Source organism: Sphingobacterium sp. UBA6320 (genome assembly GCF_002440335.1).
Classification (GTDB): Bacteria; Bacteroidota; Bacteroidia; order Sphingobacteriales; family Sphingobacteriaceae; genus Sphingobacterium.
Map to the genome: position 1 here is coordinate 115,344 of NZ_DJTA01000017.1, position 115,343 is coordinate 230,686.

The window sequence follows — 115,343 nt, forward strand, 5'->3', positions numbered from 1 at the left end:
GTTCGATAATCCAGTTCTCCGCTTTTGTATTGGAAAAAGCCGATGAGCCCAATGGATTCGTGAGGGTATTATTTAAGGATGAAATCGGTGTCTGGTTATTTTGGTTGAGCTGTGTTATGGTGTACCCAAAATTTGTTTTAACGGTCAGCCCGGGGATAATCTTATAGCTCAGGTTTGCATTTGAAATGAGGTTGTTAGTCGTTCCTATATATTTTCTGTTGAGCATAGCAATAGGATTGTTGATCCCTGCTGATGAGGGTAGCCAATAAAATCTTCCATTGTCGTCATAGATAGGGTAGTTAGGAGGCAGGTTATACATCGAAGTAATATCCGCAGAGGGCATATCCGAATTGTCATTGGCGTAACTGACAGATAGTGCCGCATTAAACTTCTTGTCTGCAGACGTATGATCCAGGTTAAGACGAGAGGTAAACCTGCTATTTTTGCTATCTCCATAGAATACTGTGCTTTCGCGTCTGTATCCGGAGTTAAAGAAAAAGCGTGTAGACTCATTTCCGCCCGACATATTCGCTTGCATATCCGTAATATGGCCTTTATTGCCGATCAGCATTTTTTGCCAGTCTGTCGATTTATTCTGGTCCCATAACAATAGGTCTGGAGCATTTGTTGCCGTTGGTACCGTACCATCATTAGCAAAAGCTTCCTTTCTCAAGGATAGATATTCTTCCAGATTCATCATCGGGATAAATCGATTCACTTCCGTAAATCCGCTGTTAAAATTAACACCGATGCGCGTACGTCCTGATGATCCTTTCTTTGTCGTGATCAATACCACACCATTGGCGCCGCGGCTACCATAAATTGCTGTAGCATCGGCATCCTTGAGTACATCTATACGTTCTATGTCAGAAGGATTAATCATACTAAACGGACTCAGACCACCAGAAGATCCAGAAATGCCAAAAGAGTTTAGATTGTCGGTCGCAGGTTGACCACCGTTAAAATTAGTGAAAGGCACCCCATCAATAACGTACAAGGGAATAGATCCTGAGGTCGTTCCGCTTAATGAAGCCTGGTTTCTGATCTGTATCTGTACCGCACTTCCTGGCACACCGTTATTTTGGGCAATCAAGACACCTGACATTCTACCGGCTAATGCTGCTAGTGGATTGCTTACAGGTTGAGATGCAATATCTTTAGCTGTGATCGAAGCTACGGACCCTGTATTTAATCGACGTGTTGTCGTTCCATATCCGATCACGACAACTTCTTCTAAACTGCCTTCTGCAGGCTTCAATCGGATAGGAGTAGCGTTTGCAAGAAGCTGCTTGGCCGAAACCTCCACCTTCTGATATCCCATGAAAGAAAATATGATGGTTATATCTTCATTGGGTATCCTCAATCCCCACTGTCCATTCACATCAGTAGCTGTACTTGTCTGTATATTTCGGTATGCCTCTTTTTGCCAGTCTTTTATGATCACGGACACACCTGCTAACGGAGAGCCATTTTCATTAAGTACTTGTCCGGCCAAATGTGGTTGACTTTGTTTCTTTTCTTTTATAGCTATGATATTATTATCCAGCAATTCCCAGGTCAGATTACTTCCTGAAAGAGATTTTGATAGTACATCTTTAATACTAATTTTGTCAGCTATAATATTTATTGTTGAATTGGGAAGTATAGCCTTACTGAAGAACATTTTGTATTTACTGTTTTCATTGATGGTCTGAAATACGTCTTCCAGCTTGCCGGCCTTTATGGATACATCAATTTTTTCAGTTTGTGAATAGGCAAAACTCTGCACATGCACAGTGCTGAGACAAACCAGAAGCAGTGCCAATCTGGATTCTTTTTTAAATTTGGGTACTGTTTTGTTCATATGAGTTATGTAGGTTAGTTTGTTTTAAAATAGCTGTATTTGATTTTTACCCGTCTTTTTGATCTGGAAGTAATTAACAGTCTGCAGTGCTTTTAATATATTGTCTAGATCTTCATTTTCAAATGTCGCAGAGAAGCGTTGTATAGCAATTTTGCTACTTAAGATCTGTATTTCCACACCATACATACGTTCCAGTTTGAGTACAATATCTGCCAATCTTTCATCACGGATGGTCATCCGTTTTAGCATCCATTCTGTTTCGAGTGCAGTACCGTCTTGATTTGAGAGAACTAAAGGCTGGACTGCAACTGTGGCATATTGCAGAGAGACAACTTTTGGCTTGGTGGATTGTACATGGTTATGGATATCCGCGTTATGGATATCCGCATTAGATAGAACAAACTTTTCATTCGGGTTCAAGATAAATTTTTTATCCGTATGGCCAGTTTTCCATATCGAAACTTTCCCCCGTATTAAAGCAGTCTCTGCATTTCTTTCATTTTCATAGTCACGAACATTAAAAGCAGTTCCCAAGACACTGATTTCCATTCTTGGGGTGTGGATGATAAAAGGTTTTTTAGGATTTTTAGCGACATCGAAAAATGCTTCACCGATTAAAATCACTTCACGTTTAGAAGAGTCTTTAAAAGAATTAGGATAAATAATTCTACTGGATGCATTGAGTGTAATTTTTGTTCCATCTTCTAGCGTAATATGGCGCTGTTGTCCGTTTGCTAAGTTGATTTCTATATTTTTTAAGCTACTGTTTTTATACAGATATTGATATGCAATTGAAATACAGAAAAGTGCTACAGTCGCGGCAACAGTAAGTTTAATCATACTGATTTTTCGGACAGGTGTTGGTGAAATTCTGTTTAAGACATTTTCCTGGATCCTTCTTTTTATTTCATGTTGTTTTTCAGGATCAAGTTGATCCAAGATATCTGGGCGTGATGAAAAACTTTCAAAAAAATTTTCAACAATTTCTGATTCCTCTTCATTGCATTTACCTTTTAGGTATTTATCTATAAGATTTTGAAGCCTTGGGTTATGATGTTCCATTTTTGATTAGTACAGTATATATATACAGTGTACTTAAACAGGAAGATCGTACTAGTCTCAAAGTAATTTATTTGCAACTTATTTGAAATCAGTGAAATAAAGTAAGTATAAAGAGCAAAAAATGTTGAATAATCAATTTTCTTAGTTTAGCAATGGAGATACCTAAATGGTTTTGTATGGTATTTTGTGAACTTTGAGTCATTTCGCTTATTTCTTTGGTAGAAAGTTCATCGAGATATCTCATTTTAAAGATTTCTTTTCTTTTCTGTGGCAGATGGGCAATCCAATCTTCTATTAGAGATTTTAAATCTTTTTGTGCATATTGATCATATTCGGAAATCTCGTGTTGCTGCATTAACGATAGATTTTCTTCGAGCATTGATTTTGTTCTCCTATTTTTCCTGTAAATTTCAAAGACTTTAAATTTCATACAGGTCCGCAGATAGGCCTCAAGGTTCTGGATTTCTCTCACCGCTCTCTGTTGCCAAAGGTCTATAAATACATCTTGTACCACTTCTTCACAAAGAGCCATATTATGAAGTCGTTTATAGGACTCATTGATTAGAAGAGACCAGTATTGCTCATAGATCATGTTGAAAGCCTCCAGATCGCCAAGTTTTAGACGCTCCAGCAAACTCTCCTTACTATGCCCTATATGTTCGTTTTTCATTATAATATTTGTATGCACCAATTGGTTTTGGTTTCCAAATTTTTAAGTAATATTGTATTCTGTTACAATTATAGTAATATTTATAGCTTTTAGCAACTTTATTGCCAATTTCATAACTATCACTATTGTTAGAATACGTATGAAGTCGGTAGTGGTATCAATATTTGAATGGATAGAGCTACTCGTGGTTTCTTAAATAAGAATTATATTCATAGTGTTAATAATCAATTGGTTTATTATCGAAGTTAACGTTTATTTTTGAAGAAAATGTCTTTACTTCTTACTTTCGAATATATTATTGTATTTAAATTTTGCAGTATGGATATACTGAATTTTTTATTGCACACTTCCGTTTTTTCAATATTTATTATCGTTTTATAATTTAAGATCGCAACTTCTTATTTGATTTGTGGAATCGAGTCCAATAGGTATTTGAAAAGTACAACATATAATGTCTTTAAATTACAGATCATGAGGATTATGTGGATAACCAAAAATGTAGTGAAATGTGTTCACGTCAGTAAAGAGAGTATTTATATTCGATTTAATTTAGGAGGCGTTGGTTGCTTAAAATCATTTCAAAAAAATGAAAAAAACGATAAATTATAACCGGTATAAGCGCTGATTTCATGCAGAAAATCTTATCTTTGTTTAGAATCAATCTACATAAATATCAAAACAAAAATGAAGAAAATTATCGTTCTATTGTTGTTAGCGCTTGGTAGCGGAAGTCTTAGCATGGCACAACAAAAAGCAAAAAGAGAAGTACTGCCTGCAGAAGTTCAAATTAAGATAGCAGTACAGGCTGCACCTACCGAGTTTAGAGAAGGGGCTCAAGTATATGGTTATGATAGTGAAGGAAAGTTTGTTGTTTTAAGACCGGGTACCAATGATTATATCTGCTTAGCGCCAGATTATAAACTTCCGATGCTATACGCGTATGCGTATCCAAAAAGTTTGGAACCATTTATGGCTAGAGGTAGAGCATTGATCGCGGAAGGAAAACGTAGAGAGCGCGATGATATTCGCGAACAGGAATTTAAAGCTGGTAAATTGATCATACCACAACAGCCGACGATGCTATACGCTTATTGGGGTTCTTTGGAACAGCTTAATAAAGAAACGGGAGAGATGGCCGATGCAAAACGCCGTTATGTGCTGTATGTTCCTTTTGCGAAAGCTGCAGATCTAGGTATGGCAAGTAAACCAACTGTTCCGGGTATTCCATGGTTGATGGATGAGGGTAGTTACAAAGCACACATTATGATTAATCCCGCAGATATGGGCCATTCGCACGGACCTGCAAAATAAATTTTTGATCATAAAAAAGAGCAGCCTGACAAAAGGCTGCTCTTTTTTTTATGTTACATCTTTTCTTTTTTCATGACATGTTTAGTCTTGAGTGCTTGATCTTTTACTGCTTGAGGAACTTTATCGTCCTTCAGGAGCTGATCGCAAGTAGTGAAGATGGCTTCTCTTTGATATGAAAGGGGAAACCAGCTCATTGCTTCTAATGCTGTGATGCGGATCGTTTCGGATTCAGTTGGATCTGCAATCAGCGTGAGCACCGTGGGTACTAAACGATGGAAACGGTAAAGTCGTAATGTGGTGATCTCGCCAATACGTTCTTTCTCGGACTGTTTTTTGTCGAGTATGTTGGCTTTCATTTTCTCTACCTTGGTGCTGTTATAATCAATATCTTTCAAAAGCTGATCACTTAAGTTGGCTGCATTATAGATGCTCTTATTTTGACGCACTTGATTTTCAATTTCTTTTTTCAGCAATTCGGGATTGAAAAATGTCATGTTTGTTCTCAATCGATAGTTTATACGTTCGGAATGCGGGTCACTAACGTAGAATGCAATCAGATCTTTTGCAAAATCATCGCCACCAAATTCTCCTAAATCATAGACAGCTCTACGTCTGATAAATTCGTAAGAATCATTTTTTGCAGCATGTAATACTTCAAAATATGGCTCGTTTTCAAAGTTTCTAAGCAATGCAAAAGCTTGCATTCGTGTCGTTTCGAAAGGTGAGTTAAAGTAGGTGTTTTTTAAGATCTGCGCCACCTCAGATTCGGGCAACTGTTTTTGTAGATAAACAAGAGCTAATGACTGGAGGTCGGCATCATTTTCTTTCAATAAATTTTTCCAGTATGCCGTTTTTCCTCCGCTAACGATCGCATGATTGAGCTCTTGGCTTCTTTTACTTGTAAAATGAAAAGTAGGGTCGCCGAGGATATGGGTCTCGAGATAAGCAATGTGTTTGAACCAGTTGCCTACACGGACTCCATGTTGCAAAGTACCCATCAGCTCTGCTGGCCACAAATCTTGCAGTACGCCAATACTATTGGCAATGGCAGCAACATTTTTATTGTCCGAGAAGGGGTAATAGCCCGCTAAGTAATTGTCCAGGTGGAAAGAACCGGTCAAACACGAATTGAGGTATACCAATCGTGCTTGTATATCGGCATCTTTGACATCCCATATTTGAACGTCCAGGTTGTCATTGAAAACCGAGTCTGAATCCATTACCGCTTTTTCAAAGGCATTGGTCATCCATTTATCTGAAACTCCCAATGAGGTCTTAAAACTTTCTTTTACTTGTTCGACATCTCTTCCATCTTCTTTTGCAGCTCTAATTTTAGAACGTAAATAGCGTCCAACGTTTTCCATAGAAGGCTGTGGATTGGATGCCAATGGATAGCCATTGATCAATTGCAGTGTTGCTGTTCCATGTCCGGTCATAAATGCGAAATCAAGTCCTTCACGTTTTAATTCGCGGAGTAAATTGTATTTCATAAAGTCAGCGTTTCTGAAATTCAAAAACTTGATGGAATTTCCGGGTTTGTACAGATCTGGAAATTGTGATTTCAGCGCCAGTACATCACCTGCAAATGAGTTCATCGAATTGGAGTTATAGCCATGACCGGTAGAGGCTACCATATCATTAAGCGGGTTGTTCTCTTCACGCAATGTTACCAATTTATGGAGGTAAGACTTGATCTTTTGCGTGGCATCTTCACCTTTTTCAACAGGTGGTTTGATACGGGCAGAGTAGATGTCCATCTCGATGTATTGTGGCGATGTACCATTGAGACTGTAGTAATAATAGTGGGTACGTCCTTTTGCTGTATCTTGTTTTACGAAATCCAGCTGGAGATCAAAATCATCGTAGTATCGGTCGGACGGCACGGATGATTTATCCCATCTTATTTTTTGATTCATCTTGAAAGCAGATGTCAGGTACTGCGCATCACGGATCATGACGATGGGAATATCGCCAATTAGGACTGTTCCTTCAAGCGGTTGCTTACCTTTATAGAGCTGCTGAAGCTGCTCGCGGATCTGCTCGGGTTTGTCCCAGTTATGTGCTATGATGTAGGTACCTAATCCATCTTTTTCGATGGATTGGCGATAAGCCATAACTTCAGCACGTGCACTTTCAAAAGTTTTGCTGTCAATAACAATTGCAAAGCTTGTTTTTGATTGTACAGATGGACGGATCAATTCCTGGCCGTAGCTATAGGCGACGGCAGCGAAAGAACTGAGCAGTAAGACTGCTTTTTTTATTTTAATGGTATTCATCATGTCTATTTTTACAGATCTATTTTGAGTGTAAGTTAAAATGTATTAATGCCAATTGATAATTGTGTCAGGTATCGGTTGTCTCCTTTTTGAATCATACCGCTGTTATTCATTGCGCTGCTGATCAGTCCGGTAGCTTTTATATAAAGCTGATTTTCTCTTTTTCCAAAGGGTTTCAACTGGTACTTGATTTGGGCTTCATTTGTCCAGGTATTGACCTTGTTGTAATCGTGCATGGGAAGAAATACTTCATGGGCAACAAAATTACTGGAGTAGGATTTGTCGGTGTACAAAATGTCATCATGAACAAGAAAGTCATAGGCAGATTTAAGCTGCAGGGACAGGGCTCTTTTGTTTGACAATGGATAGCGTTTATCAAAGCTCAGATCCAGATTGATTTTATCGATCAGCTGTTTGTTCTTTGGGTTGGCATACCGATTATCGAGACTATGATAAGTGGCAGTACCTGTTAACCACCAATCTACCTGTCCATCTTTTCTTTCTTTACTCAATAAATAGGAGAGACGGGTATTGTTTCTTAGCATGGTGCTCATGATACTGGAGTATACGGTCTCATACTGTTTCGTGTCGGGGTTTTGTATTTGATGATATTCCGTATTGTCCATGTCTTTTAATGTCCAGGTTACCCCGATCTGATGGGAAGTTCTATTTATTTTCCAATCTAAAAAAGAAGATGCCTGATATTGTTTAAAAGCGTGTTTTCCTGCTTGCTGTAAGTAGATGCTCCCATCTGTGACGTCCTCGTATCCATTGCGGTAGTCAAAGTTGATCGTCCATTGTTTTCCGGCACTGCCATGAACGTAATCCACTGCTCCGCCCCATGTGCGGCCTTCATAGGTGCGATTATAACCTACCGTTAAGATATAGGGCGCACTATTTTGGTACTCACCGGCTCCTAATAAGCGGTATAAATTAAACTGACGGTTTTTTCCAACCGTTTCTATACTGAGATCCTCTTTATAGAAAAGGTAATGTCCTGTAAGCCCAACGATATTTTGATCATCAAGTTTATAGGTGATGCTGGGCGACAGGCTGAGGTTGCTGGTATTGTCAAGTGGCCGTGGATCTTTCTGCCGAGCTCCGGTCTGCATATCGTATTGAATACGGATACCCGCATTCATCCGATCATGTGCAAAAGTCGGCGTGGCGACCTGAAGCTGTAAGCCATATTTTTGTTTCTTCCAATCGGCAGATAGCGAATCGATCAGTTGATAAGGGTTGTCACGGTAGGGATCAGTATGTGCCGTGAGTCCTACTTCTTTATCTTTGCTGGATTGAAAATTGAAATGACCATAGAAGGTCCAGTCGTTAAGACGCTGATAGCGGGCTGACGAAAAATTGACTCCCTGGGTTGACTTTGAGCTGTAGGGCGAACGCAAGTCTCCACCTTTATAGTACGCGCCAATTTCATTTTCTCCCTCTAATGGAAGGGTCATATAGCGTAATAGTGCCGCATTGGAACTTTTGAGTAGGGGTTCTTTGATTTTAAAATAATCGTATGTTGGTACTGTTTGTGCCGTAGCAACATGACCAAGACCGAGTATCAGATATATGCTGGCAAATAGGTTCTTTTTCATGACTACTATTTAATTTTTCTTGGTGTTGGATTGTTGTTTACTTCAAAATCTTCGGATGAATTGTTGGTATCCATCAGTACAGCCCGCTGTCCGATCGTACTTTTGACTTTCCGGATCACCGATCTGCCGGAATTAGCCACTCCGACGTAAGTCAGTCCTGCATCTACCGTTTCGGGCAATCTTTTCTTGTCCATCGTAATGGTTGAATTGCCGACACAATCTACGGCATCGAGCACGGCGCTGACGGGTACTTGCAGAAAACGTGTTGTGCCACTGACATTAGGCTCTGTCATCGAGGGAAAATCAGCTACTGCAGCATCTCTGAATAGAACTAATCCTGCTCCGTTTATACCAATATTCCAGTCAAATCCAGCAGTGGTGTTATAATATTGATGGATCATGTTTGGGACATCGGGGTTGTCGGTATCCCGAATATTAGTACCGGTAGGATTGAAGTAGGTCTCAAAGTCAGCCATACCTTTTCCAAGGTCGGTAGGGGAATTGGGGTTGCCGTTTGGATCTGTTTTGTGATTGAGTGCTGTTACCGCAATGACAATAGATGCTCCAGGCTCTACTGGATAATCTTGACCTGAGCCAGGAACCATCCAAGCTTGTGCGAGGTAAACATAGTTTTTGTCGGGATAGAATCCATAGACTGAATTGGCAGATGTTTTCGTATTTCCTACCACCAGACTATCGGCATATAGCAACGCTGTGCTATTGTTGTATATTTCGATGAAGCCATCATAGAGATAGTTGGTCCCTGCGGGAGTTTTTGATCCGGTATAGTAGAATTCCTTGATCACAAATCCACCCGCTATACTTCCCGTTAATTGGATCGTACTGGTTGCCGCTTCGGTGATCCGAAGGGTCGGGATGTTGCCATTGCAGAAGATTTCTTCGGCAATACCTACCAGTTGTTCTGCTTCTGCAGGGTTGATGGTTTTGGAAGCAGTGACCGTATAGATACCGGGGGTGATATCCGTAATACGGATACGTCCTTCACTATCGGATATGTATTCTTCACTGGCGCCAGTAATGGTATTCTTAAGTGTGACTTTGACCTCGCTTGCCAGCTTTGTACTGTAATTGTCGGGATAATGTACGGTAAAATTATAGTCCAATGTCTCGTAGCTGTAATAGTCTTTACGACAGGAAGTCAGCAAGAATAGGAGCCCGCTTAGGATCAGTATATGAGTGTTTTTCATGTCAGTTTAGAATTTAATCGTTATTTCTGTTCCATAGAACATGCTGATATTACGTTTCGAATATTCTTGTGGATATCGCGTGCTCGCTTGTAATGGACGATGGTTGAATACATTGTTGGCGTAGAATGAAAAGCCCATATTATTAGCAAATTCTTTTGTCATCTTGAGATTGAAGAGCCATAGTGGTTTCCAGCTTTCGGCTTTGAAATAACCATCATTTAAACTGAGGTAAATATCGCGATCTGCTTCTGAGATGGATTGGCGTTCGGCTTCTGTAAAATAAGTGATCTGAGGAGAACTGCCGGCAGCACCTACGGGAATGTAACCAACAGGTATGCTGGAATAATGGAGATATTGATGTTTATCTTTCCAGATGGTCTGTGCGGTGGCGGTAATGATAAATCTAAATTCTGGGATGTTATGTATCGCCCTTAAAGTGGTGACAAATCGCTCTTGCTGCACACCTCTTGCTTCAAATACACCAATTCTCTTGAGGGGCATATTAGGCGCATTTTGCAGTAGGATGTACGGATTAGCGGTCGTTAATTTCGTGGACAGGTATGCCCCATTTAAAACAAATGAAGTACGGATATTGTCGAATCGGCCAAAATCAAAATCAAACTCGATTCCTTTATTGAGGATATTACGATCATTGCTCGGGGCGTTGAATGTTGAAACAATGACGCTTTCACCAACATCGGTGCTAAGCACAGGAGGCTGACCTACGGGCGACTCGACGACAGTATACGTTGGAATGGAGAAAAATTTAACACTATTGAGGTTGGTATTCATCTCATAACCGTTCTTGGTCTCTTCGTAGTAGCCCGTCACTGAAAATCGTTTTTTACCGCGCGTATAATCCAGTCCTAATTCTTTTTTTGTGGCTTTTGCAATCTTCAAGTCTGGATTTGCGGTATCAAAAACCCGTGTGCTGATGATGGCCATTGCCTCTGCAGGATTTTCCTTATAATGATTTAAGCTGAAGGCGTCATAGTAAGCGCGATCTGGATAAAGGTAGAGGAGGGTTGGCGATTTTGCAGTCATACCATATCCACCGCGAATGGTAAAGTCTTTGATGAATTCATACGAAGCATTGATTCTTGGAGCCAATACGGATTGTGAGAAACTTCCGAAAGGCTGTATCTGGTCCCAACGTACTCCTGCCTGTATATGTAGGTCACGATCAAAAATCTGCATGGAATAGCGATCTTCCAGATATACTCCGAATTGATTTAAGGAAGGGATATCTTTGTAAGAACGGGGTCTAAATCCTAATGGATCGGCTGTTCGGTAAGGATTGTTTGGGTCCACTGTTCGACCAGAGCCAAAATTGGCATCTAGGCGATAGTCTGCTCCAAGAAGAAAACGGTGTGTACCTTCACCTGTTTTCAGGTAAAAATCATCGGACAGCTTGGCAAAGATGTTGAGAGGCTTGCCTTCGATCCATAACTGATTGAGGAATGTTGCCGGTAGATAAGGGACTTGCTGCGTTACATTTTCGGTTGCCGTACTATTAGCGGACACACTGAGGGTGTTCAAGCGCTGCTGATATCCTTTTTGTAAACTGTAGTTACCCGATAGGGTATAATTCAGATTGCGGGCAAACTGCTTATTTAATTTCCATTTACCATTGGTTGAAAATTGGTAAGCATAGTTCTGTGCCTTATTGATGATCTGTTCTGCCTGGTAATCTGGATCTACTTTGTTGTCATCCAAATTCATACCGAAGGAGAATGTTGTATTGGAATATAGCGGACGTTCTTTTCCAAAGGTATTGGTATACTGCATGGACCCGGTCATGCGTTCGTAAGCAGAATAAGCAGTTATCTGGTTGTCGTAGGCCTTTGTAAAATCCAGATCGACAAATAAATTGCCTTTATCTTTTCCTAAGCTAAAACCTTGACCGGCCCAGAACTGCGTGAGTTTGGGATTGAGTCTGGCTTTTACCTGTAAGGGTTCTACACCGGCTTTGGTACTGACAAGTATAGCTCCAGAGGTCAGATCGCCGTATTCAACAGACGGAATACCACGTATGACTTCTACCGATTCAATGTTGTCTGCCGAAAGCTGGCGCATGTCCGTACCCATACCACTGGATGTAGAAAAACCAGCAAGTACACCCGAAGTGACCGTGTTCATGGACTGCAGGTTGGCATTGTTAGACTGCGGAGCACCGTTGACAATGACCGATGTACCCATGGAACTCATATTGTCGCCGGGAGAAGCGGCATCGCCTGAATATTGGCGAATACTCGTCTTATTGGGATTTGTGAAGCTCGGATTGGAAACTATAGCTCCCGGTAACAGCTGTAAGATCTCGCCCAAATGTGTTGCCTGCATATGCTCGATAGCCTTTCGGGAGATCACGGTTGAAGTAGCGCCATCTCTGCGCTGCTCTTTTCCAACGACAACAACATCTTTTAGGGTAATGCTGTTTTCTGTCAACAGAAACTGAAGCTCACCGGTTGGAAAACTAATTTTTTGCTGTTCTTCCAGCATACCGAGATATTGTACGACTACGGTATAAGTACCTTTTGGGATTTTAGAGAAAGTGAATGTGCCCGATGCATCGGTTTTACTGTATAAACCCAGTTCTAAAATTTGAACGGTGGCTCCGTCTAGAGGATCTTTATTGCTGTTTCGTCTCACAGTTCCTGTGAGATTTTTGTTGTTGCGGCGATAGCTTTGTTGCTATTGATGCGGACTGTTGGGCCATTGAATCATCAATAAGCGTGGTTTGCAAAGATAAAAGCGCAAAGAAAAGGATAGGTTTTCTCATTGTACTCGTAGTTCAGGATAAGTTAATATTGTGCATGTTAGTGCAGATTATAGGTGATGTGCCAGCAAAGATAGGTAAAATCTTTTTATTTATAATCTGTCTAAATAAAAAGATTTGTCATTTATATGTCGGCTTTACATTTCTCTGACGATTGACAAGAATACCTCAAAAGCTCTTTTTTAAAACCCCTCCGATTTGTCAGGCTGAAGTAAAAACCAATTGTATTGCTATAAACTATATTGTGCACAATATAAAATAGTGTACATTTGTTTTAAGCAATCAGATGTGAACTAGATCGTCCAGGTGATCGAGCATAAAGCAGAGGCTATCGTTGAAAATCTGGTTTGCTGTGTATTGGCATAAAAAAGTAAAAACTAAAAAATAAATAAAGATGAAAACATTGTATACAATTGGAGTCCAAGCTACTGGCGGTAGAAATGGTCAAGTAAAAAGCGAAAACAATATCTTGGATCTGGAAGTGCGTATGCCAAAGGCACTGGGAGGAGCTAACGATGATTATGCTAATCCTGAAATGCTTTTTGCGGCGGGCTATGCAGCCTGTTTTGACAGTGCACTAAATCTGGTCATCAAACAGGCCAAAGTACAAACCGGTGAAACTTCGGTAACGGCAAAAGTAAGCATCGGCCAGGCAGAAAATGGTGGTTTTGGTTTGGCTGCAGCATTGCACGCCAATATCCCGGGGGTGAGTTTGGAAGAGGCACAAGCTTTGACAGAAAAGGCACACCAGATCTGTCCGTATTCAAATGCGACGCGTGGAAATATGGACGTTGAAATCCACGTCTCCAACCAATAGTCGGCATCAACCCTAGGATCCTTCATGACATAGAAATGCCCGCTCTAGAGCGGGCATTTCTATGTTATATCATCAACGAGCGACTAGTCCCAGTTGACATTGAGGTTGTTTTCTGTTGCAAATTCTTTACCTAATGCTAATAAAGAAGTGATTCTTTTCTCAAACTCGGCACTGTATTTTTGCTCGATAGCTGTCGAAATCTCTTCTTTCTGTTCCTGTGGCGCATGGGCATCACACAGTTTTGCATAAGCGGTATATTCGTTTTTATATACTGGCAAGACAAATTCATATAGTGCTATGGCTTGCTCTTTAATCTCTTTTCTGCCATCATCATTGGCCGATAATGCCTCAAGATCTTTCAACACTTTCTCTAGGTACAGCACTTTGTTTTTGACCACCTCTGCTGCTTCATTGCCATTTTTTTTACTGGAAGGAATATCGGGATATTCTACGCTATGGTCATGGAGCTGTTTGGTAAATGCAGGTGTGCCAAAATCTGTAATCATATTGGTATTTAAAATCGCGACACCAAAAAATTTATCTGCAGGTTCGGAACAGGATTGTAAGAACATGACTGATGTCAAGAGGAGGATGCATAATGGAGCAAATAACGATTTAAAGGTGCTTTTCATGTAATTTTTTTTAGTTTCTTAATAAAATGATCTGTTTGATGTAAAAACAGGATTGTCTGCCAATGAAATCAAAAATTGAGCCATAGGCACGCTATAGGTTGACATCACTAGGGTATTTCCTTCATTTTCTATGTTTTTCAGTTCGAAAAATATTTTTTACTGTATAGCATCTTCTGTACAGACGTCAAAAAAATATACCCATATAAGCATGTTGACTATTGTCCGTTTAACATGATGGGTGAAGCAGTATAAAAGATCTTTGGAATTAAAATTTACGATCCTTTTTTACAGCGATCGATATAAGAGTAATGAAAAGGAAATTTTGCTGCCAGATGCAGTCGTTGCAGATCGGCAGAAATCGGTGGTGGTTTTGGTCATTGGCGAATCGGCAAGACGGGCTAATTTTTCGTTATATGGTTACAGTAAAAATACCAATCCATTGCTTTCCAAAGTACCCAATTTATATCATTTTGATGCAAATTCCTTTGCAACTTACACCACTGCAGGTGTAAAATCGATTTTGGAACATACCGATCCGGATAAGTTGTATGAGATCTTGCCCAATTATTTATATCGCAACGATGTGGATGTCGTGTGGAGAACTTCCAATTGGGGCGAACCTCCTGTCCATATCAAAACCTATCAAAAGACCGAAGCTTTAATGCCACATTGTAAGGGTGAAGGATGTAACTATGACGAGGTACTGCTGTCGGGTCTGAAGGAGCAGATTTTGGCAAGCAAAAAGAACAAGGTATTGGTTATATTGCATACCAGTACCAGCCATGGCCCAACCTACAATACCAAATATCCAGCTCGTTTTGAAGTTTTTAAGCCCGTATGTAAAAGTGTTGATTTAGGTAAATGTTCGCAAGCGGAGCTGATCAATGCTTATGACAATACCATTGTCTATACCGATTATATGCTTGCAAAAATCATTGACGATCTAAAGCAGTTGAAAGACTATCAGAGCGCAATGATGTTTGTGTCGGATCATGGTGAGTCTTTAGGAGAAAAAAACTTATACATGCGCGGGGTGCCGATGAGCATCGCTCCAAAAGAACAGTATGAGATCCCATTTATCGTATGGGTATCCGATGGTTCAAAAATGGTGAAGCCCAATAAAATATTATTTCAAAACCATGTGTTTCACAGTGTGTTAAAATTCTTAAATGTACAAAGTCCGGTTTATGATGAAGGGATGAGTATTTTTAAATAGTTTTTTTTATAAATGGATAATATCTTAGTAAAACATTGCTATAAATTATTATTTAATAATAACACTTTTTTTCCTATCTTGTCTGTATAAAAGGTTAAATGTTTTTATTATTTTCACCAATTAAAACTATAACATCTATTTATTTTATAAGGTATGGACAACTACCCACTCCCGGAGAACGAATTGGAGCGAATCCGTCAGCTAAGATCACATGAACTTTTAGGATTGGGGAAGGATCCCGATCTTGACGTTTTTGCTCAGGCGGCTTGTCTTATTGCAGACTGTCCTGCTTCGCTGATCGCCATGATGGAGGAGGATACCCAGCGGATACAAAGCTGTGTCGGGATCGAATTGGATATCGTTGAGCGACGTAATACGGTGTGCCAGTACACCATTATGAGTAAAGAACTTCTGGTCATAACAGACACGCTCGATGATCCGCGATCATCAGCCAATCCGCTGATCCGGGAAGGGAATATTCGTTTTTATGCTGGTGTTCCTTTATTGGATGATGAAGGATATGCTTTAGGAACGATCTGTGTCATTGATTTTGAACCCAAATCACTGAGCGAGAAACAGGTCGACTCTTTATCACAATTAGGAAAAGCCGTCACAAAAATTTTGTTAGGAAAAAGACGTAAGGTGCAGGCAGGCTACTTTGAGGAAATCTTCCATATCACCAATAATCTGATCTGTGTATTAGATATGCACTACCTGATCAAAGAGATTAACCCCGCCTTTGCCGAGATACTGAACGTAGAGAAATTTCAGATTTTGGGAACTCCGTTTTTTAAATTACTTGATCATGATGGGGTCGATTTTCAGAAAGCTTTGCAAAAAATTTCGAAAACCCCTCAGGGTATTCAGCATACGACGATGATGCCACAAAATGGTAGCACCATTATCATCGAATGGCATTTTAAATATGATCCCAGTACCTCAGAAATTTTTGCTTTCGGCCGGGATGTGAGCCATGAAAGAGAAGAACAATTGAAATTGGAAACCTCTGAACGCCGTTTTCGTAATTTTTTTGAAAATGGCATCGGTCTGATGAGTATGCATGACCTGGAAGGAAATATACTCGAGGTCAATGAAAAAGGTCGAAATCTGCTCAGATACTCCAAGGAGGAGGTCAATAGTCTCAATCTCAGACAGCTCGTCCCGCAGCACCATCTGTCAGGTCTGCAGGGTTACCTAGAACGGATCAAATCTAATGGTGAGGATTCGGGCATGATGATTCTAAAATCAAAAACAGGTGAAAAAATCTACTGGCTTTACCATAATATGCTGGAAAAAGATGTGGACGGCAAGACGTATGTGGTGAGCACGGCGCTCAATATGACGGAGCGTATACAGCTGGAGAATGATTTATTGCATACCAAGCAGATCCTGGAGCAGACCAATGCCGTGGCACAGGTCGGTGGATGGGAAATGAATCTGGAAGAAAATAAAGTGTTTTGGTCAAATTCTACCAAATTGATCCATGGTGTGGGGCATGATTTTATGCCTGATTTTGAACATGCTATCGGTTTTTATGAAGAAGAAAGCCAAGCAAAACTCACCGAGATATTTAATAAATCGGTCATCGAAGGTACTTCTTATGATGTCGAATTGCGACTCAAAAAAGCAAGTGGTGAAGTCATATGGGTTCGTGTAAAGGGTATTCCCGAATTTGAAAAGGGAATCTGTAAGCGTGTGTTTGGTATCATCCAAGATATAGACCAGAGCAAAAATGTATATCTCCAGTTGGCACGCAAGGAAGCGATGCTACAGGCATTTGTCGATTATGTTCCTGCCTCTGTCGCGATGTTTGACCGCGACCTGCGCTATGTTTCAGTCAGTCACCAATGGGTAGACGATTTTCATAAAGATGAAGAAAGGATTTTAGATCAGCATCTTTTTGAACTCTTTCCTAATATCCCAGAGAGTAGAAAGAAAATTTATTATGATGCGCTAAATGGGGAACCGTATAAGAATGTCGATGAATTGATCAATGTAGAAGGACAGGAGCAACCGCAGCACTTCAATTGGGAGGTCAGACCATGGCACCTTGCTGACGGCAGTATCGGAGGAATCATCATTTTTACGCAAAATATTACTGAATCCGTTCAGGTCAATCTGGAGCTCAAGCAGGCTAAAAAATTAGCCGATCTGGCTAGTCAAGCAAAATCAGAATTTTTGGCCAACATGAGCCATGAAATCAGAACACCCTTGAATGGGGTCATTGGATTTTCGGATCTGCTGCTCAAAACTCCGCTCAACGATGTCCAAAAACAATACCTCAACTACATCAATGAATCGGGTAGCAGTCTATTGAATATCATCAATGATATCCTTGATTTTTCAAAAATTGAATCGGGTAAACTGGAACTGTACATTGACAAATCCAATGTGTATGATATGGCACACCAGGTGATCAATGTGGTTCTGTATCAGGCGCAACGAAAGGATATCGAGCTCTTATTGAATATTGAACAAGGTCTGCCGCAATCGATCTGGATCGATGAAGCCCGATTAAAGCAGGTACTGATCAACTTGCTGGGCAATGCCGTTAAATTTACCGAAAAAGGAGAAATTGAACTGAAAATCGAAAAATTGGAAAGTGGCAATGACAAACTCAAGTTGCGTTTTTCTGTTCGCGATACAGGTATCGGCATCCCCATCGAAAAACAGCAACGTATTTTTGATGCTTTTACACAAGAAGACAGTTCGGTAAGCAAGCGTTATGGGGGTACTGGATTGGGACTTACGATTTCCAATAATTTATTGAAATATATGGGCAGCAAATTGTGCTTGGAGAGCGAGCATAATAAAGGATCTGATTTTTATTTTGAAGTGGATATGCCCTATGAAGAAGGAGAATTAGAAGAGGAGGATGACCTTGCGCTGAGCCGGATCTTGGTGGTGGACGACAATGCCAACAACCGCACCATCATACAACATATGTTGACCTACAAAAAGATTGAATCTGTACTCGCTGAGAATGGTTTAGCTGCTTTACAGCTCTTGATGAGTGGCGAACGATTTGATGTTATTTTGATGGACTACCATATGCCGATTTTGTCAGGCTTGGAGACGATTGAAAAGATCAAAGAGCTCTTTTACAAACAAGGAGAAAGTATCCCATTGATTGTGTTGCACACGTCTTCAGAAGAACATGAGGTGATTTCTGCATTTCGTCAGGAAGAACGTTCATTTTGTCTCTTAAAACCCATTCGATCGGAAGAACTGTATGTTACCCTGCGAAGAGCGATCAAACAAAGTAAAATTGATCCTAAATTGGATAAATTAACCGAATCGTTGCCTAATTCAACGATTTATGAGCAACGTGCAAGGGTGCTTTTAGCAGATGACAATTCCGTCAATATGGCGCTCAACAAAAGGATCATGAACCTAATTATGCCCAATGCTGAGCTTATCGAAGTGTCGAATGGTAAGGACGCAGTTTATCAATGTATGGAATATCATTTTGACCTGATTTTGATGGATGTACAAATGCCTGAGATGGATGGTGTAGAAGCAACGCAAGAAATTCGTCTGCTTGAAGGTTACCAAGATATTCCTATTATCGGGATTACAGCGGGTAACATTCGTGGTGAAAGAGAAAGATGCCTAGAAGCGGGAATGTCAGATTTTCTTCCGAAACCTTTACGACAACAAGAGCTGTATGATGTCCTGCAGAATTTTATTGAAACTACGCCCATTGAGGATCAAAGCGATATGGGCATGGATGGACGAGTAGATATCCAGGCATTGGCTGAGCGGATCGATGACGATCCTAGCTTTAAATCTTTCTTTCTTAATCTGGTGATCAAAGAGCTGCAGCAGGCAACGACGCAACTCAAAAGCGCCAGAGCAGCTGATGACAGTCAACATATGCGGATTGTGCTGCATAAATTGAGGGGCACGACTTCTACCGCCGGTCTAATCAAACTGGCCAAGCTAACGGCCGATATGGAAAAAGAATTGACATCGATCGCACTATCCCTGCCTTTGTTGGTTCAGATCGAGCGAGAAATTGAAATTGGAATATATTTAATAACTAAACTTTTAAACGAGCAATAGTATGTTTATTTTAATTGCTGAAGATGACGAATTGATCTTGCGCACGATCGAACATAAACTGGTAAAAGAGGGCCATACTGTTATTTTGACACGAAATGGCAAGGAGGCAATCGAAAAAATCCAAGAGCTGGATATTGATCTTGTGGTGACCGATATCATGATGCCTTTTGCCTCTGGAATAGAAATTCTTTCGGCGATCCGATCATTTGGCAAAAAAACTCCTGTCATCGTGCTTTCGAGCATGGGGCAGGAAGAAGTCGTGATCGATGCGTTTGATCTGGGAGCTGCGGATTTTATGGTCAAGCCTTTCAGTCCAAATGAGCTGCTTTTGCGTATCAAACGTTTAAAAAGTTAATCTATACAGATAAGCCATGGTACACCAAATCACCTTAAATGAACTTGTTATCGCGATTATAATCGTCTTTATGATGGTTATGGTCATGATCATCGCGGTACTTTTATATAGTTTATATCAGTATCGGATATTGCACAATAGGCAGATTTGGACCCGTATCATTGAAAATAAGATTATCGAATCGATTGTTGGCGGTCATCAGGCCGAAGCAGATGATCAATCTTTCAATAGCAATCTCCGAAAATATGCTTTTCGTGACCTTTTCTTAGGCTTATTGGTCACTTCTGAACGAAAATTTTCTGGTGCTGCCCGCCAGGAGATCAGCTTTCTCTTTCACCAGTATCACTTAGAAAAGGAGGCCTGGAAAAATCTTAAAAAGAAAAAAAACTACCTTGTGGTAGCGGGTATTCAAGAGCTTTCGGCGATGGGTGTAACACGTGCGCTCTCTGTATTTACATCATTGCTCAAACATTCGGATCGGCTTATCTATCAAGAAGCACAATATGCGGTCCTCACGTTTAAGGGATTTGAGGGCTTATCTTTTTTAAATACGCTGCATTCACCACTTTCTGACTGGCAGCAACTGCGTTTGCTACATTCGATAACGGAAATACCGGATTCACATGACCTGAGTCCCGCCTTATGGTTGGAGAGTAGCAATATTACGGTGATTATTTTTACCTTTCGCTTGATACGAAAATTTCAGCTGCTCACTTTTTACAATGCAGTATTGAAACTGTTAGATCATGATCATGTGCATGTTAGGAAGGAAGCCGTCAGAACACTGGAGTCATTGGAAAATGATGATACCGTCCATCAGTTGACAACATCATTCCCGCAGCAGCCGCTACCGGTACAGCTGGAGATATTAAAGGCATTGAAAAGATCTAAAAGTATGGAGTGTCTGGCATTTCTGAAGCAGCAATTTTTGGAACATCCGGATAATGCCATCAAAATCGCTGCTGCTGAAGTGATGGTCTGCCTGGGTCAAGAGCAGTACCTCACGGATATGGCTCTGGACAGTAACACGGGCTTGCGTTTTAAACAGATTGTCAACCATGCTTTGCAGAAAAAGATATGTTAGAATTTGCTCATATTGTCTATGAAGTCGTCATCTGGATAGTTTTGGTGTATTCAGCGGCTATATTTTTGATTTATAGCTGGATAGGATTGTATGCTTATGGAGCAGTATCCCGATATAAAAACGATAATACGTTTACCGACTATAATTTGATTGCCACCAATGCCAATGCGCCTAATTTTAGCGTGATCGCACCCGCCTACAATGAAGGCATGACCGTGGTTGAAAATGTACGTTCGCTCCTGTCTCTATATTACCACAATCTGGAAATTATCATCGTCAATGATGGGAGCCGGGACGACTCCATGGACAAGCTCATCGCGGCATATGAGCTTGAATCAGTTCCTTTTTTTATACAGGGAAATATCGAAACCAAGGCCATAAAAGGCATCTACAAAAGTAAAAATTCGGCTTTTAAAAAGCTGATCGTGGTAGATAAGGAAAATGGCGGTAAGGCCGATGCGCTCAATGTTGGGGTCAATATATCATCTGGGGATTATATCGTCTGTATCGATGTCGATTGTATCTTAGAGCAAGATGCATTATTGAAGCTGGCAAAGCCATTTTTGGAACAAACCGATAAACGTGTCATCGCTTGTGGAGGTGTGATTCGTCTGGCCAATAATTGCAAGATCGAAAATGGCAAAGTGGTCGATATTAATTTACCAAAATCGCTGCTAGGACGTACACAAGCTCTAGAGTATATTCGGGCATTTGTGTTAGGAAGAATGGCCTGGTCCAGGGCTTCTGGTCTTATCTTGATCTCAGGAGCATTTGGAGCCTTTGATAAAGAGATAGTACTGGCATGTGGTGGCTATGATCGTAATACTGTTGGTGAAGATATGGAGCTCGTCGTGCGCATGCGCCGCTATATGGAGGAAGAAAAACTTCCTTATGAAGTTGTCAATATTCCCGATCCGCTCTGTTGGACAGAGGTGCCCGAATCTAAAGAGGTCTTGAAAAAACAGCGAAACCGCTGGATGAGAGGTACCATGGAGACCCTGTGGAAGCATCGCAAACTCATGTTTAATCCCAAATATGGAAAACTGGGGATGGTCAGTATTCCTTATTGGTTTTTCTTTGAGTTTCTAGGGCCTCTGATCGAATTTTTTGGCTATATCGTCTTTATTGTTTTCTTTTTTTTGGGCATCATTAATTGGACTTTTTTCTTTGCCCTATTTGCCCTGGTTATTTCCTCTGGTATCTTGTACTCGATATATGCGATATTAGTTGACTTGGTCAGTCACCAAGTTTACAGCAAGAAACAGGATCTTTCGAAATTAATTACAACGGCTATTTTAGAGCCATTTTACTTTCATCCCTTCATTGTCTGTGCCGCTGTGCGCGGTTCATTGGATTATTTTCGAAAGCAGCATAGTTGGGGAGATATGAAGCGCCAGGGTTTTCAACAGGCAGCACCTGATGCATCTTTTCTAAAGCGCGTAGGTATGCAGCTCGTGATAGGATTGAAAAATTATGGAATCATTGCACTTGTATTTTTAGGGCTGTTCCTGTTTTCAGTCGGTGTCGAATGGTGGTGGTATGGTAGACAGTTTGCACAATTAAATCATCATCCAGGTATCGTCCAACTTGTATTGGACAACCTGGCTTTGGCTTTTGAGGTATTGGCTGTGGGTGGTCTGATCTATCTGATCCTGCAGTTTGTCAGTATCCCCTTGGCTAGGTTGCAAGCGCATCTACTCCTGACATTGGTCGTCGTGATGCAATATGTCTTGTTTCTTTACTTTGCAGAATCTCGCAATTTGCTTGGAGCTGATCTATTTTATTATAATACCGCCGATCTGATGCAGATCTTACAAGCGAGCGGTATGTTGAGCATCACCAATGTCGCCTTACTGATTTTATTGGTAGTAGGCACTTATATTCCTTTTTGGCTAGCGTCAAGAAAACCGCTGAAGACGATTTATGTCAGCATCACTGTATTTATACTGGGGCTGGCGGCAAGTGGCTTACCGCTCGATTATTTTAAGCGTTTTTCAGCAGGTGGAGATGAGTTTGTCCAAAATTCGGTGCGAAGTAAATGGCGTTATTTTTTAAAGTCAAATGTGACCAACTATCTCGATGAGCATCCGGGCATGCTGGCTTTTGGTGCCCAAGATGATGCTGTAGGAAGCAATGAAAGTTTTCCTTTTCTCCATGATGAGGATACCAAAGATATGTTGGGTCCTTATTTTGAAAAAGCAGCGTCAGCACCCAATCTCGTCATCATCATCGTCGAGGGGTTGGGGCATTCTTACAGTTCTCCGGCTGGATATATTGGAAATTTTACGCCTTTTATTGATGATCTCAAAAAGAGTTCGTTGTATTGGGATAATAATCTAAGCTCTTCAGGACGGACTTTTTCGGTCCTTTCGACCTTAACGGGCTCATTGCCCTTTGCTTCTCATGGCTTCTTAGAACAAGATACCTTGCCCAAGCATTTCAGTCTATTTAATATCTTACAGGCCAATGATTTTAACACCGGTTTTTTCTATGGTGGCGATGCTCATTTTGATTTCATGCAAAAATACATGGACAGTAATCAGATCGATACCTTAATTGATCAAAAAGCATTTCGTGCCCCTTACAAAAAACTTCCGGAGAAAGGGGGTGAAAGCTGGGGATATGAAGATCAGGCCGTCTTTAATAAATTGTTGGAGGTACAGCAGGTGCAGTCAAAACCCTATTTTCATGTCCTGTTGACCTTATCGACGCACAATCCATTTTTGATCAATAATGCTGCTTACTATGAACAGCTTTTTGATCAGCGAATGGCGACACAAACACTCACGGCAGATCAACGAAAGTGGGCATTGGAAAATCGAACCCAATTGGTTTCTGTTTTAAATCTGGATGATGCCATGAGTCAATTTTTTAAAGCTTATCAGCGAAGAGCTGATTACGGCAATACCATCTTTGTGATTACGGGTGACCATGCCATGCCCGAGATTCCATTGGAGAGCAAGATCGATCGTTATCATGTTCCCCTGATCATTTATTCACCTTTGCTAAAAGCGGGCCATACCTTTCATAATAAGGTGACTCACTTTGATGTCACACCATCACTGCTAGCCTACTACAGAGAAAACTATGGAGTTCATACTCCTAAGCAGGTCACGTGGATAGGAAAGGGGTTAGAGATCGGCACCTCTGCTAAAAGTAACGGTGCTGCGATGATGCAGAGCAAAAATCAATTGATAGACTTTGTCTATGGTGACTACCATCTGTCTGATGGACAGTTGTATCAATTGGATGCGCATATGAATGAGGAACCTATTGTGGATGAGTCTTCAAGAGAACTGCTTTCTAAGCGCTTTAATACTTTTAAAAATAACAATAAAAGATTTTATACCAGCAAACAATTGTTTCCCGATAGTATATATACGAATTATTTCAAACAAGCGATATCAAAGCCTTAAAAGGTTTTGATATAGCCCAATGTGACGTCGATTTGATTGCCTTTCTCACCTAATCTAAATTCTTGATTGTAGTAGGTTGAGGAAATGGAAAAGAGATTGGTCCGATTGATGGAGAAGTTATACTCGGCACCGACTTTAAACGTTTTCAATTTGTAATTAGAAATTTCCAAAAGATTATTTCTGTTTTCTTCAGGGCTTAGACCCGTGCCGATAATAAATCCCAAATAGTCATTTGCCCCTTTGGTATAGTAACGAACTGTACCTGCATAGGATTGCGAGATATTCTGTTGACTAGGAGTCAAATAGGTCTTTAAATTGAACCAAAAGTTTTGATAGTATTTGCCTATAGATGCGGTATACATCCAGATATTGTCTGTAAAGTAAAGCTGTCTGTACCCAATCTCGCCTTCAAAACTATGGGGTAGGTTGGCGTATAAAGATACGCCAGTTCTATATTTTGGAAATATCCCTACGTTATTTGAATATCCACCTGCCACATAGAGGTAAAACATCTTGGACAATCTGGGATATGCTTCTACTTCAAACTGAACCCCATTTTCAGCAAATTTATTGGCATAGTTGGTTCTGAAAATAACAGAACCCAACGGCGTTGCTCTTTTATAACTCAGCGCTACGATGTGCCAGTCATGATCAAACTGTTTGTCAAAGTGGACAAAATTATAATTGAGGCCTATGGCATTCTTAGCGGTATACTCTTGTATATTTTTGGCCAGTGCTCTTGCCTCAGCATGCTTAGGATTTAATTGTAACAACTGGTTTACTGATTGTTCGGCACTTGCATAGGCATTGTTGCTGTAGGCTACTTTTGCCTTTAATAGCAGCAGGTCTTGTGAAGTCGGATGAAAGGAAAGACCTTGGTCGATCAGTTCAATAGCTTGTGCAGGTTGATCATTCCAATAGACAAACGATGCATACGCCAAGTAGAAATCTTCATCTTGAACATGGGATCTATGGAGCTGTTCAAATACAGACCGAGCTGAATCGGTTTGATCAGACCAGGTGTAAAGCCGTCCTAAAAATATCCGTATATCGGTATAATCTGGAGCCTGCTGTAATGCCTGCTTACTGATTTTTATGGCCTCGGCATAATTTTTTTGATCAAAGGCAACGGTACGAGCTTTTACAAAAAGTTCATCTGCGGTTAGTGTTTTTTCCTGACAAAAGCTTGATAATGGTCCCATCAGTAAGCCAAATAACATGTAAACAAGTTTATTCATCTTAAATCAAATTTTTTAGATATTAGGATAGATATATTTAATAACTAAAGTTAGTAAAATTTGTTTATCAATTTATCAATACTTGCTCCTTATGCACGAGGATTCTGTTATTTTAATACGTTGAGGTTAAGGCCTGCTCACTAATCTGATTTCGAGTATTTTATGGCTCTTAGCTGAGCCTGATCCAGCCACCTTAATCTTTAATTCGTTGGCTTTTAATAGCTTCTGTGCCAGTGTAAATCGCACCGTCTTAATACCTGGTGTGCCAGCTTCTGTTGACAATGTGCCTGCTTGCGTATCGTTGACCCATATCTCCGTTGCTCGTGCTGCTTGTTCATCCACATATTTGATATAGATATCAGCTGTCTGGTTAGGCTCTTTTTTCATCATGTAACTAAACCAGCCCTCCGCTTCACGCCAGCGGGTATCGTCAAATACGCCCGCAACACTGTTTTGCTGTTGAATAAAATGATCGGACTCAGGTTGTTGCTCTCCACAGACGACCTTATCTAGGGTCAAAGCATCTAATTTTAAACTTTCCAGCTCGTCACGTTCCATTTTTTCCTGTAATTCGGTCAGTTCTTTTTCGGTTGCCTGTGGCCAATAAATGATATAGCGGCTATCGTGTATTTTGTAAAAGGGTTCAAGTTCCATGCTGATGTGCTCTTTTCCTAATCGCAGTCCTGCTAATGAAAAGTGCAGAGGCTTTGCAGCAATAGGTTTAACCAGGTTCGGGATCTCGGATGGATCAGTTGTTAAGATCGGTAAATCGGAAGACGGAATCTGCCTGCCTTTGGCGACATGGCCCATTCGGCTGTCGTCAGCACGTAAATCGGGTAATGTTTCCGTAGCTACACGTGCGCCCAATACAATAGGACCATAGAGCAGGCTATAATAATTGCTCCGATCCGGCAGCTGTTCGGTACGGATAGCCATAGGAAGCTCAATATCTACGCGATCACCTTTTTTCCATTTGCGTTTGATCGATAGCATATCTTGATCCTGTTCTGTGATCTGATACACCTGACCATTGATCCGTACTGTTGGAGCCTCCTTTAACCAGATCGGTTTCCGTATGTGCAATGTAAAAGTCGATGTTTTTTGTTTAGGATGGATAATAAGGCGTGTACTGGCTTGTTCTGGATAATTATTTTCCTGTACCACTTCGACTCCTTGCTCACGCCAGTTTAAGCGGGAGGGGATAAAGAGATTGACATAGAGCTGATCATCTTGGTGTGCATAGATCATTTCACCATATTTAGCATGGTTTTCTATGCCCGATCCCACACAGCACCACATGCTGGTATGCGGCTGCGAATATACCCTGTAATGTCCTGGACGAATTTGTGTAAAGTAAACAAAACCTCCATGTTCTGGATGTTGGCTGGATAAGATATGATTATATAAGCTTCGCTCGTAATAATCGAGGTATTTGCCTTGTGGATCTGTTTGGTGAAGCATTTTTGTCAACCGGAGCATATTGTAGGTATTGCAGGTTTCGGGTCCTTCAATGCTGTGGACCATTTTGGAAAAATCATCCGTCGGGTTAAAATGTTCACTGACACTGTTACCACCGATGGAGATCGAACGTTTGGATACAACAAGTTCCCAAAAGTAGCGCGCAGCATCTTCCCAAGTTTCATCCTGTGCTATATCTGCGATCCTTTTAAACCCCAGTACTTTTGGAATTTGGGTGTTGGCATGCTTGCCGGTCAATTGATCTTGATGTTGGATCAACGGGGTCAAGATCTCCTGATGGCTGAACTTGCGGGCTAGTGTCAGATAAGCTGGATTTTGCGTGATGGCAGCCACATCGGCAAATGTTTCGTTCAGTCCGCCATGTTCACTCCGCAACATATCCTGAATCTGCTTATCCGACAACTGCTGGACAAGCCTAATCGCCCAGTCTGTCATTTTGATCAGCATATCTTTAGCCTCTTCATTGCCGGTTAACAAGTAAGCATCACGTAAGCCTGCATAAGTCTTATGAATATTGTATAAGGGCACCCATTTGCTGTTTAAGTTGAAACCGCCGGCTTGAATATTTCCCTGCCTAATTTCTTCCCAGATCACCTGACCACCAGGTACTCCACCAATGTATCCATTTCCATTTGCTTCTTGACATTGTTTGAGGGTAGACAACATGTAATCCAATCTTCTTTTGATCTGTAAATCACCTGTAGACGCATACATATGAGCCAAGGCAGAAATATAGTGTCCACCGATATGACCGTCCAGTCCTGTATTTTCCCAATTGGTATAGGATTCTTTCTTTTGTGGTAGACCAGCTTCTCTAAGGAAAGGAGCCAGTAGACGATCTGCATCAAGTGTCAATAGATAAGTTAAATCCAGATCTTCAGCATGCTTGAAAGGTCCAGGGAGCAAACGTACATCTTTGAGATCAAAATAGGACAATACCGGTTTTGTCTGTGCTGATAATTCAGCAGTACAGATGACCATACAGGTGACATAGGAAAGGATGCTCTTCAGCTTCATAACAGTTCGGGTTTAGGTGATACCATTGGAGACAACGGTTTACAGTAAATTAAATGTTATTTATACATTTATTTGATTAGAAAAAATAATTGGCTATGCTAACTTAGGTGTTACCATTAATCGTTAATAGACCAACTCGGCAAATAGCTTAAAAAAGACATGATTTTTTCTTTATAGATATCTTTGTTCAAGCGGAAGTAAAAAGCTCCTTTTTTAGAGTTTTCTTTATCTTTTTCCTTGAGCTTAATGATCAGTTCTGAGGAAAGCAATTTACGGCTAAAATTTCGGGTATCGAGCTCGGTATCATATACGCCTTCGTAAAGGGATACAATCTGCGGAATCGTAAATTTCTCGGGCAAGAGTTCAAATAGAATAGGGTAAAGAGCTGCCTTGGCACGAAGTTCCCGTTTAGCTTTTTCAATCATCTGCTCGTGGTCAAAAATCAGTTGCGGCAGTTCTTTGAGCGGAAACCAACGTGCTTCAAATTCCTCACTGATGATATGTTTATATTGGTGGGTATCGATCAGCGCAAAATGTGCGATACTCACTACGCGTCCATATTTTTCACGGTTAGGATCTCCAAAGATACCACAGTCTTCCATATAGACATCTTCTAACCCTGTGAGCTTTTTTAATATGCGTGAAGCAGCCTGCTGGGGATTTTCATCGGGTTGAACAAATCCGCCCATTAAGCTCCATTTATTTCGTTCGGGCTCAAATCCTCGTTTTATCAGCAGAATTTCTAAAGATTCTCCATTAAATCCAAAAATAATACAGTCCACAGCTAATAATAAGCTTGGTTCGTTTTTGTAAAAATCCATCATTGATTACTCTCGTTTTATAATTAATTAGTGATACAAAATGTCTCGTATCTGTTACAATATCTAAAATGTTTCATAAAAAAACACATTTTTCTACCTATTTAATTGATTAGCTTATCAAAGCAGGCAACTATTTATTCCTATTGCAATACAAATCAACGAAAAAAAAAATTAAAATTTCATTTTTTAAAAAAATAAATGTTAATTTGACATTAATTACTTTAAATACCGGATCGTATGATGGATTCAGAAAGGGGATTAAAGTATAACAGATTATAAATCAATATTATAAACCAAAACTACAAATAATGAGCAAAGCATATGTGATCGGCTTAGATTATGGAAGTGATTCCGTTCGATCGGTTTTAGTAGATGCAGCGAATGGCGAGGAGCTATCTAGTGCAGTGTTCTACTATCCGCGATGGAACAGTGGCAAATTTTGTGATCCGATGACTAACCAATTTAGACAGCACCCCTTAGACTATATCGAGGGTTTGGAATCTACCATTAAATCCTGCCTTGAAAAAGTGGGTAATCCTGATATTGCCAAAGCTGTTAAAGCGATTTCTGTTGATTCAACAGGATCTACACCAGTAGCTGTGGATGAACGCGGGGTACCGCTTGCTTTATCCGAACGCTTTGCTGACAATCCAAACGCGATGTTTGTACTTTGGAAAGACCATACGGCAGTGAAGGAAGCTCAGGAGATCAATGATCATGCAAAAAAATACGATCCCGATTATTTAAAATATGTGGGCGGAATCTATTCTTCAGAATGGTTTTGGGCAAAATTGCTTCATGTACTGCGTAAAGATCAGGAGGTGCGCGATGCCCTCTATACTTGGGTCGAGCACTGTGATTATATCCCATTTTTACTAACGGGCGGTACGCATGCGCAAGATATTAAGCGTAGTGTCTGTGCTGCAGGACATAAGTCTTTGTGGGCAGCTGATTTTGGAGGTCTTCCGCCGAATCAATTTTTTGCTGAATTGGATCCGGTATTAGACGGCCTTGTGGATCGTTTATTTAGCCATACTTATACTTCTGCACAATCTGCTGGCACGCTCTCTGAAGAATGGGCTAACCGATTGGGGCTGTCTACTGATGTCGTGGTGGGTGTAGGTGCTTTCGACTGCCATATGGGAGCCGTAGGTGGACAGATCGAACCTTATTACTTAAGTAAAGTGATGGGAACTTCGACTTGTGATATGCTGGTGGCACCTCCTGATGAAGTGGGCGATACCTTGGTAAGAGGAATCTGTGGTCAGGTCGATGGGTCGATTATCCCAGGTATGATCGGTATGGAAGCGGGTCAATCTGCTTTTGGAGATGCTTATGCTTGGTTCAAGCAGGTGTTATCATGGCCTGTCACGAATCTGATCGGACAGTGTGATGATATTTCTGCCGAAGATAAAGCGAAGATTGCAAACCTGATCGACACACAGTTGATCCCAGAATTAAGTAAGAAAGCAGCAGAACTGCCTGTCACCGAGTCTTCGGAATTGGCGATTGACTGGTTCAATGGACGTCGTACGCCTGATGCCGATCAAACATTAAAGGGTGCTTTGTCTGGTCTTCATCTCGGAACTGATGCTGTGCGAATCTTTCGTTCTATTGTCGAAGCAACTTGCTTTGGAGCCAAAAGTATAGCCGATCGGTTTGTCGAGCAGGGTATTCCGGTAAAAGGATTGATCGGTCTTGGTGGCGTCGCTAAAAAATCTGCTTACATTATGCAGACAATGGCCGATGTGATGAATATGCCGATCCGCATCCATAAATCCGAACAGACCTGTGCTCTTGGAGCTGCCATGTTTGCGGCTACGGCGGCGGGTCTATATCCTAAAGTGGAAGATGCGATGGAAGCGATGGGACAGGGCTTCGAGAAAACGTACGAACCTCGTGCCGAAATGGTTGCCATCTATGCCAAACGATACGAACAATATAAGCAACTGGGTGCATTTATCGAGCAAAACTAAGTGAGCCACTGTCTGAGGCATCGTCTCAGCGGTATTTGCTGTCATTATAATTTTTAATTTTTTTTGAAACTTTAGCATCATGAGTTATACATCCATAAAAGAAGAAGCCTATCAGTGCAACATGCAATTGCCGAAATTGGGATTGGTCCTTTTTACCTTTGGTAATGTAAGTGTCGCGGATCGTGATCAGGCTGTATTTGCCATTAAACCCAGCGGGGTTCCGTATGAGGAATTGACGCCGGATCATATGGTGATCGTTGATTTTGATGGTCAGGTCGTCGAAGGTAAACTGAGACCTTCGTCGGATACTAAGACCCACGCAGTGCTCTATAAACACTGGGAAGGGATCGGCGGTATCACACATACCCATTCGACATATGCCACCGCTTGGGCACAGAGCCAACGCGATATTCCTATTTTTGGAACGACGCATGCGGATCACCTGACCTCTGACATCCCTTGTGCCGCTCCGATGGATGATCATATGATCGCGGGCAACTATGAGTATGAAACCGGATTTCAAATTATGAATCATTTTAATAAACTTCAACTGGACTACAAGGAAGTCGAAATGATTCTAGTTGGTAACCATGCCCCATTTACCTGGGGAAAAACGGGAGCCAAATCGGTCTATAACAGTGCGGTATTGGAAACTGTTGCACAGATGGCACTCCTTACCGAGCAGATCAATCCCAAGGCGCCACGTCTAAAAGATGCTTTGATTAAAAAACATTACGAACGTAAGCACGGTGGTGCAGCGTACTATGGTCAAGAATAAATCATATCAATAATCAACTATAAACTAAATAAAATTGAAAGGAGATTGGATCTACAGCCAATCTTATAAACGCTAAAATATGAATATCGATTTAAATAAATTGGAAGTTTGGTTCGTCACAGGGAGCCAGGATTTATATGGTGAAGAAACCTTAAAACAGGTTGCGCTACATGCTGAAGAAGTGGCACAGTATTTTTCTGCGCACAGCCAAATTCCTGTGCAGGTTGTCTACAAACCTATCGTTAAAAATAGTGAAGAAATCTACCATACGTTGACCGCAGCAAATGCTGCTGTGAATTGTATCGGGGTGGTCACTTGGATGCATACTTTTTCACCTGCTAAAATGTGGATCAGAGGATTGCAGGCTTTGCAGAAACCATTATTGCATCTGCATACGCAATACAATCGGGATATTCCATGGAGTACCATGGATATGGATTTTATGAACCTAAACCAAAGTGCGCACGGTGATCGTGAATTTGGTCATATTGTCACCCGTTTAAATATCGGCAGAAAAGTAGTGACTGGACATTGGCAGGATGAAGAAGTGATCGCACGTATCCAAGTATGGGTACGCGCAGCAGCAGCTTGGCACGACTGGCAAGGCGCTAAATTTGTTCGTTTTGGAGATAATATGCGTTACGTCGCAGTTACCGATGGGGATAAAGTATCTGCAGAGACACAATTTGGTTTCTCTGTCAATACTTATGCTGTTGGTGATCTTGTTGCGATCATCAATGCGGTCTCAGCATCACAAATCAATACTTTACTCGAGGAGTATGAGGCGACCTATGATCTGGCGCCCAATGTCATGGAGGGCGGAGAGCAACGTCAAAGTTTGGTGGAAGCAGCCCGTATCGAAATTGGATTAAGAACGTTTTTAGAAGCGGGGAACTATAAAGGTTTTACCGATACATTTGAAGATCTGCATGGTCTGGTGCAACTACCAGGTTTGGCCGTACAGCGATTGATGGCTGAAGGCTATGGATTTGCCGGTGAGGGCGACTGGAAAACTCCGGCTTTGGTGAGAGCATGTAAAGTGATGGGTGCTGGTTTGCCGGGAACTACAGCTTTTATGGAAGATTATACGTATCATTTTGATCCGCAGAATGAGATGGTCTTGGGTTCGCACATGCTGGAAGTAGATCCGGCTTTAGCGGCTGATAAACCTAGAATTGAAGTACATCCGCTGGGGATTGGTGGTAAAGCCGATCCGGCACGTCTGGTATTTGATGGCTTGAGCGGTCCTGCTCTCAATGCTTCATTGATTGATTTGGGAACACGCTTTCGCTTGATCGTCAATAAAGTAGTCGGTGTAGATGTCAAAGAGGAACTGCCGAAATTGCCTGTTGCACGTGTGCTGTGGAAACCGCTTCCGGATATGAAAACCGCTTGTAGTGCGTGGATATACGCTGGTGGTGCTCACCATACTGCTTACAGTTTGAGTTTGACACCAGAATACTTGGAAGATTTTGCGCGAATTGCTGGGTTGGAGTATGTAGCGATTGATGAAAATACGACGCTGACACATCTGGAAAACCAGTTGAAGTGGAATGAACTCTATTTTTTAATGAAAAAATAACCTGAATAGTCCTGCTCTTTTCTAAAAAGAGCGGGACTTCATCATAAGCAACTCGCAAGACTATGGAAAAATTTGCAACAGTAGATTACGTCATCTTTGTCGTCTACTTCATAATTGTAGCTGGATATGGCTACTGGATATACAGCAGAAAAACAGCTGCCAACAATAGTAGTAAGGACTATTTCTTGGCAGAAGGTTCTTTGACATGGTGGGCTATCGGAGCATCGTTGATTGCATCCAATATCTCTGCCGAACAATTTATTGGAATGAGCGGTAATGGTTTTGAGGTCGGTATTGCCGTAGCGGCCTACGAGTTGATTGCTGCCGTGGCTTTAATCATTGTGGCCGTGTGGTTTATACCGGTCTACCTGAAGAACAAGATCTTCACGATGCCGCAGTTTTTAAACAATCGATACAATGAAACGACCAGTCTGATTATGGCTGTTTTCTGGCTTTTCTTATATGTGTTTGTCAACTTAACGTCGATCTTATACCTCGGAGCAATCGCCATATCGAGTATGGCTGGTGGCGGAGATAGCTTTCACCTGATCATGGTCGCATTGGCTGTATTTGCTGTCATTATCACATTGGGTGGTATGCGCGTGATCGGTTTTACCGATGTGATTCAAGTGGTGGTTTTGATCATCGGCGGTATTGCTACGACTTATGTGGCTTTAACTTTGGTGAGTGAGCACTTTGGTCTTGGAAAAGATGTTTTGGCCGGTTTCAATAAACTCATGGAAGATTCACCTAAGCATTTTGAAATGATCGTGGATAAACCAGGTGTTGGCGCGACACAAGAGGAGATAAACAAATACCTCATGTTGCCTGGTATCGGGATGTATCTGGCCGGTATCTGGATTGTAAATTTGAATTATTGGGGATGTAACCAGTACATCACACAACGTGCTTTGGGAGCAGATCTAAAAACTGCCCGTATGGGTATTTTATTTGCAGGTCTTTTGAAACTGTTGATGCCGCTTATCGTCATGTTGCCCGGAATCGCGGCTTATGTGCTCTATAAAAATGGTGCATTGCAAGAGGAAATGGCACCAGGAGGGGTTTTCCATGCCGATAATGCATACTCCGCTATTCTTGGACATTTGCCAAATGGAATGAAAGGCTTGGCTCTGGCAGCGTTGACTGCGGCTATCGTGGCTGGTCTTGCAGGTAAAGCCAATAGTATTGCGACCATCTATACCTTGGATATCTATAAAAAGTATATCAACACGGCAGCATCTGAAGCGAAAATGGTGTGGATCGGAAAAATTACGATCGTGGTATCGATCGTGGTCGCGGTATTATTTACGTGGAACGATACGTTGGGTATCGGTGGAGCTGGTGGATTTACCTTTATTCAAAAATATACAGGTTTTATCAGTCCAGGGGTATTTGCGATGTTTTTACTGGGGATGTTTTGGAAACGCACGACAGGACCTGCTGCCATTACAGGTTTGATTTCAGGTTTCGGTCTGTCCATCTTCTTCAACGAATTTGCGACAAAAGTATTTGGTCCTGAAACGTGGTTGTATACAGCATATATCAATAAAAGTGGCCACTATGAAATTCCATTCCAGATCTGTATGGGATTGGCTTTCGCGTTTACGTTAGCTTTGATGATCGGGGTGAGTTTGTTTGGTCCAAAAGAGAATCCAAAAGCATTTGCACTTGATAAAAAGATGTTCAAAGTAGAACCATCTATCTTAGTCCTAATCGTGGTCACACTACTATTAGTAACGGCTATCTATGTGCGTTTTTGGTAGAGATATAATCTATTAACCCATTTTAAATCATAACGATATGAATAATAAAATATTAAGTGGTTTATTGTTGACATCCGCATTTGCTTGCGGCTGTCAGCAAAATTCCAATAAGCAACATACGGCTACAAGTCAAGATAGTACAGTCCACTCGTTTGAGACGACGATCGACAATAAGGAGGTTAAACGCTATACCTTAACCAATGGGAAGCTCAAAGCTGCACTGACCAATTTTGGTGCAAGATTGGTTAGTTTAGAAGTGCCTGATCAGGCAGGTCATCTGACGGATGTGATCCTAGGTTATGACCGTGCTGATGAGTACAAAGCGAATGCTGATAATTTTTACGGAGCTATTGTAGGGCGTTATGGAAATCGGATCGGTGATGCGACTTTCACTTTACAAGGAGTCAAATATGAACTGGAAAAGAATGATGGGAAAAACTCCCTGCATGGCGGTACACATGGCGTATACAATCAAGTGTGGGATGTCGCTAATCGTTCGGATTCCTCCATCACCTTCACTTATCTTTCGCCTGATGGCGAAGCCGGATATCCCGGAAATGTGAAAATGCAAGTGACCTATACGTTAAATCATACCGGCGGACTGGTCATGGATTATCAAGCCAATACGGATAAAGAAACGGTGTTGAACCTCACTAATCATGCTTATTTTAATCTCAGTGGTGCGGGATCTGAAACGATACTGGACCACGAACTGCAAATTGATGCGGAAGCCATTACAGAAGTGGATGACACCTTGATTCCGACAGGAAAAAGTATTCCTGTAGCTGGAACACCATTTGATTTCCGCAAAGCATTTGTAATCGGCGATCGTATCGATGTAGACCATGCGCAACTGAAAATCGGAAAAGGGTACGATCATAACTTTGAATTGTCAAAATCTACCGGTTTTAGAAAAGTTGCTGCTGTCTATGCCGCAAAAACAGGGATAGAAATGCAGATATGGACGACAGAACCGGGACTGCAGTTCTATAGTGGCAATTTCATGTCAGACACTGATCCGAAGGGGAAAAATGGTTTGGTCTATCCTTTCCGTTCAGCCTTTTGCTTAGAAACACAGCACTATCCAGATGCACCTAATCATCCGACATTTGCTTCGACAGTAGTGAAACCTGGCCAGACATACACCTCAAAATCAGAATATAGATTTACGATAAGATAATATAGCATGAAAAAAATTGAGCTACTACTAACAGTTTTAATGGTTGGTTCTACACCTGTATTTGCACAAAGCCCTGTAAATTTTAAAGTAGATCTTGATCGGCCAACGGGCAAGATATCGCCAGATATGTGGGGCGTATTTTTTGAGGATATTAACATGGGTGCCGACGGGGGAATATATGCCGAATTGGTTAAAAATCGATCATTCGAATTTCATGAACCTTGGATGGGCTGGAAAAAATTGACCAAAGAACCTGAAGGTACTTTTTTGATTGTTAACAATAGCACACGAAAGGGTAATCCTCGTTCCTTGAAAATCCATAATCCTAAAGGGATACAATTGGGTCTTCAAAATGAAGGATTCCGGGGTATGGGAATCAAAAAAGGGGAGCAATATGAATTTTCATTGCTTTTTAAACAAGCTTCTGCGGGCATGCGCATCCGTGTTGAAGTATTAAATGAACAAGATAAAGTAATCGGAACAAGTACTTTAGCCTTATCTAGTGGAAGTAATTGGCAAAGTGGAAGCAGTAAATTTACCGTTTCTGAAACTACTGCAAAAGGAAAGCTGAATGTTTGGATCGAAGGTTCTGGTGATGCAGAGCTTGATATGATCTCCCTTTTTCCAACGGATACTTGGAAAAATAGACCAAAAGGGCTGCGTAAAGATATGGTCCAGATGCTGGCCGATATGAAACCCGGATTTATTCGTTTCCCAGGAGGCTGTATCGTAGAAGGTAGGGACTTAGCAAGTCGTTTTCAATGGAAAAAGACCGTTGGTCCTATTGAAGAGCGTGAGTTGATCATTAACCGCTGGAATACGGAATTTAAGCATAGGCCAGCGCCAGATTACTTTCAAACCTTTGGATTGGGATTTTATGAATACTTCTTAATGGCCGAAGATATTGGCGCTAAAGCTGTACCGATCTTAAACTGTGGGATGGCCTGCCAGTTTAATACCGGAGAACTTGTGCCAATGGAGGAACTGGACACGTATATACAAGATGCTTTGGATCTGATTGAATTTGCTAATGGATCGGTTAGCACAACTTGGGGTAAGCTACGATCGGATATGGGACACCCAGCACCCTTTAATCTGGAAATGTTGGGCGTGGGCAATGAAAACTGGGGTCCTCAGTATGTGGAGCGTCTAGCTGCATTTAAAAAAGTATTAAAGGAGAAACATCCCGAAATAGCGATTATCGCCAGTTCAGGTACTGATCCCGACGGGGAGCGTTTTGCCTATCTGGACGAGCAGCTCCGTGAGATGAAAATCGATATCATCGATGAGCATTACTACCGACCACCATCGTGGTTTTTGTCCAGCGTCTCTCGCTATGATGATTATGATCGAAATGGCCCGAAAGTGTTTGCTGGCGAATATGCTTCACATACCACAAGACCAAATGGTCCTGGTCGTAGTACTTGGGAAGCCGCACTTTCAGAAGCAGCTTTCTTGACCGGTTTGGAACGTAATGCCGATGTTGTCCAAATGGCTTCATATGCACCGCTGTTTGGCCATGTCGATGGTTGGCAGTGGAGTCCAGATTTGATCTGGGTCGATAATCTACAGGTATACGGTACACCAAGTTATCAGGTTCAAAAATTGTATTCGACGCATACGGGTACCGACATTATACCGATTAAATGGAATGGAGAGACAATTGCAGGTAAAGACAGTTTATTTGCTTCAGCGGTCTATGACAGTAAAGCGAAAGAACTGATTATCAAATTTGTCAATTACAACAGCAAACCTATTCAGGCTAACTTTGATATCAATTCGCAGAAGAAATTGAAGCAGGTCGCTGTGAAAACTACATTGGCCAATGCGGACTTGAATGTTTCCACTAGTTTTGAGGAACCATTGAAAATACAGCCTAAAGTGGAAGAGGTCAAGTACAAAGGGAAAAAAATATCGGATACTTTTGCTCCGTATTCATTGACAGTCATTAAACTGCCTGTACAATAAAAAATAATAACTCTTGCAATGATCTGATCATGAGGGGCACATTCGTGTGCCAATCACCATAAACTAAACAAAGCTTGTCTTGGACAGCTCAGCACTATATTTTTATGCTGATACCTCCACCTAGGTGTCAGCACCAAAATAGGCTCATGATCGGATCATTGTCTTTACCCTGTTGTGTTCGTTATGCTGCCATAGGCAGCGATCGTATAGCTCAATGTGGGTTTGGATAAGGTTGTGAGTTCTATTTGGTGCCATTTAGAAGAACAAGTGTATGAAAACAGCCTCTTAAACGGAGCTGTGATAGACATCGATGTTGTGTAGATGTTTATGTGGTAGCTGGGGTTGAATATGATTTATAGATGATGTAGGATAGCCGGTACGTCAGCACAGGATTTGAAACCTGACTAAAAGCAAGCATATGGTTGTGTTGGTGCTTTTAGGCTAATGTATGTGTTGTTTTACGTTTTAAACAAATTTGATCATCATAGACCAGTACAGCTCATGTGAAACAGTTTTTCGTGATAGGGTTTGAACTGCGAGGCTACATATGCTTATATTTTAATGGTGCCATCTAGGACTTTTTATAAACCGTCATAAAAATGGCGCATGATACACTCAATGACCATGCTTTCCTTTTCAAGATCCCGTGCAAGATCGTGATCGTTAACGTGAAATCGTTGAACATAATAACCAATACTAATTTTATTCTGATGAAAAAACAGCTTGTTTATATATGCTTATTAGTTTTCATTACCGTAACGCAGAAAAAGCTATACGCTAATGAACCCGATTCGGCTTATCTTTTTGCGTATAGCTCTGGAAAGAACAACCATCACAATGGTTTGCATTTTGCGTGGAGTATGGACAAAAAGAAATGGCATAGTATCGGTCCTGAGTCCAGTTTTCTGCGTTCTGATTATGGACAGTGGGGCACACAGAAGAAAATGATTGATCCCTTTCTATTCTTGTCACCCACAGGTACCTGGCATTGTGTCTGGAGTTTGAATCAAGAAGATGGTGCATTTGCACATAGTGAGTCAAGAGATCTCATTCATTGGGAAAGCCAGTCTTATCCTTTGGTCTTTCCTTCCGGTAACTGCCTCAGTCCAATCATCAATTACCAGAAAAATACCGGTGTTTACCAAGTAATCTGGAAAACAGATCGCCCTTCTATCGGAAATTATGCTGTAGAAACGAAAGATTTTAAACTATTTTCTGCGACAACAAAAGTTATGCAGGAGCAGCATGCCAAGGAGCAGGTACGCCTGGCAGACGGAACCTATCTGGGCACGGTCCATAAAGTCGCTTGGGAGACCATTGAAAAATTACTGAAAAAGCAGCAGTTAGATGCATACAAGGGAAAGTTGAACCAGGAACGGATGGCAGATGATGGTACTCGTTTTGCTTCACTAACCGCTATTAAAGGCAAATTGAAGCTGGATGAACATATGCCCGACCGAGCGATCAGTGATCTGCTAATAGGTGCATTTTTTGAAGATATTAATTATGCGGCCGACGGGGGCTTATATGCCGAGCTGATTCAGAACAGGGGATTTGAATATACGTCAAAGGACCGGAAAGAATGGAATAGTCTGACGGCTTGGAGTGCGACAGACGATGGAGCAGTTCTGGTTATCGATACGATCTTGCCGATCCATCAGCATAATCAGCACTATGTGACCATGAAGGTTAAAGATGGTGCAGGAATCGTGAATGAAGGTTTTGGTGGGATTGCGATCAAAAAAGGGGAGCAGTATAACTTTTCCGTTTATTCGCGTGCAAAATCAGCACAGTTAGGCCAATTATTGATCCGATTAATAGATCGAGACGGAAATACCATTGCAGAGACGCGAACCAAGAAGTTATCAAAAAAATGGCAGCAATATACCTTACCTATGTTGGCAAATGCAAGCGTTTCAGATGCCCGATTGGTCATAACCTATTCTCAGGATGGAACAGTTGATCTGGATATGGTCTCTTTATTTCCTAAAAATACATTTCATCATAGAGAAAATGGCCTGAGAGCAGATCTTGCTACTACTATTGCCGATATGAAACCACGTTTTGTCCGTTTTCCAGGAGGATGTGTGGCGCATGGAGATGGTCTTGAAAATATCTATCATTGGAAAAATACCATTGGTCCGGTGGAACAGCGAAAACCACAGCGCAATCTGTGGGGATACCATCAATCCTTTGGTTTGGGGTATTTTGAATATTTTCAATTTTGTGAAGATCTGGGTGCAGAACCTGTACCGGTCGTAGCAGCCGGAGTTCCTTGTCAAAATTCGGCACATCATGGCCATAAGCTTGGTGGTCAGCAGTGCGGCATACCGATGGAGGAGATGGGGCATTATGTGCAAGATATCCTTGATCTGATTGAGTATGCCAATGGAGATGTCCATACGGTCTGGGGCAAAAAACGCGCTGAAGCAGGACATCCAGCTCCCTTTAACTTGAAATATATCGGTATCGGTAATGAAGATTTAATTACCGATATATTCAAAGAACGCTTTACGATGATCTATGAAGCGATAAAGAAAAAATATCCGCATATCGAAGTGATTGGTACTGCAGGCCCATTTTATGAAGGATCTGATTATGTAGCAGGGTGGGATTTGGCAACAAAATTAGAAGTTCCGTTGATCGACGAGCATTATTACAATCCGCCGGGCTGGTTTATCCACAATCAGGATTTCTACGACCGTTATGACCGCAGTAAGTCTAAAGTATATCTTGGAGAGTATGCGGCACACCTCCCTGATCGTGCCAGTAACATTGAAACTGCGCTGGCGGAAGCTTTACATCTGTGCAATGTCGAACGGAATGCTGATGTCGTGACGATGACTTCTTATGCTCCTTTGCTAGCAAAAGAAGGGAATACGCAATGGTCTCCCGATTTGATCTACTTTAATAATACAACCGTAAAACCCACAGTAGGTTATTACATCCAGCAGGCATTTGGACAACATGCTGGCCAAACGTATCTATTTAGTGATCTGCAGCTATCTAATCAAGATGAAGCGGTCAACAAACGCATCGGTAAATCAATTGTACGCGACGCAAAAACTGGAGATATTATCGTAAAATTGGTGAATCTATTGCCTGTTGAGGTGGATCTTGAACTCGATCTTTCGGCGATCGGAATTCGCAAGCAAGAGGTAAAGGCAACTGTTATCGCAGGAAAACCAACAGATCGTACCGCGCGCCCTGTCGCAGCAACATTAGAGCTAGATCGTTGCAAATTGTCTCCTTATTCCTTTACCGTTTTCCGTATACCTGCACAAAAGTAGTTGATCAGATGAGAAAGATACCATTTACCATCCAGTTACAGCTGGTCATGTGCTTCATCATACAGGGCGTATCTGTCTATGGACAACATAAAAAAGATACCGCAAGTCAACCTGTCGGTTATTTATTCGCTTACTTTTCGGATAATAGCCCGGAAGGTGAGCAGCTTCGATATGCTTTTAGCCGTGATGGTCTAAATTTTAAGCCTCTAAATGCTGGAAAACCAGTACTTGCATCCGATAGTATTGCATTAAAAAAAGGAATCCGAGATCCACATATCATGCGTTCTCCCGATGGAAAATACTTTTATATGGTGATGACCGATATGCGCTCTAGCGAGGGCTGGCAGAGCAATGATGGTATCATCATGCTCAAAAGTACGGACCTGATCCATTGGAAACATCAGGCAATTGACTTTCCTACGCGTTTTCCTAATTTAAAAGGATTTGATCGGGACAATTTGCATGCGGTATGGGCTCCACAGATCATCTGGGATCATGATAAACAACAGTATATGATCTATTATTCAATAGGTCGGCATGATTGGGAGTATGCCGTTGGTGATAAAAAACAACCCTATTTTAAGATTTACTACTCTTATGCCAATGCTGATTTTACCGATATCAGTACACCTGAACTGTTGTTTGATTTTGGAACTGCCGCGATTGATGCTGATATCGTGTACGATGAAAAGAATAAGAATTATGTCTTATTTTTTAAGGATGAGGGTTTATCGACCATGAATCAGGGTTTTCGTACTAAAAGTGGTGTCATGCGAGCAACAAGTAAAAGCTTAACAGGACCTTATCAAACAGAATATCGGCATCTCCATGTAGATCAGAAGAAGCCTGTTGAAGGTTCTAGTGTGTTTAAGTTGATTGATTCTGATGAATACATCCTGATGTATGACTGTTATACGGAAGGTTACTACCAATTTTGCAAAAGTGCTGATTTGGCAGAGTTCACATTTATACAGAATACACCGGTAGGGGGTGAATTTACACCCAGACATGGATCGGTCATGCCCATAACTGCCGAAGAGCTAGTAACGCTGACCCATAAATTTGGTAGTGCTGCTGGACTTTAAGCGTAAAAGCGGTCTTATTTATTTGTCGTGCAGGTTTGATTAAATAGTGATCAGTCCTGTACGACTATCACATTTTTGCCTATACAGATCGATCTGCTTTTGTTTGTCAAGTGAAGCATTATTGATGTGTGAAAAATAAATGTTTGTTTTACATTTATTTTTTTATATTTGTTTAACTGTTATAACCAATAGATTTTTTAAACCTTCAATCAACGCGTATGAATGCATAGTGGAATGCTTGAGCTTTGATCAGCAAAAAAAAATTTGTCACTTTTTTAAGTGTACTCTTAACATTTAATAATAGCTTTTTATATATTCTAAACTGCATATTTACTTCATAACTTATATCTGACATGAACAAAAGAAAAGGGCAACTCGCCCATATTTTGATCACATTTATTGCCTTTAGCATCATAGCTCCAGTTCTTGGACAGGAGTATAGATCTGGTCCAGCGGAAAAAGACTTTGTCGGTTATTTATTTGCTTATTTTAAAGGCAATGCCGTAGCGGATGAATCGGTGTGCTTTGCAGTCAGTACCGATGGTTATACTTATCGTGCGCTGCATAACAATCAACCGGTACTGGACTCCAAGGTCATCAGCACAACAGGTGGTGTGCGGGATCCGCATATACTCCGAGGGGAGGATGGCAAGTCTTTTTATATGGTATTGACCGATATGACCTCCTCTAAGGGGTGGGACTCTAATCGTGCGATGATCTTATTGAAGTCGGAAGATCTGATTCACTGGAAGCATCACGTGATCAATATCCAAGAGCGATTTAAAGGTCATGAAAACCTTAAACGGGTATGGGCTCCACAAACGATCTATGATCCAGCTGCTGGTAAATATATGGTCTATTGGTCGATGAAACATGGTGATGGTGCTGATATCATATATTATGCATATGCGAATGCTGAGTTCTCCGATTTGGAATCTGAGCCTCGGGTATTATTTCTTCCTAAAAATGGCAAATCGTGCATCGATGGGGATATCATCAATAAAAATGGTCTCTTCTATCTATTTTATAAAACTGAAGGACATGGCAATGGAATAAAATTGGCATTGACAGATTCGCTGACATCAGGCAAATGGATTGAACAACCGGGCTATAAGCAGCAGACTAATGATGCCGTAGAGGGATCTAGTGTCTTTAAACTCAATCAGTCGGATCGCTATATTTTGATGTATGATGTATATGGAAAAGGGAAATATCAATTTTGTGAATCTGTTGATCTCGATCGGTTTAAAGTCATCGACCATGAAGTCAATATGGACTTTCACCCACGGCATGGTTCTATTATCCCTTTGTCCAGAAGTGAATTTAAAAAGCTGACAGATCGTTGGGGGACACCTTCGGACATCAAGTTGTCGACAAAGAAAAATCCCATATTGGATGGTTTCTATGCCGATCCAGATGTGCTTTATTCCAATAAAACCAAAAAGTATTATATCTATCCAACGAGTGACGGATTCAATGGTTGGGGCGGGTATTACTTTAAGACCTTTTCTTCCACTGATCTCCAAGACTGGAAAGATGAAGGGGTTATTTTGGATTTGAAGAAAGATGTACCCTGGGGACCGAGGAATGCCTGGGCACCTACGATAGCAGAGAAAAAAGTGAAAGGTGATTATAAATATTACTACTATTTTACTGCTGCTCAAAAGATAGGAGTTGCGGTTGCTGATCTGCCTACAGGTCCATTTAAGGATTCGGGAAAACCATTGATAGATTTTAAACCGAATGGTATTAAGGGCGGGCAGGAAATCGACCCTGCAGTTTTTAATGACCCTAAATCTGGTAAAAGCTATCTGTATTGGGGCAATGGATACCTCGCTGTTGCAGAACTGAATAAAGATATGATCTCGATCAAACAAAATACGATCCAGGTACTGAATGTTGACCGAACGTTTCGCGAGGGCGTGTATGTGATCTTCCGAAATGGTACCTATTATTTTTTATGGTCCGAGGATGATACGCGCAGTGAGAATTATCGGGTACGATATGGCACGTCTTCATCACCGACAGGGCCGATCCATATTCCTGAAAATAATATTGTAATTGAAAAGGATCCATCAAAGGGAATTTACGGTACTGGGCACAATTCCGTATTGCAAGTGCCTGGTACTGATGAATGGTATATCGTGTATCACCGATTTAGTTACCCCGACGGTATCCATATGGGTGACGCAGCAGGTTTTAACCGCGAAGTATGTATGGATAAAATGGAATTTGGTACGGATGGAAGTATTAAAAAAGTAATTCCGACTCATTAGAAAGTTTTACTTTCCTAATCATTTTTTAAACAAAAACTTACACAAAATGAAACGTTTTCTTATCGTCATTTTTCTAGGCTTTACATCGGTACTGGGGTTTGCACAAAAACTGACTGTGGCCGGACCTGATAAACGACTTGTCGTAAATCTGTCTCTAGAAAATGGCCAACTTTATTATGATGTCCAACTGGATGGAAAAGTCATGCTCGAAAGGTCGGCACTTGGCTTAAAAGGACGAGAGGTCGATCTATCTACTCATTTAAGATTAATTGATCAGGTATATAACCAAATTGATGAACAATATGAGGAACAGAAGATCAAGCGCAAACAGGTCCATTACCAAGCAAATGAATTGATTTGTAAATTAGAAAATGCGGATAAACAAGCCTTGCATGTTATATTTCGAGTCAGCAATCATGATATTGCTTTTCGCTACCATGTACCTCAATCGGGTGAAGCTGCTAATTTTTATATTGAAGAAGAACGGAGTGCCTTTAAATTTCCGAATTTGACGACAACTTTCCTAACTCCTCAAGCACCGGCGATGTCTGGCTGGATGAAATCAAAGCCAAGTTATGAAGAAGGATATACTGCCGATGAGCAATTGGGCGTGCGTTCTAAGTATGGGCTAGGTTATACCTTTCCTGGGTTATTTCACGTGGGGGACCGCGGTTGGGTACTGGTATCCGAAACAGGTGTTGGTGCACTGTACTGTGGATCGAAACTGAGTGAAGGGACCAAAGATGGTCTCTATCAGATTGCTTTCCCTGAGGTGGATGAAAATAATGGTATAGGTAGCGCTCAACCCGTTATTGCACTACCAGGAAATACACCATGGCGTACGTTGACTGTCGGAAGCACGCTAAAACCTATTGTTGAAACGACCGTTGCATTTGATGTGGTCGAACCGCTGTATAAAGCTTCTAAACCGTATACGTTTGGACGTTCAACATGGAGCTGGTTAGAATGGCAAGATGGGAGTATCAATATGGAAGATCAGAAAAAATTTGTAGATCTTTCTGCGGCTATGGGCTATGAGTTTGTTTTGGTAGACAACTGGTGGGATAGCAAAATCGGTCGGGATAAAATCGAAACCTTGATCGCCTATGGTCAAGATAAAGGTGTAGGGATCTGTTTGTGGTACAATTCCAATGGTTTTTGGAATGACGCTCCACAGACTCCTAAAAACATGATGAATACTGCTGCTGCCAGAAAAAAAGAGATGGCTTGGATGCAAAAGGTCGGCATAAAAGGTATAAAAGTGGATTTTTTTGGAGGGGACAAACAGGAGACGATGAAGCTTTATGAGGATATTCTATCGGATGCTAATGATCATGGTCTAACTGTTATTTTTCATGGATGCACCTTGCCTCGCGGCTGGGAGCGTATGTATCCAAATTTTGTTGGTAGTGAGGCGGTACTGGCATCGGAGAATCTGATCTTTAGTCAACATGCCAATGATACAGAGGCCTTTCATGCGAGCTTGCATCCCTTTATTCGGAATGCTGTAGGTTCGATGGATTTTGGCCCAGTTTTACTGAATAAAAGACATAACCGGGAGAACAATGGTGGGATGAGCAGAAAAACAACCGAAACTTTTCAATTGGCGACTGCTGTTTTATTTCAGACCCCAGTACAAAATTTTGGAATTACACCCAACAATCTAACGGAAATGCCCGCATATGTGATTGACTTTATGAAAGAGGTACCTACGGTCTGGGATGAGACTGTTTTTATCGATGGTTATCCGGGGCAATATGTGGTATTGGCTCGAAGACATGGCGATCGATGGTATATAGCTGGCATCAATGCGGAGAAAAAAGCAAAAGAACTAACGCTAAACCTCCCCATGCTTTCGGGGAATAAATGGGAGCTTTATCAGGACAATAGGGATCGATCACCACAGTATCAGGTATTGCCTGCACAAAAAGGAAAACAGTTGAAAGTAACGCTTCAAGCGGATGGCGGATTTATAATTGTTGGACAGTAATCTCTTTTTTATACTTTAAAACATTGTTTTGATGGGTGAAACTTCAAACAATTTGTGTGGCAAGCATCTTTGGATGCTTGCTTTTTTTTATGGTCAGTATGCTTACATATGGTAAACGAAAGCTCCAGGGCTTGCAAAATGGATATAGGTATAAATACTTACAATGGTAATAAACTCCTTTTTTTAGTTGTAAATACTTGTTTTATAAGTGCAAACAGAAAAATAGAACATTTATTGCTTGATGTATAGTAATATCATGAAACCGTAGTATTAATATAATTCAAGCAAATATGAGAGTCTATTCTTTTATCATCACCATTTTCCTGTTATTACAAAGCTCGGCACTAATTTCTCAAGATTTAAAAGATGAAAATACGTTGAGGGACATTGTTTTCATGCGTACAGAAGGGCTGGTCATGACGCAGCTCATGGAAAAACATACCACGGATAAACAGATGCTATTACTCTGTAAGCGGATAAAAGACTACTATAAAACGACTCAACCTATTTTACTTGAAATCGTAAAGGGCAAGACACTTCAATTGGATCAGCGTCAATTTGATCAGATATGGAAAGCGGGAGAAAAATCATTTGAAAATTATAATGAAAAAAATAAAAAACAGTGGAAATTATTATTTGAACAACATATCCATGCTTGTGTGCAAGCTTATACCAAACTATTACAGGAGCGGCAAGATGATGATATATCCTATTTTTCGTTTCAGGCGTTACCTGAATTGGTGAACTTAGCCGACGCATGTAAACAGATGCAGGGAGAATAATTAATTTGATGTGGATCAACCTGATGTTATATTATTTTTTATATTTTTTTTACTAATTCAAAATAAATCCTATATTTGTCCCGATAAATAATAAAAAACCCCTTTAACGGAGAAAACAAAAATGAATATATCTGATATCATAGCGTTTAACATTACTGCAATAGATGCGGTAGTGATTCTTCGTGCCCAGATATAAGAGATTCATCCAATCATTATATGAAAAGCCCGAAGATGATTCGGGCTTTTTTGTTTATTCCATTTTTTGCACTCAAAATTTCCCGAATTGAAATCTGTTGGATACCATATCCAACGCAATCATGGTGTTTTCTAAACACATTTTTCAATTTAATAATACAATAATGGGAAGTAAAATCTCAGGGAAAGACCTTATAAAACTAGGTTTTCCACAAAATAACAGCATTAATATCGGTTTATCTCAGATACAACGCTATAGAAAGCGGGAGAAAAAAGAAACGGTTTTACAAGAAGTAAACGAAGTTTTATTAGCTCCTGCAAGATTTAGTGGTCATGGAGTTTGGGGCAAATTGGCAGAAAGTTTAATCAAACCAGTTGACGTTCGTCTGCACGAACTGTTGACCCATCGTGTTCCATTTTCAATCTTTGGAGAAGATCTCATTGATGAGCGGGCAAAATTTCAATTGTATGATGCCCTAAAATTGCCAATAGCTGTGGCTGGAGCCTTGATGCCCGATGCACATTCTGGCTATGGCTTACCTATAGGTGGCGTATTGGCCACTCATCAATCCGTTATACCTTATGGGGTGGGTGTTGATATTGGATGTCGTATGAGCCTGTCCATATTTGATCTACCCGCATCTTTTATAAAAGGTAAAGATGCTATGTTGTTGAATATGTTGTCAGCGCATACCAAATTTGGCATGTATGAAACACATAAAAACAAAATTGACCATGAGGTCTTATACCGATCGGAATTTCAGGATATTCCGCTGCTAAAGGGATTGCAAGATAAAGCTTACAAACAATTGGGAACATCTGGTGGTGGAAATCATTTTGTGGAATTTGGTATCATCGAACTAGCTGCACCGCGGCCCGAGTGGAAACTTGGTCCGGGCTGTTATTTGGCCGTACTATCGCATAGTGGTTCGCGTGGCCTTGGAGCAGCTATTGCAAAGCACTATACCTATTTGGCTAAAAAACAATGCCCGCTGCCACAACATGTTCAGCATCTGGCTTGGCTTGATCTCGATACACATGATGGACAGGAATATTGGCTGGCTATGAATCTGGCAGGAGATTATGCAAAAGCTTGTCACGAAAATATCCATCAGCGCATTGCGAAAGCTTTGGGTAAGCGTATCGCATTGACCATCGAAAATCATCACAATTTTGCTTGGAAGGAGACTGTGAATGGTCAGGAATGTGTCGTGCATCGTAAGGGGGCAACACCAGCTGCTCAAGGTACATTGGGTATTATTCCGGGCTCTATGACTGCTCCGGGTTACCTTGTTGAAGGTTTAGGAAATCCAAATAGCCTCAACTCGGCTTCACATGGCGCCGGACGTCTATATTCAAGAGCTGATGCAAAATCAAGTTTTACAAAAGCAGAAATGAACAAGAATCTGGCAAAGGCTGGAGTTCAACTGCTGGGGGGAAGTATGGATGAATCACCGATGGCTTACAAGGACATCGATCAGGTGATGCATCTTCAAAAAGAATTAATACAGGTATTGGGTATTTTCAAACCCAAATTTGTTCGTATGGAAAGTTAACATATATGGAGGTATATATACAATTAAGTTCGGGAAAAGGTCCCAAGGAATGTGACTTTTTCCTAACGCGTGTGCTGGGCATCTTTCAAAGGGAGGCTTTAACAAAGCAGATACACGTGATGGTGATCAATGAAGACAAAAGTGGAAGCGGTTTAATCCAGTCTGTCGTATGTAAATTGACGGGAGCAGAGATCGATATCTTTCTGCAAGCATGGAAAGGTTCGCTACTATGGATTTGTGAAAGTCCGTTTCGCCGTTTTCATAAAAGGAAAAATTGGTTTATCGCACTTTTTGTCATTACAAAAGAAAAAGAGATCATCCTGTTGGAAAAAGATATTCTGTATCAGGTCATGCGAAGCTCGGGAGCAGGAGGACAACATGTAAACAAAGTTAGCTCTGCTGTTAGAGCGCTTCACATGCCTACAGGAATTACTGCGGTTGCCATGGATACAAGATCGCAATTGCAAAATAAAAAATTAGCGAAGGAACGGTTGGCACATAAGTTAATGCAATTGCAAAATGAATCTGCGCAACAGGATGTCGATAAGCAGTGGCAAAATCATGCTGAAATTGAGCGGGGTAATCCGACTCGTGTTTTTAAGGGTATCGATTTTAAATCTTAATTTAGAAAACCCTGCTTATGATCGTGCTCAGAAGATTCAACAGGCATTGTGCTAAACCCCTTGTATCGTCACATACAGGGGGTTTTATTTTAATAAGCTCAAGCTGAAAAATCTGGTCACTCAATGACCTTTTACTGACTTTACAGTTTGATTAATGTATAAAGTTTTACTATCTTGTTTAGGTATCAAAGCAGTGGAGTAATGCCTATTGCTTTATTTTTTTTAACTTAATGATAGGGTATTGGATACAAGTAAATTAGATAATCCTGTATGGTATTCACTTTCAGAAACTCATCGCGATAGCGCACTTGAATTTGATGGAGTAAAATTCTACAAGCCTCAGTATTGTCCTTTTGGTGGTTTTATAAAAATGGATCAGACTGCAAAGTCTATAGCTGAATATGCTCGAGATACGTCCAATTTCTATGTTGTGGGTGATCAACCCAAATTCAATAGTCCGATCATACTGCATCAAGAATTAGTTTGTCATCAAATGGTGCTTGATAAGGAGATATCGATAGCAATGGATGAACATATAGTCGATCTTCGTGTCGATCACCATGATGATCTCCTCAACTTAGTCAATTTAGTTCAACCTGGATATTTCAAAAATAAGACTTCTGAATTGGGGAATTATTATGGTATATATAAAGACAGTCAACTTGTTGCTGTCACAGGTGAACGGATGAAGATGAACGCTTATACAGAAGTAAGTGCTGTGGTCACACATCCTCGTTATACGGGTCTTGGATTTGCTAAAAAATTAGTTGCACATACTTGCCACCAGATATTTTTACAAAATAAAGTACCTTATCTACATGTGGCAGAAAATAATAGCGGTGCTATCAATCTCTACGAAAAGCTGGGGTTTAAGACGAGAAGAAAAATAAGTTTTTGGAACTTAATTAAACCAGCGTAAGGGAAGGGATTTCGCTAATTAGTTAATTAGGCAACTATTTTAGAATCTTGACCAGAACACAGTGTGCTGAGGCTCCTTATTGATTCAAAAGCCTTATTTGAGCCTTTGATGCGTATTTCTGTATAGTTCGACGTCTTTCTTGGACTGCTTCTTAGCTTTTTGTGACTACTTATTGACGACCTTTAATCCCTATTTAGGAACAAAGAATCGAAAGTTAGAAAGTAGGGGCAACAGCTCAATAACTTGCAGTCCCTTATTTGAAAATAGCTATCCAAGTTTCTCAACAAGTGATACTTGTTTTGGAAATGACTGTCCAAGTTTCTCAACAAGCGATACTTATTTTAGAAATTGCTGTCGAAGTTTCTAAACAAGTGACATCTATTTTGGAAATTGCTGTCGAAGTTTCTCAACAAGTGACATCTATTTTGGAAATTGCTGTCGAAGTTTCTCAACAAGTGACACCTATTTTATAAATTGCTGTCGAAGTTTCTCAACAAGTGACACCTATTTTGGAATTAGGGACCGCAATTTCTCAACTATGAACCGGAGAAAGCTAAAAAGTAGTCAAACTTTTGCTGTACATTGAGCTAACACAGCTATCAACTGGTATAATAAATTAGCATGCTAACTATTGTAGTTTAGTGGTATATTTCATTTATTCTCATCTAAACCCAATCATGGTATCAGCTATCAAATCAGCTGATGCGCTCGATCTTTTTAGATGAATGATGAAAAGATTAACATCCGATTCCAGATGGATTTATGGAGGTTATTTTTTCATTTCTACAATTGGGTGGTGTATTACTGGAAAATTACAAGAATTGGCTATAAAGCACAGTTGATTGGCTTTCTGATGTAAATCCATTGCTAATGCTATTTGCTGAGGATCTGTAATGGTAATACATGGATTTAGTCGAACTTCAACAAAACGTCCACTTCCATCTGGATTGACCTCCAAGACTGCTTCAGCATGATCCGAGTAGGTGAGGATTTCTATTTTGTTCTGGGCACAAACATATAGATAAGACATCATATGACATGAAACTAAACTGCTCAACAAGAGATCCTCAGGATTATGCAATTCAGGATCACCTTTGAAAGCTTTAGCTGCCGAAATCTCCATATCTTTTTTACCTTCGATCGAAATGCGGTGACTTTTACTATAAAATCCAGCTGTGGTTGGTTGTTTTTTCAAAACCCAATTTAATGTTGCCTTAAATAAATGTTTAAATGTTATTTTTCTTGTCATTTCGCTACTGCTTCTATTAAATAGTACTGCATTATTTTGTCGACTTGCTTGTGTCCATATGGTGTATTATATGCTGTCGATGTTATTACAACTACAATTGGTACATCCTTAAAAATAAAAATTCTATTTCCATTTGAATAATATACTACCTAATCTACTCCACTCACGTTGTAAGTTTTATAGGATCTATGCTACATTGATCCTACTAGCATCAATATCTAGTTCTTTTGCTGCTGCGGATACCGATACTTTTGTATATCATAGATCTAGCTCCATCTTCTTAAAAGAATCATCCAATACTCTTTTCATAATTAAACAAATTTAAATCTATTTTTTCAAATCTGTCTCCACTTTTAATATTGGAGGTCTAATTAAGAAATAGTATGTTTGGATAATCGAAATCTGAAAACAAGTTAATCTCACTGCATAAATGAAAATGAACCGAAGAAAATTTTTGGAATCTGCCGGAATGCTAGGAACTATAGCTGCATTACCCCTTTCTGGTTTTTCAATGTTTGATCAACCTAAGTATAAAATGGGATTACAGCTCTTTACCATTCATAAGGATATGACCCAAGCACCTCTTCTCACTTTGAAAGCTGTAAAGGAGATGGGGTATGCGGATTGTGAGACGTTTGGATTTGACAGTGAGAAATGCAGCTTTTATGGACTTAAGTCTTCAGAGTTCAAGAAGATATTAGAAGACCTTGATATTACAGCCTCTAGTGGACATTACGGTTTTTCTTCATATCTAACAAAGCCACAAGATGAATTGATGCGATTTGTGGATCGGTGTATAAAGGGAGCCCTTGACTTGGATATGAAATATATCACTTGGCCATGGATCGCACCAGAACAAAGGACGATTGATAATTTCAAGTTGATGGCACACGAACTCAATGTAATAGGAGAGCAGGTAAAACATGCAGGCCTTGGATTTGCTTATCACCATCATGACTTCGAATTTATTGACCATGATGGTGAAAATGGTTTTGATATCATTTTAAATGAAACAGACAGCTCTTTGGTCAAGCTGCAAATGGATATGTATTGGGTGATGCATTCTTCTACACTTACGCCCAAAGAATTGGTCGACAATCAGCCAGGGAGATATGTGATGTGGCACATCAAGGACATGGATAAAGTGACCAGAGATTATACCGAGTTGGGCAATGGTTCGATTGACTATGTAGAAATACTTCCAGATCCGATCAAGTCAGGACTGGAATTGTACTATTTGGAGCAGGGAGGTAATTTTGCACACAGCCCCATGAAAAGTGCAGCTGATGATGCTGCCTACTTCAAAAAACACTTACAACGATAACTGTAATATTGAGATAAAGAATCTTAAAAGAAGTTTATGGGTATGATTTTACAAGTTCACTTGTCCTATAATTTAATCTTCTAGATTAGTACGAGGTTTAGGGCCGCGCTTGTAGATAATCAACCCATTCAGGAAATTTCTTAACAACTGGTCACCACAAGGCTTAAAATTTGCGTGGTCTTCCTTACGGAATATTGCACCCAATTCTGTCTTTGTAATTCTGAAGTCCACCAGGGCCAATACTCCAACAATATCGTCGTCAGTAAATTTTAAAGCTACGCGTAGCTTTTTCATAATATCATTGTTGCTCATGGCGTAAATTTATGAAAACTATGCTAGAAAACCATAGCAAGTCGGTTGATATGAGTGAATTTGGTGGAATTTCTGAGAAACTGTTCTGTTAATACTGGATCTGGCACATTCCACCGGCCTATCTATTCGTCGTAAAAACGGGTACCATAATCTTACTGTCGTCGAACAAGTAAACAATCCGGAAATCTATACCCTAATCCATCGGTGTATTAATTTAAATAAGTTATGAAGTGATTTTTTGGGTAGAGTTGCTGAAAGAACACTAATTTAAATAAGGAATATGAGTATTTTCTACTCTTGCAATAACTGTTATAAGCATAAAAAAGAAGCAAAATCCTAGTTTTTTCTGCTCCTTTTTTAATTATAATGGTGCTCTGCATTCAACCTATAGTGCTTACTTACTCAGCAGATTGCTTCCAATACGATAAAAATAGATCCAGTAATTCGTCGATGTTCATATCAATTTCGGAAGCGGAATACATAATTTGCAATTCCTGAGATTGCTCTTCAAATGCCATATTCCAATACATTTTGGAGAGCCTCGTCTTATAGGATTCGGCATTTTTTAAATACACGACGACTAGCGTATCGCCGCCGACCTTATGTTTCTCTATTGCTGTAACATCTTTCCAGGCAATTGGCCCGATAGCTTTGGATAAAGGAGCTGATTTTCCACTTATCGTGTTTTCGTTGAATTCAAACATGGCAGATTTATCGTTCATGTTGATTAGGCTTTTAATGACTAGAATCAACATAATCAATAAAACTGCGCCACTACCAACTGCCACTTTTGCCTTAAAAATATGATCAAAAAGACCTAGTCCATAGATGAATACAGCGGCTAGCAGAATACAGATGGCAGCTGAACTTAATAGTAAATTTCTAGTTTTAATGGTATTTCTGTAGATTTTTATTTCTTTACTCATATATCAAATTGGAATTAATGAATAGCGAAAGTAATCAATTTTAAGGGGGGCAATGCTGATTAACTTATATTATTTCATTTTACCTTTATTTTTCCGCATCTTACCGAGTTTAATATAATGTTAATCTAAATGTAATAATTAGATTAGGTTGTTTGTCTTAATTTTGAATCATCAAGTTAAAGGAAATAACAACAACATCTATTTTTGATGGACTTATTGATAAAAGACTCATAACTAAAACAATAAAATAAAGACATTATGAAAACTTTAGTAAAAACATTTGCAGCAGCGGCATTGATCGCTATCAGTACTTTCGCTATGGCAGCTGGCAAACCCGACAAAAAAACAATCAATCTTTCTAGCGCGACTGATGCACTAGATCATTATGTTGATATCCTTACCGAAGGACAGTCTATAGGTTTAGAACAATTACTTGCGTCGGATTTCACTCAAAAGTCACAAGGTGCGAGCATAAAAACGAATAATCGCTCGGAAGTAATTGATTTTTTGAAAAAGCAAAAAGGGGAGAAATTAAACTGTAAAACGAGTACCGAGATTATTGAAGCATCTACAAATTATGCAATTGCTAAAGTTACGATGCAATTTGAAGGCTTTACTAAAAGTGATTTAGTAACCTTAATAAACGAATCTGGCGTTTGGAAAGTAACAGCATCAGTGACTTCTTATCAATAGAGAATTTCGTAAAAATCAAATCTTTAATATTAGGCTACATGATGGGATGTGGCCTTTTTTGGTTAATAAAACTTCGAGCACAGCTAATTTTATATCGAAAGCGAGCTTCCATTTTTATGATTGGAAGCTCGCTGTGGGCTTATAACTTCGTAGCTGTCATCTCGCCATTCTGGATCTTGGTCAAACCTATAACACTGCCCTTTGAATTGACCTGAAAAATAAGTGAAGCATCTAAATCTCGAGCGAAAAATTTGTGCTCTGCATATGGAACCAATTCTTTTTTATCATGTCCAACTTGTCCATACAGTTTATTGTTCTCTAGTATGACTTCAAATACCGGTCCTGGTTGAAATTGATAACCACCTACATATCGCTGCAACATCTGTAGGGACATCTCCATTTTTGACTGTAAACTGATCTTGACGTTTTTTCGATAACCATTGGATGCTATTCCTGTACCCTTTATTATAAAATCTGCGACCTTACCCTGTTTAGTTCTTTTAAAACTTAAGGTATTCAAACTATTTCCTAGTATAAATTGATCTTTTGCCGTTGGAACTAATCGCGTTTTTGTTCCTCCAGCGTTGAAATATACAAGATACCCGTCCTCTAATCGAATACGGTATTCCTCACCATTGTCTAATGTGTACACACCTTGATAAATTGTCAATTGAGCAGCTGTCATCATGAGCTCTTTTGTCATATAGGGTTTTTCTAATAAGACAGCGAGCATTTTGGATGCTAGTATGTCAAGATCAGTAGGACTATCACTATTTCTAAAAATGGATAGAGTGATCTGCTCTTCTGGTAAATAAGCTACATAGGTATAAAAACCGTTGATGACACCAACATGTTTGACACTCGGGGTTCCCTTTATATTACCGATTTCCCAACCATACCCGTACCCTATTGATCTTCCATTGATGAGTGTATAGGAGGTAAAGGCATGTTTTAATGTTTCAGGTTTTAGAACCTGTCCATGATACAGGGCATGATACCAGATTTGGATATCTCCTGGAGTAGAGGCCAGTGATCCTGCTGCATACGGCAATGTCATACTCAAGTAATGGGCATTTTGATACCTACCATTTCTTTGAGAATATCCTGATACTCTTCCTTTAATAAGGTTAACGGGATGATCAAAATAGGAGTGTCTCATTCCCAGTGGCTTAAAGAAAGTTTCTTCGATATATGTGGCATAAGTCTGACCTGTAATTTTTTCAATGATGTAGCCTAAAAGGATATAACCTGAGTTGGAATATTTATAATTCGTCCCTGGTTCATATTCAAGCGGTTCATTTTTAAAAAGATTGATCAATGCTGCGGGGCTGAGGTCTTTTCTCTTTAATTCTTCTGTGAAGCTGGCCAGGCCAGTATAATTTTTCACTCCAGCAGTATGCGTGAGTAAGGCCTCAATAGCGATCATTTGATCTTTTATTGGAAAATCGGGAATGTATTGACGAATATCATCTTGAAGAGACAGTTTACCTTCTTCTGCTAGTTTTAAAATAGCACATGCTGTAAATTGTTTGCTGACTGATCCCAATCGAAATACATGATCGACCTGTAGATCAACATCGAGCTCCAAATTGGCCTTGCCTAATGCTTTTTGATAAAGAACCTGATCTCCTTTTGTGAAGTACAGGACAGTGCCAGGAGCATTGTTGGGAAGTCCATCGTTGACTAAGGAGTCCAATTGGTTGGTGTGATCCTGCGCCGGACTTAATTGTGGAAAAAGAACTGAAAATCCAAGGCATAGCAATGCCATAAATGATGTTTTCATTTTATAAAATTTAGGTAAGTATGAAATTAAAATTGATTTTAGTGGTTATCCTAATCCTTTTTTTGCTTTTTTCGGATTATAAAGTATGATATGATCAGTGCTATCCCCAAACCAAGAAAAATACTGATGATCATGAGATGGACCTGATGTGTAGGGAATAGATCACTGAATAGCGTACCGCAAACAATACCCAGAGATATTCCAATACTGATGATGCCGAGCACTAATAAGAGCGGTGAAAAATCAGATTGACCGTTGAAGTAATCTGGTGGTAATGCTCTTTCGAGAATTTCCATCCGCTCCTTGTGCCTAGTGGTGAAATAATAATAACTGATTCCGAATATAACGAGTGATATGGATATAAATAGTGCTGCTGATGTAGTTTCCATTTTAAATTATTTAATGTTAATTTCTTAATAAGACTGAAAATCTTTATCATTGGTCACCAATGTGACCAATTTATTTTAAACGGAGTCTAAGCATGAGTAGAAGGAAATTAATCTATTGACAAGTATGCTGTTTGGAAAGCCCCGTAAGAAAGAAGATTATTATTTGCAGCAGGCAATTCTGGGCGAACGCGAAGGGTTTGAATATCTGGTGGCTACTTATAGAAACTTGGCCTATACACTCGCGCTTAAAATTTGTGGTAATAGTGAAAATGCAGAAGAGGTGGTACAGGATGCATTTATGAAAGCCTTTAGCGCGCTATCTCATTTTCGTCATGCTTCAAAATTTTCAACATGGCTCTATAAAATTGTGTACTATACAGCACTAACAAAAAAGAACAATGAACGTCATGATACCACAGAACTTTATGAGGAATCTGGGGCATCTGCATATATATTAGACGAAAAAAATGAATTTAATAACCTAGTTGTAGCTGATCGCAAGAAATACCTCACTTTAGCGCTCGATAAGCTAGCAGAAGAAGAGAGAATGGTCATTACGCTGCATTATCTGGGCGAAAAAAGTATTTCGGAGATAGCGGAAATACTTGATATCGGGAAATCTGCCATTAAAATGAAATTGATGCGGGGAAGGAAAAAACTAGAGAAAACTTTAAAAGATTTATTGAATGATGAACTGAGGGATTTATTATGAAAAATAGAATATCAAGAGAAAATGATCCATTAGCAAGTATACTAAACAATGAATTAATGGATGTGCCTTCGAAAGAATTTTCGGATAAACTGCTCCATGCTTCCATGACGAGTTATAAGGTTAGTTACGCTATAAAATATCGTAAACAAGAACGTCTGGGAAAGGGTATTATGCTCATACTTGTTTTTTTTAATTTAATGATGTTATATCTGTTGAACCCGCTTGATCTGTCTCCTGTTGCTTCATTCAGTTTTCTGGCTACTGGTGTTGCCATTGGATCTCTATTTTTATGGATGCATATGAAATCAAACCGAAAGCCCTTACAGCTATTCAACGGACTTTTAGGAGGTAAATAATCCTTTATTTTATAAGTATGAGCACATGTAACGCTGAATCAATAGGAATGGATAAGTCCATCGAGCTGATCTAATCTGCATGGTCTTTGTCTTGACTTTTTATCGATCCCATTGGTTTCATATATGGGTGCATATTAAACTTGTATAAGTCAGAGATTTATTCTTTAACTTTACCAAACAAGTATTTTGATAGCAATATATGATGGGTAAAGTATGGTAGATCATGTACATATTTTTGATCAGTGGGTCGAAGAGTACAGCGGGGCACTCTTGAAACGTGCGTTATATTTGCTGTCGGATAGACAGGATGCTGAAGATTTGGTGCAGGATGTGTTTATTGCTGCTTTTGATTCTTATCCTAACTTTAAAGGAAATAGCGCTCCATTAACGTGGTTGATGCATATATTGAAAAACAAAGCTGCTGATTTTTATAGAAAGAAATATCGAAATAGTAACCCGATTAGTTTGGATTATTTTTTTGATGAGACCGGTTCATGGAGAGATACGGCTATGATCCGAGATTGGTCTTCTGAAGATCTCAACTTGATGGATGATGCAGAATTTATGGCAATAATGGAACATTGTCTCGAAGATCTACCACCTAAATGGAAGATTCCTGTGAAGCTGTACTATTTGGAAGAAAAAAAAGCAACTGTGGTTTGTCAGGAAATGGGAATTTCTTCGACTAACCTTTGGAAAATTCTTCAGAGAAGCCGTTTGCAACTGCGTGTTTGTTTGGATAATAATTGGTTTAATACCCAAAATTGATCGATTGCTATGTTAAAAAGAATGATACATTTTTTACTACTTCCTTGTAGTCAGACTACATTGTTCATCGAAATGCAACAAAGTGGACAGCTTTCTTCTATTCAAAAATTAAGACTCAAATTACATCTTGCTATTTGCAAGTTGTGCAAAGCTTATCAAAAAAAATCTATCCGAATGGATAAAGTATTACGGCACCATGTACCTCAGGAGCATGCGATAGTATTTAATCCAATTGATCTTGAGCGACTTAAAAATAAAATTAGAGAAAAGATAAAAAATAACTAATGCTGCTGTCAGGATTTTGAAGTTAGTGCGACTATGGATATATCATATAATCAATACGTAGTACTTCAAAATCAATTCATATGTATGTAGCAAACAAAAATAGTAATTCGTCTGTAGTGTCTTCAGTGGGATATTACATTTCTCTTTTTGGTTCGGTTCTTATACTCCTGTGGGTCGGAATTTTTAAATTTACCCCAACGGAAGCGCAGGCGATTAAAGATATCTCGTAAACTTTAAAATAATAATACAATGAAAAATAGCTTAATCATCGTGGCATGTTGTATTTTGGTCGTTGCATTGACTGCAATGGGCTTTTCTATAAACAAAAAGGCAACAGCGCCTACAGGACAAACAAGTATGGAAATGAAGACAGATAACAAAACAAAAGAAATTTATTTTGCAGGAGGCTGCTTTTGGGGAACGGAACATTTTTTCAAACAAGTGAGGGGAGTGACGGGGACAGAAGTGGGTTATGCTAATGGCACGATTAAAAAACCTACTTATCAGGAAGTTTCCAAAGGAGTGACCGGTGCTGCTGAGACCGTAAAAGTTATTTATGATCCAGAAGTCATAGATCTCAACTTATTGATCGATCTTTATTTTAAAACAATTGACCCTACTTTATTGAATCAACAGGGAAATGATGTTGGTACGCAATATCGGACGGGTATTTTCTTCTCGGATAAAACGGATGAGGCTTTGGTCAAACAAAAGATTCAAGAATTGGGAACATTGTATCCGAAGAAGATTGTGGTAGAGTTTGGACCGATCAAAAGTTTCTATGATGCTGAAACCTATCATCAGGACTACTTGGACAAAAATCCAGGGGGGTATTGTCACATTGGACCCGATCTATTTGATCTAGCAAAAAAGGCAAACCCTCCTAAAGACGCTGATTATAAGAAAAAAGATCAAAAGACGCTTAAAAAAGAGCTTTCGGATCTGCAATATGAGGTAACACAAAATAATGCGACAGAAAGAGCATTTGAAAATGAATATTGGGATGAATTTAGAGAAGGAATTTATGTGGATGTTACGACAGGGGAACCGCTATTCGTTTCAACAGATAAGTTTGAATCGGGATGTGGATGGCCGAGTTTCTCAAAACCAATCAATGAAAAAATGGTTAAAGAACTTGCTGATAATTCCTATGGTATGAAACGTACAGAGGTACGTAGTAAAACTGGAGATGCACATCTTGGGCATATTTTTAACGATGGCCCTGCTGATAAAGGTGGTTTGAGATACTGTATAAATAGTGCCTCACTAAAATTTATTCCTAAAGAAGAAATGAAAGCAAAAGGATATGGAAAGTATATCGCGCTGTTGGATAAAAAGAATGAAAAAGCTGCGAAATAATTGATTTCATTATTTTTTTGAATCAGAATCTGAGCTAATTATCGGTTTAACAGTAAGCCATATCGTAAGATATGGCTTTTTTTTGCGCTATATCGCGTTCAACGATGATTACCGTGTTTCCCTATTAAAATAAATAATCTGCCTCAAAAATGAAGCATACTGGCATACAGTCAACATCTTTACAAAAATATGAATCAATTGCATGGTCAATAAAGTACTTTTACTTAAATATTTATTCGACAAAACATGAAAAAAATAACAATTAAAAATACAGATCTGGACATTGCACTGATCAATTTTGGAGGTAATGTTTTTGGATGGACTTTGGATGAAAAGGAATCGTTTGACATTTTAGATGCTTTTGTTGCGGAAGGTTTCAATTTTGTAGATACCGCAGATACGTATTCTTGGTGGGTAAATGGAGTAGGAGGCCAATCTGAAACGATCATCGGGAAATGGATGAAAAACCGGAATAACAGGGAGAAAATGGTCATTGCGACAAAAGTTGGGTCGGAGACGAAAGAGCATGGTTTTGACATCAGCAAAAGACATATTCTGAAATCTGTCGATGAGTCTTTACAGCGTTTAGGTACTGATTATATCGATTTATATTATACACATTTTGACGATAAAATAACCCCTATCGAGGAGACATTATCAGCTTACGATGAAATTATAAAAGCGGGTAAGCTACGTTATATCGCTGCCTCAAACCTTTCACCAGAACGATTAAGAGCATCCTTTGAAGTTGCTGAGAAAAACAATCTTCCGAAATACGTTGCGCTACAGCCGCACTATAATTTGATGGAACGGAGCTCCTTTGAAAATGATTATGCGCCATTAGTCGAGCAATATCAGTTGAGTACTTTTCCTTATTGGTCTTTGGCAGCTGGTTTTTTAACTGGAAAATATAGAACTGAATCCGACCTGAGCAAGAGTGCTCGTGGGGAAGGTGTGCGTAAATATTTAAATGCAACTGGTCTGAATGTGCTAACGGCTCTTGATACAATAGCATTGAAATATGATACCCAACCCGCTACAGTAGCCTTAGCATGGTTGCTAGCCAATCCATTAATTACAGCTCCTATTGTTAGTGCAACGAGTAAAAATCAATTAAAAACACTGTTTGATGCACCTAAGATTTGTTTAGACCATGAAGATCTCAATCTATTGAATGAAGTTGGCCAATAAGGCATGTTTTGATCGAAATGGTAGTAATCACCGGTAAATAGGGGCAAATCATGGTTATGAACAGGGGATCACATTTCGTTTGTTTATTTTTAATTAAATTGGAGCAAATGTGATTGATAATACCTGGAATAATATGAAAATAATATTAATCGTGCTGCTTGGTGTAATTGCTTTAATAATGATTTATCTAGGATTTAGATCAGATTTATTGCCGCCTATATTAACAGGAGTAGGCTTTTTCATCATAGCAACCTTATTTATCATTGGCGTGAAGAAATAGCTTCACGCCAATTTTGTCATGTATCCCACACAAATATATGGCTCAGTAGTAGGTATCTGTACGATCATCACTCCTGATTTTGCTAGATTTTTTTACTCAGCCTAAAACTCATTATATTGATGATGAATTATAGCAGATTTAAAGAGGATGCGATACGGCATGCTGCTATAGAGTTTGTGACACGGAGTTTTTCAAGTATATTTTGACGGTGTCGATTGACTGTATTAATACTGATGGAGAGAACATGGGCTATTTCCTTACTTCTTTTACCAAGTTTGATCAAGCGAAGAATTTCGATTTCGCGCTTAGATAGCAAATTATTACTTTCCTGATTTTCAGATTGAATGATCTGTCCAGTGACACTATTCACAATACAACCCTCGTAGGCTTCTGTATTTTCAGAGAAATGAGCAAAATTGTATAAACAGAGTGCTAACCAAATACTGCCATTGGGTGAATTACGTACATAATACATACGATGGGATATCCAGCTATATTGATTTTCATGATTGTACATTCTGATTTTACTGATCACATGATAATTATGCCGCTCCGTTAGTGGGACATGTTTTAGAAAATGAAAATATTGCAATTCCAGCATATGCTTTTTTATTAGATCGTCCGGATGAATAAGATTAAAAATAGCATCTTCCCAGATGGAATCAATCTCTACATTATGATCAGATATTCCCAATGTTTTGGCAAGACCACCTGCATAGATATAGCTTTTATTATTCTTAAGATCGCTTAAAACTGCTATAGCATTTTCGATGTGGGCATAAAATTGTGCGATATATCGGTATTGCTCCAGCTGTTTGGAGGGATCCACTTCTTGATCAAATACCTGCTTTAAAAGCTTTTCATTAAGAATTCCAGCAATATTATTCATTTCGTAAAAATGGTTATTTATCAGTATTGACAATCTTTATGTGCACGTATACCTTTGCTAAAGTAAAAAATTATAAGATTATTTGGATAAACTGATGAAGAAATTAATATTGGTCATCGTGACTATACTTTGGCAACAGTGGACAGTGGCACAAAATCTAACTAAAATGCAATGGTTTAATGAGCCAGCAAAGTGGGAAATAAAAGATCAGGCGCTCCATATGTTTGTCACACCACAGAGTGATTATTGGAGGATTTCACATTATGGTTTTACCGTTGATGATGCGCCATTTTATTATGGTACCTATGGTGGAGAATTTGAAACTAAAGTCAAAATTTCTGCTGACTACAAAGCTAGATTTGATCAGATGGGACTGATGCTGCGCATCGATAAAGAGAATTATATTAAAGCTGGAATCGAATTTGTCGACGGAAAATATAATTTAAGTACAGTAGTAACGCATCGTACGAGCGATTGGAGTATCATTAGTCTTGAAAATGCGGTACCGTATGTTTGGATAAAAGCTGTAAGACGCTTAGATGCTGTAGAGATCTTTTATTCATTTGATGACAAAAAATATACCTTAATGCGTAATGCTTATCTGCAAGATAATACACCGGTAATGGTTGGTTTGATGGCTGCATGTCCAGATGGTAATGGGTTTGATGCAACATTTGAAAACTTTTCTGTAAAACACCTAGCCGATCAAAGACGTCTTGAATGGTTAAAAAATCATGCCGACTAATAATCAATGCAACCGGCCAAAATAATGGTGTAAGGACGTGGTAAAAGAATAGAAACTATACCTAACACGCATTAAATATTAAATCCTAATGCCTAAATCGGATCATAGCCTTTATGGAAGCTATATCCGATTTTTTTATTTTCAGGATTAGTTTTTGGTGAGCTCATCGAACAATAGATCGTGTTTGTGGAGCAACTTTGCTCTTGATAAACAGGAATACAGGATGTTATCAGTAGGTTTATAAAATATTTCTATAAAATCTACTTAGTTAGTAGACTTTGTAAAATTTATTTTTATATTTGCCTTATCGTTACTCAATTGGCGTTGGCAAACGAATCCTAAATCAATATTTACTATTTAACAAAGTTTATGAAAAACTACCTCACTAACCTAACGAAACAAGCTGTATTCTTGACGGATTACGTTTCTCTTTATTGTCTTTCCTTTCGGATGCGAATGTGTATCTAATTTCTCAAAATCTTATTAAAAAAAATAGGGGAAGTTTTGACACTTCCCCACGTTTGCATATCATGAACAACAAGTCTTCAATTGGCGTTGGCACTTGTTAGTATTCACTACAAAACACTGTAAAACTATGAAAAAATTAGGAGTACTTCGGTATTCTATCTATATTTTCTTCTTTTTATATAGCATAAATAAGCTTTATGCTCAAGAAGATCCCAAACCGATCATCAATGCCTCCTTAATAGGAACAGTTATAGATGCTTCCAATAAACAACCTATAGCGGGAGTGACCGTACAACTGGAAGCTGTGACACACAGTGTCAAAACGGATGGGCATGGTCGATTTCAATTTGTGACTGGTCAAAAGCTTCCTTTCACGCTGATTATATCTTTTGTTGGCTACGAAAAGAAAAGAATTGTTGTCAATACTTCACCTGTAGTAATCGAACTAAGCCCTACTACGGAAAATATAGATGAGGTCGTTGTCGTCGGTTATGGTACACAGAGACGTCGAGATCTCACGGGCGCTGTTGCATCCTTAAATGAATCCTTACTGAAACAAAATGTATCCTCTTTAGATCAAACTTTGAAAGGAGGAATATCTGGTGTGCAGGTGACACAGACCTCAGGACAGCCGGGTGGTGGTGTCAGTATTCGTATTCGTGGGGGAGCATCTATTCAAGGTGGAAATGAACCTTTGTATGTTATTGACGGATTTCCGATATATAATCAAACTGAAAGTACGGGAGTAGGGAGTGGTACACCCGTCAATCCCTTGGCGAGTATCAATCCGAGTGATGTTGAAAGCATTGAAGTATTAAAAGATGCCGCTGCAACTGCGATCTATGGCTCACGCGGCGCGAACGGTGTTATATTAGTCACCACCAAAAAGGGTAAAGCGGGCCGTGTACAATTAAATTATGATGGTAGCATTGGTAAGCAGCAAGTATTAAAAAAAATCGAGGTGCTGAATGCTCCAGATTTTGCGATCCTGCGCAATGAGGTCTTATATGACGCTTATCCTAATCTGGGAAAATTTCAATATCTAAGTCAAGATAAAATCGACCAATTGGGAGCTGGAACAAACTGGCAAGAAGAAGCTTTTCAAACTGGAAAAATAAACAATCATCAACTATCCCTATCTGGTGGAGCTGAACAAATACAGTACTTTATCGGCGCCAATTATTTTGATCAGGAAGGCATCATTAAAAATACTGATTTTAAACGTATAGGGTTCCGTTCTAATATCAATGCGAACCCCTTTAAACGCTTAAACGTTGGAGCCAATTTCTCTATAAATAGGACGACATCGCAAATCGCACCATCTGGAATAGTCAATGCATTATTGATCATGCCCCCTACAGCAACGGTATACGATGCCGATGGATCGTACACGCTAAGAAATCCATTTGAAAATATTTTTGCAAATCCAATTGCCACACTAAAGGAAACCACTAATACTTCAAATGCATTACGCATTTTAGGAACTTCCTTTGCCCAATATGATATTATAAAAGGGCTGCAGGCTAAAGTACTGCTTGGAGTGGATCTAAATAATAGAAAAGATAAGTTTTACCTGCCTTCTTATATTTATGAAGGATCTGGCAATAATGGAAAAGCAAATTTAGGATACCTGGAAAACTATTCTTGGTTGAATGAAAATACGCTAAATTATACCGCTACAATTCAAAAGCATCATGTAAATGCTATAGTTGGATTTACACAGCAAGAAGCAAAAAATGAGATTTTCAATGCAGGTGCTGAGAACTTCGTGACGGACGATCTTTTGTACAATAGCTTACAAAGTGGAGCAACCCTTGTGCGTCCTAACTCAGATGCTTATTCCTGGGTGCTGCATTCTTATTTGGCGCGTGTCAATTATAACTATGCAAATAAATACTACCTATCTGCTAGTATCCGTCGTGATGGTAGTTCTAGATTTGGGTCGGATAACAAGTGGGGTGATTTCCCTTCTCTAGCTTTGTCTTGGAGAGTAAGTAATGAAAGATTCTTTAAAGAAGCGTTACCTGCAGTCAATGATTTAAAGATCAGAACTAGTTTTGGAACAACAGGTAATCAGGAGATCGGTCAGTACCAATCTCTGTCAACCTTATATAACCTGAACTATCTATTGGGCAATAAAATAGTTACGGGTTTTGCTTCACAGCGTATCCCAAATAAAAATCTAGGATGGGAAACTACTTATCAATATGATGGTGGTTTTGACATAGCCTTTCTTAACAATAGGTTACAATTTACATTAGATTACTACTATAAAAAGACAACTGATTTATTGCTCAATGTGGAAATTCCCTGGACCTCAGGTTATGCTTCTTCTTTACAGAATTTTGGTTCAGTTTCGAATAAAGGATTTGAATTGGGCCTGAAAACCAAAAATTTAAATGGAAATTTTGTCTGGAATACTGATTTAAACTTCTCATTTAATCGGAATAAGGTATTGACTATCGGTACTGGCGCAAAGTCTTATATTTCCGGAAATTACATCATTAAAGTGGGCGAACCTCTCGGTACTTTTTACGGTACGCAGACCAGTGGAATTTTGCAAAAGGGAGAGGAATCAACTCAAGGTCTATTTACGGGCAATGCTGTACCTAAAGCCGGAGATCGTCTTTATAAAGATATTGACGGTGATGGTAAATTTACGACGGCCAATGATCGTACTATCATTGGCAATGCACAGCCAGATTTTATTTTTGGACTTACCAATACGTTGTCTTATCGTGGATTTGATCTTACTTTTTTGCTCCAAGGAACAGTTGGAAATGACCTGCTCAACATCAACCGTCAAAACTTAGAAATGTTTACGGGTCAACAAAATGCGTCAATAGATGCGATGGAGAGATGGACAGAAACAAACCCAAGTCAAAGTTATCCTAGAGCGAAGTTGGACCCTGCTCCAATTTTTTCCGATCAATTTGTTGAGAATGGCTCCTTTGTGAGATTAAAGTCCCTTCAATTGGGCTACACCGTTCCTAAACAACTATTGACTGCTGCTGGCATTTCTAATTTGAATGTCTACCTATCGGGACAAAATTTGTTGACTTGGAGTAAGTATAAAGGGTTTGATCCAGAAGTAACGTCTGGCAGCAATGTACAAATTGGAACGGATTCGGGTATTTATCCCGCTTCACGCTCACTAACTGTAGGTCTTTCTTTAACATTTTAAACAGGAGATACTCATGAAAATTACATATTTATTATTTGCGGGTACGTTATTATTCGGGTTCGTGTCTTGCTCAAAATTAGATGAAAAGCCGGAAAGCCTATTGGTTTCAGAACAATTTTACCTCAATGAAAATCAAGCGATTTCTGCTGTAAACGGAACTTATCGAAAATTATATGAAAGTGGACAGTCCATTTATAACAGTCTTTTTCAGATCGGGGTGGAGATGGCGACAGATGATTACGAGGCTGGACCAAGAGCTCGTAATGCGCATGTAAGGGCTATCAGCAACTTGACACATGATGCTTCCAATGACCGTATGGAACAATTGTGGAAGCAGAGTTATGATGCAATAAATGCTTCAAATCAAAATATTGAATACATCGGCTTGATTGCACCTGCAAAGATCAATGAAACGATCCGCCAACGTCTAATCAATGAAGCTAAATTTTTAAGGGCATTACACTATTTTAATTTAGTTCGTTGGTTTGGACCAGTTCCTTTGGTTCTCAAACCAGTAACATCACTTAGCTCAGAAGATCTCTACGTAGCTAAGGCATCTGAAAACGAGGTCTATAGTCAAATTATTGCTGATCTTAAAGATGCAGAAAATCTACCAAATTATAAATCATACGGCGACAACGACAAAGGAAGAGCCTCATCGGGCGCTGCGAAAAGTATATTGGCAAAAGTATATTTGACGCAACAAGACTGGTCCAACGCGAAGTTAACAGCACAGGTTGTGATTGATAAAGAGGGATATGATCTGTTTTCTGAATTTACTGATGTATTCGATATAGACAAGAAAAATGGTATTGAACATATATTTTCTGCACAGTTTAAAGGGAATAGCGGTTATCAGGGCAATTCACTTGCCAGCAGATCAGCACCTGCGGATATCCCGGGTATCAACGGCGATTACGCGGATGCTTGGCATGCAGAAGGGGGCTTATATAGTGCTTTTTCCGCACAGGATAAGCGTTTAAAAACCACCTTTACAAATGGAATGGTTTCTCCGGTGGATGGTAAATACTATGCACTGGCAAAACCACAATTCAATAAATATTATGACGAGAGCGTCGTGGGCAATCAAAGTCAGTCCTCAAAGAACTTACCCATTATCCGGTATGCTGAAGTGTTGCTGATATTGGCAGAAGCTGAAAATGAGCTTAATGGCCCCACTTCATTAGCTCAGACTGCTATCAACAAAGTAAGAGTACGAGCTGCAATCGGTGATATTGATAAAAATTTAAACAAAGATAATTTCAGAGAAGCCGTATTTGAAGAGAGAAGGAAGGAGTTAACATTTGAGTATCAAAGATGGTTTGATCTCGTTCGCCGAGGAGCGACCTATTATGTTGCAAAACTAAAAGCGGCAGGTAAAGTCAATGCGGCTCCAAGACATATTCATTTTCCCACGCCACAACGGGAACTGAATTTAAATCCAAATCTTAAACAGCATCCAGATTGGGTTAATAATTAAAACCATTCACTGTCATTAAAAATCTTATATAATGAAAAGAAATTATAATTTATTGACGCTCATATTCATTTTTTGCAGCATAGTAGGCTGGGCGCAGGATAAGCGTCCAAATGTGATCTTGATCTTGGTCGATGATCTTGGTTTTTCAGATATTGAACCCTATGGCGCTTCTGATATTCATACTCCGAATCTAAAAGAATTGGCGTCCCAAGGAACTCGTTTTCAGGAGTTCTACAATAACTCGATATGCGCTCCTACAAGAGCATCTTTATTGACAGGGCAATACGCCCACAAGGCAGGACTAGGTTACTTCAATGTAAACCTAGGACTCCCTGCTTATCAAGGATTTTTGAATAAAGAATCGCCGACTTTAGCAGAAGTCTTGAAAAAGGCCGGCTATTCCACTATGATATCCGGCAAATGGCATGTTGGTGACGATTATGACCAGTGGCCAGCACAACGTGGATTTGAACGGTCGTTCAATTTTGTAGGAGGAGCGTCTAATTTTTATGAAATCAACGATTCTACTCAAGCGACAGTTCCTTTGTACAAGAATAATAAACCCTTCTATTTACCTAAGGATCGGTATCTGACCGATGAAATTACCGATCAGGCTATTGGTTTTTTGAAAGAGCAGCATCAAGATAAAAAGCCATTCTTTCTGTACTTAGCATTTAATGCACCTCACTGGCCTCTACAGGCACCAGAGGAAGAAACACAAAAATATCAAGGAACTTATAACTTGGGCTGGGACAGTTTACGTATTAAACGTTATGAAAATGCTGTTGAACAAGGGGTATTCCCTGCAGGCCAAGCAATAACTGCTCCAGACACGTTGATTCAAGAATGGAAAAAGTTAACCTATGATGAGCAACAATATTGGCAAAGGAGGCAACAGGTATTTGCCGGGATGATTGATCGGGTGGACCAAAGTATTGGTAAGATCCGCCAAACACTAAAGGAGCTGAAAGTCGACGATAATACCCTGATTATATTTATGTCTGACAACGGTGCACAAGGGGGTGATCGTGCGCGAATTTATACCGCTAGAAATTCGGGACCGGTAGGCTCTGCAGGTTCCTATGATGTGCAAAACAGCAATTGGTCCCAAACGGGTAATGCACCATTAAGAAGTTATAAGGACAATCCTTATGAAGGAGGCATCGGTGCTCCTTTTATCGTCTGGTATCCCAAGGAAGTAAAGGCCAACACGATTAAAAAAGGAACTGGACATCTCATTGATATTGCTCCAACGCTATATGATTATGCGCAGGCTAAATATCCAAACAGCAATTATGATGTCGCAACTCATACACTTCCGGGTGTCAGTCTTAGAAAACTGTTACATACTGATCTGGTACAGGTAGAGCGTAATCAAGCCTTATTTTGGGAACGTGCCGGTAACCGAGCTGTTCGCTACGGAAAGTGGAAATTGGTTTCAATCTATCGAAATGGTAATAAAGCTGAGTTATATGACATCGACACGGATCGAGCAGAGAATCATAATCTCGCAGCACAATATCCTCAAGTGGTAGCACAGCTAGAAGAATTGTACAAGGAATGGGCAAAGGACAATGACGTTGTAAACTACGATCGCATCAAAATACAATCCTCATTTCGTTAACATTTAAAATTTACATCAACATGAAAAGAATATTTTCCATATTATATTTATCGATGGGTCTAACGGCTCTAGGTATGGCGCAACAGAGCAAACCTAATATTGTCTTGATTTTAGCCGATGACCTCGGTTATTCGGATCTCGGTGCTTATGGAGGTGAGATTGAAACCCCAAACTTAGATCGGCTTGCTTCTGAAGGCGTGCGGTTGCGCCAGTTTTATAATAATTCCATTTGCGCTCCAACACGTGCGTCTTTATTGACAGGGCAGTATCAACATCGAGCAGGTGTGGGCTATTTTTCTAATGATCTTGGACTGCCCGCATATCAGGGCTACATCAATCAAGAATCTTTAACCCTTGCCGAAGTACTAAAAGAGAACGGTTATCATACCATGACTTCGGGCAAATGGCATGTATCTGGAAAAGGAAAAAGTCTTCCTTGGCAACGCGGTTTTGATCTTGTATTTCCAAAGGAAGAAAAGAGTTCAGATTCAGGTGCACCGGGTTTTAAAGGAGAAACAGATGCACAAGGATATCCACTTCCTGAAAACTATGCGACTAATGTAATCAATCAACATGCTTTATCTTTTTTGGATCAAGTAAAAGATGATAAGAAACCCTTTTTTCTCTACTTAGCTCATACAGCTCCACACTGGCCACTTGTAGCGCTACCTCAGGATATTGCAAAATATAAGGGAAAATACGATAAAGGCTGGGAAGCAATTCGCCAAGAGAGATTTAAACGTCAGAAGGAGTTGGGATTAATAAGCCCGAATATTAAGTTATCAGTACGTGACGAAGATATTTATGATTGGGACCGACTAGCCTTTGATCAACGTCAATTGTGGGCAAGGAAAATGGAAATATATGCTGCAATGGTAGACCGCTTAGATCAGAGTATTGGTCAGCTCATACAAAAATTGAAAGACAATGGACAATTGGATAATACCTTAATTGTATTTTTATCTGATAATGGCGCACCAGCTGAAGATTTGGTGAAATGGCATCATGGCGCAAGAGTAAACTCAGGCCCTGTTGGTACGACTGGGTCATATGAGTCTCAAAGTAAAAACTGGTCATATGCTTCTAATACACCTTATAGAGCCTTTAAAGACTACACCTATGAAGGTGGTATCAATACGCCGTTTATTGCTTGGTTTCCAAATCGTATTCGAGCCAATACCATTAAGGATGGGGAAGGACATATTATTGATTTAGCGCCGACACTCTACGCTCTAGCAGGAGCAAAATACCCCCAGACGTATAAAGGGATCAAACCGAATGACTTGAAAGGAAAAAATCTGTTACCGGTTATTTTTGGAGATGAAAATCAAATTGACAGACCTGAAGGACTTTTCTGGGAGCGTGCAGGAAATCGTGCTGCTCGTATCGGTAAATGGAAATTGGTCTCGACTTGGCCTTCCTATAAATGGGAACTGTATAATTTAGAAAACGACCCTACTGAAATAAAAGATGTTGCTAGCCAAAATCATGATGTGGTATCCCAATTATCTCAAGCTTATTTCAACTGGGCTAAAATTAACGGTGTCGTTGATTTCGCCCAACTTGAAGATCGAGAACCCTTATCAATGAAAGAGTTTCGAAAAAGTAAAACACAAGAAATAGCAGCACCTGCGTTCCGTTTCTAATGAAGTATATATGGGCTAGCGTTTAGAAGAAATAGGGATTGCATATTGAGATATAATTGGACATTAAAAGGGATCAAACAAATGAAAAAACAAATCATATTCATCTTAGTTTTATTGCTCACTACAACGGTTGACAGCATAGGACAAAATCAATCATCTGTAGTAGAAAAGGAGAGGGTTGAACAAAAAGACTTTCGAACACAAGCCGCATTGTTTCATAAAAAATTAATCGAGCAGCGTCATTCACAGATTTTAGACGCAAGATCTCAAGAAGAATTTAATCAAGCACATTTACCACAAGCTATCCAGATTGATCCTGCTGTCGAAGGTTATGAACAGCAATTGGATAAATTAATCAAAAGTCAACCCGTCTTTATCTATTCTATACAAACGGGGCGTTCTACAAAAATCGCCAATTTACTCGCAGAACGTGGATTTACAAAGATCTATGTTTTGTCACCAGGTATTTCAGCTTGGATTGGAGCAGGATAACCAGTAGAGGTATCTGCTCAAAATAAAAATAGGATCCTACTGGATGATTTTAAAACAGCATTGAAATCTCAGGAATATGTTTTGGTTGACTTTGGATCAAACTATTGCCCGCCTTGTAAAAAAGTACTGCCGGTATTGGATTCGCTCAACAGCAGATCAAATCACAATATCAAGACAATTTTAATAGAAATAGATGCAAATCCTGACATCATAAAAGATTTTAAGATCACTTCTATCCCTACCTTAATCCTTTACAAGAATGGAGAGCCTATCTGGAAAAAAGTCGGTGTACCAACTGTAACAAAGATCTTGTCGGAGATTGGCATCTAAGAGTAATGAATTACTGTAGGTAATCTACACATTTAAATGTTAACCTATCCCATATAATTGATGGGTTAGCATTTAATCTTCACATCTCACTTTTTGTCCTGATCTAGTTTGATATAAAATAGATTATTAGGTTATTAAACTTTTGCTCATTAATCTAGTCAAAGATGTTACTTCAATAAATGCAATTGGAGATCTATTTAATAAATGCAGTGTCCGATTATACGATTGAGGTTTAGTATGATATGAAGTGAAAATAGTGATATTTAAATAGGGAGTATGCTTGTTAATGGTAATTTGGCTCGATATTTGAAGAATAATAAACAATCAAAACAATATATATATGATAAAAAGAGAAAGAACAAGAAAATCAAAAATTGAACAAAACCCATACATGTACTACATGACGAACTGGGGATTTATGGAAACGGAGATTAAAGAAGATCGTCCCGTAGCATTGAAGAAAGAAAACGACAAGCTTGAGAAATAATTCTCAACGCTTTTAAAACCACAAATTAGACACTTGCTTTTCCTAAACAGAAAGCATTTTGTGTTTATAGACCTTTCCCACTTTTATTTAATTATTTCAAGTATGTCAATGTCTAGTCAGAGTTGTTCATGTGTCTACATGTAAAAGCCGCTATAAAGATCAATTTATAGCGGCTTTTTATTTTTAGAACAATTTTGACTATTTCTTTGGTTCTAATCCTTTGGTCAGATCTTTTGCATGTTTTACTTTTTTATCTAATAATCCGAGCGCAATGACATCAGCCATTTCTGTTACATAGTGAAACTTCATGTCTTTGATGTAACTTTCTTTGATCTCTTCAATATCCTTTTGATTGGATTTACATAAAATAATCTCCTTAATATTTGCACGCTTAGCTGCCAATATTTTTTCTTTGATACCACCTACAGGAAGTACTTTTCCACGTAAGGTAATCTCACCTGTCATGGCTAAGTTTTCTTTCACTTTGCGCTGTGTGAATAGAGATGTCAATGCAGTCAACATCGTAACACCTGCCGAAGGTCCATCTTTTGGAGTAGCTCCTGCCGGTACATGAATATGTACATCCCAGTGATCAAATACCCGATAATCAATATTGAATTCTTCAGCATGTGAACGTAAATATGCCATAGCAATGGAAGCTGATTCTTTCATGACATCACCTAAGTTACCAGTTAAACTCATTTTTCCTTTTCCTGGGCTCAAACTTGATTCAATAAATAAAATATCGCCACCAACCGAGGTCCAAGCTAATCCGGTCACCACACCTGCCACTTCATTGTTTTCATAGCTATCTTTATCGAAAATAGGAGCCCCTAAAATTTCGACAAGATCCTTCTCATTGATATTGACATTATATTCTTTCTCCATTACAATACGAGTTGCAATACCACGTACGGTCGAACCTATTTTTTTCTCTAATCCACGGACACCAGACTCACGAGTATATTCTTCAATTATTCTTTCGATAATTTTAGGTTTCAGCGTTATATCTTTGGCTGTTAGACCGTGCGCTTCACGTTGTTTCGGAATGAGATGTTTTTTAGCAATCTCAATTTTTTCTTCGATTGTATAGCCATTGACTTCAATAATCTCCATACGATCCAGTAGCGCTGGTTGTATATTATTTAAGGAGTTTGCAGTAGCAATAAACATCACTTTAGACAAATCATACTCCATCTCTACGTAATGATCATAGAAGCTTGTGTTTTGTTCTGGATCTAATACTTCTAGAAGAGCTGAAGATGGATCGCCCTTAAAGTCTGCACTCATCTTGTCGATTTCGTCGAGGACAAAAACAGGGTTAGCAGCTCCGGCTTTTTTCAAAGACTGGATAATACGGCCTGGCATGGCACCAATATAGGTCTTGCGATGACCTCTTATTTCTGCCTCATCACGTACGCCTCCAAGTGCCATTCTTGTATATTTACGTCCCAAGGCCTTTGCAATCGACTTACCTAAAGATGTTTTACCGACTCCGGGAGGGCCTACCAAACATAAAATTGGGGCTTTCATATTGTTCTTTAATTTCAATACTGCCAAATACTCAATAATACGTTGTTTAACTTTATCCAATCCGTAATGGTCTTTGTCCAACACTTTTTGTGCTCTAGTTAGATCAAAATTATCTTTTGTAAACTCATTCCAAGGTAGGTCGAGCAATAATTCCAAATAATTGATCTGAACAGAATAGTCTGCTGCTGCAGGATTGATACGCGCTAATTTTTCGATTTCTTTTTCAAAATGTTTCGCTACAACATCATTCCATTTTTTCTTTGATGCTCTTTTTTTCAATTCAATAATTTCCAGATCAGGAGAATTACCACCCAATTCTTCTTGAATTGTTTTTAATTGTTGATTTAAGAAATAATCCCGTTGTTGTTTGTCCAGATCAATTCTTACTTTATTTTGGATTTGATTTTTCAATTCTAAAATCTGAATCTCAGAAGTCAACAATTCTAATAAAAGACGTGCTTTCTCATCTGCATTTAACAACTCTAACAATTGTTGCTTTTGAATCAAGTCAACATTGATATTCGAAGAGATAAAATTAATTAAGAAAGTAGGGCTTTCAATGTTTTTTATAGCAATACCAGCTTCACTTGGCAAGTTGGGCGATAATTGAATAATTTGAAGCGCCATTTCCTTTAAAGTCGCAATCAGAGCTTTGAACTCTTTAGTTGCTTTAGGTTTTTCTTCCTTATATTTCTCGACGTTTGCTTTAAGATATGGTTCTGTTTGAACGGCTTCAATTAATTTGAACCGTTGTTTACCCTGCAAGATAACCGTTGTGTTTCCATCAGGCATTTGCAGCACCTTAATGATATGTGCTACGGTACCTACTTGATAGAGTTCATCAATAGTTGGGTCTTCCATAGACATATCTTTTTGGGCAACAACTCCTATTGTTTTATCTCCTTGATAAGCATCTTTAACTAATTTGATGGATTTGTCACGTCCCACAGTTATCGGAATAACAACACCAGGAAATAAAACGGTATTGCGAAGAGATAAAATGGATAACGACTCAGGAATTTCGGCATTGCGCATGTCATCTTCGTCTTGTTGACTTAATAATGGAAAGAATTCGGTATCTTCAGATATAATGGGAATCGCCTGATTGAAATCAAATGTTTCGAATTTGCTCATATTATGTTAAGGTATATTTTTATTTTATGTCAGTTTATGACAACATGTCGTAAAACTGATAAAAAGTTATTTTAAAATTGTTATTGTAGGGTATTGCAAGTAAGATGCCAACCTATTATTTGAAAACTAATGATTCAATATTGCAGTGCATTAAGCAAAAAAGGCAGTCTATGGACTCCATAATGTCAGATTATTTAATTTAAATATTGTGTAAATAGGCATAATAATTGTAATATTGATGCAGGAATAGCGTTGTAAGTGGGAGCGTAATGGAAAAGGTTTTCAAAAATTACAGTAAACGCTTGAATATGAATTAAATACTTTAAAATGAAACGTAATTATTTAAATATGAATCTTAAATCAGTTAAATTAGGCTTATTTACTGGTGCATTTGCTTTGATGTCTCTTTCATCATATGCACAGACAGCAAAACAAGAGGAACACTCCAATCCAAATGTTCGTTTAGGGCAAAAAGCACTATTAGACGGTGATTTTAAAAATGCTGCTGTCTACTTAGAAAAGTCATTACCTGCAGAGAGTAAAGATCCAGATGTATTATATATGTTGGGTTACTCTCAATTTCAAAATGGCGACTTCAAAAAAGCAGCAGAATCTTTTGGAAAAGTTGTTACGTTGGACAGTAAAAATGCAAATGGTTACTACTTTAAAGGAAAAGCTAATAATAATTTAGCAACTCAAACGTCAACAAAATTGAACAGTTCAGCACGTGAGTCGCTATTGAAGATTGCTATCGAAGATTATTCTAAAGCAATCGCTTTGAATGCAAATGATGTTAAATTATACCAAAACAGAGCATTAGCATACCGTGACTATGGAATTTTGGTAGGTACAGCGGGAGTGGCTAATTACAATAAAGCTGTAGCGACTGACGCTTACAATAATGCAGTAAAAGATTACGAAAAAGTATTGACTTTCGATGCTTCTCGTAAAGATATTCAAACGGAGATTAAAAAAGCTAAAATCTACCGTGATAACTTGAAATAGTATTTTCAAAACAGTAAAAAGCACTTTATGACTAAAAAACATAAAGTGCTTTTTTATTTTACATTCCTGCCATTAGGAGAGGTGATCGTTCATTAATGTGCTTTTAACTGACCAGTAATCTTATATTGACTTCTACCCAAGATGAGTATATCTTGATCTTTTTCAATCTCATATAAGGAATCTACGTCGTAAATAAGTTTTTCATTACTCGAATATAAACTATTATCAACTTTTCGTTTGATAACAACTTGTTGAATCTTTCCTTTTAAATCATGCTCTACAGCTAAGTACTGAATTGCTAAACGATGATCCTTAGCTTGATAGATCGTTTTGCAATCTACTTCTTTAAAATCGTAGAGGTTTGGATCTGCATCTTTGGTAATATCAGCGGCAATAAATCCACTTAATTCGGTGTGCCAGTTTGGAATCTTTACAGATTTAGTTTCACTGTCCTCATCTTTAGCTACTGTCTTGACGACAGTGGGATCTAATTTTGTTAACTTTTCAATTTCAGCATTAAAAAATGAGTCCAAAGAAAGTGTGGATCCTTTGGCATGTTGGACCGATTTTTCGTTGCTACAGGACCAAAATAACAACACACTCCCTATAAATAGCAAGAGTGTGTTGTTGATATGTTTATTTTTCATATTAGTCTTCTACCAATACTTGACCATCCATTTGTAAAGGGATCTCAACTTTCAATAATTTCAATATAGTAGGTGCTATATCACCTAATTTTCCATCTTTTACTTTTTTATAATCTTTATCAATCAAGATGCATGGAACCAAATTCGTTGTATGTGCAGTATTGACCGAGCCATCTGCATTGAGCATAAACTCAGAGTTACCGTGATCGGCAATAATGATAAAAGAATAACCGTATTGTAATCCCTTTTCTACGACTTGTTTAGTACAATTGTCAACGGTCTCTACGGCTTTGACAACGGCATCGAACACACCTGTATGCCCAACCATATCTGGATTAGCAAAATTTAAACAAATAAAGTCCGGTTGTGCTTCTTCCATATCTTTTACGATAGCATCGGTAATGCCTTGGGCAGACATCTCAGGTTGCAAGTCATAGGTCGCTACCTTTGGCGAAGGGATTAATAAACGACGTTCACCATCAAATTCTTGTTCACGTCCTCCTGAAAAGAAGAAAGTAACGTGCGGATATTTTTCTGTCTCGGCAATACGTACCTGTGTTTTATGATTTGCAGCCAATACTTCACCAAGTGTATTGGTTAAATTGTCTTTGTTAAAAATAACCTTTACATTTTTAAACGACTCGTCATATGCGGTCATCGTGACATAGTACAGGTCAAGTGGCTTTAAATCATACTCTGGAAATGCTTTCTGTGTTAAAGCTACTGTAATCTCACGTCCACGATCTGTTCTAAAGTTGTAACAGATCACGACATCACCATCCTGAATGGTTGCCATAGGTTGACCTGCAGCATTGGTTAATACAAGAGGTTGAACAAATTCATCTGTCACTTCTTGATCATATGAATGTTGTATAGACTCCAAGATGTCTTTGGTTGCCGTACCTGTACCATGTACCATTAGATCGTAAGCCAACTTCACACGTTCCCAACGATTGTCACGATCCATGGCATAATAACGTCCAATAGCGGATGCTAGCGTACCTACAGATTGTGGTAAGAAATCTTGCAATGCTTTAACATAAGTAATTCCAGAGTTTGGATCAGTGTCACGACCATCTAGAAATGCATGAATAAAGACTTGGTCTGAATGTAACCCAGCATATTTAGCGGCGTCACATAGACCTCGCAGATGGCTCGTGTGTGCATGAACGCCACCGTCTGAAAGCAATCCTATTAAATGTACTTTTTTATTATTGTTCAAGGCATATTTAAAAGCATCTTGAATGGTTGTATCGGTATTGAATACACCATCTCGAACTGCTTTGTGAATGCGACCTAGTTCTTGATAGACAACACGGCCAGCGCCTAAGTTCATATGTCCTACTTCAGAGTTACCCATCTGACCTTCAGGCAAACCAACAGCTTCACCTGAAGCTTCAAGTTTTGAGTTTGGATAGTTTGCTTTTAAATAATCGAGATAGGGCGTATGAGCTGCAAATGCAGCATCAGATTGATCTTCTTTTCCGTATCCTAATCCGTCTAGGATTAATAGTGCTACTTTTTTTTCCATAATGATATAAGCAAATATAATTTAAAACAAGTGATATTTCAAGGCTATACGTGCGGTATTAGAAAATTAATGTTTTTTCAATGTAAATTTCCGTAGATTTGGCATTGTTTATGTAACTCATCTACTAAAATCACAACAGTTTAGTCTACCAGCAATAACTATTTAAGTAAGTTCCTGGACTACATCAGGTTTAATTATCTACATTAATGAAAAGAATTATATTTTTTATTAGTATTTTCATGTGCATGGGCGTGTGCGTATTTGCTAATCATATGAGAGGAAATAATGCTATTTTATGTTATCAGTCATTTATGATGACACCTAACATGGCGGACATGAATGATACCCTTCTGATCGAACTTAAAACTGGAAATGCGAAGAATATAGCACGATTTTTCGCGTCAAATATAACATTGTCAATTTTGAATGAAGATGGTCTTTATTCAAAATTTCAAGCCGAAATGCTGTTACAAGGTTTTTTCTCTAAAAATAAACCTAGTGCAGTAAAATTACTACAGAAAATTACAAATAAAACCAATTATAGTTACTACGTCTACCAGCTTTCAAGTAACAAAAATTTATTTCGAGTTTTTATTAAAATCAATTTATCAAAAAGTGGGCAGACAATCGAAGAATTTAGAGTTGAAAAACAGGCCTCTAAATAATATTTCGAAATTATTTTCTTGAATAAAATTTAAATTTCCATCTTCGCTACATTATTAGTGACAACTCAAGATGGAAAAAAGAGAATATATTAAAAAATTTGTTCACGATGCAATACTAGAAGATGTTGGCGATGGCGATCATACAACACTTTCAACTATTCCAAAGGATAAAATTGGTGAAGCCAAATTAATTGTCAAGGAAGATGGTATTTTAGCAGGTGTAGAGGTTGCTTTAGAAATTATCGAGCAAATTGACCCGACGCTTACTTGTGAAGTCCTTATCCAAGATGGAAGTGCTGTACAAGTAGGTGATATCGCCTTATTCTTAAAAGGAAAGATCCATAGTATTTTAATTGCAGAACGTTTGATCTTAAATGTGATGCAGCGTATGAGCGGAATAGCTACGACTACTCACCGTTATGCCAAGTTGTTGGCAGGTACAAAAACGAAAATATTAGATACTCGTAAAACAACTCCCTTACTTCGTTTGTTAGAAAAAGAAGCAGTCAAAATTGGAGGGGGAACCAATCACCGTTTTGGTCTGTACGATATGATTTTGATTAAAGACAATCATGTGGATTACAGCGGAAGTGTAACACAGGCTTTAGCTAGCGCTAATGCTTACAGAGCGACCTTGAATAAGCCTATTGAAATCGAAATTGAAGTTAGAAATTTTGATGAACTAGCTGAAGTTATTACCTTTGGACATGTTGATCGCATCATGCTGGATAATTTCAGCCCTGCGGATGTAAAGAAAGCAGTCGATATCATTGCCGAAAGATTTGTTACTGAGGCTTCTGGTGGAATTACAGAAGAAACGCTTCAAGCATATGCAGCAGCAGGGGTAGATTACATTTCAGCAGGAGCTTTGACACATTCTGTCAAAAGTTTGGATTTAAGTTTAAAAGCCAAATTAATTTAGGATTTAACAATAATTAATGATTTCTATTTATTTAGTAAGTGCAGTATTACTAGCTTATTTATTTGGATCAATCCCTACTGCGGTATGGTTTGGACAAGCATTTTATGGTGTTGACGTAAGAGAATACGGTAGTGGAAATGCTGGAGCAACTAATACTTTTCGTGTTTTAGGGCCCAAAGCAGGTGCTGTAGTGATGTTTGTTGATATTTTTAAAGGGTTTACATCTACGAATTTAGCTTATCTAATAGAAGCTGGTCAGAGCACCAGTAATGTACAATTTGTCAACTATCAGTTGGCGTTAGGGGTAATCGCTGTCTTGGGTCATTTATTTCCAGTATTTGCTGGATTTAGGGGAGGGAAAGGAGTTGCCACTTTATTTGGTATGATACTCGCTATTCATGCGCCAGCCGCATTACTTTGTGTGAGCATATTTATTATTATTTTATTGACCACACATTATGTCTCGTTAAGTTCGATTATGGCTGGTTTCACTTTTCCATTCAGTATCGCATTCTTATTTAAAACATCTATTCCATCAGTTTTACTCTATGGTATCGCGATCTGTGCGCTGATTTTAATCACCCATCAAAAGAACATCGAGCGTTTGCTGAAAGGACACGAATCTAAAGTTTACCTTTTTAAAAGGAAAAAGAATATTTAGGCATAGGAATTGCATTAGTTACTTTATAATGCAATGTCTAACAATTAACATATGAAAAAGGTTTTTAAATATACTAGTATGCTCTTAATAGGAGCTACTTTAGCTTCATGCTCTACTGTTCCGATCACAGGGCGTAAACAATTAAGTTTAGTCAGTGATAGTCAGATTCAAGAGCAAGCGGCATCTTCTTATAAGCAATTTTTAAATTCCTCAAAAACAAAAGTAATTACAGGTACTAGTCAAGCCACATTAGTTAAAAAAGTTGGCAACAAGTTGGCTATAGCAGTCAATCAGTACCTGACCCAACAGGGGATAGCAGATCAGTTTAATTTCAATTGGGAGTTTAACTTGGTACAGAGTGATGAGATCAATGCTTGGTGTATGCCTGGTGGAAAAGTAGCTATTTATACCGGTATTCTTCCAGTTACACAAAATGAAACAGGTCTTGCGACTGTGATGGGACACGAAATCGCGCATGCGATCGCTCGTCACTCAATGGAGCAAATGTCCAGACAATATGCAACACAGGCATTAGGAAATGTCATTGGAGTCGCAACATCAGGAACAAGTTATGCTGGTGTTATTAATAGTGCATATGGCATCGGTGGCCAGCTGACTTCTCTGAAGTATTCTCGCGGAAATGAATCGGAAGCTGATCATATGGGGCTTGTCATCATGGCCATGGCGGGTTATAATCCAAGTGAAGCTGTCAAATTTTGGGAACGTATGGCAACCGGTGGATCAAAAGGAACACCAGAGTTTCTAAGTACACACCCAAGTGATGCTAGACGTATCAGTGACATTCAAAAGATGCTACCAGAGGCATTAAAATATTACAAAAAATAACACTTTAAAAGTACTAATATAAAAAAGAGGTTTACGAACCTCTTTTTTTGTGGCGTTCGAGCTGCTTATACCTTGATGCTTGGCTTAATTATTGTCAACTTTCATTGATTCATATTAAAATATAAAATTATGGGAATGACTGATTTAATAACAGGTGGCCTTGGAAATAAAATGGCCGCAGGATTGTCTAAAAAGTTGGGGATTGACTCCACTAAAGCAACTTGGATCTTAGCAATAGCAGTTCCTCTAATTGCGGGGGCAATTAAATATAACCAAAGTAAAGGAGATGCCAATCATGTAAATGGTTTTGCCGAAGCGTTGGACACCAAACATGATGGAGCAATCTTAGATCATGTCGATGAAGTCATCGAACAGGGACCTACAGAAGATGGCAATAAGATCGTACAGCACATCTTTGGCAGTAATGCTGAATATGTAAGCTCAAATCTGGCTACGAAAAGTGGATTTAGCTCTGCGCAGATCACAGGAGTATTGGCTACTTTGGCACCGATCGTGATGGGGTACTTAGGTAAAGAAAAGGCAAATCATGCACAAAGTGGTAACAGTAATCCGTTAGGAGATCTATTAGGTGGGTTTTTAGGTGGAAATTCTAACGCTGGAGGTGGAATAGGGAGTATAATAGGAAATATATTTGGAGGGGATGAAAAAGCAGAAGGTGCAACAGTTTCATCCGGTGGAGGATTGACCGATAAGATCACTGATTTTTTTGACAAAAATAAAGATGGTAGTGCCATTGATGATATCGTTGGTATGTTCACCAAAAAATAAGCGAACGATAAAAAACGTTTTGCTGTTCCAATTGTTATTTTAGTAAAGATCAAAATATACGATTATGGATAATAGGAATAAATATGATTCTGCTACTGTTGCTTTAGAAAAATTGAAAGAGGCTGGTTATGTGATTGATTATAATATAGAGTTAGAACCTTTAATTGCTAATCCATCCAATTATAAGATTGACTATGTATACCGTTATGAAGGAGATTCAAATCCTGATGATGAAAATACGGTCTATGGTATTGCAGAAAAGAATAGTTTAAATAAAGGTGTCTTTGTGATCGGCAATCTATCCTTTGTAGAAGGGAAAATTCGAGATGTTATTATTAATCTAGAAATTGCCCATAAGCAAGAAATATAAAAATAGGGGCCTAGGCCTCTATTTTTATATTCATACAAGTCACCAATCCGTATATAAATTAAGATGACTTAGTTTTTAAAAATTATGGATCACTAAACTTCCTCTTTCTTCATCTTTGACAATTTTTATTGACGCTGGAATACGCTCTTGTAGTTCATCCACATGGGAAATGATGCCTACAATTCTATTTTCTTTATGAAGGGCATTTAGCGTTTCAAAAATGAGGTTAACAGAATCAGTATCTTGCGTACCAAATCCCTCATCAATAAAAAAGAAATTCTTTTCATTTCGATTTAGACTACGTGTACTTTCTGCTAATGCGAGTGCCAAACACAAGGATGCCTGAAAAAACTGACCTCCTGATAATGTTCTGACTGACCGGGTTTTACCTCCATTAAGATGATCTATCACTTCAAAATCATTATCTGCATTGATCATTAATTTGAGATGACCTCTTGTCAAACGTTCGAATCGTTGATTGGCAATCTGACATAAATCTTCTAAATATTGCGTCGAGATATAATCTACAAATCCATTTCCTTTAAATAGATTAGATAGTATATTTAGATTCTTACTTCGCAGTATGTGCTTATCCAGTTCACTTTGTAACTGTATTTTTTCTGCATATTTCTTTTTCGAGATGATAAGTTGGTCCTTTAATGATTGTAACTGACCGATCAATTTGTCCTTGACATCTTTGGTAAGCTGTAGTTCTTGACTTGCGGTATCTAGTTGCGATATATCAACTGCTTCTTGCTTTATTCTGTCCTCTAGTTGTCGTATTGCTGTTTTTACAATAGCAAATTGTTCTTCAAACTGTTTAATTCGGGATTCTTCATTTTCCAGATCATACTGCTGTTGCAGTATTTGCTGTATCGCCTCCGTAGATTCAAAACCATGTACCTGTAATAATTCAGCTATCGATTTCTGATAAGATTCAATTTTTAAACGTGTCGTATTTAATTGTAGCTGCAGACTCGTAGTATGTGTAGATTGCGTTGCTATCGCAATATTTAATCGATTAATTTCATCAGATAAGTTCTTGAATTCTTGCTCTGTAGCGATGATAGACTGAACTGATTGTGCAATTGTATTTTCAATATCGGAAATGGGCATGAGCTGAAAATCGGGTAGGTTCAGCCGTTTGATCAATTGCTGATGACTCGCAGCCCGGCCCTCAATTGCCGATTTAGATACCGCAATATTAGTCAGCACCTGATTATACTTTTCCTTTTTAGCCTTTAATTCATTCAATTCATCTTGTAACAAGCTTAAGTTGCTTTCTGCTACTGTACAATTCTGCTCTATCGTGACCGCTTCCAACTGCCATTGGTCAAATGCCTGACGGTCATTTGGCTGAAATGTGGTCCACGTAAATTGTTTAAGGTGGTCACTCAAATCGATAGCTATAGTGTCCAACTTGGCGGTATTTAAATCCACATCTTTCTGCAGATTTGACAACTGCGCAGCGAGTTGAATAAACCGCTGTTTTTGCTTTTGAATTTGAACTAATTCAGCAATCACATTTGATTTTTCAGACTGTAATGAATTCAATAATGAAGACAGGTCTTCAGTTTGCATGATATGAGGGTGGTGTTCAGATCCGCATAGTGGACAGGCTTCACCTGCTGTTAATGCATGAGAATAACTCGCTAATTGTTGTTGGACCTGAGCCTTATTTTCATCGGACTGTATCATCTCCAACCGTTGGTTTGCCTTTATTTCTTGATCATTCAATTTTTCATTCCAATTGGATGGATCTAGATCTTCCTGTTCAAATTGCAATAGAATAGCTTGCAGTTCTTTTTTCCTAGTCAGCAATTCTACCTGAAGCTCACTTTGGCTTTTAATGAACAATTCATGCTTGGTATACCAAGCATGAATTGCTACGAGTAGGTTACCTGAAATACGTTTTTCCTTTAATTTTATTATATCCTGCTGTTTTTCCTGAATGAAAACTTGTTTTTTCTGGATTTCTTGTTCCACATCATGAAGAACAAGCTTGCCCTTAGCTAATCGATCATTATCTTTGCTAATATCACCCTGCAATTGTAGAACTTGAACAATATTTTTAAGATCCTCGACTTCTAATTTTTTATGATCAAGCAGATTGAAGTCACCTTCCACCAGTTTGTATCGATTATTTGCATGGATCAATGCGCCCTGCACAGTATTTAATTGTAACTGTGCACTGTTTACATCTTCTTGCAATTTTGATTCTTCGCTAAGTTCCCTAGCAACGCTATCCAATATATTTTTGAAAATTCGCTCTACTTTCTGAAAAAGCTGAATCTGAGTTTTAAGCGTTTCAATATGAACCTGCTCTATACTTAGTTGCGCAAAAACCGCTTTCTTTTTTGCAATTTCAAGATGAAGCTGTTGAACCTCTAATAACTTTTGATGATGTTGCTCCAACAGTTGGTGTTTTTTGGTCACATCAAGGAGATCCAATTCTTCTTTTTCCAACTGTGTAAGTAAGTCCGCAATGCTTTCTTCGGTATAGTCTTCCAATGTCTGAACCGCCCCTGAAAGATGTTGGAGTTTCAAGTCTGTTTCTTTATTGAGAGCAGCAACTTTATAAAAAAGGTCATAGTGATCCAAGTTGAAAAGTTCTTTCATCATACTGGATCGTTCGGCACCCTTAAGCTCAAGAAATTCCTTGAATTGTCCCTGTGGAACAATAACAGTACGATTAAAGTTTTTGTAAGAGATGCCTAGTATGGTTTCAGCATCCGTACTCTCTAGTGGTATCTTTTCTTCACCATCAAATACATAGGCTTTTCGTATAGGAGTCGTGACTTTATCAAACTGTTTACCATTTCTTCTCCAAGATGCTTCAAATGCATATTTTTTATTTTCCTTGCCGATAAAGTGAAATTCGATTCTAAGCAGGTTAGCATTCAAATTCATCATATTATAGGCTCTATTATTACTGTTTAGCCGATTTGTATTAGCAAATAGCGCGAAAGTAATGGCTTCTAGGATCGATGATTTTCCTGATCCGACTTTTCCAAAAATACCGAAGAGACCGGCGGAAGTCAAGGATGTAAAATCTATTTCCTGTTTTGTCTGATAGGAGTAGAGTCCTTCTATCGATAGATATAGTGGCAACATATGACTAATTCTCCTTTTCGTTTTGAGTTCCTAATACTTCATTAAATAGTGCTAACAATTCTTCCGATGGTGACTGATCATTATTTCTGTGACGGTAATAATCGGCGAAATTTTCGTTAATGCTCTTACTTCTTCTGGATACGAGGACTTCTTGTTGTCCATCACGGCGACTATGTACTTCGGGAATGAGGTAGATTATACCGGGATGACTGTCTTCAATACGTTTTCTTTCGGCCTGTGTCAACGATGTTTCGGAGACAAGTGTTAGTTCAACTAAACTATCTTGATGATCTTGTAACCAGTCGATAGCATCCGATACCGCATTAAATTTTTTACGAATTAATTGCTTACCAGATCGTAAGGCAATGGTTTTATAAGTAGCTTCTTTTTGAGGTTGAACAGTCACGATAACAACATGTTTATCTTGTCCAGCTTCTGAAAAGGAATAACATAGGGGGCTACTTGAATACACAACAGGTGCTTGATGTCCACCGATTTCCTGATAGCGATGAAGATGACCAAGTGCCGTATATTGTATTTGTGAAGGAATACAGTCTGTGAAAACTGTATCAGCAAAACCAATACGTAAAGGTTTCTCTCCCTCGGGTTCTTCCAAGACAGGACCACCTTTTTTGTTCATATATAAATGTGATACTAAGATATTGGCACCGTTGGAATCGCAGTATTGGTCGGCCAAAGATTGCCATTTTTGAGTGAGTACTTCATTAAGTCCCAACTGTTCATCTTCTCCTAAATATTCTTTTAACCGATGTTCATTGGCAAAAGGCGTTACGATAAGCCGAAGAGGAAAATCTAGATGGGACAATTTAATTTCAAAAAAACCGACATCACCTTTACTAATCTCAAAACCATTTTCAATCTGATAAGGGGCAAATCGCATATTGGGCTTACCGGCAAATAGAATACCGCAATCCCTTGCCAAACTATCTGGTGCATCTATACGATCAGGAGAGTCATGGTTGCCTGCAATAGCAATAACTGGCCTAGTGCCATTATTGGTCAGCCGTTTAAGTGTTTTATAAAGCAGTTCAATAGCTTCGACAGGAGGGTTAAAGGCATCAAATAGATCTCCGGCAACAAGAATAACGTCTACTTGTTCCTGATCTGCGATTGCAATAATTTCTTCCAATACTGCTTTTTGTTCATCAAATCTGGAGAAATAATCCAATCGTTTACCCAAATGCCAATCGGCTGTATGTAAAATTTTTAGCGACATGTTTTATGCGTGAAAACTTAAAATTACCTCGAATTTTCTATAAAAAAGAAGTTAATTAATATTAATATCTATTTTGCTGATTCAGAATAAAATGTATTTTTGTTTCTTATGCATATAACGAAAGATCGCAATCCATATCCATTTTTGGTTTTCAACCTTGTTTTAACCTTATTTTTTAGCATCCTGCACCAGGATTGTCAAGCTCAATTGAAAGCTATAAAAGGACAGACCGCTTATCCATTTTTACTCAATCTGCCAGAAGGAGAGGCTACTACAAAACAGCCTATTCTTATATTTTTACACGGAAGAAGCCTTTCAGGAACCAACTTGGACCGTGTCAAAAGGTATGGCGTATTGTATGCAATGGATAAAGGGCAAGAAGTCCCGGGGATAATTATAGCTCCCCAATCTAGAGGTGGCTGGGATCCTGACAAAGTCATGGAGATCGTGGATTATGTGATCGAGCATTATAATGCAGATGCAGATCGCGTTTATGTTTGTGGCATGAGTATGGGAGGTTATGGAACCATGGATGTAGCAGGAAAGTATCCTGATCGTATCGCAGCAGCTGTAGCCATATGTGGTGGAGGAAGTGTTAAATATGCCGACAATCTAAGTCAGGTACCCCTATGGGTGCAACATGGTAATCGTGATCGAGCCGTACCGATGTCCGAGTCAAAAAAAATCGTCAATGCCATAAAAAAAGCAGATCCTGAGGCTGATGTTACCTTAACGATTATACCGGGAGGTACACATGGAAGTGTAGAAAATTTGTTCCATAAAGACGAAATTTACAACTGGCTTTTTAAACATAATCGCAAAGGCACCTAAACAATAACTCCTATTTTTTGTTTTGAGTTATGTCAAATATTACACAAGAGGGTAATATTCAAATTTATTTTCAATCTAAATTACAAGATATCAAAATCGATTGATTTACGATTTTAACAATACTTACAATGGTTAAATAGAATTATTGTAAAACCATATGTTAAATTTTGTTAAATTTTCGGATTTCGTAATTATTTATGATTTTAACAAAGAGCTCAACAAGTAAACACTCTTGTTAAGAGTATATTAAGTTTTTGTTAAGTGCTTCCAATGTTAAATTCTCTTTTTACTTTTGCGGCATAACTATTAACAAAAATTTTCTTTATGAAAAGACCCTTACTCTTTTTTGCGCTTGTATTAGCAAGTTATGGTACCATTCATGCTCAAGTAACCACGAGTAGTGTGACTGGGATTGTAAAAGAATCCTCAGGTCAAGTGACATCTGGAGCAACGATTAAAGCCACTCACGTTCCTTCAGGTACGGTTTATTCGAGTGCAGCAAATGCAGCTGGACGCTTTAATTTAGCCAATATGCGTGTTGGAGGCCCATACAAGATCGTTGTTACTTTTATCGGGCAGAAGCCGGTTGTATACGATGATGTCTATTTACAGTTAGGTGAGCCTTTTGTGTTAAACCCTATTTTTGGAAATGAAACAACCAATTTGAATGAAGTTGTCGTAACAGGACGAAACACACTTAAAAGTGAAAAAAATGGAGCTTCTACAATTGTTGGTCGCCGTCAAATTGAAAATTTGCCATCTATTAGTCGTAGCGTAAATGATCTGACAAGATTGACACCGCAAGCTAATGGTGCATCAATTGGGGGAGGTAATTTTAGATCAAATAATTTTACACTGGATGGTGCCAATTTTAATAACCAATTTGGTATTGGAAGTAATGTGCCTGCAGATGGCTCTCCAATATCTATTGATGCGATTGAACAAATTTCTGTAAATGTAACGCCTTATGATGTCAGACAATCTGGATTTACTGGAGCAGCAATAAATGCAGTTACTAGATCAGGTAGAAATGAGTTCTTTGGATCAGCTTTTTACACTGGTCGTTCTGACAAGCAACAAGGTACTCGAATTGGAGATGTTTTAACTCCCGTAAATCAACTTTCAGTAAAACAATATGGTGTAAGTTTAGGCGGACCAATTATTAAAGATAAATTGTTCTTCTTTGTAAACTTAGAACAAAATAAGACTGAAGAGCCAGGACCAGTTAAAATTGCCTCTTCACCATCAAATGTATTTGGAGCTGCAACAACTCCTTCTTATGTCGCACGACCAACAGAAGCTTTTATGGACGAAGTTTCGAATTACCTGAGGGATAAATATGGTTATGAGACTGGCCCATATCAAGGATACTCAAATAAAAGTAATAATGATAAAATATTTGCACGAATTGACTGGAATATAGCAAATAATCATAAAATTAATTTTAGATATAATCAAGTTAAAGCTAAAACTCCAGCCACGATCAGTAACTCCTATACAGGTTCTGGAGTATCTGGTATAAGTCGTACAGGTAGTAATGCTTTACATTTTTCAAACTCCAATTACTTTCAAGAAACAAATTTATATTCTGGAACTTTAGAATACACAGGTAAAATTGGAAATGTTAATCAATCTGCTAGGATTTCTTATGTCAACCAAGACGAACCTCGCTCAGTAAATGGCGGTTTATTTCCATTGGTTGATATCAAACAAGGTGATAATGTTATAACTACTTTTGGCTATGAACCATTTTCATATGGAAATTTAAGATCCGTAAAAACATGGACTGCAAATTATGATGTAGATTATACCGTTGATAACCATAACTTTACAGCTGGATTGCAATTTGAAAATAGTAATGTTAAAAATGGATTTCAAAGATTTGGTGCAGGCTATTATTTGTTTAACTCATGGGATGATTTTAAAAACGGCGCGAAAGCAACTAATTATGCCCTAACTTATCCATTAACACCTGATGGTTCTCAAGCATTTCCAGGCTTTAAATTCAATCAATGGTCTCTTTACTTTCAAGATCAATACACTGTAAATGAAAAGTTAAAATTAACTGGAGGCTTACGCTTTGAACTTCCGGGTTACCCAGATGTAAGTCAAGTAAAAGAACATCCTTTAATTTCAGCTTTAACATTTGCTGATGGTTTGAAAATAAACACAGGTGTTTTACCAAAAACAAAAATAATGGTTTCGCCAAGATTTGGTTTTAACTATGATGTTCTTGGAGACCGATCACTTATGTTAAGAGGAGGAACGGGAGTTTTTACTGGTCGTATACCATTTGTATGGATTGTGTCCCAATCGGGGGATTCAGGAATGCTACAAGCTTCGATTACAAAATCTGGGCCAGATGTTCCTAATTTTAGTCCAGATATTAAAGCAAATTACCCAGCTACTATTGCTGATCCCACAACTTCAATATCATCATCAAGTATTTCGGTTATGGATCCTAATTTGAAATTCCCGTCTACATGGAAATCTAGTCTTGCTTTTGATTATAAATTACCTTTTGGCGTAGTCGGTACTCTAGAAGCAATTTATAATAAAGATATCAATGCAGTAGTTGCTAGGAATGTTAATTTAGCGGACCCAAAAGAAATGAATATTGCCGGATATGCAGATCACCGCTTTATATATGGGGATGCAAACATAGATAAATACATCAATAAATTAGATAAAGGGCAGGCATCTTCAACTGGTAAAAGCGCATTTTCTGCTATTCAAATGTCAAACCAAAAGGGAGGACACTATTGGTCAGTAACTGCACAATTGGCAAAAGCATTTGAAGATGGTTTCTCTGCATCTTTAGCTTATACTAGAAGTGGAGCTAAAAATTACGGTGATGGAGCAGGGAGTCAAATCGCGAATTTATGGTCTCTACCTTATCAATCAATAGGTAATTCAAATATTCCAACATTAGGATATACCGATAATGTGTTGCCAGATCGCTTGGTGGGATCAGTTTCCTATAATAATAAGTGGATTAAAAACTTGAATACCGCTGTGACAATATTTTATTCTGGATCTTCAACAGGACGTGTTTCATATGCCTATTCTGCAGACTTTAACCGTGACGGACAGAACAATGATTTAATTTATGTACCTAAGGATGCTTCTGAGATTACATTTGTAAATATTGCAGCTTCACCAGGATCAATATATGGTGGAAAAGCATATACAGCAAAAGAACAATCTGACATATTTTTTGACCTTATTGATAATGACGATTACTTAAAAAGTAGAAAAGGTCAGTATGCCGAACGTAATGGTGGTACTATGCCTTGGAGACATCAGTTTGATTTAAGATTATCTCAAGAATTATTCAATGGAATAGGTGGTGGTAAAAATTCATTAGAATTTTTCTGGGATGTATTTAATGTTGGAAATTTATTCAATTCAGATTGGGGTGTATTTAAAACAAGTAATAATTTATTGCTAATCCCGACCAACATGACGAGTACAAGTTCAACTCCAGCTTTAGATGTTCAAGGAAATATAAATCCGACATTTAGATTAAATGGTGCAAACGGAGATGTAATTAGATCAACAACTCGCGTTAATGAAACAATAACATCAACATACTATATGCAGTTTGGTATCAAATTCAAATTTAATTAAATACAAATTGATCTATATAAAAAGGGGGATGCATATATTGCATCCCCCTTTTTTATGAAATAAGATCTCCAAAAATTATGTAGAAAACAGGGTGTTGTTAGCTTACTAACAGCACCCTGTCTTTTTTACATCTTAGGATCCGCTTTGTATCCTTTCTAAAAATATACAAAGATTATAGTCTTAAACCAATAAACAGGTTATTGTCTATAATTCTCTCTTTGTTGAGATAGCTTTTAATTACAGAAATCATAAAAAAAGGATCAAATCTCTGATGAGTTTTGATCCTTTTTCGCTTAATCTAACAAAGCGTCGAAATTTTATTTGTTGTCAATCTAGTAAAATTGACTTTGGATACAGCCTCTTTTATGTTATTAAATTTTAGAAATTTCCTGCTTAGCGTTTCACTTCTTTTGGCTTTCTAAACATAAAATAGAGGCCTCCTAGTATAAAAGGAATACTTAAAAGCTGTCCCATATTTAGTGCCATACCTTGCTCAAATTCCTCTTGATCTATTTTAAAAGTTTCGAGATATAGGCGGGCGGAGAAAAGTAATACAAAGAAGAGTCCCATTAGAGCACCTGGCTTCTGCATTTTTTTGCTCTTAAATAGATAAGCAATAATAAAAAAGATGATGATGTAAGCAATAGCTTCATAAAGTTGTCCTGGGTGACGGGGCACTTGATCTACATGATCAAAAACAACCGCCCATGGTTTATCCGTTGGTGTACCGATAATCTCCGAATTGAAAAAGTTACCCAAACGAATAAATGCTCCTGCAATAGGTACGACAACCACTAGACGATCTGCTAACCACAGAAAATTTGTTTTCGTTTTTCTACAGAATAAATATAATGCGGTCAATATACCAATAGCACCACCATGGCTAGCCAATCCTGCAAATCCAGTCATCTGAAATTGACCGTTTACAAATTTAAAGGGCAATACCATCTCCCACAAATGGTCTTTATAATAATCGAATTCATAAAATAGACAATGACCTAATCTTGCGCCAATTAATGTGCCTAGAAAGATATAAATACTCAATTGATCCAATAATTCTTGACTCTTATTTTCATTTCTGAATATTTTAAGCATGATCATATACGATACTGCAAAAGCCGCTAGCCAACATAATGCATAGTAACGAAGACCAAAAGTGCCGATTTTAAATATTTCAGGATCTAAATTCCAATGTATGACGCTGAATAAATTCTCCATATTGTCTGTTAATTTTTTATAAGCGTAAATATAATGTTTAAAATCATTTTCATAACATCATTTAATAGGAATAAAGCTAAAAAACGGAGAAAAGTGCGTGATATCGTCCCAGATTAAATAAATTCAATTTTTACTTTTGTGGTTACTATAATTTTTCATAATTTGACGTCGGAAATAAAATTTGGAGCATGGCAGACAAGAAGAAGAAAGAAAATAAACATATTTCAATAGTAACAAAGGACTCGATTTCTTTTTTTGAAAAATATATTAATAATCCATCACCAACTGGATTTGAATGGGAGGGACAGCGCCTGTGGTTAGATTATTTGAAGCCATATGTCGACGAAACATTTACGGACAACTATGGTACTGCTGTAGGAGTGATCAATCCTCAGGCTGAATATAAAGTAGTTATAGAAGCTCATGCTGATGAGATTTCTTGGTTTGTTAACTACATCACAAAAGATGGATTAATTTATGTCATCCGCAATGGTGGTTCGGATCATCAGATCGCACCATCCAAGAAAGTAAATATTCATACCGATAAAGGGATTGTAAAAGCAGTATTTGGCTGGCCCGCAATCCATACACGTTCTGGCGAGAAAGAAGAAGCACCTACTTTAAAAAATATCTTCCTCGATTGTGGCTGTATTTCCAAGGAAGAAGTTGAAGCATTAGGTATTCATGTCGGTTGCGTGGTTACTTATGAAGATGAATTCAGTATCCTGAATAACCGTTACTACGTAGGTCGGGCAATGGACAACCGTGCTGGTGGCTTTATGATTGCAGAGGTAGCGCGTTTACTCAAAGAAAATAAGAAAAAATTGCCATTTGGTTTGTATATAGTGAACTCTGTACAAGAAGAAATCGGTCTACGTGGCGCTGAAATGATCGCGCAACGTATCAAACCTAATGTTGCAATCGTCACCGATGTGACACACGATACGCAAACACCGATGATCAACAAGATCACGCAAGGGGATCTGTCATCTGGAGGTGGACCTGTATTATCGTATGCACCAGCTGTACAGATTAATCTAAACAAATTGTTGGTTCAAGTTGCGGAAAAAAATGCAATTCCTTTTCAACGTCAAGCTTCGTCACGATCTACGGGTACAGACACCGACGCATTTGCATACAGTAACGGAGGTGTGCCATCTGCTTTGATTTCCTTACCTTTACGCTACATGCATACTACGGTAGAAATGGTGCATAAAGAAGATGTGGACAATGTGATCCGATTGATTTATGAGACATTATTGAATATTGAAGCAGGACAGGACTTTAGAACTTTTAGTAATTAATAGAAAAACATATATTTCAAATACTTATAATAAATTTTATGGAAAATAATCAAAATCAAAACGAATTGAGTATCGAGTTGACAGAAGAAGTAGCAGAAGGGATCTACTCAAATCTAGCGATCATTACACATTCAAACACAGAGTTTGTGATTGACTTCGTACGTGTAATGCCAGGTGTGCCGAAAGCTAAAGTGAAATCTAGAATCGTTTTGACACCTGAACATGCTAAGCGTTTGTTAGGTGCATTACAAGATAACGTTATCCGCTTTGACGCTATTGCTGCTGCTGGAAACCAAACTACTGATGCAGAAGTAATCGGTGGTGATCCAACTGTTGCGTTCCCTTTTGGAGGAACAACAGGTCAAGCGTAATTTTTCGCATTACAAAATGCAATAAATCAGCTTTTTAGAAGAGCTATAGCCAGCGGCTATAGCTCTTTTTCTTTTAAAACCAAATAACCGTGCTTTTAGGCTTGAATTTTGTTTAAATTTAAGTCACTAAAATTATATTGTATGGATATTCAAGTCAGGAACTTGACGAAGAAAGATTATGTTGATTTGAGAAGGTCAATGACCGAAGCTTACCAAGGAGTGGGAGATGTCTGGACAAGAGAAAATATTGTCGATCTCATCGATTTATTTCCAGAGGGGCAGTTATGTGTAGAAATTGATGGCCATGTGGTCGCTTGTGCACTTTCTATTATTTTAAACTCGAAGAAAAGTAATATATACGACAGCTATTACGAAATTATTGACGACGGAAAATTTTCCAAACATACCAGCGATGGAGATACCCTCTACGGGATAGAAGTGTTCGTACATCCAGATCATCGGGCTTTAAGGTTAGGAAGACGTCTATATGATGCACGAAAAGAACTCTGTGAGCAGATGAACTTGAAATCTATTATAGCTGGAGGTAGGATTCCCAATTATCACAACTATTCGGATAAAATGAGTCCAAGGACATACATTGAAAAAGTAAAGAGAAAAGAGATTTTTGATCCGACCTTAACTTTTCAATTGTCCAACGACTTTCATGTTAAAAAAATATTGAAGCATTATCTTCCAGAAGATTCCGAATCCATGGAGTTTGCCACCTTACTAGAATGGAATAATATTTATTATGAGTCGGAATCACGCTCTATATCAACAACCAAACAAACAATCCGTTTAGGTTTGGTACAATGGCAAATGCGTTTATTTGACAATATTGATGCGTTTTATGATCAGATTGAGTTCTTTGTCGATACGGTAAGTGATTATGGAACAGATTTTATTATGTTTCCCGAATTTTTCAATTCGCCATTAATGAGTCCTTATAATGAATTACCAGAACGGTTGGCGATGGAAAAATTAGCGGAGAAGACTTCTGAGATTATTGATAAAATCCAACAATTTGCAGTTTCCTATAATGTCAATATCATCGCTGGATCGATGCCTATTATGGAAAATAAAAAGTTGTATAACATTTCTTATCTCTGTCACCGGAACGGTAAACTGGATTCTTTTAAAAAGATACACATAACTCCAAATGAAAGTAAATACTATGGAATGACAGGAGGTAATGAAGTAAAAGTATTTGATACCGATTGTGGAAAAGTAGGTTTATTGATTTGTTATGATGTCGAATTTCCTGAACTCAGCCGCATCCTCGCAGATCAAGGCATGCAGATCTTATTTGTCCCATTTATGACCGACACACAAAATGGTTATATTCGTGTCAGGTCTTGCGCTCAGGCTCGTGCTATTGAAAATGAATGTTATGTTGCGATAGCGGGATCTGTGGGCAATCTACCCCGTGTTAATAATATGGATATTCAATATTCACAATCAGCGGTATTTACTCCATCAGATTTTGCATTTCCAAATAATGCGATTAAGGCAGAAGCAACTCCAAATACCGAAATGGTATTGATTGCTGATGTGGATCTATATGCACTTCGCGACCTTCACGAATATGGCACAGTCAAAATTATGAAAGATCGTCGAAAAGACCTATATGAAGTCAAGCTGTTGAAATAATAAAACACAAAAAAGGGATTTAATTACTTAAATCCCTTTTTTTGATATACAACGGTCAATGTTATTTTTGCAATTTAACATTAACGGCATTCATACCCTTTAATCCTTTTTCTGTTTCAAAAGTAACTTTATCATTCTCTTTAACAGCGTCAATTAGACCATTAACGTGGAAAAATATTTTATCCTGAGTTTTGAGATCACGGATGAAACCAAAACCTTTATCAGTATTGTAAAAATTCACAATACCTGATTTGATTAAATCTTCTGGATTTGCTTCATATTTAGCAGTTGATATCGCGATATCTTCTACATTAATTTTTGTTTTTTTCGTTGGATCAGGAGGTGTTGAAGTTATATTTCCATATTCATCGACATAAACAAACATTTCTTCTAGACTTTTACCTTTATCGGTATTGTTCTTTCTTTCTTCTTTCTTTTGTTCCTTATCTTGTTTCTTTTTTAACTTCTTTTTCTCTTTTTCTTTTTTGCTAAAACTTTCTGAACTACTCATTTATTTATTTAAAATTAATATTAAACCATATTAAACTACTCAATTTTTAGCAGTTTAATTAAACAAAAATCATCGCATTAAATAAATTCAAAGGTGAAAGCCATATCTCGAATTAAGAAAAATTGATATGTTTTAAAACGTAAGGACTCTGCTTAATGACACAAATATACTAAAAATTAGTGAATATTATATTTTATTCATAAAAAATCCGACAAAATAACAATTTAATTTAAGCTTGGTGATTGTGGAAAATTTGCTACATGAGCATACTTAGCTCCCAGACTGATAACAGCCTCTTTCCAAAGTAGTTCCGTGTCCTTTTCAAACACTAAAGCTGTTGGAAATTTATTTTGAACAGCCCAACTGTTTACGTTGATTTCTGCGTCTAATTGTGCTGGCTGCCAGCCAGAATAGCCTAAGAAAAATTTCACTTCATCCTCTTTGATTTTTCCTTCATTGATCAATGGAAATAGTAATTCTGGGTCTCCTCCAAAATAGATATTTTCACGGATTTCATCACCACTTAATAGCAGATCAAACCGCGAGTGGATGAAAAATAATTCATTTTGTGCCACAGGTCCACCAATATGAAGCGGAAATGTGCATGTTGCCATTTCTTTAACAAGGTCTCCAACACAGCCTACCACTTTTTTATTGAGAATAAACCCTAGGGTTCCTTCATGATCATGATTGCACAACAAAATGACCGATCGCTCGAAGTCGGTGTCGAGCATAAAGGGTTCAGATATTATTAAACAGCCTGTTTGTGGATCAAGTTCGTTAAACATTTTCGTTATAAATTAGACTTATAGTACAATAAAATTAATGCCAAAGTCATTTTGCTGATTAATTTATACTAGATTAGTCGATAAAAATAAGTGAATTTAGTATGTTTGTGACATACATAAATTTAAAGTCATGGCAATCGAACACAAAGATATTGCCGCTATCCGACAAGATTATGCATTGGGTAATCTAAGTGAAAGCGACGTTAGCAACGATCCTTTAGTGCAATTTGAAAAATGGTTTAACGAAGCTATTCATAGTGAGGTGCTTGAAGCCAACGCAATGGTTTTATCCACAGTGGGAGAGTTTGCTTTACCTTCATCACGGATTGTATTATTAAAAGATCTGAAAAATAATGGATTTAGTTTTTTTACAAACTTCAATAGTCGCAAAGGTATAGAAATGTTTGGCAACCCACATGTGGCAGCATTATTTTTCTGGCCAGAACTGCAGCGTCAGGTGCGTATTGAAGGATTAATAGAAAAGCTTCCAGCAGAAGATTCGGACGAATATTTTCAATCTAGACCCAAAGGAAGTCGCATTGGTGCTTTAGCATCACCACAGAGTGAAACCATTCCCAATCGTTCTTTTTTAGAGGGAAGAGTAGCAGATCTTGAAAAGCAATTTGAAAACCAAGAATTGGTACCTCGACCAGAGTTTTGGGGCGGTTACTTAATTAAGCCACTATATATCGAATTTTGGCAAGGTCGCTCTAGTCGTCTACACGATAGAATTGCTTTCCAAAAAGTTTCTGATTCTTGGAAAATAATACGCTTAGCACCTTAGTATCATGAATACGCAAGAAATTTCAACTCTAATCGTTTCCAGATTCGGACAACATGCTATTGAAAAGATTGAGGAGACGGGGCTTCAGCCAGCACTGTTTGTTCAAGTCGATCTTTTAGAAGATATCTGCTTTTATTTACGGGACGAAGAAGGATTATATTTTGATTTTTTAAACAATATCTCGGCAGTTGATCTCCATGAAAATGGATTTTTAATCACCTATCACCTAACATCTATTCCTTATTTACATACCTTGGTGTTGAAGGTGTTAATCGAGAATGATCGAGATGAAGCGCATCTGCCAGAGGTTCCATCCGTGTCAGCCGTATGGAAAACAGCAGATTGGCATGAACGCGAAGCATTTGATCTGATGGGCATATTTTTTACCAATCATCCTGATCTCCGGCGTATCTTACTTCCTGACGATTGGGAAGGCTACCCCTTAAGAAAAGATTATCAAGATCCTGAAAGTTATCATGGAATCAAAATTAAATAAATAAGAACTCGATAACAACAAATATGTCGAATACGAAATATACTGCTGCTTTAGAAAAATATGAACAACATCTAGCAAGTATTGGCTCTCAGGAAATGATTATAAATATGGGGCCTCAACATCCTTCCACGCACGGTGTGCTTCGATTGCAGTTGATAACTGATGGTGAAATCGTAAAAGAGGTTATTCCGCATTTGGGTTATTTGCATCGGTGTTTTGATAAACATGCCGAATCCATGAACTATGGAAAGAGTATTCCGTTTACAGATCGGTTAGACTATTTATCGTCGATGAATAATAGCCATGCATTTGTAATGGGAGTAGAAAGAATGTTGGGTATCGCCGATAAAATTCCAAAAAGAGTAGAATATATACGTGTATTGGTCTGCGAACTTAACCGCATCGCCTCACATTTGATCGGAATAGGGACATACGGTATCGATATTGGTGCATTTACACCATTTATGTGGTGTTTTAGAGATCGGGAACATATCATGAATATGCTAGAATGGGTATCCGGTTCACGTATGTTGTACAATTATATTTGGGTGGGAGGTTTATTTTACGATCTACCTGTAGATTTCGAACAGCGATGTGCCGAATTTATCACCTATTTTAAACCAAAATTGGTAGAACTTGATCAATTATTGACCGAAAATCAAATCTTTATATCCAGAACAGCTAACATTGGTATATTGCCAGCCGATGTTGCCATTAATTATGGTGTATCGGGGCCCATGTTAAGAGCGTCAGGAATAAAATGGGATCTCAGGAGAATCGATGCCTATTCTGCCTATCCAGAGATTGATTTTGAAATCCCAATCGGAAAAGGGGAGATGGGATCAGTGGGCGATTGTTGGGACCGTTATAAAATACGTGTTGATGAAGTAAAAGAATCAGTAAAGATCATTGAACAATGTTTGGAAAGACTAGTAAAAGATTTTCCACGCACCGATACGTTTGACCCCAGGGCTTTAGTGCCTAAAAAAGTAAATTTAAAAGCACAAGATTATTATGTACGAGCAGAAAATCCGAAAGGTGAATTAGGGTTTTACTTCGTCACTCAAGAGAAGTCTGATATCCCCAAAAGAGTGAAAGCACGTGGCCCCAGTTTTAATAATCTTTCTGTATTACCTGAATTGGGCAAAGGAACACTGATAGCAGACCTCATCGCCATATTGGGTTCTATGGATATCGTACTGGGCGAGGTGGATCGTTAATTCGGGACTTTGTAATTTTTATGTTATGAACAGGCAGAAAAACGCAAATTCTTTGCTTGGTAAAACCTTTTATCATATATTTGTAGTCTCATAATTTAAGTTTATAATTGGTTAATAAAAGTCCGCTATTGCAAAATAGTGGACTTTTTTATTTTTGATATACACCTATTATTGACATCAAAGTCCAATCAAAATCCCAATATAATTAGTAACTTTACCCCATACAAAATGTTTTTAAAGTGTCCGATAGTTTAGTTATCATACCTACATACAACGAGAAAGAAAATATCGAAAAGATAATTCGTAAAGTATTTTCACTCGCTGTACCATTTCATATTTTAATCGTTGATGACGGTTCGCCAGATGGAACTGCGCAGATCGTGCGATCTTTGCAGGCAGAGTTTGTAGGACGATTATTTATCGAAGAACGCATTGGGAAATTAGGATTGGGTACAGCCTATATCCACGGGTTTAGATGGGCTCTGGAACGCCATTATGAATTTATATTTGAAATGGACGCAGACTTTAGTCATAATCCCGAAGATCTGATACGTTTAAGACAAAGCTGCATAGATGGATCAGATATGAGTATTGGATCGCGTTATATTAAAGGAGTAAATGTTGTCAATTGGCCGATGAATAGGGTGTTGATGTCTTACTTTGCTTCCGTATATGTGCGATTTATTACGGGGATCAATATTCAAGATGCAACAGCTGGTTTTGTCTGTTTTAGGAGGAGAGTTTTGGAGCGGATACCTCTGGATAAAATTAAATTTGTAGGTTATGCGTTTCAAATTGAAATGAAATTTACAGCAATCCAATATGGCTTCAAGGTTGTAGAAGTTCCTATAATCTTTACAGATCGTACCGAAGGAACATCAAAAATGAGTACAAGTATTTTTAAAGAAGCTTTTTTTGGCGTTATCCAACTGAAAATTTCAAGTTGGACGCGAAAATATAATTAAATCTAAGAAAGGGAAGCGTAAATGAATGAGCACTTAGATCCGAATGCGGAGAATTTAAATCATACGGATCGGGATATCGAACGTGTATTGCGTCCGCAAGTATTTGAAGATTTCACTGGGCAGGAGAAAATTTTAGAGAATCTTAATATTTTCGTTAAGGCCGCTAAATTGAGAGGCGAGTCCTTGGACCATGTTTTACTTCATGGCCCTCCAGGTCTAGGTAAAACGACGCTCTCCAATATCATAGCCAATGAGATGGGAGTAGGCATCAAGATCACCTCAGGGCCTGTGCTGGACAAACCAGGAGATTTGGCCGGTCTATTGACCAATCTTGAAGAAGGTGACGTGCTATTTATTGATGAGATCCATCGTTTAAGTCCAATTGTGGAAGAATACCTGTATTCGGCTATGGAAGACTTTAAGATCGATATCATGCTAGAAACTGGACCTAATGCGCGTTCAGTACAAATATCACTAAATCCATTCACATTAATTGGAGCAACGACACGGTCAGGACTATTAACATCTCCTTTACGAGCGCGTTTTGGGATCAATGCACGCCTACAATATTATGATGTCAAACTATTGACCACTATTGTATTGAGGTCTGCAGATATACTTAAAACACCAATCAGCGATGAGGGTGCTTATGAAATAGCACGTAGAAGTAGGGGAACACCACGTATCGCCAATGCCCTTTTAAGAAGAACACGAGATTTTGCCCAGATCAAAGGGACAGGCTCTATTGAACGGGAAATTGCCAAATATGCGTTGAATGCATTAAATGTGGATGAAAATGGCTTAGATGAAATGGATAATCGCATTTTAAGTACCATTATCGACAAATTTAAAGGTGGACCTGTCGGTTTAAAAACAATTGCCACCGCAGTCGGTGAAGACGAGGGAACTATTGAAGAGGTATATGAACCTTTCTTGATTCAAGAGGGTTATCTCATGCGTACATCAAGAGGGCGTGAATGTACAGAAGCCGCTTTTAGACATCTCGGTAGAGCATATGCCCATAAGGGAAATACGCTTTTTTAAAATCTCTCTTTTGTCATGATATAGGTTGGATATGATCAAGCAATATCGTGATCGAAATGTGCATATCAGCACTATTTTTTATGCTTTTTTAAAATCTTTAAACTCCGGCTTTTAATAGCTGGAGTAGGATTTATGCGAAGTAAGTATTCGACTTGTGTGTACAGCTCCTCTTTTATCCAAGGATATCTGACGCGCAGTTGATCTAAAATATCTATGCAATTTGCAAGTACAGCAATAGGGCAAGAAGGGTCAATTAACCAGCTGAAAGACACATGGATTATAATGTCATATTCCACATCATCCAATTGGATAGCTGTCGCTTTAGGGGAAGTGAGGTACATGAGAACTTTAGTATAGCTTCTAGCACAACTCCAGTTATTCAGGGTACTTAAGTTTTGGATAAGCAGGGTAGAGATGTTTTTGTCTAACAGCTTTTTGTCTTTCAGTACAATCGTTTCAAATATCCAAGCACTCCGAAAAGCAAGTTGCTTATCTTCCTGATACATCGATAGCTCCAATAAGTCGATCAAAGAAAGTCCTTGTAATATATTCAAAGAAAAATCCGCTACCTGATACTGCGTATAGATAGCGGAAAAAATTTCTAATTTTTGTTTTGTTATCATTGATTATCTACTCAATGGTATTTCTCTATTTATTTCCATCATATTGACCTCTTTGATTTTTGAATCACCGATCAGGTACTCGGAAAAGTAATCGCCCATTTTCCAGAAGAAATATTCCGTCATATCACCAAATCCGTGACGTTGACCAGGCAATAATAAGAAGTCGAATCGCTTATTGGCTTTGATCAATGCGTTGACCATTCGAATTGAATTGGCGGGGTGAACGTTATTGTCAATATCGCCAGTTGCGATTAATAACTTACCTTTCAAATTTTTTGCTAAATCAGTATTTTTATCGATCTGATAAGTAAAAGTCGTATCCCCTTTGGTACTAACTTTTTCTGTAACCCCATGATGTCTTTCGCTCCACCATCTGTTATAAATGTTATTTTCATGGTTTCCAGCACCAGAAACGGCTACTTTAAAAAAGTCAGGATATACCAGCATGGCTGCTGTGGACATAAAACCCCCACCAGAGTGTCCCGTGATACCGACACGGTTGATGTCGATAAATTTGTAACGATCGGCCAATTGTTCGGCTGCAGCCTTTTTATCCTCCAGTCCATAATCTCTTAAGTTTCCATAACCAAACGTATGGTACCATTTTGATCTTGCTGGATGTCCACCACGGTTACCCACAGTGATGACAATCATACCAAATTGAGCTAATCGGTCGATCCTGTCCATACTTCTGCCAAATGATTGATTGACAGCCTCCGTTTGTGGCCCTGGATAGATGTATTCTACGATTGGATACGTTTTTGTGCTATCAAAATCAAATGGTTTATACATCACGCCATATAGGTCTGTGATACCATCGCCAGCTTTAACTTTAAAAGGTTGTGGAAATTTATATCCAGCAGCAAATAGTAAGGAGAGATCGGCCTTCTCTAAGGTCATTATTTTTTTTCCATTGGTTTGATACAATGCGATTTCAGGAATGCTATTTACCCTAGAAAAATTATTCACAAAATAACGAGAACTTTCACTGACATCAACTTGGTGATCAAAGTTACCTGGATTTAATAATTTCAGATTTGCTCCATTAAACCCTACACTATAATGATGCAAATAATAGGGGTCTTCATTTTGCTCTTTACCATTTGCCGTAAAGTACAAGGTCCTTGCCGCCATATCAGATCCCGTAATCTCTTCACAATTGAAAGAACCACTGGTCACTTGTTGTTTCAGGTTGCCTTGGCTATCGTATAGATAAAAATGACCCCATCCATCGCGTTGTGACCAGTGGATAAACTCTGTACCATTATTGATCAATAATGGTTTTTTGATATCTTGATAAACGTTGGATCTTTCCTCTACCAATACTTGAGTTGAATCATCTATATTTACTTTAACCAAGTCGATACGTTTTAAGTCGCGACTAGATCGAGCAAGATAAAAAGCATCATTTGTTCCTAACCAGTAGTTGATAACGTAATCACCTTTATAGCTATTTTTGTCAACATTTTTTGACCAATTACTTAAAGTCTGATTTTTAAAAGCTCCAATTTTTATTTGTTTGTACGATTTATCAGAAGCGTTAAAAACAAATAACTGCGTCTCCGTAGAATCCGTCTCACCGGGCATCTGATATTTATAAGTCTCCAAAGTCGGACGTTTACTGCCTACATTATTGATAACCCATAGGGGATTTAGGCTTCTATTGTCTTTACGCGTAATCACGAAGTGTTTTCCATCAGGAGACCAGTTCATCCATACACGTTTACGTTTAACAATATCGTCGTCCTTTTTATCATCACCTGTTGTGGTGCTGTATTCGTCACCAGCCCAAGCATAATATTGAACCCCATCCTTCGTGATTTGATGTTCTATGATCGTACTGTCTTTTTCATTTTTAACAGCTTTTTCATAATTGGCGCGATCCATCCAGAATAGGTTGAAATCCTTTGCAAAATAAATCGTATTGGTGTCAGGAGAGAAGGTAGCCCAAGATAATGCTTGTTTCTCTTTTGTTTTATCACTTAGCTCCCTAACTTTTTGTGTAGCCAGATCGTATTCCAAGAAGAAGATTTTCTTTTTTAACGTATCCGTCTTTACTTTCAACTTTTCAATCTCTTCTTTAGATTTCACGGTATCTTTGGTACTTGCAACTTCAAATCTAATTTTCTTTTCATCTTTTGTAAACTTTAGATTTTGAAGAGTAAGATGCTGTGCGTCAAATGGGTTTTTTACGATTTTGGTAATTTGGGCAGCTAGCTTTTCATTATCAAAAAGGACTTCCTTTTTATTGGTAGCAGGATCTACTAAATACCAGTTTTTACCCTGAGGAGTAGTAAAATCATACCAAAATCGATCGGTAAAATTAATCCAATTGGGTTTAATTGTTGTCGAGAAGATCATTTTCTTAAGCTTCTCAGGCGAAAATTTAGCCGCCAATTGATAATTTGCTTTAGGAGGAGGGGTTGATTCTTGTGCTGTTGCATAAAAAGATAGCAGCAACAGGCTTAAGAATAAGTAAATTTTATTCATTCTTTAGTTTTATATGTATAATAAACTCAAAAGTATTAAGTAATCGCATAAGAAAGAAGTAAGTCTTGTAAAATTTTAGTTAATGACCCTTAAGAAAAGAATTTTTCATTAAAATTTACTAAAAATAGCTCTTCTGTGGCCCGTGTTATGCCCGTATAAAGCCATCTTAAAAATTCTGTTGTCAACATTTCATCCGTCAAATAGCCTTGATCTACAAAAACAGCAGGCCATTGGCCACCTTGTGCTTTGTGACAGGTAATAGCAAAGGCAAATTTAATTTGCAACGCATTATAGTATGGATCCTTCTTGATGGCTTCTAGGCGATCTTGCTTCAGAAATATATCTTCATAATCGAGAGCTACCGCCTCATACAGCTTTTTTTGATCTTCATATGGAAGATTAGGACTATCGGTATATAAACTATCCAAGATAACACGACAAGTGATAGGCTCTTGATGTTGGGTATCCATAAATTCAATGGTGATATCCGCAAACCGAAAACCATGCTGTTCGTGGACATTGCTCACCTTTCTTATTTTAGCCATATCACCATTTGCAATAAAACCATTCTCGACACCATTATCTTGTAGCCAGAAATAATTGTTGCGGACCACCATAATATGATCACCTCCCGTGATCTCTTCATCGCGAAATAAAATTTGATTGCGGATATGTTGATTATACAAATTGGCTGACTTATTGGAACGGCAGATTATCATCGTATTTTCAATCCCAAACTTATCATAAGCGTAATTAATACCTTCAATTAAACGTTCGCCTGTCATGCGATAAATATCTTTAAATCCATTTGTTATAAACTTTGGAAAAGGGTAGGTACCCTCCAATTCTTCCAAGTTTATTTCTTGCCTGATCTTTGTCGCATTGAATAAAATACCCGAATCCTTTTGTTGTCGGACGACGTCGGTCAACTCGAACGTGTAAGGATGAAAATAGAATTCATTTTCGAGGTAAGCTGGATTGAGAGCGGGACTTTCCCATAGTCCTACTGGTGGTAGCTGAGCCGTATCGCCCACAAACATAATTGAACAATGCTTACCGCTACGTACGTATCTAACCAGGTCGTCGAGTAAACTTTTTGAAAACATATTAACGCTTTCATTTGAGATCATTGACGATTCATCAATAATAAACAACGTGTCTTCGTGCAAGTTTTCAGCTAATGTAAAATCAAGTTGAAAAGAAATCGCATTTTTCTTACGGTATATTTTTTTATGGATAGTAAGGGCAGGTCTACCGGAATAGAAACTCATTACTTTGGCGGCACGTCCTGTAGGAGCTAGTAAAACTGCCTTTTTCTTAATGTAAGGCAATGTTTTGACCAAAGAGGAGATGATGGTGGTCTTACCTGTACCCGCATAGCCTTTTAAGACAAAACAATCTTGCGTGTGAAAGGAACTCAAAAATTGAGCTAACAATTCAAACACAGAATTTTGCTGTGGAGTTGCTGTCCAAGGAAAGCGTTGGATTAATAAATCTTTAATAAGCACCATCAAAGTTATCTAAAAGGTTTGTCTTATCGTTTAGAAAAGTTAATTTTGTTAGGTTGTACAATTTAAAAATTGAATTTGGAAAGCATACATATGAATTATATCTCTGAGGACTTCAATATCCATTTTTTGCCAGAATATACCTTATCGGCAAAAGCAGGTTTTAGCAAAGACGTTATTACAGTAACCGATAAGGAGTTAAACCTGAATCTCTTACTGGAATATGATGCTGAAAATCCAAAATTGGAAGCCACTCAAATTTTGAGCTTACCCTTTCGATTTGTCAAAGTGGTAATACCGCACCAAAGTTTAACCTTTATTCCAAAAGAAGTTTTTCAAGAGGATCGCTTAAGTGACTATGCACCCTATCTCGTAGAGCATGTACCCAACCATATACACACCTATGAGATGAAAAATCTAGGTATTGTAGCAGTATTTGAATACGACTTGATTTTATACAACAGATGGAAAGCTTTATTTCCAGATGCTCAAATCTTTCCTGAATTTTGTATTATACTTGATCAGGCCCAAGATCTGGTACCCATTAGAGGATCGGTCCTTGGTGTGCATTTTGTATCTGACCATTTGGTAGACCTGTATGTATTTCAAAACGGACAATTCATCTTATACAATTCTTTTGACGTTTATTTTGCTGAAGACCTAAATTACTATATTCTAAATATTTTACAACAGTTTTCTTTGTCTGAAAAAGTATCTAAAGTATTGATATCTGGAGATATACCAAACGACAGTTATATGAAATGTTTAGAAAGATATTCTTATAATGTAGCCTACTTATCATCAAAAAGTAAGGTTCATATTAATCATGAGAGCGACGACATTAATTTAAAAAATTATAACACATTATTTGACGCGATACTATGCGAATAATAGGAGGACAATATGGTGGTATACGTCTTAATCCACCCACAAACTTACCCGTAAGACCAACGACGGATATCGCAAAGGAAGCACTGTTTAATATCTTACAAAACCGTCTAGATTTTGACGAGTTAACTTGTCTTGATTTATTTGCTGGTACCGGTAATATTAGTTTTGAACTCGCGTCTCGGTATGCACATGCTGTAGAATCAATCGATTTACACTTCAAATGTGTACAATACATTGCCGAAACGGCAAAAAAGATGAATATTTCAAGTATAAAAGCTAAAAAAGCTGATGTCTTTAAGTATATCCAAACCGCAAAGCACAAGTTTGACTTTATTTTTGCAGATCCTCCATACGATATTCCAAAATTACCTCAGCTAGCACATCTGATATTGGAAAATGAGCTTCTCAATAAGGGTGGTTTATTAATTATTGAACATCCATCAACTAGAGAAATGGATCCACATCCAAATTTTGTCGAAAAAAGAAAGTATGGATATTCATCATTCTCATTTTATACGTGTTAAGTTATGAAAATTGCTGTTTTTCCGGGATCATTTGATCCATTTACATTAGCACATCAAGACCTTGTGGAACGCGCTGTACCTCTCTTCGATAAAATTTATATTGCAATTGGTGTCAATAGTGCTAAACAGGGATTGTTGACTGCAGCAGATAAGCTGGCAACCATACAAGCAGTTTTTAAAGATAGGTCAACCATTGAAGTTGTTTCTTTTGAAGGGTTGACCATCAATTTCTGCCATAGAGTTGGAGCCAACTTTTTACTGAGAGGACTGCGAAATACTGCAGATTTTGAATTTGAAAACAGTATCGCACAAAACAACTTAATATTAGCTCCACACATCGAAACATACTTTTTAATGAGCAGGAGTGGACTCGCTCATATCTCTTCCACGATCGTTCGAGATGTCTGGAAAAATAAGGGTTCAATTGTCAATATGGTGCCTGCCGTCATCAATGATTTTTTAAGAAATAAAGATTCACTGTAATCAATCTTATATCAAAATACTGAAAAAGGGTATCCAAATTTTGGATACCCTTTTTTATCTTAAAACAAAAATAATCATACACCAAATTATATTTTGTCATTGTATATAGTTTTTTGTTTTACAGCACTTTACGAGCTTTACCTATGGTTTAAATGTAGGCTTGGTCTCTAGATGGTCTACAAGCGCCCCAAAAGTGCCAAATAATATTTTGTTTCAAGCTTTATTGAATTCTAATCAATTGACAATAAGATAAATGTCGTGTTATCATTAAGTTAAGAATCATATCTCTCAAAGGCATTCAGGAAAGAGCTGCGCATGCCATTGAAGTGTTGAAGTACTTCTGTAATGAAGGCATCGTCAAGCAATTCGAAGACACCATTAACTCCCCCTACAATATCTGTTTCTGCAATCTTATAAGATTGTTCTAAGGTTCCCTGCTCAAATTTGATGATGAACTTTTGGTTCATACCAAATATAGATATCTTACAATCTGGATGTGGTAATTCTGCTAATATTCTCATGTTACTAATTTTTACAAAGTAAATAAAAAAACGGCTAATCCTATTGAAGGATTAACCGTTATATGGAAAAATAAAACGTAAAATTAGACAATCCCTTGTTCAGTCATTGCTCTAGCTACTTTCAAAAAGCCACCAATATTGGCTCCTTTTAGGTAGTTGATATAATCTTTATCATGTCCATATTTGACGCAAGTCTTATGAATATTGACCATAATATCTTTTAATTTGCAATCAACTTCTTCTTTCGTCCATTGTTGACGAATTGAGTTTTGCGACATCTCTAAACCAGAAACAGCTACACCACCTGCATTTGCAGCCTTTCCTGGTGCAAAACTAATTTTGGAGTCATGGAAAATTTTAATGGCCTCAGCTGTAGAAGGCATATTTGCACCTTCAGCAATACATTGACAGCCATTGGCAACTAAGGTAAGTGCATCTTCTTTTGTCAATTCATTTTGAGTAGCACATGGGAGCGCGATATCGCATTTAAATTCCCATGGTTTTTTATCCGTAAAATATTTTGCGTTCGGATATTTGATGATGTATTGATCCAAATCACGTCCGATAGTTCCGATATAAGCCAATTTTTCAGAAGTTATTCCATCTTCATCATAAAGCGTACCCTGACTATTGGATAAGGTAATTACTTTTGCACCTAGGTGTATCGATTTTTCAGCAGCATAATACGCTACATTACCCGCTCCAGATATTGCCACTACTTTATCTTTTAAATCTTGATTGTTGAAGTCATAGATACATTCAACAAAGTAAAGCAAGCCGTAACCCGTGGCCTCCGGTCTCGTATAGGAGCCACCCCACGCACTGCCTTTACCGGTTAACACACCCGTAAATGCATTTTGCAATCTTTTGTACTGTCCAAATAAATAACCAATTTCACGTGTACCAACACCGATATCACCAGCAGGCACATCTGTATCTGGACCAATATGTCTGAACAGCTCAGTCATAAAGCTCTGGCAGAAACGCATAATTTCAGCATCCGATTTTCCTTTAGGATTAAAATCAGCGCCACCTTTACCGCCACCTATAGGTAAGCCCGTCAAGCTATTTTTAAACACTTGTTCGAAAGCCAAAAATTTCAAGATACTCAGGTTTACCGATGGCGCAAATCGTAATCCACCTTTATATGGACCGATAGCACTGCTCATCTGAACACGGTAACCTCTATTGATCTCAACTTCGTTTTTATCGTTTAACCAAGCCACACGAAATGATATAACACGCTCTGGCTCAACTAATCTTTCTAAAATCTTCAGTTTAAGTAATTCTGGATGACTTTCAGAAATAAATGGAATTAAATCCTCTGTAACTTCTTGTACAGCTTGTAGAAATTCTGGTTCATTTGGATTGCGTTTCTCAACGTAATTGATGAATTCGTTAAAAGTATTTGACATGTATTATAGTAAATTTTTCCCTTTTGAATTGCTAATATATAAAAATTAAACATATTTCATTACATTTTTTTTATAAAACATAACCGTTACATGTGAAAATTAAAAAGGAGCCATTAATTTTGCGTTCTTAATTAATTTATTATTTTTGTACTATATTTAAATCCAGTACTTGAAGATATTTGTCTATATATTAAGCTTATATTTCATCGCATTGACGATGGTACCTTGTGCAGATCATGTACAAGAATCTTCTTTCGTACACACGACACAGTCCAAAGATATCCATCATAGTGAAGAAGAACATGTGGATTATTGTTCCCCATTCTGCATATGCGCATGCTGCTCTACAGTTTTAAACATAGCAGACAATACTATCTTTTCCTTTGTCACCGTATTATTGCAGTCAAAAGATGAAATTGCGTACGAAAGCATTTTTTATTCTTTTGATTACTCCAGCATCTGGCATCCGCCTCAACTCGGTTAACACTAGTTTTCTTAAAGTCTTAACAGACTAAATTTCATTCACTCATATTTTCAATGAGTATTTTTGTATCGCTATTTTTAAGTAGAATATTATGTTGAACGCAATCATCAAGTTCAGTATCCGTAATAAAATTATTATCGGACTCTTTACTTTGATATGGATCATCTGGGGGATATGGAGTGCCTTTCATATTCCTATAGATGCCAATCCAGATATAACGAATAATCAAGTACAGATCATAACCAGCTCACCTGCCTTAGCCACCCAAGAGGTGGAGCAGTTTGTCACTTATCCGATCGAACAAAAACTAACAAACTTGCCTGATCTCGTGGAACTACGTTCCATATCACGATTTGGGTTATCTGTCGTCACCGCAGTTTTTGACGACAATGTCAATATTTATTTCGCTCGCCAATTGATCAGTGAAAAACTGCAAGAAGCAAAGGAAAATATTCCAGAAGGTCTCGGAAGTCCAGAGTTAGCACCTATTAGTACCGGATTAGGCGAAATCTATCAATACGTCATCCATCCGGCAAAAGGAGCAGAGTCCAAATACTCCGCAGCAGATTTACGGACGATACAAGACTGGATCATCGCCAGGCAGCTCTATGGAACCCCTGGGGTAGCCGAAGTAAATAGTTTCGGAGGAAAGCTCAAACAATACGAAGTCGCTGTCAATCCATACAAACTAAAAGCAACAGGAGTCGGGATCAATGAGATCTTTTCCGCATTAGAACAGAATAATCAAAATACCGGAGGAGCCTATATTGACAAAAAGCCAAGCGCATACTTTATCCGCGGCATCGGACTTTTGACATCCATGGAAGATATTGGCAATGTTGCTATAAAAAATAAAAATGGTTTCCCCATCTATATTAGAGATGTAGCAGAAGTACGTGAGGGCTCGGCCGTGCGCTACGGTGCACTTACTTACAATGGTGAAAAAGAAGCTGTAGGCGGTATCGTTATGATGCTCAAAGGCGAGAATTCAGCCGAAGTGGTAGCTGCTGTCAAGGAAAAGCTAGAGCGAATCAAGCAATCACTACCAAAAGATATCGTAGTAGAAGCTTTTTCTGACCGTACAGATTTAGTCAATCGTGCCATCGGTACAGTCGAGAAAAATTTGATTGAAGGTGCACTGATTGTTATTTTTGTTTTAGTCATCTTTTTAGGTAATCTACGAGCAGGACTGATTGTTGCCTCTGCTATACCATTGTCCATGCTCTTCGCACTAGGTATGATGCGTTTATTTGGAGTAAGCGCCAATTTAATGAGTCTAGGAGCCATAGATTTTGGACTTATCGTCGATGGAGCATTGATTGTTGTGGAAGCCACTATGCATCATTTAGGATTGAGAAAGACAAAACATGTACTGAGCCAAGTGGAGATGGATGAAGAAGTATATCAGTCATCTTCAAAAATTAGAAATAGTGCGGCTTTTGGTGAAATCATTATCCTGATTGTTTACATTCCCATATTAACACTTGTAGGTGTAGAGGGTAAAATGTTTGGACCGATGGCACAGACAGTGAGTTTTGCCATTATAGGAGCCTTAGTCTTGTCATTGACCTATATCCCAATGATGAGTGCATTATTTTTATCTAAAAAACCTCAGCACCAGATTACGTTCGCCGACAAAATGATGGCTAAACTGCAATTATGGTATACACCACTGGTGCAAAAAGCCGTCAGTATTAGAAAAACATTATTAATATTGACCTTGGCACTACTGGCTTTCTCAGGATTTCTATTCAGCAAGATGGGCAGTGAATTTATCCCTCAACTTCAGGAAGGAGATTACGCATTTCACTGTATCTTACCACAGGGATCCTCGCTTTCTCAAAGCATAGAAACTTCCATGCAGGCCGCTAAGATCATTAAAAAATTTCCAGAAGTCAAAATTGTGGTCGGTAAGACCGGTAGTGCCGAGATCCCGACAGATCCAATGCCTCCAGAGGCGACCGACATGATCATTACATTAAAACCCATGTCCGAGTGGAAATCAGGAGATACTTATACCGGGTTAGCAGACCGGATGTTGGATTCACTTTCAGTGATTCCAGGTGTATTCTTTGAAGCTTCTCAACCCATTCAAATGCGTTTTAATGAATTGATGACTGGAGTCCGACAAGATGTGGCGATTAAAATATTCGGAGAAAATATTGATAGTTTAGCAACTATCGCAAGTCGCGTAGGACAAGTAGTGCAAAGTGTCAATGGCGCTTCGGCTCCGCAGATCGAACGCACGACAGGGCTCCCGCAGATATCCATCATCTACAATCGGACACAGCTTGCCTTACATCATGTCACGGTCAATGAATTAAACAAAGTGATCGCCATGTCTTTTGCAGGGACAAGTACAGGATCAATATATGAAAACGAGCGCAAGTTTGATCTAGTTGTTCGCTTAGATAGCTCCTTTAAGACATCTATGGCAGATGTAGAAAATTTACCAATTTTGACAGGAGACGGTGATCAGGTTCCATTAAGTCAGCTTGCAACCATTACCATGAAGGATGGCCCTGCGCAGATCAGTAGGGAATCTGGAAAAAGACTAGTTGTCATCGGGTTTAATATAAAAGATCGTGATGTAACCTCCGTGGTCAATGAGATCCAAGAAAAGCTAACCAGCATGGATGTCATGCCCGCAGGGTATTATTATACCTTCGGAGGAACGTTTGAAAACCTCAATGCCGCCACAAAAAGATTGGCACTAGCCGTTCCAGGAGCTTTGTTACTTATTTTCATATTGCTTTATCTTACATTTCGGTCGCTCAAAGAGTCTTTATTAATTTTTACAGCAATACCAATGAGTGCCATTGGTGGCATCTTTGCACTTCTGATTCGAGATATGCCCTTTAGTATTTCTGCAGGTGTTGGGTTTATTGCCCTATTTGGAGTAGCAGTATTAAATGGCATTGTATTGATTTCTACATTCAATCAATTGGAAAAAGAAGGAATGACCGATGTATTTCAACGCGTGTGGGAAGGAACCAAAATTCGACTAAGACCTGTATTGATGACAGCTACGGTTGCATCTTTAGGTTTTTTGCCAATGGCTTTAAGTACTGGAGCCGGTGCCGAAGTACAGAAGCCACTTGCAACAGTCGTGATAGGCGGATTACTATCTGCAACATTTTTAACATTATTTATATTACCATGTCTATATGTGTTATTTTTTAATAGTAAAAAAATGAAAATCGGAAAATCAACCATCATCACGTCATTGGTCATACTATTCCTATCGTTTCCAAACATAATCTTTGCACAGAGCAATATAAAGCGGATACAATTAGAGGAAGCAATCACACAAGCCCTA

General features: G+C 38.6%; 91 protein-coding genes and 1 pseudogene (2 of these 92 cut by a window edge). 62 read left to right on the forward strand and 30 right to left on the reverse strand.

Features of this window, described 5'->3' with window-relative positions; genetic code table 11:
• From B3P23_RS10520 to B3P23_RS10530, 3 genes are all read right to left on the reverse strand, one after another.
• Positions 1-1,843 carry the 5' portion of a SusC/RagA family TonB-linked outer membrane protein gene (locus tag B3P23_RS10520; RefSeq protein WP_293925769.1) on the reverse strand. Its footprint begins 1,508 nt before the window's first position, so only the first 1,843 of its 3,351 coding nucleotides appear in the window; the start codon lies at positions 1,841-1,843; the stop codon falls past the left edge of the window.
• Between the two features lie 24 nt (positions 1,844-1,867).
• Positions 1,868-2,905: a FecR family protein gene (locus B3P23_RS10525; protein WP_293925771.1), complete on the reverse strand. Its 1,038-nt coding sequence runs from the start codon at positions 2,903-2,905 to the stop codon at positions 1,868-1,870.
• Positions 2,906-2,993: 88 nt separating this feature from the next.
• Positions 2,994-3,575: an RNA polymerase sigma factor gene (locus B3P23_RS10530; protein WP_281047109.1), complete on the reverse strand. Its 582-nt coding sequence runs from the start codon at positions 3,573-3,575 to the stop codon at positions 2,994-2,996.
• Positions 3,576-4,259: 684 nt separating this feature from the next.
• On the opposite strand from B3P23_RS10530, the gene B3P23_RS10535 reads away from it, so the two are divergent.
• On the forward strand, positions 4,260-4,886 hold the full coding sequence (locus tag B3P23_RS10535; protein ID WP_094772184.1) for a hypothetical protein: 627 nt from the start codon (positions 4,260-4,262) through the stop codon (positions 4,884-4,886).
• A gap of 53 nt (positions 4,887-4,939) precedes the next feature.
• On the opposite strand, the gene B3P23_RS10540 is transcribed toward B3P23_RS10535, so the two are convergent.
• Genes B3P23_RS10540 through B3P23_RS10555 form a run of 4 tightly spaced genes read right to left on the reverse strand, consistent with a single transcriptional unit; the run spans position 4,940 to position 12,617 of the window.
• The gene (locus B3P23_RS10540; RefSeq protein WP_293925774.1) at positions 4,940-7,165 is read right to left on the reverse strand and encodes a HEAT repeat domain-containing protein; all 2,226 of its coding nucleotides are present in this window, start codon (positions 7,163-7,165) and stop codon (positions 4,940-4,942) included.
• Positions 7,166-7,197: 32 nt separating this feature from the next.
• A complete protein-coding gene (locus B3P23_RS10545) occupies positions 7,198-8,760 on the reverse strand; it encodes a DUF6850 family outer membrane beta-barrel protein (protein ID WP_293925776.1) in 1,563 nt (520 codons plus the stop codon).
• 5 nt (positions 8,761-8,765) lie between these two features.
• Positions 8,766-9,968 carry a DUF4876 domain-containing protein gene (locus B3P23_RS10550; RefSeq protein WP_293925778.1) on the reverse strand — a complete coding sequence of 401 codons (1,203 nt, stop codon included), beginning with the start codon at positions 9,966-9,968 and terminating at the stop codon, positions 8,766-8,768.
• A 6-nt stretch (positions 9,969-9,974) separates the two neighbouring features.
• Entirely contained in the window at positions 9,975-12,617 is a 2,643-nt protein-coding gene (locus tag B3P23_RS10555) for a TonB-dependent receptor (RefSeq protein ID WP_293925780.1), read from the reverse strand.
• Positions 12,618-13,138: 521 nt separating this feature from the next.
• Here B3P23_RS10555 and B3P23_RS10560 point away from each other — a divergent pair.
• A complete protein-coding gene (locus B3P23_RS10560; RefSeq protein WP_293925781.1) occupies positions 13,139-13,561 on the forward strand; it encodes an organic hydroperoxide resistance protein in 423 nt (140 codons plus the stop codon).
• An 83-nt stretch (positions 13,562-13,644) separates the two neighbouring features.
• Here the strand turns inward: B3P23_RS10560 and B3P23_RS10565 are convergent, their stop codons facing one another.
• Complete coding sequence (locus B3P23_RS10565) at positions 13,645-14,193, reverse strand: hypothetical protein (protein WP_248753628.1); 549 nt, start codon at positions 14,191-14,193, stop codon at positions 13,645-13,647.
• A gap of 259 nt (positions 14,194-14,452) precedes the next feature.
• On the opposite strand from B3P23_RS10565, the gene B3P23_RS10570 reads away from it, so the two are divergent.
• From B3P23_RS10570 to B3P23_RS10590, 5 genes are all read left to right on the forward strand, one after another.
• On the forward strand, positions 14,453-15,409 hold the full coding sequence (locus B3P23_RS10570) for a sulfatase-like hydrolase/transferase (protein ID WP_293925784.1): 957 nt from the start codon (positions 14,453-14,455) through the stop codon (positions 15,407-15,409).
• 153 nt (positions 15,410-15,562) lie between these two features.
• Complete coding sequence (locus B3P23_RS10575) at positions 15,563-19,474, forward strand: response regulator (RefSeq protein ID WP_293925786.1); 3,912 nt, start codon at positions 15,563-15,565, stop codon at positions 19,472-19,474.
• A 1-nt stretch (position 19,475) separates the two neighbouring features.
• A complete protein-coding gene (locus B3P23_RS10580; protein WP_045756221.1) occupies positions 19,476-19,829 on the forward strand; it encodes a response regulator transcription factor in 354 nt (117 codons plus the stop codon).
• A 16-nt stretch (positions 19,830-19,845) separates the two neighbouring features.
• Complete coding sequence (locus B3P23_RS10585; protein ID WP_045756220.1) at positions 19,846-20,913, forward strand: HEAT repeat domain-containing protein; 1,068 nt, start codon at positions 19,846-19,848, stop codon at positions 20,911-20,913.
• Entirely contained in the window at positions 20,907-24,329 is a 3,423-nt protein-coding gene (locus tag B3P23_RS10590; RefSeq protein WP_293925788.1) for a sulfatase-like hydrolase/transferase, read from the forward strand. The genes B3P23_RS10585 and B3P23_RS10590 overlap by 7 nt, the downstream gene beginning before the upstream one ends.
• Here B3P23_RS10590 and B3P23_RS10595 read toward each other — a convergent pair.
• From B3P23_RS10595 to B3P23_RS10605, 3 genes are all read right to left on the reverse strand, one after another.
• Positions 24,326-25,567 (reverse strand): YaiO family outer membrane beta-barrel protein, encoded by a 1,242-nt coding sequence (locus tag B3P23_RS10595; protein ID WP_293925790.1) that lies wholly within the window; start codon positions 25,565-25,567, stop codon positions 24,326-24,328. The genes B3P23_RS10590 and B3P23_RS10595 overlap by 4 nt on opposite strands.
• Before the next feature lie 126 nt (positions 25,568-25,693).
• Positions 25,694-28,063: a glycoside hydrolase family 127 protein gene (locus B3P23_RS10600; protein ID WP_293925791.1), complete on the reverse strand. Its 2,370-nt coding sequence runs from the start codon at positions 28,061-28,063 to the stop codon at positions 25,694-25,696.
• 116 nt (positions 28,064-28,179) lie between these two features.
• Positions 28,180-28,887 carry an NUDIX hydrolase gene (locus B3P23_RS10605; RefSeq protein ID WP_317233164.1) on the reverse strand — a complete coding sequence of 236 codons (708 nt, stop codon included), beginning with the start codon at positions 28,885-28,887 and terminating at the stop codon, positions 28,180-28,182.
• A gap of 305 nt (positions 28,888-29,192) precedes the next feature.
• On the opposite strand from B3P23_RS10605, the gene B3P23_RS10610 reads away from it, so the two are divergent.
• The 15 genes from B3P23_RS10610 (at position 29,193) to B3P23_RS10680 (ending at position 51,320) form a co-directional block, all read left to right on the forward strand.
• Positions 29,193-30,860, forward strand: a complete 1,668-nt coding sequence (locus tag B3P23_RS10610; RefSeq protein WP_293925793.1) for a ribulokinase — start codon at positions 29,193-29,195, stop codon at positions 30,858-30,860.
• A gap of 79 nt (positions 30,861-30,939) precedes the next feature.
• Entirely contained in the window at positions 30,940-31,638 is a 699-nt protein-coding gene (locus B3P23_RS10615; RefSeq protein ID WP_045756403.1) for an L-ribulose-5-phosphate 4-epimerase, read from the forward strand.
• A gap of 79 nt (positions 31,639-31,717) precedes the next feature.
• On the forward strand, positions 31,718-33,220 hold the full coding sequence (gene araA, locus B3P23_RS10620) for an L-arabinose isomerase (protein WP_293925796.1): 1,503 nt from the start codon (positions 31,718-31,720) through the stop codon (positions 33,218-33,220).
• A gap of 62 nt (positions 33,221-33,282) precedes the next feature.
• A complete protein-coding gene (locus tag B3P23_RS10625) occupies positions 33,283-34,983 on the forward strand; it encodes a sodium:solute symporter family transporter (RefSeq protein ID WP_045756401.1) in 1,701 nt (566 codons plus the stop codon).
• Between the two features lie 37 nt (positions 34,984-35,020).
• Positions 35,021-36,163: an aldose epimerase family protein gene (locus B3P23_RS10630; protein WP_293925800.1), complete on the forward strand. Its 1,143-nt coding sequence runs from the start codon at positions 35,021-35,023 to the stop codon at positions 36,161-36,163.
• Between the two features lie 6 nt (positions 36,164-36,169).
• Entirely contained in the window at positions 36,170-38,131 is a 1,962-nt protein-coding gene (locus B3P23_RS10635; protein ID WP_293925802.1) for an alpha-L-arabinofuranosidase C-terminal domain-containing protein, read from the forward strand.
• Positions 38,132-38,841: 710 nt separating this feature from the next.
• Positions 38,842-41,421, forward strand: coding sequence for an alpha-L-arabinofuranosidase C-terminal domain-containing protein (locus tag B3P23_RS10640; protein ID WP_293925804.1), 2,580 nt, complete (start codon positions 38,842-38,844; stop codon positions 41,419-41,421).
• An 8-nt stretch (positions 41,422-41,429) separates the two neighbouring features.
• Positions 41,430-42,506 (forward strand): glycoside hydrolase family 43 protein, encoded by a 1,077-nt coding sequence (locus B3P23_RS10645; RefSeq protein WP_293925806.1) that lies wholly within the window; start codon positions 41,430-41,432, stop codon positions 42,504-42,506.
• Between the two features lie 353 nt (positions 42,507-42,859).
• On the forward strand, positions 42,860-44,782 hold the full coding sequence (locus B3P23_RS10650) for a family 43 glycosylhydrolase (protein ID WP_293925807.1): 1,923 nt from the start codon (positions 42,860-42,862) through the stop codon (positions 44,780-44,782).
• Positions 44,783-44,828: 46 nt separating this feature from the next.
• A complete protein-coding gene (locus tag B3P23_RS10655; protein ID WP_293925809.1) occupies positions 44,829-46,772 on the forward strand; it encodes a glycoside hydrolase family 97 protein in 1,944 nt (647 codons plus the stop codon).
• Between the two features lie 290 nt (positions 46,773-47,062).
• Positions 47,063-47,554 (forward strand): hypothetical protein, encoded by a 492-nt coding sequence (locus tag B3P23_RS10660; protein ID WP_045756523.1) that lies wholly within the window; start codon positions 47,063-47,065, stop codon positions 47,552-47,554.
• Between the two features lie 359 nt (positions 47,555-47,913).
• Positions 47,914-49,305: an RtcB family protein gene (locus B3P23_RS10665; protein ID WP_293925811.1), complete on the forward strand. Its 1,392-nt coding sequence runs from the start codon at positions 47,914-47,916 to the stop codon at positions 49,303-49,305.
• Between the two features lie 5 nt (positions 49,306-49,310).
• On the forward strand, positions 49,311-49,928 hold the full coding sequence (gene prfH, locus B3P23_RS10670; RefSeq protein ID WP_293925813.1) for a peptide chain release factor H: 618 nt from the start codon (positions 49,311-49,313) through the stop codon (positions 49,926-49,928).
• A 241-nt stretch (positions 49,929-50,169) separates the two neighbouring features.
• Entirely contained in the window at positions 50,170-50,847 is a 678-nt protein-coding gene (locus B3P23_RS10675) for a GNAT family N-acetyltransferase (RefSeq protein ID WP_293925815.1), read from the forward strand.
• A 305-nt stretch (positions 50,848-51,152) separates the two neighbouring features.
• Positions 51,153-51,320, forward strand: a complete 168-nt coding sequence (locus B3P23_RS10680) for a hypothetical protein (protein WP_260949483.1) — start codon at positions 51,153-51,155, stop codon at positions 51,318-51,320.
• Between the two features lie 296 nt (positions 51,321-51,616).
• Here B3P23_RS10680 and B3P23_RS10685 read toward each other — a convergent pair whose 3' ends face one another.
• Positions 51,617-52,042: an OsmC family protein gene (locus B3P23_RS10685; protein WP_293925817.1), complete on the reverse strand. Its 426-nt coding sequence runs from the start codon at positions 52,040-52,042 to the stop codon at positions 51,617-51,619.
• Between the two features lie 490 nt (positions 52,043-52,532).
• Here B3P23_RS10685 and B3P23_RS10690 point away from each other — a divergent pair, with 490 nt between their 5' ends.
• Entirely contained in the window at positions 52,533-53,420 is an 888-nt protein-coding gene (locus tag B3P23_RS10690; RefSeq protein ID WP_293925819.1) for a sugar phosphate isomerase/epimerase family protein, read from the forward strand.
• A gap of 72 nt (positions 53,421-53,492) precedes the next feature.
• Here B3P23_RS10690 and B3P23_RS10695 read toward each other — a convergent pair whose 3' ends face one another.
• Together B3P23_RS10695 and B3P23_RS10700 are read right to left on the reverse strand one after the other, a co-directional pair.
• Positions 53,493-53,714: a DUF1456 family protein gene (locus B3P23_RS10695; RefSeq protein WP_281047124.1), complete on the reverse strand. Its 222-nt coding sequence runs from the start codon at positions 53,712-53,714 to the stop codon at positions 53,493-53,495.
• A gap of 416 nt (positions 53,715-54,130) precedes the next feature.
• The gene (locus B3P23_RS10700; RefSeq protein ID WP_248753655.1) at positions 54,131-54,658 is read right to left on the reverse strand and encodes an STM3941 family protein; all 528 of its coding nucleotides are present in this window, start codon (positions 54,656-54,658) and stop codon (positions 54,131-54,133) included.
• Positions 54,659-54,916: 258 nt separating this feature from the next.
• On the opposite strand from B3P23_RS10700, the gene B3P23_RS10705 reads away from it, so the two are divergent.
• Complete coding sequence (locus B3P23_RS10705) at positions 54,917-55,351, forward strand: nuclear transport factor 2 family protein (protein WP_045753869.1); 435 nt, start codon at positions 54,917-54,919, stop codon at positions 55,349-55,351.
• Between the two features lie 139 nt (positions 55,352-55,490).
• Here the strand turns inward: B3P23_RS10705 and B3P23_RS10710 are convergent, their stop codons facing one another.
• Complete coding sequence (locus B3P23_RS10710; RefSeq protein ID WP_293925822.1) at positions 55,491-57,134, reverse strand: serine hydrolase; 1,644 nt, start codon at positions 57,132-57,134, stop codon at positions 55,491-55,493.
• Positions 57,135-57,184: 50 nt separating this feature from the next.
• Positions 57,185-57,523 carry a DUF6249 domain-containing protein gene (locus B3P23_RS10715; protein WP_248753657.1) on the reverse strand — a complete coding sequence of 113 codons (339 nt, stop codon included), beginning with the start codon at positions 57,521-57,523 and terminating at the stop codon, positions 57,185-57,187.
• 124 nt (positions 57,524-57,647) lie between these two features.
• On the opposite strand from B3P23_RS10715, the gene B3P23_RS10720 reads away from it, so the two are divergent.
• The 8 genes and pseudogenes from B3P23_RS10720 to B3P23_RS10750 all read left to right on the forward strand — a co-directional run bounded on the left by B3P23_RS10720 (position 57,648) and on the right by B3P23_RS10750 (position 62,194).
• Entirely contained in the window at positions 57,648-58,235 is a 588-nt protein-coding gene (locus tag B3P23_RS10720) for an RNA polymerase sigma factor (RefSeq protein ID WP_293925824.1), read from the forward strand.
• On the forward strand, positions 58,232-58,591 hold the full coding sequence (locus B3P23_RS10725; RefSeq protein ID WP_293925825.1) for a hypothetical protein: 360 nt from the start codon (positions 58,232-58,234) through the stop codon (positions 58,589-58,591). Before B3P23_RS10720 ends, B3P23_RS10725 begins: the two co-directional genes overlap by 4 nt.
• 213 nt (positions 58,592-58,804) lie before the next feature.
• Positions 58,805-59,359 (forward strand): sigma-70 family RNA polymerase sigma factor, encoded by a 555-nt coding sequence (locus B3P23_RS10730; RefSeq protein ID WP_293925826.1) that lies wholly within the window; start codon positions 58,805-58,807, stop codon positions 59,357-59,359.
• A gap of 21 nt (positions 59,360-59,380) precedes the next feature.
• Positions 59,381-59,644 (forward strand): hypothetical protein, encoded by a 264-nt coding sequence (locus B3P23_RS10735; RefSeq protein ID WP_094772158.1) that lies wholly within the window; start codon positions 59,381-59,383, stop codon positions 59,642-59,644.
• A gap of 80 nt (positions 59,645-59,724) precedes the next feature.
• On the forward strand, positions 59,725-59,874 hold the full coding sequence (locus B3P23_RS10740) for a DUF417 family protein (protein ID WP_293925827.1): 150 nt from the start codon (positions 59,725-59,727) through the stop codon (positions 59,872-59,874).
• 133 nt (positions 59,875-60,007) lie between these two features.
• Positions 60,008-60,472, forward strand: a pseudogene (msrA, locus tag B3P23_RS21415) (peptide-methionine (S)-S-oxide reductase MsrA); the annotation flags it as partial.
• A 12-nt stretch (positions 60,473-60,484) separates the two neighbouring features.
• Entirely contained in the window at positions 60,485-61,003 is a 519-nt protein-coding gene (msrB, locus tag B3P23_RS21420; RefSeq protein ID WP_346569878.1) for a peptide-methionine (R)-S-oxide reductase MsrB, read from the forward strand.
• Between the two features lie 246 nt (positions 61,004-61,249).
• Positions 61,250-62,194, forward strand: coding sequence for an aldo/keto reductase (locus B3P23_RS10750; protein WP_293925828.1), 945 nt, complete (start codon positions 61,250-61,252; stop codon positions 62,192-62,194).
• Positions 62,195-62,601: 407 nt separating this feature from the next.
• On the opposite strand, the gene B3P23_RS10755 is transcribed toward B3P23_RS10750, so the two are convergent.
• Complete coding sequence (locus tag B3P23_RS10755; protein ID WP_293925829.1) at positions 62,602-63,363, reverse strand: response regulator transcription factor; 762 nt, start codon at positions 63,361-63,363, stop codon at positions 62,602-62,604.
• Between the two features lie 94 nt (positions 63,364-63,457).
• Between B3P23_RS10755 and B3P23_RS10760 the strand changes: the two genes are divergently transcribed.
• The 8 genes from B3P23_RS10760 to B3P23_RS10795 all read left to right on the forward strand — a co-directional run bounded on the left by B3P23_RS10760 (position 63,458) and on the right by B3P23_RS10795 (position 73,819).
• Positions 63,458-64,108, forward strand: a complete 651-nt coding sequence (locus B3P23_RS10760) for a DUF1349 domain-containing protein (protein WP_094772156.1) — start codon at positions 63,458-63,460, stop codon at positions 64,106-64,108.
• A gap of 595 nt (positions 64,109-64,703) precedes the next feature.
• Complete coding sequence (locus B3P23_RS10765) at positions 64,704-67,760, forward strand: SusC/RagA family TonB-linked outer membrane protein (protein ID WP_293925830.1); 3,057 nt, start codon at positions 64,704-64,706, stop codon at positions 67,758-67,760.
• A 13-nt stretch (positions 67,761-67,773) separates the two neighbouring features.
• Positions 67,774-69,240: a RagB/SusD family nutrient uptake outer membrane protein gene (locus B3P23_RS10770; protein WP_293925831.1), complete on the forward strand. Its 1,467-nt coding sequence runs from the start codon at positions 67,774-67,776 to the stop codon at positions 69,238-69,240.
• A gap of 31 nt (positions 69,241-69,271) precedes the next feature.
• On the forward strand, positions 69,272-70,864 hold the full coding sequence (locus tag B3P23_RS10775; protein WP_293925832.1) for an arylsulfatase: 1,593 nt from the start codon (positions 69,272-69,274) through the stop codon (positions 70,862-70,864).
• 20 nt (positions 70,865-70,884) lie between these two features.
• A complete protein-coding gene (locus B3P23_RS10780; RefSeq protein WP_293925833.1) occupies positions 70,885-72,510 on the forward strand; it encodes an arylsulfatase in 1,626 nt (541 codons plus the stop codon).
• A gap of 81 nt (positions 72,511-72,591) precedes the next feature.
• Positions 72,592-73,002, forward strand: a complete 411-nt coding sequence (locus tag B3P23_RS10785) for a rhodanese-like domain-containing protein (protein WP_293925834.1) — start codon at positions 72,592-72,594, stop codon at positions 73,000-73,002.
• A gap of 39 nt (positions 73,003-73,041) precedes the next feature.
• On the forward strand, positions 73,042-73,332 hold the full coding sequence (locus B3P23_RS10790) for a thioredoxin family protein (RefSeq protein ID WP_293925924.1): 291 nt from the start codon (positions 73,042-73,044) through the stop codon (positions 73,330-73,332).
• A 340-nt stretch (positions 73,333-73,672) separates the two neighbouring features.
• The gene (locus B3P23_RS10795) at positions 73,673-73,819 is read left to right on the forward strand and encodes a hypothetical protein (RefSeq protein ID WP_021190220.1); all 147 of its coding nucleotides are present in this window, start codon (positions 73,673-73,675) and stop codon (positions 73,817-73,819) included.
• A 198-nt stretch (positions 73,820-74,017) separates the two neighbouring features.
• On the opposite strand, the gene lon is transcribed toward B3P23_RS10795, so the two are convergent.
• A complete protein-coding gene (gene lon, locus B3P23_RS10800) occupies positions 74,018-76,486 on the reverse strand; it encodes an endopeptidase La (protein ID WP_293925837.1) in 2,469 nt (822 codons plus the stop codon).
• 348 nt (positions 76,487-76,834) lie between these two features.
• On the opposite strand from lon, the gene B3P23_RS10805 reads away from it, so the two are divergent.
• Positions 76,835-77,491: a tetratricopeptide repeat protein gene (locus tag B3P23_RS10805; RefSeq protein ID WP_260949492.1), complete on the forward strand. Its 657-nt coding sequence runs from the start codon at positions 76,835-76,837 to the stop codon at positions 77,489-77,491.
• 92 nt (positions 77,492-77,583) lie between these two features.
• On the opposite strand, the gene B3P23_RS10810 is transcribed toward B3P23_RS10805, so the two are convergent.
• A complete protein-coding gene (locus B3P23_RS10810) occupies positions 77,584-78,138 on the reverse strand; it encodes a hypothetical protein (RefSeq protein WP_293925838.1) in 555 nt (184 codons plus the stop codon).
• A 1-nt stretch (position 78,139) separates the two neighbouring features.
• On the reverse strand, positions 78,140-79,672 hold the full coding sequence (gene gpmI, locus B3P23_RS10815; protein ID WP_248755933.1) for a 2,3-bisphosphoglycerate-independent phosphoglycerate mutase: 1,533 nt from the start codon (positions 79,670-79,672) through the stop codon (positions 78,140-78,142).
• A 269-nt stretch (positions 79,673-79,941) separates the two neighbouring features.
• On the opposite strand from gpmI, the gene B3P23_RS10820 reads away from it, so the two are divergent.
• The 6 genes from B3P23_RS10820 to B3P23_RS10845 all read left to right on the forward strand — a co-directional run bounded on the left by B3P23_RS10820 (position 79,942) and on the right by B3P23_RS10845 (position 83,922).
• On the forward strand, positions 79,942-80,334 hold the full coding sequence (locus tag B3P23_RS10820) for a DUF4783 domain-containing protein (protein WP_052627516.1): 393 nt from the start codon (positions 79,942-79,944) through the stop codon (positions 80,332-80,334).
• 70 nt (positions 80,335-80,404) lie between these two features.
• On the forward strand, positions 80,405-81,256 hold the full coding sequence (nadC, locus tag B3P23_RS10825; protein ID WP_045753073.1) for a carboxylating nicotinate-nucleotide diphosphorylase: 852 nt from the start codon (positions 80,405-80,407) through the stop codon (positions 81,254-81,256).
• A gap of 16 nt (positions 81,257-81,272) precedes the next feature.
• On the forward strand, positions 81,273-81,917 hold the full coding sequence (gene plsY, locus B3P23_RS10830) for a glycerol-3-phosphate 1-O-acyltransferase PlsY (RefSeq protein WP_045753072.1): 645 nt from the start codon (positions 81,273-81,275) through the stop codon (positions 81,915-81,917).
• A 51-nt stretch (positions 81,918-81,968) separates the two neighbouring features.
• Positions 81,969-82,763 (forward strand): M48 family metallopeptidase, encoded by a 795-nt coding sequence (locus B3P23_RS10835; protein WP_045753071.1) that lies wholly within the window; start codon positions 81,969-81,971, stop codon positions 82,761-82,763.
• A gap of 135 nt (positions 82,764-82,898) precedes the next feature.
• On the forward strand, positions 82,899-83,552 hold the full coding sequence (locus tag B3P23_RS10840; RefSeq protein WP_293925842.1) for a DUF937 domain-containing protein: 654 nt from the start codon (positions 82,899-82,901) through the stop codon (positions 83,550-83,552).
• 64 nt (positions 83,553-83,616) lie between these two features.
• Complete coding sequence (locus tag B3P23_RS10845; RefSeq protein WP_045753069.1) at positions 83,617-83,922, forward strand: hypothetical protein; 306 nt, start codon at positions 83,617-83,619, stop codon at positions 83,920-83,922.
• A gap of 75 nt (positions 83,923-83,997) precedes the next feature.
• Here B3P23_RS10845 and B3P23_RS10850 read toward each other — a convergent pair whose 3' ends face one another.
• Positions 83,998-87,036 carry an AAA family ATPase gene (locus B3P23_RS10850; protein ID WP_293925845.1) on the reverse strand — a complete coding sequence of 1,013 codons (3,039 nt, stop codon included), beginning with the start codon at positions 87,034-87,036 and terminating at the stop codon, positions 83,998-84,000.
• Between the two features lie 4 nt (positions 87,037-87,040).
• The gene (locus tag B3P23_RS10855) at positions 87,041-88,273 is read right to left on the reverse strand and encodes a metallophosphoesterase family protein (RefSeq protein ID WP_293925847.1); all 1,233 of its coding nucleotides are present in this window, start codon (positions 88,271-88,273) and stop codon (positions 87,041-87,043) included.
• Positions 88,274-88,381: 108 nt separating this feature from the next.
• Here B3P23_RS10855 and B3P23_RS10860 point away from each other — a divergent pair, with 108 nt between their 5' ends.
• Positions 88,382-89,104 (forward strand): prolyl oligopeptidase family serine peptidase, encoded by a 723-nt coding sequence (locus B3P23_RS10860; protein ID WP_248753674.1) that lies wholly within the window; start codon positions 88,382-88,384, stop codon positions 89,102-89,104.
• 324 nt (positions 89,105-89,428) lie between these two features.
• Complete coding sequence (locus B3P23_RS10865) at positions 89,429-92,734, forward strand: TonB-dependent receptor (protein WP_293925849.1); 3,306 nt, start codon at positions 89,429-89,431, stop codon at positions 92,732-92,734.
• A 393-nt stretch (positions 92,735-93,127) separates the two neighbouring features.
• Here B3P23_RS10865 and lgt read toward each other — a convergent pair whose 3' ends face one another.
• The gene (lgt, locus tag B3P23_RS10870) at positions 93,128-93,952 is read right to left on the reverse strand and encodes a prolipoprotein diacylglyceryl transferase (RefSeq protein WP_260949498.1); all 825 of its coding nucleotides are present in this window, start codon (positions 93,950-93,952) and stop codon (positions 93,128-93,130) included.
• A gap of 188 nt (positions 93,953-94,140) precedes the next feature.
• On the opposite strand from lgt, the gene B3P23_RS10875 reads away from it, so the two are divergent.
• From B3P23_RS10875 to B3P23_RS10885, 3 genes are all read left to right on the forward strand, one after another.
• Positions 94,141-95,256 (forward strand): M42 family metallopeptidase, encoded by a 1,116-nt coding sequence (locus B3P23_RS10875; RefSeq protein WP_094772146.1) that lies wholly within the window; start codon positions 94,141-94,143, stop codon positions 95,254-95,256.
• Between the two features lie 38 nt (positions 95,257-95,294).
• Positions 95,295-95,627 carry a DUF3467 domain-containing protein gene (locus B3P23_RS10880; protein WP_045752573.1) on the forward strand — a complete coding sequence of 111 codons (333 nt, stop codon included), beginning with the start codon at positions 95,295-95,297 and terminating at the stop codon, positions 95,625-95,627.
• 141 nt (positions 95,628-95,768) lie between these two features.
• A complete protein-coding gene (locus tag B3P23_RS10885) occupies positions 95,769-97,277 on the forward strand; it encodes a carbon-nitrogen hydrolase family protein (protein WP_045752572.1) in 1,509 nt (502 codons plus the stop codon).
• Positions 97,278-97,338: 61 nt separating this feature from the next.
• On the opposite strand, the gene B3P23_RS10890 is transcribed toward B3P23_RS10885, so the two are convergent.
• Both B3P23_RS10890 and B3P23_RS10895 read right to left on the reverse strand, forming a co-directional pair.
• Positions 97,339-97,788, reverse strand: coding sequence for a cold-shock protein (locus B3P23_RS10890; protein ID WP_021188224.1), 450 nt, complete (start codon positions 97,786-97,788; stop codon positions 97,339-97,341).
• Positions 97,789-98,012: 224 nt separating this feature from the next.
• Entirely contained in the window at positions 98,013-98,576 is a 564-nt protein-coding gene (locus B3P23_RS10895; protein ID WP_293925853.1) for a YqgE/AlgH family protein, read from the reverse strand.
• Positions 98,577-98,706: 130 nt separating this feature from the next.
• On the opposite strand from B3P23_RS10895, the gene pdxH reads away from it, so the two are divergent.
• The 5 genes from pdxH (at position 98,707) to ruvB (ending at position 103,085) form a co-directional block, all read left to right on the forward strand.
• Positions 98,707-99,360, forward strand: coding sequence for a pyridoxamine 5'-phosphate oxidase (gene pdxH / locus B3P23_RS10900; protein ID WP_045752570.1), 654 nt, complete (start codon positions 98,707-98,709; stop codon positions 99,358-99,360).
• Positions 99,361-99,364: 4 nt separating this feature from the next.
• Positions 99,365-99,856, forward strand: a complete 492-nt coding sequence (locus tag B3P23_RS10905) for an NADH-quinone oxidoreductase subunit C (RefSeq protein WP_045752569.1) — start codon at positions 99,365-99,367, stop codon at positions 99,854-99,856.
• A 23-nt stretch (positions 99,857-99,879) separates the two neighbouring features.
• Complete coding sequence (locus B3P23_RS10910; RefSeq protein WP_293925855.1) at positions 99,880-101,076, forward strand: NADH-quinone oxidoreductase subunit D; 1,197 nt, start codon at positions 99,880-99,882, stop codon at positions 101,074-101,076.
• A 239-nt stretch (positions 101,077-101,315) separates the two neighbouring features.
• Entirely contained in the window at positions 101,316-102,041 is a 726-nt protein-coding gene (locus B3P23_RS10915; RefSeq protein ID WP_045752567.1) for a polyprenol monophosphomannose synthase, read from the forward strand.
• A 21-nt stretch (positions 102,042-102,062) separates the two neighbouring features.
• Positions 102,063-103,085 carry a Holliday junction branch migration DNA helicase RuvB gene (gene ruvB / locus B3P23_RS10920; protein WP_045752566.1) on the forward strand — a complete coding sequence of 341 codons (1,023 nt, stop codon included), beginning with the start codon at positions 102,063-102,065 and terminating at the stop codon, positions 103,083-103,085.
• A gap of 71 nt (positions 103,086-103,156) precedes the next feature.
• Here ruvB and B3P23_RS10925 read toward each other — a convergent pair whose 3' ends face one another.
• The 3 genes from B3P23_RS10925 to B3P23_RS10935 form a co-directional block, all read right to left on the reverse strand.
• On the reverse strand, positions 103,157-103,708 hold the full coding sequence (locus tag B3P23_RS10925) for a hypothetical protein (protein ID WP_293925858.1): 552 nt from the start codon (positions 103,706-103,708) through the stop codon (positions 103,157-103,159).
• 3 nt (positions 103,709-103,711) lie between these two features.
• The gene (locus B3P23_RS10930) at positions 103,712-106,198 is read right to left on the reverse strand and encodes a S9 family peptidase (protein WP_293925860.1); all 2,487 of its coding nucleotides are present in this window, start codon (positions 106,196-106,198) and stop codon (positions 103,712-103,714) included.
• 89 nt (positions 106,199-106,287) lie between these two features.
• Entirely contained in the window at positions 106,288-107,706 is a 1,419-nt protein-coding gene (locus B3P23_RS10935; RefSeq protein WP_045755241.1) for an ATP-dependent DNA helicase, read from the reverse strand.
• Between the two features lie 93 nt (positions 107,707-107,799).
• Here B3P23_RS10935 and B3P23_RS10940 point away from each other — a divergent pair, with 93 nt between their 5' ends.
• Genes B3P23_RS10940 through coaD form a run of 3 tightly spaced genes read left to right on the forward strand, consistent with a single transcriptional unit; the run spans position 107,800 to position 109,604 of the window.
• Positions 107,800-108,597: a DUF3822 family protein gene (locus tag B3P23_RS10940; RefSeq protein WP_293925862.1), complete on the forward strand. Its 798-nt coding sequence runs from the start codon at positions 107,800-107,802 to the stop codon at positions 108,595-108,597.
• Complete coding sequence (gene rsmD, locus B3P23_RS10945; RefSeq protein WP_094772141.1) at positions 108,588-109,121, forward strand: 16S rRNA (guanine(966)-N(2))-methyltransferase RsmD; 534 nt, start codon at positions 108,588-108,590, stop codon at positions 109,119-109,121. The genes B3P23_RS10940 and rsmD overlap by 10 nt, the downstream gene beginning before the upstream one ends.
• 3 nt (positions 109,122-109,124) lie before the next feature.
• The gene (gene coaD, locus B3P23_RS10950; protein ID WP_094772140.1) at positions 109,125-109,604 is read left to right on the forward strand and encodes a pantetheine-phosphate adenylyltransferase; all 480 of its coding nucleotides are present in this window, start codon (positions 109,125-109,127) and stop codon (positions 109,602-109,604) included.
• Between the two features lie 272 nt (positions 109,605-109,876).
• Here coaD and B3P23_RS10955 read toward each other — a convergent pair whose 3' ends face one another.
• Positions 109,877-110,125 carry a hypothetical protein gene (locus B3P23_RS10955; protein ID WP_248753681.1) on the reverse strand — a complete coding sequence of 83 codons (249 nt, stop codon included), beginning with the start codon at positions 110,123-110,125 and terminating at the stop codon, positions 109,877-109,879.
• An 83-nt stretch (positions 110,126-110,208) separates the two neighbouring features.
• Positions 110,209-111,540 carry an NADP-specific glutamate dehydrogenase gene (gene gdhA / locus B3P23_RS10960; RefSeq protein WP_045752559.1) on the reverse strand — a complete coding sequence of 444 codons (1,332 nt, stop codon included), beginning with the start codon at positions 111,538-111,540 and terminating at the stop codon, positions 110,209-110,211.
• A 169-nt stretch (positions 111,541-111,709) separates the two neighbouring features.
• On the opposite strand from gdhA, the gene B3P23_RS10965 reads away from it, so the two are divergent.
• Both B3P23_RS10965 and B3P23_RS10970 read left to right on the forward strand, forming a co-directional pair.
• The gene (locus tag B3P23_RS10965; protein WP_248753682.1) at positions 111,710-112,024 is read left to right on the forward strand and encodes a DUF6660 family protein; all 315 of its coding nucleotides are present in this window, start codon (positions 111,710-111,712) and stop codon (positions 112,022-112,024) included.
• A gap of 91 nt (positions 112,025-112,115) precedes the next feature.
• A protein-coding gene (locus tag B3P23_RS10970; protein WP_293925865.1) for a CusA/CzcA family heavy metal efflux RND transporter crosses the window boundary here: on the forward strand, positions 112,116-115,343 show its 5' portion. The gene runs 1,095 nt beyond the window's last position; 3,228 of the gene's 4,323 nt are visible here — the first part of the coding sequence; the start codon lies at positions 112,116-112,118; the stop codon falls past the right edge of the window.

Bases quoted from the DNA above. Each gene is read 5' to 3' on its own strand.
- B3P23_RS10525 (WP_293925771.1), bottom strand. From the start codon at position 2,905: ATGGAACATCATAACCCAAGGCTTCAAAATCTTATAGATAAATACCTA.
- B3P23_RS10530 (WP_281047109.1), bottom strand. From the start codon at position 3,575: ATGAAAAACGAACATATAGGGCATAGTAAGGAGAGTTTGCTGGAGCGT.
- B3P23_RS10535 (WP_094772184.1), top strand. From the start codon at position 4,260: ATGAAGAAAATTATCGTTCTATTGTTGTTAGCGCTTGGTAGCGGAAGT.
- B3P23_RS10540 (WP_293925774.1), bottom strand. From the start codon at position 7,165: ATGATGAATACCATTAAAATAAAAAAAGCAGTCTTACTGCTCAGTTCT.
- B3P23_RS10545 (WP_293925776.1), bottom strand. From the start codon at position 8,760: ATGAAAAAGAACCTATTTGCCAGCATATATCTGATACTCGGTCTTGGT.
- B3P23_RS10550 (WP_293925778.1), bottom strand. From the start codon at position 9,968: ATGAAAAACACTCATATACTGATCCTAAGCGGGCTCCTATTCTTGCTG.
- B3P23_RS10560 (WP_293925781.1), top strand. From the start codon at position 13,139: ATGAAAACATTGTATACAATTGGAGTCCAAGCTACTGGCGGTAGAAAT.
- B3P23_RS10565 (WP_248753628.1), bottom strand. From the start codon at position 14,193: ATGAAAAGCACCTTTAAATCGTTATTTGCTCCATTATGCATCCTCCTC.
- B3P23_RS10575 (WP_293925786.1), top strand. From the start codon at position 15,563: ATGGACAACTACCCACTCCCGGAGAACGAATTGGAGCGAATCCGTCAG.
- B3P23_RS10580 (WP_045756221.1), top strand. From the start codon at position 19,476: ATGTTTATTTTAATTGCTGAAGATGACGAATTGATCTTGCGCACGATC.
- B3P23_RS10585 (WP_045756220.1), top strand. From the start codon at position 19,846: ATGGTACACCAAATCACCTTAAATGAACTTGTTATCGCGATTATAATC.
- B3P23_RS10590 (WP_293925788.1), top strand. From the start codon at position 20,907: ATGTTAGAATTTGCTCATATTGTCTATGAAGTCGTCATCTGGATAGTT.
- B3P23_RS10595 (WP_293925790.1), bottom strand. From the start codon at position 25,567: ATGAATAAACTTGTTTACATGTTATTTGGCTTACTGATGGGACCATTA.
- B3P23_RS10600 (WP_293925791.1), bottom strand. From the start codon at position 28,063: ATGAAGCTGAAGAGCATCCTTTCCTATGTCACCTGTATGGTCATCTGT.
- B3P23_RS10605 (WP_317233164.1), bottom strand. From the start codon at position 28,887: ATGATGGATTTTTACAAAAACGAACCAAGCTTATTATTAGCTGTGGAC.
- B3P23_RS10610 (WP_293925793.1), top strand. From the start codon at position 29,193: ATGAGCAAAGCATATGTGATCGGCTTAGATTATGGAAGTGATTCCGTT.
- B3P23_RS10615 (WP_045756403.1), top strand. From the start codon at position 30,940: ATGAGTTATACATCCATAAAAGAAGAAGCCTATCAGTGCAACATGCAA.
- araA (WP_293925796.1), top strand. From the start codon at position 31,718: ATGAATATCGATTTAAATAAATTGGAAGTTTGGTTCGTCACAGGGAGC.
- B3P23_RS10625 (WP_045756401.1), top strand. From the start codon at position 33,283: ATGGAAAAATTTGCAACAGTAGATTACGTCATCTTTGTCGTCTACTTC.
- B3P23_RS10630 (WP_293925800.1), top strand. From the start codon at position 35,021: ATGAATAATAAAATATTAAGTGGTTTATTGTTGACATCCGCATTTGCT.
- B3P23_RS10635 (WP_293925802.1), top strand. From the start codon at position 36,170: ATGAAAAAAATTGAGCTACTACTAACAGTTTTAATGGTTGGTTCTACA.
- B3P23_RS10640 (WP_293925804.1), top strand. From the start codon at position 38,842: ATGAAAAAACAGCTTGTTTATATATGCTTATTAGTTTTCATTACCGTA.
- B3P23_RS10645 (WP_293925806.1), top strand. From the start codon at position 41,430: ATGAGAAAGATACCATTTACCATCCAGTTACAGCTGGTCATGTGCTTC.
- B3P23_RS10650 (WP_293925807.1), top strand. From the start codon at position 42,860: ATGAACAAAAGAAAAGGGCAACTCGCCCATATTTTGATCACATTTATT.
- B3P23_RS10655 (WP_293925809.1), top strand. From the start codon at position 44,829: ATGAAACGTTTTCTTATCGTCATTTTTCTAGGCTTTACATCGGTACTG.
- B3P23_RS10660 (WP_045756523.1), top strand. From the start codon at position 47,063: ATGAGAGTCTATTCTTTTATCATCACCATTTTCCTGTTATTACAAAGC.
- B3P23_RS10665 (WP_293925811.1), top strand. From the start codon at position 47,914: ATGGGAAGTAAAATCTCAGGGAAAGACCTTATAAAACTAGGTTTTCCA.
- prfH (WP_293925813.1), top strand. From the start codon at position 49,311: ATGGAGGTATATATACAATTAAGTTCGGGAAAAGGTCCCAAGGAATGT.
- B3P23_RS10680 (WP_260949483.1), top strand. From the start codon at position 51,153: ATGACTGTCCAAGTTTCTCAACAAGCGATACTTATTTTAGAAATTGCT.
- B3P23_RS10690 (WP_293925819.1), top strand. From the start codon at position 52,533: ATGAACCGAAGAAAATTTTTGGAATCTGCCGGAATGCTAGGAACTATA.
- B3P23_RS10695 (WP_281047124.1), bottom strand. From the start codon at position 53,714: ATGAAAAAGCTACGCGTAGCTTTAAAATTTACTGACGACGATATTGTT.
- B3P23_RS10700 (WP_248753655.1), bottom strand. From the start codon at position 54,658: ATGAGTAAAGAAATAAAAATCTACAGAAATACCATTAAAACTAGAAAT.
- B3P23_RS10705 (WP_045753869.1), top strand. From the start codon at position 54,917: ATGAAAACTTTAGTAAAAACATTTGCAGCAGCGGCATTGATCGCTATC.
- B3P23_RS10710 (WP_293925822.1), bottom strand. From the start codon at position 57,134: ATGAAAACATCATTTATGGCATTGCTATGCCTTGGATTTTCAGTTCTT.
- B3P23_RS10715 (WP_248753657.1), bottom strand. From the start codon at position 57,523: ATGGAAACTACATCAGCAGCACTATTTATATCCATATCACTCGTTATA.
- B3P23_RS10720 (WP_293925824.1), top strand. From the start codon at position 57,648: ATGCTGTTTGGAAAGCCCCGTAAGAAAGAAGATTATTATTTGCAGCAG.
- B3P23_RS10725 (WP_293925825.1), top strand. From the start codon at position 58,232: ATGAAAAATAGAATATCAAGAGAAAATGATCCATTAGCAAGTATACTA.
- B3P23_RS10730 (WP_293925826.1), top strand. From the start codon at position 58,805: ATGGTAGATCATGTACATATTTTTGATCAGTGGGTCGAAGAGTACAGC.
- B3P23_RS10735 (WP_094772158.1), top strand. From the start codon at position 59,381: ATGATACATTTTTTACTACTTCCTTGTAGTCAGACTACATTGTTCATC.
- B3P23_RS10740 (WP_293925827.1), top strand. From the start codon at position 59,725: ATGTATGTAGCAAACAAAAATAGTAATTCGTCTGTAGTGTCTTCAGTG.
- B3P23_RS10750 (WP_293925828.1), top strand. From the start codon at position 61,250: ATGAAAAAAATAACAATTAAAAATACAGATCTGGACATTGCACTGATC.
- B3P23_RS10755 (WP_293925829.1), bottom strand. From the start codon at position 63,363: ATGAATAATATTGCTGGAATTCTTAATGAAAAGCTTTTAAAGCAGGTA.
- B3P23_RS10760 (WP_094772156.1), top strand. From the start codon at position 63,458: ATGAAGAAATTAATATTGGTCATCGTGACTATACTTTGGCAACAGTGG.
- B3P23_RS10765 (WP_293925830.1), top strand. From the start codon at position 64,704: ATGAAAAAATTAGGAGTACTTCGGTATTCTATCTATATTTTCTTCTTT.
- B3P23_RS10770 (WP_293925831.1), top strand. From the start codon at position 67,774: ATGAAAATTACATATTTATTATTTGCGGGTACGTTATTATTCGGGTTC.
- B3P23_RS10775 (WP_293925832.1), top strand. From the start codon at position 69,272: ATGAAAAGAAATTATAATTTATTGACGCTCATATTCATTTTTTGCAGC.
- B3P23_RS10780 (WP_293925833.1), top strand. From the start codon at position 70,885: ATGAAAAGAATATTTTCCATATTATATTTATCGATGGGTCTAACGGCT.
- B3P23_RS10785 (WP_293925834.1), top strand. From the start codon at position 72,592: ATGAAAAAACAAATCATATTCATCTTAGTTTTATTGCTCACTACAACG.
- B3P23_RS10795 (WP_021190220.1), top strand. From the start codon at position 73,673: ATGATAAAAAGAGAAAGAACAAGAAAATCAAAAATTGAACAAAACCCA.
- lon (WP_293925837.1), bottom strand. From the start codon at position 76,486: ATGAGCAAATTCGAAACATTTGATTTCAATCAGGCGATTCCCATTATA.
- B3P23_RS10805 (WP_260949492.1), top strand. From the start codon at position 76,835: ATGAATCTTAAATCAGTTAAATTAGGCTTATTTACTGGTGCATTTGCT.
- B3P23_RS10810 (WP_293925838.1), bottom strand. From the start codon at position 78,138: ATGAAAAATAAACATATCAACAACACACTCTTGCTATTTATAGGGAGT.
- B3P23_RS10820 (WP_052627516.1), top strand. From the start codon at position 79,942: ATGAGAGGAAATAATGCTATTTTATGTTATCAGTCATTTATGATGACA.
- nadC (WP_045753073.1), top strand. From the start codon at position 80,405: ATGGAAAAAAGAGAATATATTAAAAAATTTGTTCACGATGCAATACTA.
- plsY (WP_045753072.1), top strand. From the start codon at position 81,273: ATGATTTCTATTTATTTAGTAAGTGCAGTATTACTAGCTTATTTATTT.
- B3P23_RS10835 (WP_045753071.1), top strand. From the start codon at position 81,969: ATGAAAAAGGTTTTTAAATATACTAGTATGCTCTTAATAGGAGCTACT.
- B3P23_RS10840 (WP_293925842.1), top strand. From the start codon at position 82,899: ATGACTGATTTAATAACAGGTGGCCTTGGAAATAAAATGGCCGCAGGA.
- B3P23_RS10845 (WP_045753069.1), top strand. From the start codon at position 83,617: ATGGATAATAGGAATAAATATGATTCTGCTACTGTTGCTTTAGAAAAA.
- B3P23_RS10850 (WP_293925845.1), bottom strand. From the start codon at position 87,036: ATGTTGCCACTATATCTATCGATAGAAGGACTCTACTCCTATCAGACA.
- B3P23_RS10855 (WP_293925847.1), bottom strand. From the start codon at position 88,273: ATGTCGCTAAAAATTTTACATACAGCCGATTGGCATTTGGGTAAACGA.
- B3P23_RS10860 (WP_248753674.1), top strand. From the start codon at position 88,382: ATGCATATAACGAAAGATCGCAATCCATATCCATTTTTGGTTTTCAAC.
- B3P23_RS10865 (WP_293925849.1), top strand. From the start codon at position 89,429: ATGAAAAGACCCTTACTCTTTTTTGCGCTTGTATTAGCAAGTTATGGT.
- lgt (WP_260949498.1), bottom strand. From the start codon at position 93,952: ATGGAGAATTTATTCAGCGTCATACATTGGAATTTAGATCCTGAAATA.
- B3P23_RS10875 (WP_094772146.1), top strand. From the start codon at position 94,141: ATGGCAGACAAGAAGAAGAAAGAAAATAAACATATTTCAATAGTAACA.
- B3P23_RS10880 (WP_045752573.1), top strand. From the start codon at position 95,295: ATGGAAAATAATCAAAATCAAAACGAATTGAGTATCGAGTTGACAGAA.
- B3P23_RS10885 (WP_045752572.1), top strand. From the start codon at position 95,769: ATGGATATTCAAGTCAGGAACTTGACGAAGAAAGATTATGTTGATTTG.
- B3P23_RS10890 (WP_021188224.1), bottom strand. From the start codon at position 97,788: ATGAGTAGTTCAGAAAGTTTTAGCAAAAAAGAAAAAGAGAAAAAGAAG.
- B3P23_RS10895 (WP_293925853.1), bottom strand. From the start codon at position 98,576: ATGTTTAACGAACTTGATCCACAAACAGGCTGTTTAATAATATCTGAA.
- pdxH (WP_045752570.1), top strand. From the start codon at position 98,707: ATGGCAATCGAACACAAAGATATTGCCGCTATCCGACAAGATTATGCA.
- B3P23_RS10905 (WP_045752569.1), top strand. From the start codon at position 99,365: ATGAATACGCAAGAAATTTCAACTCTAATCGTTTCCAGATTCGGACAA.
- B3P23_RS10910 (WP_293925855.1), top strand. From the start codon at position 99,880: ATGTCGAATACGAAATATACTGCTGCTTTAGAAAAATATGAACAACAT.
- ruvB (WP_045752566.1), top strand. From the start codon at position 102,063: ATGAATGAGCACTTAGATCCGAATGCGGAGAATTTAAATCATACGGAT.
- B3P23_RS10925 (WP_293925858.1), bottom strand. From the start codon at position 103,708: ATGATAACAAAACAAAAATTAGAAATTTTTTCCGCTATCTATACGCAG.
- B3P23_RS10930 (WP_293925860.1), bottom strand. From the start codon at position 106,198: ATGAATAAAATTTACTTATTCTTAAGCCTGTTGCTGCTATCTTTTTAT.
- B3P23_RS10940 (WP_293925862.1), top strand. From the start codon at position 107,800: ATGAATTATATCTCTGAGGACTTCAATATCCATTTTTTGCCAGAATAT.
- rsmD (WP_094772141.1), top strand. From the start codon at position 108,588: ATGCGAATAATAGGAGGACAATATGGTGGTATACGTCTTAATCCACCC.
- coaD (WP_094772140.1), top strand. From the start codon at position 109,125: ATGAAAATTGCTGTTTTTCCGGGATCATTTGATCCATTTACATTAGCA.
- B3P23_RS10955 (WP_248753681.1), bottom strand. From the start codon at position 110,125: ATGAGAATATTAGCAGAATTACCACATCCAGATTGTAAGATATCTATA.
- gdhA (WP_045752559.1), bottom strand. From the start codon at position 111,540: ATGTCAAATACTTTTAACGAATTCATCAATTACGTTGAGAAACGCAAT.